The 110,146-nt window shown below is 66.8% G+C and carries 113 protein-coding genes and 1 tRNA gene (2 of these 114 cut by a window edge); 66 read left to right on the forward strand and 48 right to left on the reverse strand.

Translation table 11 applies throughout. The features are described 5' to 3' along the window. The 5 genes from ACO2Q5_RS10735 to ACO2Q5_RS10755 all read right to left on the reverse strand — a co-directional run. Positions 1-358, reverse strand: partial view of an enoyl-CoA hydratase family protein gene (locus ACO2Q5_RS10735; protein WP_423290789.1) — the start only. 455 nt of this gene lie to the left of the window's left edge; 358 of the gene's 813 nt are visible here — the first part of the coding sequence; its start codon is at positions 356-358; the stop codon falls past the left edge of the window. Then, positions 355-789, reverse strand: a complete 435-nt coding sequence (locus ACO2Q5_RS10740; protein ID WP_423290791.1) for a MarR family winged helix-turn-helix transcriptional regulator — start codon at positions 787-789, stop codon at positions 355-357. Before ACO2Q5_RS10740 ends, ACO2Q5_RS10735 begins: the two co-directional genes overlap by 4 nt. Then, positions 786-1,523: an SDR family NAD(P)-dependent oxidoreductase gene (locus ACO2Q5_RS10745; protein ID WP_423290793.1), complete on the reverse strand. Its 738-nt coding sequence runs from the start codon at positions 1,521-1,523 to the stop codon at positions 786-788. The genes ACO2Q5_RS10740 and ACO2Q5_RS10745 overlap by 4 nt, the downstream gene beginning before the upstream one ends. Beyond that, positions 1,520-3,805 (reverse strand): bifunctional salicylyl-CoA 5-hydroxylase/oxidoreductase, encoded by a 2,286-nt coding sequence (locus tag ACO2Q5_RS10750; RefSeq protein WP_423290795.1) that lies wholly within the window; start codon positions 3,803-3,805, stop codon positions 1,520-1,522. The genes ACO2Q5_RS10745 and ACO2Q5_RS10750 overlap by 4 nt, the downstream gene beginning before the upstream one ends. Positions 3,806-3,972: 167 nt before the next feature. Next, entirely contained in the window at positions 3,973-4,953 is a 981-nt protein-coding gene (locus ACO2Q5_RS10755; RefSeq protein ID WP_423290797.1) for an AraC family transcriptional regulator, read from the reverse strand. 166 nt (positions 4,954-5,119) lie between these two features. Between ACO2Q5_RS10755 and ACO2Q5_RS10760 the strand changes: the two genes are divergently transcribed. From ACO2Q5_RS10760 to ACO2Q5_RS10770, 3 genes are read left to right on the forward strand one after another with little or no spacing between them, the layout of a single operon-like run. Next, positions 5,120-5,887: an SDR family oxidoreductase gene (locus tag ACO2Q5_RS10760; protein ID WP_423290799.1), complete on the forward strand. Its 768-nt coding sequence runs from the start codon at positions 5,120-5,122 to the stop codon at positions 5,885-5,887. 21 nt (positions 5,888-5,908) lie between these two features. Continuing rightward, entirely contained in the window at positions 5,909-7,141 is a 1,233-nt protein-coding gene (locus tag ACO2Q5_RS10765) for a styrene monooxygenase/indole monooxygenase family protein (protein ID WP_423290801.1), read from the forward strand. Then, the gene (locus ACO2Q5_RS10770) at positions 7,141-7,635 is read left to right on the forward strand and encodes a flavin reductase family protein (protein ID WP_423290803.1); all 495 of its coding nucleotides are present in this window, start codon (positions 7,141-7,143) and stop codon (positions 7,633-7,635) included. Before ACO2Q5_RS10765 ends, ACO2Q5_RS10770 begins: the two co-directional genes overlap by 1 nt. Before the next feature lie 47 nt (positions 7,636-7,682). On the opposite strand, the gene ACO2Q5_RS10775 is transcribed toward ACO2Q5_RS10770, so the two are convergent. Further along, positions 7,683-8,234 (reverse strand): winged helix DNA-binding protein, encoded by a 552-nt coding sequence (locus ACO2Q5_RS10775; RefSeq protein WP_423290805.1) that lies wholly within the window; start codon positions 8,232-8,234, stop codon positions 7,683-7,685. Positions 8,235-8,349: 115 nt separating this feature from the next. Between ACO2Q5_RS10775 and ACO2Q5_RS10780 the strand changes: the two genes are divergently transcribed. Continuing rightward, positions 8,350-9,444 (forward strand): LLM class flavin-dependent oxidoreductase, encoded by a 1,095-nt coding sequence (locus ACO2Q5_RS10780; RefSeq protein ID WP_423290808.1) that lies wholly within the window; start codon positions 8,350-8,352, stop codon positions 9,442-9,444. A 55-nt stretch (positions 9,445-9,499) separates the two neighbouring features. On the opposite strand, the gene ACO2Q5_RS10785 is transcribed toward ACO2Q5_RS10780, so the two are convergent. Together ACO2Q5_RS10785 and ACO2Q5_RS10790 are read right to left on the reverse strand one after the other, a co-directional pair. Continuing rightward, positions 9,500-11,461 carry a D-alanyl-D-alanine carboxypeptidase family protein gene (locus ACO2Q5_RS10785; RefSeq protein ID WP_423290811.1) on the reverse strand — a complete coding sequence of 654 codons (1,962 nt, stop codon included), beginning with the start codon at positions 11,459-11,461 and terminating at the stop codon, positions 9,500-9,502. Between the two features lie 200 nt (positions 11,462-11,661). Then, the gene (locus tag ACO2Q5_RS10790) at positions 11,662-12,363 is read right to left on the reverse strand and encodes an HAD family hydrolase (RefSeq protein WP_423290814.1); all 702 of its coding nucleotides are present in this window, start codon (positions 12,361-12,363) and stop codon (positions 11,662-11,664) included. A gap of 162 nt (positions 12,364-12,525) precedes the next feature. Here ACO2Q5_RS10790 and clpS point away from each other — a divergent pair, with 162 nt between their 5' ends. The 7 genes from clpS to ACO2Q5_RS10825 all read left to right on the forward strand — a co-directional run bounded on the left by clpS (position 12,526) and on the right by ACO2Q5_RS10825 (position 17,875). Further along, a complete protein-coding gene (clpS, locus tag ACO2Q5_RS10795) occupies positions 12,526-12,849 on the forward strand; it encodes an ATP-dependent Clp protease adapter ClpS (protein ID WP_423291105.1) in 324 nt (107 codons plus the stop codon). 18 nt (positions 12,850-12,867) lie between these two features. Then, positions 12,868-13,851, forward strand: coding sequence for a class I SAM-dependent methyltransferase (locus tag ACO2Q5_RS10800; RefSeq protein ID WP_423290817.1), 984 nt, complete (start codon positions 12,868-12,870; stop codon positions 13,849-13,851). A gap of 16 nt (positions 13,852-13,867) precedes the next feature. Then, positions 13,868-14,680 (forward strand): SDR family NAD(P)-dependent oxidoreductase, encoded by an 813-nt coding sequence (locus ACO2Q5_RS10805; RefSeq protein WP_423290820.1) that lies wholly within the window; start codon positions 13,868-13,870, stop codon positions 14,678-14,680. 53 nt (positions 14,681-14,733) lie between these two features. Continuing rightward, on the forward strand, positions 14,734-15,597 hold the full coding sequence (gene hemF / locus ACO2Q5_RS10810; protein WP_423290823.1) for an oxygen-dependent coproporphyrinogen oxidase: 864 nt from the start codon (positions 14,734-14,736) through the stop codon (positions 15,595-15,597). A 106-nt stretch (positions 15,598-15,703) separates the two neighbouring features. Then, positions 15,704-16,582: an acetylglutamate kinase gene (gene argB, locus ACO2Q5_RS10815; protein WP_423291107.1), complete on the forward strand. Its 879-nt coding sequence runs from the start codon at positions 15,704-15,706 to the stop codon at positions 16,580-16,582. 148 nt (positions 16,583-16,730) lie between these two features. Then, positions 16,731-17,375 (forward strand): ferredoxin, encoded by a 645-nt coding sequence (locus ACO2Q5_RS10820; protein ID WP_423290826.1) that lies wholly within the window; start codon positions 16,731-16,733, stop codon positions 17,373-17,375. Next, complete coding sequence (locus tag ACO2Q5_RS10825) at positions 17,372-17,875, forward strand: SixA phosphatase family protein (RefSeq protein WP_423290828.1); 504 nt, start codon at positions 17,372-17,374, stop codon at positions 17,873-17,875. The genes ACO2Q5_RS10820 and ACO2Q5_RS10825 overlap by 4 nt, the downstream gene beginning before the upstream one ends. Here the strand turns inward: ACO2Q5_RS10825 and ACO2Q5_RS10830 are convergent, their stop codons facing one another. From ACO2Q5_RS10830 to rpmH, 11 genes are all read right to left on the reverse strand, one after another. Then, entirely contained in the window at positions 17,876-19,243 is a 1,368-nt protein-coding gene (locus ACO2Q5_RS10830; RefSeq protein ID WP_423290830.1) for a dipeptidase, read from the reverse strand. It abuts the gene before it with no gap. 129 nt (positions 19,244-19,372) lie between these two features. Next, complete coding sequence (locus ACO2Q5_RS10835; protein WP_423290832.1) at positions 19,373-20,143, reverse strand: amino acid ABC transporter ATP-binding protein; 771 nt, start codon at positions 20,141-20,143, stop codon at positions 19,373-19,375. Between the two features lie 12 nt (positions 20,144-20,155). Further along, positions 20,156-21,613: an amino acid ABC transporter permease gene (locus ACO2Q5_RS10840; protein ID WP_423290834.1), complete on the reverse strand. Its 1,458-nt coding sequence runs from the start codon at positions 21,611-21,613 to the stop codon at positions 20,156-20,158. Position 21,614: 1 nt separating this feature from the next. Continuing rightward, positions 21,615-22,901, reverse strand: a complete 1,287-nt coding sequence (locus tag ACO2Q5_RS10845) for an amino acid ABC transporter permease (RefSeq protein WP_423290836.1) — start codon at positions 22,899-22,901, stop codon at positions 21,615-21,617. Positions 22,902-23,041: 140 nt separating this feature from the next. Further along, positions 23,042-24,058: an amino acid ABC transporter substrate-binding protein gene (locus ACO2Q5_RS10850; protein WP_423290838.1), complete on the reverse strand. Its 1,017-nt coding sequence runs from the start codon at positions 24,056-24,058 to the stop codon at positions 23,042-23,044. A gap of 231 nt (positions 24,059-24,289) precedes the next feature. Continuing rightward, a complete protein-coding gene (locus ACO2Q5_RS10855) occupies positions 24,290-24,997 on the reverse strand; it encodes an ATP12 family chaperone protein (protein ID WP_423290840.1) in 708 nt (235 codons plus the stop codon). A 1-nt stretch (position 24,998) separates the two neighbouring features. Next, positions 24,999-26,054, reverse strand: a complete 1,056-nt coding sequence (locus ACO2Q5_RS10860; protein WP_423290842.1) for an RluA family pseudouridine synthase — start codon at positions 26,052-26,054, stop codon at positions 24,999-25,001. After that, positions 26,051-26,434, reverse strand: a complete 384-nt coding sequence (gene crcB / locus ACO2Q5_RS10865) for a fluoride efflux transporter CrcB (RefSeq protein ID WP_423290844.1) — start codon at positions 26,432-26,434, stop codon at positions 26,051-26,053. Before crcB ends, ACO2Q5_RS10860 begins: the two co-directional genes overlap by 4 nt. A 9-nt stretch (positions 26,435-26,443) precedes the next feature. Continuing rightward, positions 26,444-26,740, reverse strand: coding sequence for a membrane protein insertion efficiency factor YidD (gene yidD / locus ACO2Q5_RS10870; protein ID WP_423290846.1), 297 nt, complete (start codon positions 26,738-26,740; stop codon positions 26,444-26,446). Then, positions 26,737-27,282 carry a ribonuclease P protein component gene (rnpA, locus tag ACO2Q5_RS10875; protein WP_423290848.1) on the reverse strand — a complete coding sequence of 182 codons (546 nt, stop codon included), beginning with the start codon at positions 27,280-27,282 and terminating at the stop codon, positions 26,737-26,739. The genes yidD and rnpA overlap by 4 nt, the downstream gene beginning before the upstream one ends. Before the next feature lie 44 nt (positions 27,283-27,326). Next, entirely contained in the window at positions 27,327-27,461 is a 135-nt protein-coding gene (gene rpmH / locus ACO2Q5_RS10880; RefSeq protein ID WP_092895917.1) for a 50S ribosomal protein L34, read from the reverse strand. Positions 27,462-27,762: 301 nt separating this feature from the next. On the opposite strand from rpmH, the gene ACO2Q5_RS10885 reads away from it, so the two are divergent. Further along, the gene (locus tag ACO2Q5_RS10885) at positions 27,763-29,205 is read left to right on the forward strand and encodes a sensor histidine kinase (protein ID WP_423290851.1); all 1,443 of its coding nucleotides are present in this window, start codon (positions 27,763-27,765) and stop codon (positions 29,203-29,205) included. A 49-nt stretch (positions 29,206-29,254) separates the two neighbouring features. Beyond that, positions 29,255-29,331: transfer RNA gene (locus ACO2Q5_RS10890), tRNA-Arg, on the forward strand. Positions 29,332-29,987: 656 nt separating this feature from the next. Here ACO2Q5_RS10890 and ACO2Q5_RS10895 read toward each other — a convergent pair. Further along, positions 29,988-31,274: a histidine kinase dimerization/phospho-acceptor domain-containing protein gene (locus tag ACO2Q5_RS10895; RefSeq protein ID WP_423290853.1), complete on the reverse strand. Its 1,287-nt coding sequence runs from the start codon at positions 31,272-31,274 to the stop codon at positions 29,988-29,990. Next, the gene (locus ACO2Q5_RS10900) at positions 31,271-31,924 is read right to left on the reverse strand and encodes a response regulator (protein WP_423290855.1); all 654 of its coding nucleotides are present in this window, start codon (positions 31,922-31,924) and stop codon (positions 31,271-31,273) included. Before ACO2Q5_RS10900 ends, ACO2Q5_RS10895 begins: the two co-directional genes overlap by 4 nt. Before the next feature lie 149 nt (positions 31,925-32,073). On the opposite strand from ACO2Q5_RS10900, the gene ACO2Q5_RS10905 reads away from it, so the two are divergent. From ACO2Q5_RS10905 to ACO2Q5_RS10925, 5 genes are all read left to right on the forward strand, one after another. Further along, a complete protein-coding gene (locus tag ACO2Q5_RS10905; protein WP_423290857.1) occupies positions 32,074-33,717 on the forward strand; it encodes a phosphoethanolamine transferase in 1,644 nt (547 codons plus the stop codon). A gap of 1 nt (position 33,718) precedes the next feature. Next, the gene (locus tag ACO2Q5_RS10910) at positions 33,719-34,120 is read left to right on the forward strand and encodes a diacylglycerol kinase (RefSeq protein WP_423290859.1); all 402 of its coding nucleotides are present in this window, start codon (positions 33,719-33,721) and stop codon (positions 34,118-34,120) included. Between the two features lie 150 nt (positions 34,121-34,270). Continuing rightward, entirely contained in the window at positions 34,271-35,263 is a 993-nt protein-coding gene (locus ACO2Q5_RS10915) for an efflux RND transporter periplasmic adaptor subunit (protein ID WP_423290861.1), read from the forward strand. Then, complete coding sequence (locus ACO2Q5_RS10920) at positions 35,256-38,471, forward strand: efflux RND transporter permease subunit (protein WP_423290863.1); 3,216 nt, start codon at positions 35,256-35,258, stop codon at positions 38,469-38,471. The genes ACO2Q5_RS10915 and ACO2Q5_RS10920 overlap by 8 nt, the downstream gene beginning before the upstream one ends. A gap of 29 nt (positions 38,472-38,500) precedes the next feature. Further along, entirely contained in the window at positions 38,501-38,704 is a 204-nt protein-coding gene (locus ACO2Q5_RS10925) for a YgaP family membrane protein (RefSeq protein ID WP_423290865.1), read from the forward strand. On the opposite strand, the gene ACO2Q5_RS10930 is transcribed toward ACO2Q5_RS10925, so the two are convergent. From ACO2Q5_RS10930 to ACO2Q5_RS10940, 3 genes are read right to left on the reverse strand one after another with little or no spacing between them, the layout of a single operon-like run. After that, a complete protein-coding gene (locus ACO2Q5_RS10930) occupies positions 38,697-39,197 on the reverse strand; it encodes a gluconokinase (protein WP_423290867.1) in 501 nt (166 codons plus the stop codon). The two genes, ACO2Q5_RS10925 and ACO2Q5_RS10930, sit on opposite strands and share 8 nt — an antisense overlap. Before the next feature lie 4 nt (positions 39,198-39,201). Further along, on the reverse strand, positions 39,202-40,083 hold the full coding sequence (locus ACO2Q5_RS10935) for a DMT family transporter (RefSeq protein WP_423290869.1): 882 nt from the start codon (positions 40,081-40,083) through the stop codon (positions 39,202-39,204). A 1-nt stretch (position 40,084) separates the two neighbouring features. Continuing rightward, positions 40,085-40,972 carry a LysR family transcriptional regulator gene (locus tag ACO2Q5_RS10940; RefSeq protein WP_423290871.1) on the reverse strand — a complete coding sequence of 296 codons (888 nt, stop codon included), beginning with the start codon at positions 40,970-40,972 and terminating at the stop codon, positions 40,085-40,087. A gap of 143 nt (positions 40,973-41,115) precedes the next feature. Between ACO2Q5_RS10940 and ACO2Q5_RS10945 the strand changes: the two genes are divergently transcribed. The 12 genes from ACO2Q5_RS10945 (at position 41,116) to rpmE (ending at position 50,784) form a co-directional block, all read left to right on the forward strand. Beyond that, complete coding sequence (locus ACO2Q5_RS10945; protein WP_423290873.1) at positions 41,116-42,762, forward strand: alpha/beta hydrolase; 1,647 nt, start codon at positions 41,116-41,118, stop codon at positions 42,760-42,762. Positions 42,763-43,007: 245 nt separating this feature from the next. Then, positions 43,008-43,523, forward strand: coding sequence for a hypothetical protein (locus tag ACO2Q5_RS10950; protein ID WP_423290875.1), 516 nt, complete (start codon positions 43,008-43,010; stop codon positions 43,521-43,523). A 157-nt stretch (positions 43,524-43,680) separates the two neighbouring features. Further along, positions 43,681-44,205 (forward strand): hypothetical protein, encoded by a 525-nt coding sequence (locus ACO2Q5_RS10955; RefSeq protein ID WP_423290877.1) that lies wholly within the window; start codon positions 43,681-43,683, stop codon positions 44,203-44,205. A gap of 200 nt (positions 44,206-44,405) precedes the next feature. After that, positions 44,406-45,917, forward strand: a complete 1,512-nt coding sequence (gene ffh, locus ACO2Q5_RS10960; RefSeq protein ID WP_423290879.1) for a signal recognition particle protein — start codon at positions 44,406-44,408, stop codon at positions 45,915-45,917. Beyond that, positions 45,914-46,456: a GNAT family N-acetyltransferase gene (locus tag ACO2Q5_RS10965; protein ID WP_423290881.1), complete on the forward strand. Its 543-nt coding sequence runs from the start codon at positions 45,914-45,916 to the stop codon at positions 46,454-46,456. Before ffh ends, ACO2Q5_RS10965 begins: the two co-directional genes overlap by 4 nt. After that, positions 46,456-46,749, forward strand: coding sequence for a chorismate mutase (locus ACO2Q5_RS10970; RefSeq protein ID WP_423290883.1), 294 nt, complete (start codon positions 46,456-46,458; stop codon positions 46,747-46,749). The genes ACO2Q5_RS10965 and ACO2Q5_RS10970 overlap by 1 nt, the downstream gene beginning before the upstream one ends. Positions 46,750-46,808: 59 nt before the next feature. Then, complete coding sequence (rpsP, locus tag ACO2Q5_RS10975; RefSeq protein WP_423290885.1) at positions 46,809-47,162, forward strand: 30S ribosomal protein S16; 354 nt, start codon at positions 46,809-46,811, stop codon at positions 47,160-47,162. Between the two features lie 199 nt (positions 47,163-47,361). Then, positions 47,362-47,871: a ribosome maturation factor RimM gene (gene rimM, locus ACO2Q5_RS10980; RefSeq protein WP_423290887.1), complete on the forward strand. Its 510-nt coding sequence runs from the start codon at positions 47,362-47,364 to the stop codon at positions 47,869-47,871. A 116-nt stretch (positions 47,872-47,987) separates the two neighbouring features. Continuing rightward, entirely contained in the window at positions 47,988-48,890 is a 903-nt protein-coding gene (locus tag ACO2Q5_RS10985) for a hypothetical protein (protein WP_423290889.1), read from the forward strand. Between the two features lie 134 nt (positions 48,891-49,024). Next, positions 49,025-49,792 carry a tRNA (guanosine(37)-N1)-methyltransferase TrmD gene (trmD, locus tag ACO2Q5_RS10990; RefSeq protein ID WP_423291109.1) on the forward strand — a complete coding sequence of 256 codons (768 nt, stop codon included), beginning with the start codon at positions 49,025-49,027 and terminating at the stop codon, positions 49,790-49,792. Between the two features lie 381 nt (positions 49,793-50,173). Further along, positions 50,174-50,548, forward strand: coding sequence for a 50S ribosomal protein L19 (gene rplS / locus ACO2Q5_RS10995; RefSeq protein WP_423290891.1), 375 nt, complete (start codon positions 50,174-50,176; stop codon positions 50,546-50,548). A 14-nt stretch (positions 50,549-50,562) separates the two neighbouring features. Further along, positions 50,563-50,784: a 50S ribosomal protein L31 gene (rpmE, locus tag ACO2Q5_RS11000; protein WP_423290893.1), complete on the forward strand. Its 222-nt coding sequence runs from the start codon at positions 50,563-50,565 to the stop codon at positions 50,782-50,784. Positions 50,785-50,845: 61 nt separating this feature from the next. On the opposite strand, the gene ACO2Q5_RS11005 is transcribed toward rpmE, so the two are convergent. Then, on the reverse strand, positions 50,846-51,727 hold the full coding sequence (locus tag ACO2Q5_RS11005; RefSeq protein ID WP_423290895.1) for an MBL fold metallo-hydrolase: 882 nt from the start codon (positions 51,725-51,727) through the stop codon (positions 50,846-50,848). A gap of 185 nt (positions 51,728-51,912) precedes the next feature. Here ACO2Q5_RS11005 and ACO2Q5_RS11010 point away from each other — a divergent pair, with 185 nt between their 5' ends. Beyond that, positions 51,913-52,722 (forward strand): division plane positioning ATPase MipZ, encoded by an 810-nt coding sequence (locus tag ACO2Q5_RS11010; protein ID WP_423290897.1) that lies wholly within the window; start codon positions 51,913-51,915, stop codon positions 52,720-52,722. Here the strand turns inward: ACO2Q5_RS11010 and ACO2Q5_RS11015 are convergent. Then, a complete protein-coding gene (locus ACO2Q5_RS11015) occupies positions 52,691-52,867 on the reverse strand; it encodes a hypothetical protein (protein ID WP_423290899.1) in 177 nt (58 codons plus the stop codon). The genes ACO2Q5_RS11010 and ACO2Q5_RS11015 overlap by 32 nt on opposite strands. Positions 52,868-53,056: 189 nt before the next feature. Here ACO2Q5_RS11015 and ACO2Q5_RS11020 point away from each other — a divergent pair, with 189 nt between their 5' ends. After that, positions 53,057-54,565 carry a malonate--CoA ligase gene (locus ACO2Q5_RS11020; RefSeq protein WP_423290901.1) on the forward strand — a complete coding sequence of 503 codons (1,509 nt, stop codon included), beginning with the start codon at positions 53,057-53,059 and terminating at the stop codon, positions 54,563-54,565. Here ACO2Q5_RS11020 and ACO2Q5_RS11025 read toward each other — a convergent pair. Then, positions 54,562-55,368, reverse strand: coding sequence for an IclR family transcriptional regulator (locus ACO2Q5_RS11025; RefSeq protein WP_423290903.1), 807 nt, complete (start codon positions 55,366-55,368; stop codon positions 54,562-54,564). The genes ACO2Q5_RS11020 and ACO2Q5_RS11025 overlap by 4 nt on opposite strands. A gap of 158 nt (positions 55,369-55,526) precedes the next feature. Between ACO2Q5_RS11025 and ACO2Q5_RS11030 the strand changes: the two genes are divergently transcribed. After that, a complete protein-coding gene (locus ACO2Q5_RS11030) occupies positions 55,527-56,501 on the forward strand; it encodes a type I glyceraldehyde-3-phosphate dehydrogenase (protein WP_423290905.1) in 975 nt (324 codons plus the stop codon). Positions 56,502-56,577: 76 nt separating this feature from the next. Here the strand turns inward: ACO2Q5_RS11030 and mnhG are convergent, their stop codons facing one another. From mnhG to ACO2Q5_RS11075, 9 genes are all read right to left on the reverse strand, one after another. Further along, positions 56,578-56,955 (reverse strand): monovalent cation/H(+) antiporter subunit G, encoded by a 378-nt coding sequence (gene mnhG / locus ACO2Q5_RS11035; protein ID WP_423290907.1) that lies wholly within the window; start codon positions 56,953-56,955, stop codon positions 56,578-56,580. Beyond that, positions 56,952-57,227: a K+/H+ antiporter subunit F gene (locus tag ACO2Q5_RS11040; protein WP_423290909.1), complete on the reverse strand. Its 276-nt coding sequence runs from the start codon at positions 57,225-57,227 to the stop codon at positions 56,952-56,954. The genes mnhG and ACO2Q5_RS11040 overlap by 4 nt, the downstream gene beginning before the upstream one ends. After that, the gene (locus ACO2Q5_RS11045; RefSeq protein WP_423290911.1) at positions 57,224-57,715 is read right to left on the reverse strand and encodes a Na+/H+ antiporter subunit E; all 492 of its coding nucleotides are present in this window, start codon (positions 57,713-57,715) and stop codon (positions 57,224-57,226) included. The genes ACO2Q5_RS11040 and ACO2Q5_RS11045 overlap by 4 nt, the downstream gene beginning before the upstream one ends. After that, positions 57,712-59,220 (reverse strand): monovalent cation/H+ antiporter subunit D, encoded by a 1,509-nt coding sequence (locus ACO2Q5_RS11050; RefSeq protein WP_423290913.1) that lies wholly within the window; start codon positions 59,218-59,220, stop codon positions 57,712-57,714. Before ACO2Q5_RS11050 ends, ACO2Q5_RS11045 begins: the two co-directional genes overlap by 4 nt. Then, positions 59,217-59,573 (reverse strand): Na+/H+ antiporter subunit C, encoded by a 357-nt coding sequence (locus tag ACO2Q5_RS11055; RefSeq protein WP_423290915.1) that lies wholly within the window; start codon positions 59,571-59,573, stop codon positions 59,217-59,219. The genes ACO2Q5_RS11050 and ACO2Q5_RS11055 overlap by 4 nt, the downstream gene beginning before the upstream one ends. Next, positions 59,573-62,395: a monovalent cation/H+ antiporter subunit A gene (locus ACO2Q5_RS11060; protein WP_423290917.1), complete on the reverse strand. Its 2,823-nt coding sequence runs from the start codon at positions 62,393-62,395 to the stop codon at positions 59,573-59,575. The genes ACO2Q5_RS11055 and ACO2Q5_RS11060 overlap by 1 nt, the downstream gene beginning before the upstream one ends. Positions 62,396-62,512: 117 nt before the next feature. Next, positions 62,513-62,863 carry a hypothetical protein gene (locus ACO2Q5_RS11065; RefSeq protein WP_423290919.1) on the reverse strand — a complete coding sequence of 117 codons (351 nt, stop codon included), beginning with the start codon at positions 62,861-62,863 and terminating at the stop codon, positions 62,513-62,515. Positions 62,864-62,939: 76 nt separating this feature from the next. Next, positions 62,940-63,539, reverse strand: coding sequence for a nucleoside triphosphate hydrolase (locus tag ACO2Q5_RS11070; RefSeq protein ID WP_423290921.1), 600 nt, complete (start codon positions 63,537-63,539; stop codon positions 62,940-62,942). A gap of 79 nt (positions 63,540-63,618) precedes the next feature. Next, entirely contained in the window at positions 63,619-64,542 is a 924-nt protein-coding gene (locus ACO2Q5_RS11075; protein WP_423290923.1) for a DMT family transporter, read from the reverse strand. Positions 64,543-64,646: 104 nt separating this feature from the next. On the opposite strand from ACO2Q5_RS11075, the gene ade reads away from it, so the two are divergent. From ade to ACO2Q5_RS11125, 10 genes are all read left to right on the forward strand, one after another. After that, a complete protein-coding gene (gene ade, locus ACO2Q5_RS11080; RefSeq protein ID WP_423290925.1) occupies positions 64,647-66,344 on the forward strand; it encodes an adenine deaminase in 1,698 nt (565 codons plus the stop codon). 72 nt (positions 66,345-66,416) lie between these two features. After that, on the forward strand, positions 66,417-67,085 hold the full coding sequence (locus ACO2Q5_RS11085; protein ID WP_423290927.1) for an aquaporin: 669 nt from the start codon (positions 66,417-66,419) through the stop codon (positions 67,083-67,085). Next, positions 67,082-67,519 (forward strand): arsenate reductase (glutaredoxin), encoded by a 438-nt coding sequence (gene arsC, locus ACO2Q5_RS11090; protein WP_423290929.1) that lies wholly within the window; start codon positions 67,082-67,084, stop codon positions 67,517-67,519. Before ACO2Q5_RS11085 ends, arsC begins: the two co-directional genes overlap by 4 nt. 36 nt (positions 67,520-67,555) lie before the next feature. Continuing rightward, positions 67,556-68,209: an SGNH/GDSL hydrolase family protein gene (locus tag ACO2Q5_RS11095; protein WP_423290931.1), complete on the forward strand. Its 654-nt coding sequence runs from the start codon at positions 67,556-67,558 to the stop codon at positions 68,207-68,209. Between the two features lie 191 nt (positions 68,210-68,400). Further along, positions 68,401-69,543 (forward strand): aromatic ring-hydroxylating oxygenase subunit alpha, encoded by a 1,143-nt coding sequence (locus tag ACO2Q5_RS11100; protein WP_423290933.1) that lies wholly within the window; start codon positions 68,401-68,403, stop codon positions 69,541-69,543. A gap of 22 nt (positions 69,544-69,565) precedes the next feature. Continuing rightward, positions 69,566-69,982 carry a RidA family protein gene (locus tag ACO2Q5_RS11105; protein WP_423290935.1) on the forward strand — a complete coding sequence of 139 codons (417 nt, stop codon included), beginning with the start codon at positions 69,566-69,568 and terminating at the stop codon, positions 69,980-69,982. Between the two features lie 142 nt (positions 69,983-70,124). Next, positions 70,125-70,802, forward strand: a complete 678-nt coding sequence (locus tag ACO2Q5_RS11110) for a DUF1028 domain-containing protein (protein ID WP_423290937.1) — start codon at positions 70,125-70,127, stop codon at positions 70,800-70,802. Beyond that, positions 70,765-71,748 (forward strand): LysR family transcriptional regulator, encoded by a 984-nt coding sequence (locus ACO2Q5_RS11115; protein WP_423290939.1) that lies wholly within the window; start codon positions 70,765-70,767, stop codon positions 71,746-71,748. The genes ACO2Q5_RS11110 and ACO2Q5_RS11115 overlap by 38 nt, the downstream gene beginning before the upstream one ends. Beyond that, complete coding sequence (locus ACO2Q5_RS11120) at positions 71,745-72,407, forward strand: sirohydrochlorin chelatase (protein WP_423290941.1); 663 nt, start codon at positions 71,745-71,747, stop codon at positions 72,405-72,407. Before ACO2Q5_RS11115 ends, ACO2Q5_RS11120 begins: the two co-directional genes overlap by 4 nt. A gap of 17 nt (positions 72,408-72,424) precedes the next feature. Beyond that, positions 72,425-73,588, forward strand: a complete 1,164-nt coding sequence (locus ACO2Q5_RS11125; RefSeq protein WP_423290943.1) for an alpha-hydroxy acid oxidase — start codon at positions 72,425-72,427, stop codon at positions 73,586-73,588. Here the strand turns inward: ACO2Q5_RS11125 and ACO2Q5_RS11130 are convergent. After that, positions 73,527-74,249: a FadR/GntR family transcriptional regulator gene (locus ACO2Q5_RS11130; RefSeq protein WP_423290945.1), complete on the reverse strand. Its 723-nt coding sequence runs from the start codon at positions 74,247-74,249 to the stop codon at positions 73,527-73,529. The genes ACO2Q5_RS11125 and ACO2Q5_RS11130 overlap by 62 nt on opposite strands. A gap of 74 nt (positions 74,250-74,323) precedes the next feature. On the opposite strand from ACO2Q5_RS11130, the gene ACO2Q5_RS11135 reads away from it, so the two are divergent. The 3 genes from ACO2Q5_RS11135 to ACO2Q5_RS11145 are packed head-to-tail and all read left to right on the forward strand — an operon-like array spanning position 74,324 to position 77,884. Further along, on the forward strand, positions 74,324-75,076 hold the full coding sequence (locus ACO2Q5_RS11135; RefSeq protein ID WP_423290946.1) for a sulfite exporter TauE/SafE family protein: 753 nt from the start codon (positions 74,324-74,326) through the stop codon (positions 75,074-75,076). Between the two features lie 49 nt (positions 75,077-75,125). Next, positions 75,126-76,493: an aspartate aminotransferase family protein gene (locus tag ACO2Q5_RS11140; RefSeq protein WP_423290948.1), complete on the forward strand. Its 1,368-nt coding sequence runs from the start codon at positions 75,126-75,128 to the stop codon at positions 76,491-76,493. A gap of 5 nt (positions 76,494-76,498) precedes the next feature. Further along, positions 76,499-77,884 carry a glutamine synthetase family protein gene (locus tag ACO2Q5_RS11145; RefSeq protein ID WP_423290950.1) on the forward strand — a complete coding sequence of 462 codons (1,386 nt, stop codon included), beginning with the start codon at positions 76,499-76,501 and terminating at the stop codon, positions 77,882-77,884. 138 nt (positions 77,885-78,022) lie between these two features. On the opposite strand, the gene trpA is transcribed toward ACO2Q5_RS11145, so the two are convergent. Then, a complete protein-coding gene (gene trpA, locus ACO2Q5_RS11150) occupies positions 78,023-78,814 on the reverse strand; it encodes a tryptophan synthase subunit alpha (RefSeq protein ID WP_423290952.1) in 792 nt (263 codons plus the stop codon). A gap of 115 nt (positions 78,815-78,929) precedes the next feature. Here trpA and ACO2Q5_RS11155 point away from each other — a divergent pair, with 115 nt between their 5' ends. Then, complete coding sequence (locus ACO2Q5_RS11155; protein ID WP_423290954.1) at positions 78,930-79,298, forward strand: DUF1801 domain-containing protein; 369 nt, start codon at positions 78,930-78,932, stop codon at positions 79,296-79,298. On the opposite strand, the gene ACO2Q5_RS11160 is transcribed toward ACO2Q5_RS11155, so the two are convergent. Further along, entirely contained in the window at positions 79,295-79,705 is a 411-nt protein-coding gene (locus tag ACO2Q5_RS11160; RefSeq protein WP_423290956.1) for a VOC family protein, read from the reverse strand. The genes ACO2Q5_RS11155 and ACO2Q5_RS11160 overlap by 4 nt on opposite strands. A gap of 117 nt (positions 79,706-79,822) precedes the next feature. Between ACO2Q5_RS11160 and ychF the strand changes: the two genes are divergently transcribed. Beyond that, positions 79,823-80,920 (forward strand): redox-regulated ATPase YchF, encoded by a 1,098-nt coding sequence (gene ychF, locus ACO2Q5_RS11165; protein ID WP_423290958.1) that lies wholly within the window; start codon positions 79,823-79,825, stop codon positions 80,918-80,920. A 73-nt stretch (positions 80,921-80,993) separates the two neighbouring features. On the opposite strand, the gene ACO2Q5_RS11170 is transcribed toward ychF, so the two are convergent. From ACO2Q5_RS11170 to ACO2Q5_RS11185, 4 genes are all read right to left on the reverse strand, one after another. Continuing rightward, the gene (locus tag ACO2Q5_RS11170; RefSeq protein WP_423290960.1) at positions 80,994-82,040 is read right to left on the reverse strand and encodes an ABC transporter ATP-binding protein; all 1,047 of its coding nucleotides are present in this window, start codon (positions 82,038-82,040) and stop codon (positions 80,994-80,996) included. After that, on the reverse strand, positions 82,037-82,831 hold the full coding sequence (locus ACO2Q5_RS11175) for an ABC transporter permease (protein ID WP_423290962.1): 795 nt from the start codon (positions 82,829-82,831) through the stop codon (positions 82,037-82,039). The genes ACO2Q5_RS11170 and ACO2Q5_RS11175 overlap by 4 nt, the downstream gene beginning before the upstream one ends. Beyond that, the gene (locus ACO2Q5_RS11180; RefSeq protein ID WP_423290964.1) at positions 82,828-83,706 is read right to left on the reverse strand and encodes an ABC transporter permease; all 879 of its coding nucleotides are present in this window, start codon (positions 83,704-83,706) and stop codon (positions 82,828-82,830) included. Before ACO2Q5_RS11180 ends, ACO2Q5_RS11175 begins: the two co-directional genes overlap by 4 nt. 90 nt (positions 83,707-83,796) lie before the next feature. Then, positions 83,797-84,897, reverse strand: a complete 1,101-nt coding sequence (locus ACO2Q5_RS11185; RefSeq protein WP_423290966.1) for an ABC transporter substrate-binding protein — start codon at positions 84,895-84,897, stop codon at positions 83,797-83,799. Between the two features lie 444 nt (positions 84,898-85,341). On the opposite strand from ACO2Q5_RS11185, the gene ACO2Q5_RS11190 reads away from it, so the two are divergent. Genes ACO2Q5_RS11190 through ACO2Q5_RS11220 form a run of 7 tightly spaced genes read left to right on the forward strand, consistent with a single transcriptional unit; the run spans position 85,342 to position 93,123 of the window. After that, the gene (locus tag ACO2Q5_RS11190; RefSeq protein ID WP_423290968.1) at positions 85,342-86,328 is read left to right on the forward strand and encodes a BMP family protein; all 987 of its coding nucleotides are present in this window, start codon (positions 85,342-85,344) and stop codon (positions 86,326-86,328) included. 5 nt (positions 86,329-86,333) lie between these two features. Further along, positions 86,334-87,680 carry an amidase gene (locus ACO2Q5_RS11195; protein WP_423290970.1) on the forward strand — a complete coding sequence of 449 codons (1,347 nt, stop codon included), beginning with the start codon at positions 86,334-86,336 and terminating at the stop codon, positions 87,678-87,680. After that, positions 87,677-89,206, forward strand: a complete 1,530-nt coding sequence (locus tag ACO2Q5_RS11200) for an ABC transporter ATP-binding protein (RefSeq protein ID WP_423290972.1) — start codon at positions 87,677-87,679, stop codon at positions 89,204-89,206. The genes ACO2Q5_RS11195 and ACO2Q5_RS11200 overlap by 4 nt, the downstream gene beginning before the upstream one ends. Further along, the gene (locus ACO2Q5_RS11205) at positions 89,196-90,245 is read left to right on the forward strand and encodes an ABC transporter permease (protein ID WP_423290974.1); all 1,050 of its coding nucleotides are present in this window, start codon (positions 89,196-89,198) and stop codon (positions 90,243-90,245) included. Before ACO2Q5_RS11200 ends, ACO2Q5_RS11205 begins: the two co-directional genes overlap by 11 nt. After that, positions 90,245-91,186, forward strand: coding sequence for an ABC transporter permease (locus tag ACO2Q5_RS11210; protein ID WP_423290976.1), 942 nt, complete (start codon positions 90,245-90,247; stop codon positions 91,184-91,186). The genes ACO2Q5_RS11205 and ACO2Q5_RS11210 overlap by 1 nt, the downstream gene beginning before the upstream one ends. Positions 91,187-91,201: 15 nt before the next feature. Beyond that, on the forward strand, positions 91,202-92,494 hold the full coding sequence (locus ACO2Q5_RS11215; RefSeq protein WP_423290978.1) for an amidohydrolase family protein: 1,293 nt from the start codon (positions 91,202-91,204) through the stop codon (positions 92,492-92,494). Positions 92,495-92,496: 2 nt separating this feature from the next. After that, the gene (locus tag ACO2Q5_RS11220; protein ID WP_423290980.1) at positions 92,497-93,123 is read left to right on the forward strand and encodes a trimeric intracellular cation channel family protein; all 627 of its coding nucleotides are present in this window, start codon (positions 92,497-92,499) and stop codon (positions 93,121-93,123) included. Positions 93,124-93,161: 38 nt separating this feature from the next. On the opposite strand, the gene ACO2Q5_RS11225 is transcribed toward ACO2Q5_RS11220, so the two are convergent. Continuing rightward, positions 93,162-93,962 (reverse strand): protein-disulfide reductase DsbD domain-containing protein, encoded by an 801-nt coding sequence (locus ACO2Q5_RS11225; RefSeq protein WP_423290982.1) that lies wholly within the window; start codon positions 93,960-93,962, stop codon positions 93,162-93,164. A 147-nt stretch (positions 93,963-94,109) separates the two neighbouring features. On the opposite strand from ACO2Q5_RS11225, the gene ACO2Q5_RS11230 reads away from it, so the two are divergent. The 8 genes from ACO2Q5_RS11230 to ACO2Q5_RS11265 all read left to right on the forward strand — a co-directional run bounded on the left by ACO2Q5_RS11230 (position 94,110) and on the right by ACO2Q5_RS11265 (position 101,774). Beyond that, on the forward strand, positions 94,110-94,661 hold the full coding sequence (locus ACO2Q5_RS11230) for a YqgE/AlgH family protein (RefSeq protein ID WP_423290984.1): 552 nt from the start codon (positions 94,110-94,112) through the stop codon (positions 94,659-94,661). Positions 94,662-94,838: 177 nt separating this feature from the next. Then, the gene (locus ACO2Q5_RS11235; RefSeq protein ID WP_423290986.1) at positions 94,839-95,759 is read left to right on the forward strand and encodes a lipid A-modifier LpxR family protein; all 921 of its coding nucleotides are present in this window, start codon (positions 94,839-94,841) and stop codon (positions 95,757-95,759) included. A gap of 99 nt (positions 95,760-95,858) precedes the next feature. Next, positions 95,859-96,923 carry a Hint domain-containing protein gene (locus ACO2Q5_RS11240; RefSeq protein ID WP_423290988.1) on the forward strand — a complete coding sequence of 355 codons (1,065 nt, stop codon included), beginning with the start codon at positions 95,859-95,861 and terminating at the stop codon, positions 96,921-96,923. Positions 96,924-97,120: 197 nt separating this feature from the next. Beyond that, positions 97,121-97,741 (forward strand): 30S ribosomal protein S4, encoded by a 621-nt coding sequence (gene rpsD / locus ACO2Q5_RS11245; RefSeq protein ID WP_423290990.1) that lies wholly within the window; start codon positions 97,121-97,123, stop codon positions 97,739-97,741. Between the two features lie 226 nt (positions 97,742-97,967). Next, positions 97,968-98,510: a TIGR00645 family protein gene (locus ACO2Q5_RS11250; protein ID WP_423290992.1), complete on the forward strand. Its 543-nt coding sequence runs from the start codon at positions 97,968-97,970 to the stop codon at positions 98,508-98,510. Between the two features lie 65 nt (positions 98,511-98,575). Then, a complete protein-coding gene (gene hisC, locus ACO2Q5_RS11255; RefSeq protein WP_423290994.1) occupies positions 98,576-99,661 on the forward strand; it encodes a histidinol-phosphate transaminase in 1,086 nt (361 codons plus the stop codon). Beyond that, positions 99,658-100,596, forward strand: coding sequence for a prephenate/arogenate dehydrogenase family protein (locus tag ACO2Q5_RS11260; RefSeq protein ID WP_423290996.1), 939 nt, complete (start codon positions 99,658-99,660; stop codon positions 100,594-100,596). Before hisC ends, ACO2Q5_RS11260 begins: the two co-directional genes overlap by 4 nt. Next, positions 100,593-101,774: an extensin family protein gene (locus ACO2Q5_RS11265; RefSeq protein WP_423290998.1), complete on the forward strand. Its 1,182-nt coding sequence runs from the start codon at positions 100,593-100,595 to the stop codon at positions 101,772-101,774. The genes ACO2Q5_RS11260 and ACO2Q5_RS11265 overlap by 4 nt, the downstream gene beginning before the upstream one ends. 176 nt (positions 101,775-101,950) lie before the next feature. Here the strand turns inward: ACO2Q5_RS11265 and ACO2Q5_RS11270 are convergent, their stop codons facing one another. Beyond that, positions 101,951-102,979 carry a DUF2125 domain-containing protein gene (locus ACO2Q5_RS11270; RefSeq protein WP_423290999.1) on the reverse strand — a complete coding sequence of 343 codons (1,029 nt, stop codon included), beginning with the start codon at positions 102,977-102,979 and terminating at the stop codon, positions 101,951-101,953. Positions 102,980-103,056: 77 nt separating this feature from the next. Here ACO2Q5_RS11270 and ACO2Q5_RS11275 point away from each other — a divergent pair, with 77 nt between their 5' ends. From ACO2Q5_RS11275 to ACO2Q5_RS11285, 3 genes are all read left to right on the forward strand, one after another. After that, on the forward strand, positions 103,057-103,590 hold the full coding sequence (locus ACO2Q5_RS11275) for a gamma-glutamylcyclotransferase (RefSeq protein ID WP_423291000.1): 534 nt from the start codon (positions 103,057-103,059) through the stop codon (positions 103,588-103,590). An 88-nt stretch (positions 103,591-103,678) separates the two neighbouring features. Next, entirely contained in the window at positions 103,679-104,869 is a 1,191-nt protein-coding gene (locus ACO2Q5_RS11280) for a biopolymer transporter ExbB (protein ID WP_423291002.1), read from the forward strand. A 3-nt stretch (positions 104,870-104,872) separates the two neighbouring features. Next, a complete protein-coding gene (locus tag ACO2Q5_RS11285; RefSeq protein ID WP_423291003.1) occupies positions 104,873-106,522 on the forward strand; it encodes a peptidoglycan -binding protein in 1,650 nt (549 codons plus the stop codon). A gap of 10 nt (positions 106,523-106,532) precedes the next feature. On the opposite strand, the gene ACO2Q5_RS11290 is transcribed toward ACO2Q5_RS11285, so the two are convergent. From ACO2Q5_RS11290 to gloB, 3 genes are all read right to left on the reverse strand, one after another. Beyond that, entirely contained in the window at positions 106,533-107,234 is a 702-nt protein-coding gene (locus ACO2Q5_RS11290) for a phosphotransferase (RefSeq protein WP_423291004.1), read from the reverse strand. A 74-nt stretch (positions 107,235-107,308) separates the two neighbouring features. Then, a complete protein-coding gene (gene clpA / locus ACO2Q5_RS11295; RefSeq protein ID WP_423291006.1) occupies positions 107,309-109,627 on the reverse strand; it encodes an ATP-dependent Clp protease ATP-binding subunit ClpA in 2,319 nt (772 codons plus the stop codon). Between the two features lie 162 nt (positions 109,628-109,789). Next, positions 109,790-110,146: the end of a hydroxyacylglutathione hydrolase gene (gloB, locus tag ACO2Q5_RS11300; protein ID WP_423291007.1), read on the reverse strand. It continues 411 nt past the right edge of the window; only the last 357 of its 768 coding nucleotides appear in the window; the start codon falls outside the window, past its right edge; the stop codon is at positions 109,790-109,792.

Consider the following 110,146-nt stretch of genomic DNA (forward strand, 5'->3'; position numbering starts at 1 on the left):
CGCCGACGCAGATGCCATCCACCGCGGCGATGATCGGCTTTCCGCAGGAAATCATCGCCTTGACCAGATCGCCGGTCATTCGGGTAAAGGCCAGAAGCCCCTTCATCTCCATGCCGACCAAGGGGCCGATGATGTCATGCACATCCCCGCCCGAGCAGAAATTGCCGCCATTCGGCGCAAAGACCACCACATCCACATCCGTCGCATAGGCCAGCGCGCGGAACGTGTCGCGCAGCTCGGCATAGCTGTCGAAGGTCAGCGGGTTCTTGCGGTCAGGGCGGTCCAGCCGCACTGTGGCGATGCGGTCGCGCACCTCCCACAGAAAATGCTTCGGTTTCAGCGGGGCAAGTTCGGTCATTGGGGTTTTCCTGCGCGTTTCAGGATCTCGGTCAGGGTGTCCACATCGGCGTCCGACAGGTTGGCGAAGACGCGGGCGACCTCGGCCTCATGGCCCGAGGCCATGATCTCGAACTGCGCCACGCCTTCGGGCGTCAGCGCGACAAAGACGGTGCGGCGGTCGGAATCGGAGGGGCGGCGCGCGACCAGCCCGTCGGCCTCCAGCCGGTCCACCACGGTGGTGGCATTGCCGTTGGACACAAGCAGAAGCCGGGAAAGCTCGCTCATCGTCACACCGTCGCGGCGGCGATAGAGCGCGGCCATCACGTCGAACCGCGGCAGTGTGGTCGCATGGGTCAGCCGCAGGTATTCGCGGACCTGCCCCTCGGCCGTGCGGGTCAGCGCAAACAGCCGGATCCACAGTTTCAGCCGCCGCTTGGAACCTTCGGTCAAAGCTCTCCCCCCGCTATCGGTATCGCCTGACCATTGATGCCGTCCGAACCGGGTCCGCACAACCACAAGGCCGCGGCCGTCACCTCATCCGGGCGGATCAGCCGCTTTTGCGGATTGGCGGCGGCCAGAGTCGCGCGGGCTTCGTCCGCGCCCATGCCGGTCTTGGCGGTGATATTGGCGACCGAGCGGTCGGTCATCTCGGTATCCAGAAAGCCGGGGCAGAGGGCATTCACCGTCACCGGCTTCTTCGCCACCTCCTGCGCCAGGCTGCGGCACAGACCCACAACTCCGTGTTTGGCCGCCGCATAGGGGGCGACATAGCCGTAACCCTTCAGCCCCGCCGTGGAGGCCACGGCGATCAGCCGCCCCCAGCCCGGAAGCTGGGCCAGCCCCTCGCGGAAGGTCAGGAAGGTGCCGGTCAGGTTCACTGCCAGCATAGCGGACCAGTCCGCCAGCGTGGTGCGGCCAAAGGGGGCGCTGGTCGCGGCGCCCGCATTGGCGATGACGATGTCGCAGGGTCCGGCCGCGGCGAACATTGCTTGGACCGAAGATTCATCGGTCACATCGGCGGCGATCCACCTTGCCCCGGTGCGGGTGGCGGTGTCGCGCAGCGGCGCCTCGCGCCGGCCGGTGATGACGACTTCGGCCCCTGCGGCGACAAAGCCGCGGGCAAGGTCTGCACCCACGCCGGTGCCGCCCCCTGTGATCAGGACCCGCTTGCCGGTCAAGGTCATGCCCTTATCGCCTCCTGTTGGCGTTCGCGCAGGCGGAAGGCCAGATCGCGCCCGCCCTTGTAGGGCTGCGGCCAGTTGCTTTGCGTGTCGCCCTGCGCCACGGCGGCATGCAGCGTCCAGTAGGGATCGGCCAGATGCGCGCGGGCCAGACAGACCAGATCGGCGCGGCCCGCCATCAGGATGCCGTTCACCTGATCATAGTCGCTGATATTGCCCACCGTCATCGTGGCGATTCCCGTCTCGTTGCGGATACGGTCACTGAACGGGGTCTGGAACATCCGGCCATAGATCGGCTTTTCCGCCGGGTCGGTCTGACCGGAGGAGACGTCGATGATATCGGCCCCCGCGGCATGGAACATCTGCGCGACCTCCACCGCCTCGGCCGGGGTCACGCCGCCGTCGATCCAGTCATTGGCGGAAATCCGCACCGACATGGGCTTTTCCGCGGGCCAGACCGCGCGCATGGCGGCAAAGACCTCCAGCGGATAGCGCATGCGGTTTTCCAGGCTGCCGCCATATTCGTCTGTCCGCCGGTTGGTGACCGGAGAGATGAACGAGGCCAGCAGATAGCCGTGGGCGGCGTGCATCTCGACCATATCGGCGCCGATGCGGGCGGCCATTTCGGTGGCGGCGACGAATTGCGCGGTGACCGCATCCATATCCGCGCGGTTCATCGCGCGGGGCACCTGATTGTCGGGTTTGTAGGGCAGGGCGCTGGCGCTGAGCACCGGCCAGTTGCCCGTGGGCAGCGGTTTGTCGATCCCGCCATCCCATGGCACGCAGGTCGAGGCTTTGCGGCCTGCATGGCCGATCTGGAAGCAGAATTTCGCCGTGGTCTCGGCATGGATGAAATCGGCCAGCCGCTTCCACGCCACCTCATGCGCGGGGGCATACAGGCCGGGGCAGCCGGGGGTGATCCGGCCTTCGGGCGAGACGCAGGTCATTTCGGTATAGATCAGCGCGGCCCCGCCCTTGGCGCGTTCGGCGTAATGGACGAAGTGCCAATCGGTCGGGGAGCCGTCCACGGCCTTGTATTGCGCCATGGGGGACAGGACGATCCGGTTCTTCAGCGTCATGTTCCGCAGCGTGAAGGGCGCAAACATTGGGCGGCGGCCGGGTTCGCCCCCGGCCTGCGCCTGAAACCAGTCCTCGGCCCCGGCCAGCCAGCCGGGATCGCGCAGGCGCAGGTTTTCGTGGGAAATCCGCTGGCTGCGGGTCAGCAGCGAATAGGCGAATTGCGGGGCGGGCATGTCCAGATACCGCTCTACCTGTTCGAACCATTCAAGGCTGTTGCGGGCGGCAGATTGCAGGCGCAGCACCTCGACCCGGCGTTCATCCTGATAGCGGGCAAAGGCCGCCTGCATGTCGGGCTCGGAATGCAGATATTCCGCCAGCGCGATGGCGCTGTCAAAAGCCAGACGAGAGCCGGAGCCGATGGAGAAATGCCCCGTCGCCGCCGCATCGCCCATCAGGACGACATTTTCGTGATACCACCTCTCGCAGATCACCCGCGGGAACTGCATCCACACGGCAGAGCCGCGGAGGTGGGCGGCATTGGACATCAGGTCATGCCCGCCCAGATGGCGTTCAAAGATCCGGCGGCAGGTTTCCACCGTCTCTTCCTTGGTCATGTCGGGGAAGCCCAGCTTCTCCCAGGTCTCGGGCAGGGTCTCGACGATGAAGGTCGCGGTGTTGTCGTCGAACTGGTAGACGTGGGCCCAAATCCAGCCGTGTTCGGTCTTCTCGAAGATGAAGGTGAAGGCATCTTCGAATTTCTGATGGGTGCCCAGCCAGACGAACTTGCACTTGCGGGTGTCGATGTCGGGGCGGAACACATCGGCATATTCGCGCCGCACGACCGAGTTGATGCCGTCGCTGGCGACCACGAGGTCATAGTCGCGGCGATAGTCCTCGGCGGTGCGGAACTCGGTCTCGAATTGCAGGTCGACGCCCAGTTCGCGGGCGCGGGCCTGCAGCAGGATCAGCATCTGCTTGCGCCCGATCCCGGCGAAGCCGTGCCCGCCCGAGACAGTGCGCACCCCGTCATGCACCACGGCGATATCGTCCCAATAGGCGAAATGGCTGCGGATCGCCTCGGTGCTGACGGGATCGTTCTTCTGCATCCGGCCAAGTGCATCGTCGGACAGCACCACCCCCCAGCCGAAGGTGTCATTCGCGCGGTTGCGTTCCAGCACCGTCACCTGATGCGACGGGTCGCGCAGCTTCATCGAGATGGCAAAGTAAAGGCCCGCGGGCCCGCCGCCAAGGCAGAGGATCTTCATATCCTGATGCTCCCTGTGTTGGGGGCAGGATGACAGTGTGGCCATAAATTTCAAGCTTAAAATATCAAGCCTGAAGGATTTGGCCGGAACGGCGCAAGAGGGGGCTCTGCCCCCGTCCTTGCCACGGCAAGGACTCCCCCGGGATATTTGGACAAACTGGAAAGGGATCAGGGGTTTTGTGCCGCGCGCAAGGTGTCGCGCGGCGACAGGCCATAGCGGGCGCGGTAGAGTTCCGAGAACCGGCCGAAATGGGTGAAGCCCCATTTCAGCGCCACTCCGGTGACGGTGGTGCCCGGCGCCGCGCCGCGCAGGTCCTGATGCGCACGCTCCAGCCGGGCATCGCGCCAGAAGCCGAGCGGGGTGGTGTCGCGATGCTGGCGGAACGCCAGTTGCAGGGCGCGCGCGCTGATCCCGGCGGCGCGGGCCACATCCTCCAGCGTGACCGGCTGGTCCAGATGCGATTCGATAAAGCCCTCGGCCAGCCGCAGATGGCGCGGGCGCGGCGCGGCGCGGTGACGCAGGATCAGCGCGCGGTGGTCGTGGTCCGCCGCCTCAAGGAGGCCGGAGAGCAGGGTCGATTCGATCTGCCGCGCCATCAGCCCGGGGCCAAGCGGCGGGGTTCCGGCATCCGCCTCGGCCACCAGCCACAGGACCAGCCGCCGCAGCGCGGCCCCGGGGCCGGTGGTCAGGTCCAGCCCGCCGCGGAAGGTGAGCGCGCGGTCCGACGGCGCGCCAAGCGCCTCGGCCAGATGGTCCTGCATCGCCCGGCGGCCGATCTGCACCAGCACCTGCCGGGTGCCTTCGTGCCAGTCCATCGCCGTCGGCAGATGCGGGTTCAGCAGCGCCGCCCGGTCGGGCGTGGAAAGATAGCTTTCCGCCCCGTTTCGGATCGCCGCGCCGCCCGAGAGCGGGATCTGCAGCAGATAGAACCCGTCCAGTTCCCCCGGCACGATCCGCGTCCGCGCGCCGTATTCGATGTAGTTCAGGCTGAGCCTTTGCCCCGGCAGGTGGTGGTGCCGCGCGCTGAACCCATCGCCGCGGATGTCCAGAAGATGGGGGCAGAACACGCGCGCCACCTGCTCCCGCGCCTCATCAAGGTCGGTGGAGTGGAACAGGCGGTGCGCCTGCAAGGGCAGCGGCTGGATCATCGCGGCTCCTGTCCTGACCGGCAAAGCGTAACACGCGATGCGTCTTTGCGGCCCCGGGGGCGGCGGATTTTTTCGTTTTCCGGATAGTGGCCGCGCGGGGCGGATAGCGGTTGCCAGGGCTTGCGTCACAATTCCTTCAAACTTCAACAAAAACAGGGAGCCGGCGATGAAAGGGATCGCAGGGAAGGTGGCCATCGTTCCGGGGGGCGCCACCAAGATCGGCCGTGCCGTGGTGCAGGCTTTTGTCGAGGCGGGCGCGAAGGTGATGGTCGCGGACATTGCCGATCCGGGCGAATTGCCGCCCGGCGCAGCCTTTACCCGCACTGATGTGACGGATGATTCGCAGATTGCCGCGCTGGTGGCGGGCACGGTCGCGGCCTTCGGGCGGATCGACTTTCTGGTCAATGTCGCCTGCACCTATCTGGACAATGGCGCGGCCTCGACCCGGGCGGAATGGCTGGCGGCGCTGGATGTGAACATCGTGGGCTCTGTCATGCTGATGCAAGCCGCGCTGCCGGAATTGGAGAAGAACCGCGGCGCGATCGTGAACTTCGGCTCGATCTCGGCCCGGGTGGCCCAGACCGGGCGCTGGCTTTATCCGGTGTCGAAGGCGGCGATCCTGCAATTGACCCGCAATCAGGCGATGGATCTGGCGCCCAAGGGCATCCGGGTGAACGCCGTCTCGCCCGGCTGGACATGGTCCAACATCATGGATCAGCTGACCGGCGGCAACCGCGACAAGACCGATGCCGTGGCCGCACCCTTCCACCTTTTGGGCCGCGTGGGTCATCCCGAAGAGGTGGCGGCGGCGGTGCTGTTCCTGTTTTCGGACGAGGCCAGCTTCATCACCGGCACCGACATACGGGTGGATGGCGGCTATACCGCCATGGGCCCGGAACAGGCGGTTCCCGCGATCCCGAAGCTGATGGGATAACCATAAAACAGGGAGTTGGAGATGAGAAAGATCACCATTGTCGGCGGCGGGCAATCCGGGCTTCAGGTGGCTTTGGGCTTGCTGCAAAAGGGCTACAAGGTGCGCGTGGTGCAGAACCGCACGGCAGAAGAGGTGGCCGCGGGCCGCGTCCTGTCCAGCCAGTGCATGTTCGCCAATGCCGTGCAGCATGAGCGCGATCTGGGCATCGACTTCTGGTCGGACAGCTGTCCGCCGGTCGAGGGGATTTCCTTCAGCGTGCCGCATCCGGAACTGCCCGGGCAGAAGGCCATCGACTGGGTGGGTCGGCTGGACCGCAACGCCTATTCGGTGGATCAGCGGGTGAAGATCCCGCGCTGGCTGGCTGAATTCGAGGCGGCGGGCGGAGATCTGGTCATCGCCGATGCCGGTGTGGCCGAGCTGGAGGCCTATGCGGGCGAGGATGATCTGGTCCTCGTCGCCTCGGGCAAGGGCGAGATCGGGCGGATGTTCGAACGCGACGCCGCGAAATCCCCGTTCGACCGGCCACAGCGGGCGCTGGCGCTGACCTATGTCACCGGCATGACCCCGCGGCCCGAACATTCGGCGGTCAGTTTCAACCTGATCCCCGGCGTGGGCGAATATTTCGTCTTCCCGGCGCTGACCACCACCGGCCCCTGTGAAATCATGGTGATGGAGGGTGTGCCGGGCGGCCCGATGGATTGCTGGGCCGAGGTTAAGACGCCCGAGGAGCATCTGGCCAAGTCGAAATGGATCGTGGACACCTTCCTGCCGTGGGAGGCGGAGCGCTGCCGCGACATCGCCCTGACCGATGACAACGGCATTCTGGCCGGGCGCTTTGCGCCCACGGTGCGGCAGCCGGTGGCGACGCTGCCGTCGGGGCGCAAGGTGCTGGGTCTGGCCGATGCGGTCTGTCTGAACGATCCGATCACGGGGCAGGGGTCCAACAACGCGGCCAAGGCGGCGGCGATCTATCTGCGGCGCATTCTGGCGCAGGAGGACCGGCCCTTCGACGGGGTATGGATGCAGGGCACTTTCGATGCCTATTGGGACTATGCGCAATGGGTGGTGCGCTGGACCAATATGATGCTGATGCCGCCGCCGTCCTTCGTGCTGGAGATCATGGGCAGCGCGCAGGCCTTCCCGGCATTGGCGCAGCGGATTGCCAACGGCTTTGACGATCCGCGCGATTTCTTCCCGTGGTTCGCCGATCCGGCGGAGGCCGGGGCCTATCTGGGCCAGCTTCGGGCTGCATGATGGGCGCGCCGGTCGACGTGCAGCAGTTCCGGGCCGCCATGGCCCGGTTTCCCGGTGCGGTGACGATCATCACCGCCCGCGACGGCGACGAACGGCGGGGCATCACCGCCACCGCGGTGTGTTCGGTCAGCGCCGATCCGCCCAGCCTGCTGGTCTGTGTGAACCGCGGCACCGGCACCTGTGCGGCCATCGACACCAGCGGGCGTTTCGCCGTGAACCTGCTGGCCGATCCGCTGGCGCCGCTTGCGCTGCGCTTTGCGGGCATCGGCGGCACCACGGGCGAGGATAAATTCGCCGCGGGCGACTGGACCGCGGATGACACCGGCCTGCCGCTGTTGTCCGGTGCGCTGGCCGCGATTTCCTGCGATGTGGCAGAGGCGATGACCGCGGGCAGCCACCGCATCTTCATCGGCCATATCCGGCAGATCCGGCAGGCCGAGGGCGCGCCGCTGGTCTATGAACGCGCGCGGTTCCACCGGCTGACGGCGCTCTGATCCCCGCGCCCCCCTCCTTCTTTTGGGAGGGGGCCATCAAAGCCGCCTCAGCCCCGGTGCGTGGCCGCCACTCGTGCCACCTCTTCATAAATCCCGGTCAGGATGTTCAGCGTCCGTGCCGCCTCGGCCAGACGGTCGGCAAAGCCCGGCAGGTTTTCCACCGCGGCAATCAGCAGGCGGCGGCGGACATCGCCGTAATCCTCACACACGCGGCGGCCCTCGGCGGTCACCTCATAGGTCACGCCCGCGCGCCCCGATCCGCGCCGCACCACCAGCCCGGCGGCAATCAGCTTGCGCAGGGAATACTGGATGTTCGGCACATCGTCGCGGTTCGTCATCCGCGCCAGATCGCGTAAGGATTTCGGCCGGTCGTTCATGCGGATGATGTGCAGCATCGCATTTTCCGGCCCCGTCGCCCGGTGGTCCGAGACCGAGGCGAGGCATTCCGACTGCCAGCGCCCGAATCCCTCGAACGTGCGCATCAGCGCGAATTCCAGTTCGGTCGTGTCCACCTCCAGCGCGGTCTGCGCCAGATGCCAGCGCAGGTTCAGCCCCCGCGGCGCGTCAGCCCCCTGATTTTCCGATGTCTTTTCCGTCATGCCAACCTGCCTTTGCCCGCCCATGGTGCCGCGGGGCAGGGCATTGACGCAATGCGAATTTACGATAGAATTTCAAACATAAAATATCACTAAAACTCCAACAGGGACTTCCGCAATGGCTCAACACCCGATGCTCTCGGGCGAACGGTTTCGCCTTGGCACGTTTTCGACCAACTGCTCCTCGGGCATGACACCCACCAAGATCGCCGAGAGGTGGGAGGCCAGCTGGGACAACAACCTGACGCTGGCCCGCATGCTGGATGCCGCCGGGATCGACTTCATGCTGCCCATCGCGCGCTGGATCGGTTACGGCGGCGAGACGGATTTCCACGGCGGCGTGCTGGAGACGATGACATGGGCCGCGGGGCTTCTGGCTTCGACGCAGAACATCTCGGTCTTCGCCACCATCCACACCGCGGCGAACCATCCGGTGGTGGTCGCCAAGCAGATTGCCACCATCGACCGGATCGGCCACGGGCGCGCGGGGCTGAACATCGTCGCGGGGTGGAACAAGCCGGAATATCAGGCGCTTGGCCTGACGTTGCCGGATGATCACGAAACCCGTTACGCCTATGCGCAGGAATGGTTCGACCTGATCCGGAAGATCTGGGCCTCGGACAGCAGGTTCGACTGGGACGGCACCTATTTCCGAGGCATCCGCGGGCTGAAGGGCGATCCGGCGCCGGTGCGCGGGTCGGTCCCGATCTTCAACGCGGCCGGGTCGGGGCAGGGCCGCGCCTTTGCCACCGACAATGCCGATTTCCTGTTCACCCCCGCCATCGACCTGGAGCGGTCGAAGACCGAGATCGTCGAACTGAAGGCGCAGGCCGCGGCCAAGGGGCGCGATATCGGCGTGCTGACCTTCAGCCATGTGATCTGCCGCCCGACGGAGAAGGAGGCGCAGGAGTTCCTGCATTACACCGCGGTCGAAAATGCCGATACCGAGGCAGTGGACAATCTGGTGAACCTGCAATTCGCCCATGCTCACAGCTTTCCGCATGACCTTCTGGCGCAGATCAAACACCTGTTTGCCATGGGCCATGGTGGCTTTCCGCTGGTCGGCACACCCGATCAGGTGGCGGCGGGAATCATCCGCCTGCATGAGACGGGCTTTGCCGGGACGACGCTGTCCTTCGTCGACTACATCCGCGAATTCCCCTATTTCGCCGAGGAAGTCCTGCCGCGCCTGGAAAAGGCCGGTCTCCGCTGAAAAGCACAAAGCCGCCGCGGTGTTGCGCGGCGGCTTTGGTTTTGCTGCAGGCGGCTCAGCCCGCGGGGCCGGTGGTTTCGCATTCCACGCCGCGGGCGCGGATGCGGCGGCAGGCCAGCGCGGCCTGATCTTCGGACAGGCCCAGGAAGGTGGCGCGGTATTTGCCGCTGCGTTCCGTCACCTTGCGCAGCCCGCCGTCCAGCGTTGCGCTTTCCGACAGGCCGGTTTTCAGAAGCGCACGCTCCGCCTCTCCGCGTGAGGAATAGCCGCCAACATTGACGCCCCACTGCGCCCCGCCCGAGGTGGATTTCGACACCACGACCAGCGTCTCGCCCGCGGGTTCCGGCACGACCTCGGCCATTTCCACGGTGTCGAAGATCGGTGCCTTGCGGGTGGCCGGGGCCAGCACGGATTCGGGCATCGGCGCATTGGCATCGGCGGCGACGGTTTCGATGGCGGTGACGTCGGGCATGCTCTCGGGCATCGGGGCGGGTTCAGCCATGGCCAAGGCCACAGGCTTTTCTGCGGGGACCTCGACCGGCACGGCCTTGGCCACCGGGGCGACGGTCTCCTGCACCGGCTCTGCCACTGCAACCTCGACCGGGGCAGGAACTGGGGCAGGGGCAGCGACCAGACCTGCGGGCCGCGCCACCGGGCGCACAGCGGCCAGTGCGGCATCCACCGCGGGCACGGCGGCGGCCTCCGGAGCCGCTTCGGCCAAAGCGACGGCCTGCGCCTCCAGCGAATTCGGTGCGGGAGCCACGGCCGGGGCGGCGCCCGCAGCCAGCGCGGCGGCCTGCGCTTCCAGCGAGCCGGGTGCAGGGGCCGCTTCAGCTGCTGCGGCCACAACGATTTCCTCTTCCGGCTCTTCGGTGGATTCGCCCGCGGCCATCGCCACGGCCTGCGCCTCCAGCGTGCCTTCGGGCGGCGGCGCGGCATTGGCCTCGGCCAAAGCGTCGGCCACGCCCGAGGCGATGGCCAGTGCCACCGGATCATGCGCAGGTTCGGCCGCGGGGGCGGCACCGGGCCGCGCCTTCGGCCGGATCGAGCGGATCACCTCGCCCGAAACCCGGATCGTCTTGCCCGCGCCACCTTCGGCGCCCGGCACGTCGATGCCGGTCACAGCCTCTTCCACCGCATCGGCGATCAGCAGGTCATTGGTCACCGGCGCGGGTTCGGGCTTGGCCACCTTCTTGCCGTTCTTCGCCAGATCGAATCCCATATCCATCAGCTCGCGCATTTTGGCATTGCGCGCGGGCGTCGAGGCGCCGCCGAAGATCGTGGCGATGATCCGCTTGTCTCCCCGCTTGGCCGAGGCGGTCAGGTTGAACCCCGCGGCCACCGTATAGCCGGTCTTGATCCCGTCGGCGCCTTCGTAGGCGTCCAGAAAACGTGTGTTGGTGTTGTTCACCTGCGCGATGCCCGCATCCGCGGTGCGGCGCGAGAAGATGTTGTAATATTGCGGGAAATCATAGAACAGGTGCCGCCCCAGCACGGTCATGTCCCGCGCGCTGGACAGGTGGCCTTCGGCGGTCAGCCCGTTCGCATTGCGGAAGGTGGTGTTGCCCATCCCGAGGGCGCGGGCGGTCTTGGTCATGCGCTTGGCAAAGGCGGCTTCGGTCCCGCCGATGGCCTCGCCGATGGCGGTGGCGGCATCATTGGCGGATTTGATCGCGGCGGCGCGGATCAGATAGCGCAGCTTGATCTTCTGCCCCGGCTTCAGCCCAAGGCGCGAGGGCGGCTGAGCCGCGGCATGTTTCGACACCGTCACCACGGTATCCAGCGACATGCGGCCCGATTCGATTTCCTGAAACGCGATATACAGCGTCATCATCTTGGTCAGAGAAGCCGGGTGCAGCCGCGCATTGGCGTTCTTTTCCCACAGCGTCTCGCCCGTGCGGGCATCCATGACTATCGCCGCGAAGGGCGCGGCCTGGGCGGGCGCAGCCGCAAAGACTGCGATCAAAGCCACGAACAGGGTGACTGTGCGGATGAACCGCCCGAGAAGTGAGGCCACTGTCCCGATCCTTATGCCTGTTTTCGGGTCCCTTTTTCGGAACCTCGTTTCTGCCGAGAAAAAGGCTAGCACAGGGGATCAGAGCCGAAAACGCGGAAATTCCAAGGGCTTTGCCTGATTTCTTCCTGTTGTGGCACCCATGCTGCACCCTGCGATTCGGCTTTGGAACATCTTGGGAGGAACCCTTGGCCCGGCGCTATCTATGGGGTTACGGCCAACCGGCGGACAAGCGCCGGCAGCCCGCCCAGGTCCGGAAGGTTGACATATCTGGGGTGGTCTGCCGGCTCGTCCGCGGCCTCCAGGTCCCAGGTCAGGCCATGGGGCACATAGACGCCATATCCACCAGCCTCGATCGCGGGAATCACATCGGACTTCAGCGAGTTTCCCGCCATCAGCGATTCTGCCGCCCCCGTGCCGTGGCGGGCAAAAACCTGACGGTAGGTGGCGGGGGTCTTGTCCGACACGATCTCGACCGCGTCGAAGAAATCGCCAAGGCCGGACTGGGCCAGCTTCCGCTCCTGATGCAGAAGGTCACCCTTGGTGATCAGGACCAGCCGGAAATCATCGGCCAGCGCCTCCACCGCCTCGCGCGCATGGGGCAGGATCTCGACCGGGTGGTCCAGCATCGCCCGCCCCGCGCCAAGGATTTCCGAGATGACGGTGGCGGGCACACGGCCTTCGGTCACCTCGATGGCGGTTTCGATCATCGACAGAGTAAAGCCTTTGACGCCAAAGCCATAGGCGCCGATGTTGCGACGCTCGGCGGCCAGAAGCCGCTCATGCAGGCGGTGCGGGTCGGCGTGGTCGCGCAGAAGATCGGCGAACCGCTCCTGCGTCAGGCGGAAATAGGCCTCGTTCTGCCACAGCGTATCGTCGGCATCAAAGCCGATGGTGGTGATCATTCTGCCCTCCGCAAACCGCCTTTTGTGCCCGTGATGCCGCGCATGAGGCGCTTCTTCAATCCCCGCCCCTTTTCGTTAGGGGAAAAGAAGCTATATTCCCGTCATCATTCCGCAACTTTCGAATCCCGCAGGACGGAGCTTCTCTTGCCGCATCTGCCCCACATGCTTTCGGACAAGACCGGGGCCCCGGGCCAGGATACGTCGCTGCTGGCCAAGCCGAAGCCCAAGACGCAGCGCCCGCCGATGTACAAGGTGCTGCTGCTGAACGACGATTACACGCCGATGGAATTCGTGGTTCATATATTGGAGCGGTTCTTCGGTCTGAACCATGCGCAGGCCTTCGACATCATGCTGACCGTGCACAAGCGCGGGCTGGCGGTGGTCGGCGTCTTCTCGTTCGAGGTGGCGGAGACGAAGGTGGCGCAGGTGATGGATTTTGCCCGCCGTCATCAGCACCCGCTGCAATGCACGATGGAAAAGGAATAGGCGCCTCGGCGCCCGCCCATGCGTTCCGCCCGTATCGACCTTGCGCTGGACAGCGGCGCGCTGATCCTGCCGCCCGCTGGCCGCATCGCGGTCTGGCGCCCGGTCGCGGGGGATGACCTGTCCGCCCTGCCGCAGGACCGGGTGACGGTGCTGACCGGCTTTCGCCCCGATCATGACCATTTCCGCGCCCGCGGCTTTGCGACCGATCCCGCGCCGCCCTATGCCGCGGGGATCGTTTGCCTGCCCCGCGCGCGTGACCATGCCCGCGCGCTGCTGGCGCAGGCGGCGGCGCAGGTCGCCCCCGGCGGGCCGGTGGCGGTGGATGGGCAGAAGACCGACGGCATCGATTCCGTTCTGAAGGAACTGCGCGCCCGGGTGCCCTTGTCCGAGGCTTTGTCCAAGGCCCATGGCAAGATTGCCGTCTTTCCTGCCGGTCCCGGTCTGGAAGACTGGGCCGCGACCGACCGGCAGGTCGAGGGTTTCACCACCCGTCCCGGCGTGTTCTCGGCTGACGGGCCGGACCGCGGGTCGATGCTCTTGGCCGCCGCGCTGCCGCCGAAGCTGGGGCCGAAGGTCGTCGATCTGGGCGCGGGCTGGGGCTATCTCTCCCGCGCCGTGCTGGCGCGGCAGGGCGTCAAGCGGCTGGATCTGGTCGAGGCCGAGGCCGAGGCGCTGGATTGCGCGCGGCTGAACATCGCGGATGACCGGGCGCGGTTCCACTGGGCCGATGCCACCACCTTCCGGCCCGAGTCGCTGGTGGAAACCGTGGTGATGAACCCGCCCTTCCACACCGGCCGCGCGGCGGACCCGGCGCTTGGGGCCGCGTTCATTGCCGCGGCACGCCGGATGATGGCGCCGGATGGTGTGCTGTGGCTGGTTGCGAACCGCCATCTGCCCTATGATGCCCCCCTGACCGAGCATTTTCTGGATGTCGAACCCATCGGCGGCGATCCGGCCTTCCGGCTGATCCGCGCGGCGAAACCCCGCCGGCCCGCCCGCTAGCCCCTGCTGAGGCCCCATGTCCTTTTCCGTCTCCGGCAAATCCGCCATCGTCACCGGCGCGGCCAATGGTCTTGGTCTTGCCATCGCCCGCCACCTCTTGGACCGTGGCGCCAGCGTCATGTTCGCCGACATCGACGAGGCGAAGCTGGAGGCCGAGATTGGCGAAGAGGCCCGTGGTGAAGGGGCCGCGCGGCTGTTCGCGGGTGATCTGACCCAGAAGCTGACCATCGCCAATCTGATCTCGGCCACCTTCGATGCCTTCGACCGGGTGGATATTCTGGTGAACGCCAGCCGCCGCTGCCACATGTCCGAGGTGCTGAACCCGGACACCGATCTGGTGGAGGCGATGTGGCAGCAGAATGTCATGACCGCGCTCCGCCTCAGCCAGATGGTGGCGAAACGGATGATCCAGACGGCCGAGAAATCGGGGCTGGAGAAGGGCACGCCGATCTGTTCGATCATCAACCTGTCTTCGGTCGCGGCGGTGCGGGTGCAGCCGCAGCTTCTGGGCTATTCCATGGCCTCCGCCGCGGTGGAGCAGATGACCCGGACACTGGCCGTGGCGCTGGCGCCTCAGGGAATCAGGGTCAATGCCGTGTCCATCGGCAGCGTGATGAGTGCCAGCTTGCACAGCGCCCTGAAAGAAACCCCGGATCTGCGCGAAAAGATTGAGGCAGGCACCCCGCTGGGCCGCATCGCCGCCCCCGATGAGCTGGCCGAGACGATCCAGTATCTCGCCTCGGATGCCTCGGCCTTCGTCACCGGGCAGGTGCTGGCGGTGGATGGCGGGCGGGGCCTCCTCGACGCGGTGGCCGCCCCCGCCTTCTGAGACTTGGCCCGCGCCGCCCGCGGTGGTAGCACCCGCAGGACGGAGGGCCGGGCATGGACGATTTCACCGAAAAGAAGGCGCAGGCCGCGCAATGGTTCCGCAGCTTGCGCGACAGCATCGTCGCGGCGTTTGAGACGCTGGAGGACCGCGGCCCCGGCACCGCCCCGCCCGGCCGGTTCGAGGTGACGCCCACCACCCGCGCCAATGATGGCGGCGGCGGGCTGATGAGCGTGATGCGCCACGGCCGCGTGTTCGAGAAAGTCGGCGTCAACTGGTCCGAGGTGCATGGCACCCTTGCCCCGAAGGCGCAGAAGGCCATGGCCGCCCGCGGCGTGCCCGGCATGGACAAAGATCCACGCTTCTGGGCCAGCGGGATCAGCCTTGTCGCCCATATGCAGAACCCTCATACCCCCGCCGTCCATATGAACACCCGGATGTTCTGGACCCCCGGCGCATGGTGGTTCGGCGGCGGGTCCGACCTGAACCCCTGCCTAGAATATGCAGAGGACACCGCGCATTTCCACGCGCAGATGCAGGCTGCCTGCGATGCGCATGACCCGGATTACTACCCCCGGTTCAAGGCCTGGGCGGATGAGTATTTCTTTGTCCCGCACCGGGGGCGCGCCCGCGGCGTGGGGGGCATCTTCTATGACGATCTGAACACCGGCGACTGGCTGGCCGATTTCGCCTTCACCCGCGCTGTGGGGCAGGCCTTCCTGCCCGCCTTCCTGCCGGTGACCGAACGCCGCCTTGCCACCCCTTGGTCCGAGGCCGACCGTGACGCGCAGCTGATCCACCGCGGGCTTTATGCCGAATACAACCTCGTCTACGACCGCGGCACCAAATTCGGGCTGGAAACAGGCCACGACGCCAATGCCGTTCTGATGAGCCTGCCGCCGCTGGCCAAATGGCCCTGAGCCGCTGATCTTCGGCCGCCCCGGGCCAAGACGCTTGGCAGGGGGCGGTAAAAGTCTTATGCGGCCCCTGACCCCGGAGGCCCCCATGAAGCAGCAGACCCTGACCATGCAAGACGCCCAGAATACCGCAAAGATGCTGTCCGAAGCGCTGCCCTATCTGCAGCGCTATGAAGATGCCGTGGTGGTGGTGAAATTCGGCGGCAACGCCATGGGCGATGACGGCGCCATGGCCGAATTCGCCCGCGACATCGTGCTGATGAAACAGGTGGGCGTGCATCCGGTGGTGGTCCATGGTGGCGGCCCGATGATCAATGAGATGCTGCAGAAACTGGGCATCAAATCGGAATTCGTCCGCGGTAAAAGGGTCACCGACAAGGCCACCGTCGAAGTGGTCGAGATGATCCTGTCCGGCCTTGTGAACAAGCGCATCGTGCAGGCGATCATGGATGCGGGCGGTCGCGCCGTGGGCATCTCGGGCAAGGATGACGATCTGATGGTCTGCGAGGCCGACGATCCCGAGCTGGGCTATGTCGGCCGCCCGATCGAGATGAATGTGCAGGTGCTGCGCGACCTCTACAACGCGGGGATCATCCCGGTCGTGGCCCCGGTCGCCACGGGGATGAAGGACAATGAGACGTTCAACGTCAACGGCGATACCGCCGCCGGCGCCATCGCGGGCGCGCTGAGGGCGGACCGGCTGCTCCTTCTGACCGATGTGCCGGGGGTGAAGGATGCCTCGGGTCAGGTCATGACGCAGCTGTCGCCGGAAGACATCCGCCGGATGACCGACGAAGGCGTGATCTCGGGCGGGATGATCCCCAAGACCGACACCGCGCTGAAGGCGATCGAGGAAGGCGTCCGCGCCGTCACCATCCTCGATGGCCGCATCCCGAATGCCGCGCTGCTGGAATTGTTCACCGACCATGGTGCCGGATCGCAGATCCGCTCGACCGAACCGCGGGTGAAACCGCGCGTGAAACGCTGACAGCGGGTCGCTTGCGGCTGCGCGCGGCGCCTCCGGCGGGGATATTTGGACCAGTATGAAAGACCTTTGCGCTTTCATACTGGCATAAGTATCCCGGGGGAGCGCGGAACGCGCGGGGGCAGCGCCCCCTCTGACGGCGGGGGCAAGGATGACGCTTCAGGACCTGAACACCCGTCTGGCCCCGCATTTCCTGTCGGTTCTGGGCGGGTTCCATCACGACCCCGGTGAGGCGGGTCTGCCCAAGGGCACGGCCACGCTGCTCCTGCTGGGTCCGGCCGAGCCGGGCTATTGGCCGCATCTTCAGACCCAGCCGGAATGGGGCGGGCCTGATCCGGTGGACCGCTGGTCGCGCCGGGTGATCGGGCGGCTGGCCTGCGATCTGGGGGCCAAGGCGCTGTTTCCCTTTGGCGGACCGCCCTATCACCCGTTCTACCGCTGGGCCCTGCGCACGGGGCGGGTCTGGGACAGTCCGGTGCGGCTTCTGGTGCATCCGGATCAGGGGCTGATGGTCAGCTTCCGCGGGGCGCTGGCCCTGCGCGAAAGGCTGGACCTGCCGCCTGCGCCGCCACGCCCCTGCGACAGCTGTGCCGCCCCTTGCCTGACCGCCTGTCCCGCCGGCGCGCTGAACGGGGCAGGGTATGACGTGCCTGCCTGCCATGCCTTTCTGGACACAGAACCGGGCTGCCCTTGCATGACCGGCGGTTGCCTCGTGCGCCGCGCTTGCCCGCTGTCACAGGCTTATGCAAGGATGCCAGAACATTCCGCTTATCATATGAGCCAGTTTCACCGATGAAGCGCCTGATCCTGACCCGGCACGCCAAATCCAGCTGGGATGATCCGATGACCCCGGATCACGACAGGCCCCTGAACGACCGCGGCAAGGCTGCCGCCGCCGATCTGGGGCAATGGCTGGCCAGCCGGGGCCATATCCCGCAAGAGGTTCTGTGCTCGGATTCCCTGCGCACGCGCAAGACCTTCTCGGGCATCGCCCCCGCGCTGCCCGCGACCCCGGTGCTGGAGCTGAAGCCGGTTCTTTATCACGCGGGCCCCGATGTGATGATGGCCGTTCTGCAGAAGGCGCAGGCGGATGTGGTCATGATGATCGGCCACAATCCGGGCATTGCGGAATTCGCGCATCGTCTGGTGGCGAAGACGCCGATCACGCCGGAATTCCGCAAATACCCGACCGGCGCCACGCTGGTGGTGGATTTCGATGCCGAAAGCTGGAGCGAGATCCGCTTCGGGCAGGGGATCACCGTCGATTTCGTCGTCCCGCGCGAGATTGCCGCCTGATCAGGCCCCCAATCGCTCGAACAGGCGGCCATAGGCCGTCTGACCCAGCCGGAACGCCTCCAGCCGGAAGAATTCATCCGGGGCATGCAGGTTTTCGTCCCCGTGGCTGAAGCCGAACATCACGGCATGGACCCCCAGCGTTTCCAGAAGCGTGGTCATCACCGGGATCGACCCGCCCACCCGGGTGCGATAGGGCGCGCGGCCGTATATCTCCTCCAGCACCTGGCTGGCCACCGCGGTGGCATTATGGCCCGAGGGCACAAGGAACGGGTCTGCCCGACCCGGATTGCGCAGGACTTCGGCCGTGACACCGGGCGGGCAATGCTTTTCGACATGGGCGCGAATCGCGTCAAAGACCCTCTCGGGTGACTGGGCGGCGACAAGGCGGCAGGTGATCTTGGCGCTGGCCACGGCGGGCAGGACCGTCTTGGTGCCAGCGCCCTGCCAGCCCGAGGTCAGGCCGTTGATGTCCAGCGTGGGGCGGGCGAAGATGCGTTCCTTTGTGGAATAGCCCGGCTCGCCCCAGATGGCGGGGGCGCCGGTGTCGCGCAAAAGCTCTTCATCCGGGAAGGGCACCCGGTCGATGGCGGCGCGCACCTCTTCCGACAGCGGGATCACATCGTCATAGAATCCTTCGACGGTGATCAGACCTTCCGGGTTGCGGAGCCCGGCAAGGATCTGCGCCAGGGCCAGCGCAGGATTGGCGATGCCGCCGCCGACCATGCCGGAATGCTGGTCGCCGCGCGGCCCCTGCACCCGGATTTCCAGTGAGACAAGGCCCTTCAGCGCCTCGACAATCTGCGGCTGGCCCGGCGCCCATTGCAGCCCGTCGGCGGAAAAGATCATGTCGGCCTGCAGCCTGTCCGCATGCGCCGCCACGAAGGGCGGCAGATCGGGAGAGCCGATTTCTTCCTGTCCTTCGAAGAAAAATCTCACATTGACCGGCAGCCGGCCTTGGGTCCGCACCATCGCCTCGAAGGCCAGAACGGGGATCAGCATGCCGCCCTTGTCGTCCGAGGCACCGCGGCCCCAGACCTTGCCGTCGCGGATTTCCGGCTGAAACGGCGGTGTGGTCCAAAGGTCGAAGGGTTCGGCCGGCTGCACGTCGAAATGGCCGTAGATCAGCAGCGTCGGCTTGTCCGCGCCCGCATGCAGCCAGTCGGCGCAGACGACCGGATGTCCGGCCGTGGGCAGAACCTCCGCATGTTCGGCCCCGGCGGCGGTCAGGCGGGCGGCGACCCATGCGGCGGCGCGCTGCACATCGGGAATATTCTCCGGCTTGGCCGAGACCGAGGGGATGCGGACGAAGTCCAGCAGTTCGTCAACGAACCGCGGCTGGTTCTGGTCCAGATAGGTTTCCCAATTCATCGCAACCTCCTGTCACTGCCCCGCCAGACTGGCCAAAGCGGAAGGGCAGGGCTTGCCCCCGGGCGACGCCGGAAGGGCGGGAATGGAAAAGGCGCCCCTCTCGGGGCGCCTTGTGATAAGCGGACAGCCTTAGTGGCCGAGAATCTGGCTGAGGAACAGCTTGGTCCGTTCGCTTTTCGGATTGTTGAAGAACTCTTTTGGTTCGTTCTGTTCGACGATCTGACCCTGGTCCATGAACACGACCCGGTTCGCCACCGCCTGGGCAAAGCCCATTTCGTGGGTGACGCAAAGCATGGTCATGCCCTCTTCGGCCAGTTCGATCATGGTATCAAGGACTTCCTTGATCATCTCGGGGTCAAGGGCCGAGGTCGGCTCATCGAACAGCATGATCCGCGGCCGCATGCAAAGGCTGCGGGCGATGGCCACCCGCTGCTGCTGCCCGCCGGACAGCTGGCCCGGGTATTTATGCGCCTGCTCGGGGATCTTGACCTTGCGCAGGAAATGCATCGCCGTCTCTTCCGCCTCTTTCTTCGGGATCTTGCGGACCCAGATCGGGGCGAGGGTGCAGTTCTCCAGAATGGTCAGATGCGGGAACAGGTTGAAGTGCTGGAACACCATCCCGACCTCGGACCGGACCTTGTCGATATTCTTCAGGTCACTGGTCAGTTCGGTGCCGTCCACGATGATATGGCCGGACTGGTGTTCCTCCAGCCGGTTGATGCAGCGGATCATCGTCGATTTGCCCGAGCCCGAGGGCCCGGCAATGACGATCCGTTCGCCCCGCATCACCGTCATGTTGATGTCGCGCAGGACGTGGAACTGCCCGTACCACTTGTTCATATTGCGCAGTTCGATCGCGATTTCGTCCGAGACCTGCATCTTCGTTTGTGCTTCAGCCATGTTGCGGCCCCCTTAGCGATGATCGGTCTTCAGCTTGCGTTCCAGATACATTGAGTATCGGGACATGCCGAAGCAGATGAGGAAGAAGATCGTGCCGACAAAAATGTAGGGCTCCCAGTAGATGCCCTTCCAGTTGATGTCGGCGCGGACGGCCATGGTGACACCGCGCAGCGGGTCCAGCAGACCCACAAAGGAGACCAGCGTGGTGTCCTTGAAGAGCCCGATGAAGGTGCTGACGATGCCCGGGATCGAGATTTTCAGCGCCTGCGGCATGATGATCAGCCGCTGCGCCTGCCAATAGTCCAGACCCAGCGAATCCGCCGCCTCATACTGGCCACGGGGCAGGGCGGCCAGACCGCCGCGGATGACCTCGGCCAGATAGGCGGCCGAGAACAGCGAGGCGAGGATGATCACACGCAGGATCAGGTCAAAGTTGGTCTGCGGCGGCAGGAAGTATTGCAGCAGCAGCGAGGCGGTGAACAGCAGCGTGATCAGCGGCACGCCACGGATGAACTCGATAAACCCGACCGACAGCCATTTGATCAGCGGCATGTCCGAGCGGCGGCCAAGCGCCAGCATGATGCCAAGGGGCAGCGAGGCCGAAATCGCGGTGACGCCGATCACGAAGGCCAGAAGGAAGCCGCCGAACTGGTCGGAGTTTACCGATACCAGCCCGATGTTCAGGACCGAGGTCAGCGCCGCGGTCACATAGCCTTGCAAGAGCAACCAGTAGACCGCAGCCGCCAGAAGGCCAAGCGCGGTGGCCATGACCACGCCAAGACGCGTCTTCAAGAGGCTGTAGACCCCGGTCAGCAGGGCAAAGCCCAGAAGCGTGGCCAAAGGTTTCCAGACCGGCCCGCCCCAGAGAAGGAAGAATCCGGCAAAGGGGAACAGCAGCGTGACGAGGATCAGCTGCGACGGCATGAACCATGCCAGCGCGAACAGCGCCAGCATCAGCAGGGCCGATCCGAGCAACGGGCCCATGGGCACCGACAGCAGGAGAAGGGCCAGCACCGTCAGCACACCCGCGGCCGCGACCAGCACCGCGCCCTTCCGCTCTTTCCAGAACAGCACCGGCGCCATGGCCACGAACATCAGCCCGAAGGTCAGCACCGGCCGCCAGTAAAGCGCGGGCGGATAGAAGCCGAACAGATACTGGTGCCAGCGGGCACGGATCACCGCCCAGCAGGCACCGCTTGCGCCACCTTCGGCAGCGATGATCTGGCGGCATTCCGACAGGCTGTTGGCGTTCCAGACCGAATGGAACCACCAGGGAAAGGCGGTCCAGACCAGCCAGACCACGAACAGCAGGCCCAGTATGGTCAGCACAGTGTTCAGTGGCCCGGAGAACAGGTTCTCGCGCAGCCATTTCGCGGCACCACGTTCGCCCAGAGGTGGCGGTTCGGGCAACAGCATGTCGGTGCGGACATAGGGCTCCATCGACTTTTCAATCGCAGCACTACGGGCCATCTCAGCGCTCCTTCAGCTTTACGGCAGCGTTGAAGACGTTCATCAGCGACGAGATGATCAGGCTGATCGTCAGGTAGATGAGCATCATCAGGAGCATGCATTCCAGCTCTCGCCCGGTCTGGTTCAGCGTGATGCCGCCCAGCGTGCCGCGCAGGTCAAGATAGCTGACCGCGATGCCCAGAGAGGTGTTCTTGGTCAGGTTCAGGAACTGGCTGATCAGCGGCGGGATGATCACCCGCAGCGCCTGCGGCAGGATAACCAGCTTCATCGTGCGGCCGGGGCGCAGGCCAAGGGCAAAGGCCGCCTCGGACTGGCCGCGGCTGATCGCCATGATCCCGGCGCGGACGATTTCCGCGATGAAGGCCCCGGTATAAAGCGACAGCGCGATCAGAAGCGCGGTGAAGCTGTGCATCACCGAAATGCCGCCCTGGAAGTTGAAGCCCCTGAGCTCGGGATATTCCAGATGGAAGCCCATGGCCCAGAGCAGCAGGATCACCGGCCCGAACAGGATCAGCAGCGATTTCCACCATGTGACGGGGCGGAGACCCGTCTCCTCCTGCACGCGGGAGGCATGGCGCAGAAGCGCGCGGTTGGCGAAGATCGAGGCAGCCACGACGGCAATCATCAGCAGCAGCGACAGGTTCACCGGCACGGTGAAGATTTCGACCGAGCCGAGGCCGCGGTCCAGCAGCGGTGCGGGCACGTTGGTGCCGCGGTTGGTCATCGCGACCGAATCCCACAGCCACATGCTGGCGGCGGGCTGTTCGCCCGCGGCCTCCATCTCGGGCGTCACGCGGAAATCGCGCGGCTGCGGCCGGGTTTCCGAGGTGACCACGAAGACGAGGATGATCCAGAGGAGGAGGGGCACGTTGCGGAACGCCTCGACATAGATCGTCATCAGGCGCGAGACGAGCCAGTTCTTCGACAGGCGCAGCACGCCGACGATGACCCCGATCACCGTGGCCAGGGCGCAGCCCATGATGGCGATCACCAGCGTGTTCAGAAGCCCGATGATGACGGCGCGCCCGTGCGTGCTGTCATTCGTATAGGGGATCAGCTGCTGCTCGATATCGTAACCGGCGCGGACCCACAGGAAGTTGAAATTGATGTCCTTGCCCTTGGCGGCAAGGTTCTGGATCACGTTGTCGGTCAGCCAGCCGATGAAGAGCAGGAACAACACCAGCACGGCAAGCTGGATGGTATAGGACCGATACCGCGTATCGTAGATCAGCATGGAAAGCCGGAAACCGTCTTTCGATGCCCCCGTGGCGTCTGAGGCCATGGACATTCAGAGAACCCCCGTGAAAAGCAGGACCCGTCCGGCGTTTTCGCCGGTTATGCCGTGCCCTGTTCCGGGCCGCGGGGTCCGCATTGTGCTGGAACAGAAAAGAAGTGGGGCGCGCCCTTGATGGGCGCGCCCCTGTCAGATCAGCGCAGCGGCGGGGCGTATTGCAGGCCGCCCTGGGTCCACAGCGCGTTCAGGCCGCGGGCCAGACCGATCGGCGTGGCCGAACCGATGTTGGCTTCGAAGATTTCACCATAGTTGCCGCCGGCGGCGATGGCGTTCTTGGCCCAAGCGTTGTCCAGGCCGAACATCTTGCCCATGTCGCCTTCAAGGCCCAGCAGGCGCTTCACTTCCGGGTCGGTCGACGAGGAGGCAACCTCTTCGATATTCGCCTTGGTGATGCCCTTCTCTTCGGCGATCAGCAGCGCGAAGAAGGTCCAGCGGACGATATCGCCCCATTGGTTGTCACCATGACGGACGACCGGGCCCAGAGGCTCTTTCGAGATGATTTCCGGCAGGATGATGTGGTTTTCGCTGTCGGCCATCGTGGCACGCGCAGCAGCCAGACCCGAGGCGTCGGTGGTGTAGGCGTCGCAGGCGCCGGCCAGATACTGGCGCTGCGCTTCCGAATCGTCCTGCACGGTGACCGGGGTATAGCTGATGTTGTTGAACTTGAAGAAGTCCGCCAGGTTCAGCTCGGTCGTGGTGCCGGTCTGGATGCAGACGGTGGCGCCGTCCAGTTCCTTGGCAGAAGTGACGCCGAGGTCCTTCTTCACCATGAAGCCCTGACCGTCATAGTAGTTCACGGCCACGAAATCGAGCTTCAGGTCAACATCGCGCGAGAAGGTCCAGGTCGAGTTGCGGACCAGCACGTCCACTTCGCCCGAAGCCAGCGCGGTGAAGCGGGTTTCGCCGGTGGTGGGCACGAACTTGACCTTGGTCGGGTCGCCCAGAACGGCGGCGGCAACGGCGCGGCACAGGTCCACGTCAAAGCCGACCCAGTTGCCGTTGGCATCGGGCATGCCGAAGCCGGTCAGGCCGGTGTTCGAGCCACAGATCAGCTCGCCCCGGGCCTTCACGTCGTCCAGCGTGGCAGACATTGCCGCGCCGGCCAGCACCGTGGTGGCCGCGAGAGCGCCGAGGAATACCGATTTCTTCATTCTTACCTCTTCCTGAGCTGACCCCCGTCCTGCGGGGGCGTTTTAGTTTTGCCCCGTCCGAGCGGGGTCTTTCAGCGGAACATCTTATGCCCACTATAGGCGATTTTCCGCGAAAGCGCTTTGGATGGTCAAGAGTGCATCGGTGAGTTGAGGAAAATCGCCTGAATTCCGGGCATTGGGCAGGCAGGGTGCCGATGGGGCAGGCATCGGGCAGGAAACTGGGCCGGATTGTTACCGGCACAATTCCAAGAATCGGTGCGCCTGGGCAAAGGCGGCGCGCTTTGCGGCCTCGGTCTCGGCGGCTTCCTCGTCGGCGCCCCATTGCTCGATCTGCCAATGTTCGTCGATGCGCGAGAGGTCGAAAGCCTCCTCGGCCGACAGCCGCCCGTGCAGCACCGCCAGCGCCAGCACCAGTGATCCGGAGATCGCCACAAGGTCATGGAAGGCGGCCAGCCGGAACGGGTCCAGCCCGGCTGTGGCCGCAGTCAGCCGGTCGAGGCTGGCCGGGTCCTGCGCGATATGCATGACCCCCGCCGTCGCCCGCAGCGGCGCCTGCAGGGTTGTGGCGGCCCAGTCCAGCAGCGGGTCCCAGCCCGCGGCCTGTCGCGCGGCCAGTTCGGGCGGCGCCTCGGCCCGGTAGCACAACAGGTCCGACCCGCCGTAATCCGCCAGAAGCGCCACGACCGCATCCTTTTGCGGGACCAGCTTGTCCAGCGCGGAATTGGCGGCGCGGGTGCAGGGCATCGTCCCGGGATCGACCTTGCCGGTCTGCGCATCCCATTCGGCGGCGATGGCGCGGGCCATGGCTTCGGTCGGCAGGATCAGTGCGGCCTTGGCGGGTGTGCGCAGCGGGCGCTCGTCCAGATGCACGGCAAAGCCGTCGTCCACTGTAACGACACTGGCCGCTTTCCAGAACCGCTTCGGCGCCCATTCCGCCATGTCAGCGGCCTCCGAAGGCGGCGAACGGGTCTTCGGGCACGTCGCCGATCTTCCAGTCCAGCGCCTTCCACGTCCGCGCCATATGGTCGGGCAGGGGGGCGGTGAAGGTCATGTCCTTCTTGGTGATCGGATGTTCAAAGCTGATGCTGCGGGCATGGAGGTGCAGCTTCTTGGACAGATCGCCGCCGATCCCCGCGCCCCAGCCATCCCCGGGATTGTCCATCTCTCCGCCGCCATATTTGCCGTCGCCCAGAATTGGGTGGCCTATCTCGGCCATATGGGCGCGCAGCTGGTGGGTGCGGCCGGTCACCGGCTCCAGCGCCATCCAGCTGAGGCGGGTGCCCAGGAACCACAGGGTGAAGTAATCGGTCTGGCTGCGCTTGGCGTCGGGGTAATCCTTGGCCTTGGCAGGGTGGATGCACATCATCTTTTCCCCCTCGCCGCCGCGGCCATGGCCGGGCGCCTTCATCAGATGGAATTTGATCGAGCCCTGCTTGGGATGCGGCACGCCCGCGACGACGGCCCAATAGATCTTGCGCGTCAGCCGGTGGCGCAAAGCCTCGGACAAAGCCCGCGCGATCCGGTCGGTGCGGGCCAGCAGAAGGATGCCGGAGGTATCCTTGTCCAGCCGGTGCACCAGCTTGGGCCGGTCCTTGTAGCCGAATTTCAGCGCCTCGGTCAGGCCGTCCACATGCCGGTCGCCCTGACCCGAGCCGCCCTGCGAGGGCAGGCCCGGCGGCTTGTTCAGGACGATGATGTGTTCGTCCTTCCACAGAACCGCGTTCTGAATCATCTTCTCATCCGCGGCGCTGACGCCGGGCGTGCGCGGGCGGGCCGCGACGGCCTCGGCATCGGGCAGCGGCGGCACCCGGATATCCTGACCCGGCACCACCCGGTCGGACGCCTTGGCGCGGGCACTGTCGACGCGGACCTGCCCGGTGCGGCAGATCTTTTCGATCTGGATCTGGTTCAGATGGGGAAACTTCCGTTTCAGCCAGCGGTCGAGGCGCTGTTCGCCGTCATCTTCGGTCACGGTCAGGATCTGGACACCGCTCATGCGAAGGTCCCTTTCAGAAGCTGCATCGCCAGCACGATGGCTGCCAGCGAAAGGATCAGGGTCAGCGCCACATAGGCCAGCGCAAGGCCGGTCTGGCCACGCTCCCACAGGGTCACCGTATCAAGCGAAAAGGCCGAGAGGGTGGTGAACCCGCCCAGAAGCCCGGTCATCAGCAGGGGCGCGTGGCGCGTCAGCCCCTTTTCGGCCAGAAAGACGACCAGCACGCCCATCAGGAAAGAGCCCAGCACGTTCACGATCAGCGTGCCCATGGGAAAGCCGGTGCCGAACAGCCGTCCCGCCGCGACATTCGTCATATAGCGCAGGACAGATCCCGCGGCGCCGCCAAGGGCGACCTGAACGATGGAGGCAAGGCTGAACATGGGCCGGACCTAGGGGGCAGGGGGCGGGCTGTCAACGCGCGCCTCCGGTTGCGGGGCCGCCTTGGCGGCATCATGGGACGGATCGGCGCCCGGGACGGGATCATAGCCATGGCCGCCCCACGGATGGCAACGGCAGATCCGGTGTGCGGCCAGAACGCTGCCCTTCAGCGCACCATGCCGGTCCAGCGCCTCCAGCGCATAGGCGGAGCAGGTGGGCTGGAACCGGCAGCCATGGCCGACCCAAGGGCTGAGGAGCAGCCGGTAGGCACGCACGGGCAGCGCGGCGATCTGCGCAAGCGGGGTCATGCCGACGCTCCTCGTGGCGCCGAGCCTTCGGTGCGGCGCGGCTCCTCGCGGGCGGAATTCTCGCGGGGCGCGCGTTCCCGTGGCGGGCGGTGGACCGAGGCGAAGGCCGCGGCCAGATCGTCCAGCATCTGGGCATAGGGCCGCAGGGTCGTGGCCTCGGGGCGGGCGACCAGAACGTAATCCCAGCCGGGCTGTCCCAGTGCGGGCAGCATCTCGCGCGCAAGCGACCGTAGGCGGCGCTTGGCGCGGGCGCGGATCACCGCATTGCCGACCTTCTTGGATGCGGTAAAGCCCACGCGGACTACCGGGTCGCCATCACGCCGGTCGCGGGCCTGTAACAGGAACGAGGCCGTGCCTTGACGCCGCGCCGAGGCAGCCTTCAGGAAATCGGCCCGCACCGGCAGCACATTCAGCACACCATGGCGGACATACCGCGCGGGTTGCAGCGGTTTTGCGGTCGGCGTCGGGCAAACGGAAACCGCCGGAGGCGCTTCGGGCGCTTCGGCGTCATGCCTTGTGCCCTGTGCCTCCGGCGGTGTCATCCTTGAACCTCCTCCATCCCGGAATGCGGGACGGCAGGCAGCCCTTAGGCCGACAGGACCTTGCGGCCCTTGGCCCGGCGCGCGGCGAGCACAAGACGGCCACCCTTGGTGGCCATACGGGCGCGGAAGCCGTGACGACGGGCACGGACCAGCTTCGACGGTTGATAGGTGCGCTTCATCGCGGCATTCCTTCTGCATATTCAGGGTGCCCGAAGCCGCACCGCAACATGCGGCCGGAATCAAGGGCGGTGTTCTGAGGTCCGGCCTATAGGGGCAGGCGGGGGTGAAGTCAACGCATCCTGCGCGCGGACCGGCACGGAAAACGCCGTAAAACCCGCGACCGCCCCGCAGGAGCCGCTGTTTTTTCGCCCGCGCCTTTGCTAGACCAAAAGCAACGGACGGAAAACCCGGAGGCGGAGCCGAAAGCGCCGTTGTGGCGTTGCAAACCGGGGACCGCAGGCGCAGGCAAGAGGACGGAAGGTGGCAGAAACGGCAACGGCCGGACGGGTGCGGTTCTTCCGGACGCTGACGGGGCGGACGCTGATCCTGACCCTGTTTTTCGTGCTGCTTGCCGATGTGCTGATCTTTGTGCCCTCAATCGCCCGCTATCGGGCTGACTTTCTGCTGGAGCGTCTGCGTCAGGCCCAGATTGCGGTTCTGGTGCAATTGGCCTCGGACAGCGGGGTCTCGGCCGATCTGGAGGCAGAGCTTCTGGCCAATGCCGAGGTCTATAACGTGGTTCTGCGGCGTGATGATGTGCGGCAGTTGGTGCTGTCCTCGCCGGTTCCGGCGCCGATCCATGCCGATTACGACCTGCGGCTGGCAGGGCCCTGGGACCTGATCCGCGATGCGATGACCACGCTGGCCGATCCCGAGAACCGTATCGTGCGGGTCATCGGAAATCCGGTGCAGGAGGGCGGGCAGCTGATCGAAATCACCATGCAGACCGATCCCCTGCGCAAGGCCATGCTGGCCTATGCAGGGCGCATTCTGGTGCTGTCGGCGCTGATTTCCGCGGTGATGGCAGTGTTGCTGTTCGTGCTGGCGCAGCGGCTGATCGTGGTGCCGATCCGCCGGGTGGTGCGGCATATGAACGCCTTTGCCGAGGCGCCCGAGGATGCGCGCAACGTGATTGTCCCTTCGGCGCATGTCGAGGAGTTGCGGCAGGCCGAAGAGGTTCTGGCCTCGATGCAGAAACAGCTCACCGGCGCGCTGCGGCAGAAGGAACGGCTGGCCCAGCTGGGCGGCGCTGTGGCCAAGATCAGCCATGATCTGCGCAATATCCTGACCACGGCGCAGCTGTTTGCCGACCGGATCGAAGGCAGCGCCGATCCGGCGGTGGCGCGGTCGGCGCCCAAGCTGGTGGGGTCCATCAGCCGCGCCGTCAGCCTGTGCGAGGCGACGCTGGCCTTCGGTCGTGCCGAAGAGCCGCCGCCGCGGCTGACCCGCTTTCCGCTGGCGCCCCTTGTGGCCGAGGTGGCCGAAGGTGAGGGGCTGACCGGCACGGACACGGGCGGACCCGTCACGGCACTGGTGGATATCGCCGCGAATCTGACCATCCGCGCCGACCGCGAACAGCTTTACCGCGTGCTGTCCAACCTTCTGCGCAATGCTCGGCAGGCGATCGAGGCGACCGGAGAGCCGGGCACCGTCGAAATCGCGGGTGGAGAGGATGAGGCGGAATGGTGGGTCCGGGTGGGCGACACCGGCCCCGGCCTGCCGCCCAAGGCGCGTGAACATCTGTTCGAGGCTTTCCAGGGCGGTGCCCGCCGCGGCGGCACCGGGCTTGGCCTTGCCATCTCGGCCGAGCTGGTGCGCGGCCATGGCGGGCGGCTGGAACTCTTGCGGTCGGATTCCTACGGAACCGAGTTCCTCATCCATCTGCCGAAGGATGCCGCACCGGCCGATGATCCGGTGATGTGATTTTGCCCTTGCAACCGTCCGCCGCCGCGGCTACATCGCCCCCCAAGACGGACCCATAGCTCAGCTGGATAGAGCACCAGACTACGAATCTGGGGGTCGGGCGTTCGAATCGCTCTGGGTCCGCCACTTACCTAAGCCTGTCAGCTGCTTAGAAAACATCCCCTCAGATGTCCCGGACGTTCAGCGCCAAGCCCGCGTTTAGGCCCGGCATATGATGCTGCTTCGCTCCGGCACGGCGCGCGATGACGTTGTTCGCGCCCTCCGCCTGCGAATGGATATAGCGCTCTGTCGTCTCGAAGGTTTGTGATTCGCCGGGTGCTGAAGATCAGCATCCCGGCACCCAAGCGCAGGGCATCGCGGATCGCACCGGCCCGGGTGTCCATCATCCAGATCGTGACGGGCAGGCCTGTGGCATCTTGGGAGATTCGGACCTCTGTCTCCGCCACGCGCAGCGAAAGGCCAACCGGCCGGATCTTCCGGGCGTTCGTCGTTGGTCCGGTGCAGAGCAGCATTTACCAGAAGAGCGGGCGTGAAATTTACGTCCTTCCGGCATCGGCGGCATGTCCAGCAATCTGCTGCCGGATCGTAATGGGATGCCGCGGTTTGACCGGCAGCGCGTGTGATATCCGGCCTGCGCCTTCTGCCCTGCGCGTCAAGCCATGGCATGCCCATGACCGGAGGGAAGCGGCACCCTGCGCTTCACGCGGGTAGGCAGCTGCTGCTGGCTACGCAAGGGCCTGGTCAAAGCCGCGCCGGATCAGCTCTGCCAGGCGCAGCACGCCTCATACCATTGGCGGAGCCGCACCGTTGCCCGCGGTCGGCGCCTGCGCCTGAGGCAGGCAGGCGGAGAAATCCACGGTCACCCGGGCCTGGCCCTCGGTGATCCGGCGGTCGATCCGCAGGCCCATGCCCGTGGCCAGTTCCGCCACGATCGACAGGCCAAGGCCCGTCCCCGACGATCCGGCCCCTTTCTGGAAGGGCTGTTCCGCGAAGCTGGTGCCCAATGTGGGATTGACGATGCTGATCCGGGCCGGAACCTCCAGCCGGACCAGAACCGGGCCGGTGCCATGCATCACCGCATTTTCCAGCAGGTTGCGCAGCAGGATGGCCAGCGCATCGGGATCGGCAGTCAGCATCAGGCTTTCGATATCGGCATCGTCCAGCCGGATCGGATGGCTGCCCGCGCGGGAGACTTCGTCGATGGTCAGCCGCAGCACCTCGATCAGATCGGCCGGTCCTTCGCCCAGCCCCAGCCCGGCCTCGGCGCGCGAGAGCTGCAGAAGACGCTCGATCCGGTGGGTCAGCGCATCCAGCTGACGGACGGCGGCGCGGGCGTCGGGATCGCCCGACAGTTCCAGCCGCATGCGGAGCGCCGCGATAGGGGTCCGCAGCTCGTGCGCGGCATTGGCGATGAAACGGCGTTCGGCCTGACGCAGGGATTCGATCCGGGCGATATAGCCGTTCATCGCCGTGACCAGCGATTGCGCCTCTTGCGGCAGGTCACTGTCCGGAACCGGCGACAGATCCTGCGGCGCCCGGGCCGCGATGGTGCGGGCCAGCCGCTCCAGCGGCGCCAGCACCCGTCGCAACAGACGGCCCAGCCCGACCGCCAGCGCGGCCACCAGCGGCAGAACAAGGATGAGCAGAGAGGATGAGGCTTCCATCACCTCTTCCCGCCGCCAGGACAGCGCGTGACCGACCTCGATCACCCCGTGCAGCGTGGTGCGCCGCAGGACGCGCCAGTCACCCGCCGTGGTCAGCCCATCGACGGTCAGGTCCGGCCATGGTGTTTCATTTCCGGTTTCGCCCGGCCGCAGCACCCGCATCACCCGTTCGCCGCTGGCGCTGGTCAGGCCGATGGTGCGGGGGATGGTCGGGCCTTCGACATCGTCCAGAAACAGCTCGGCCGCCTCGGCCACGGTCTGGAGTTCCTCGTCCAGGATCTCGTTCATCTCATAGCGGATGAACAGACCCGCGATCAAGATGGTCCCGATCCAGCCGCCGATCACCAGACCCAGCGTGCGCCGGGTCAGCCGCCGGCGGATCGACCAGCGTCGGCCTTGTGTCATGGCAGCACATATCCCAGACCGCGGCGCGTCTCGATCAGGCCCGGCCCCAGCTTCTGCCGCAGGCGGGAGACATAGACCTCAACCGCATTGCCCTCGATGGTGGCGTCAAAGGAATAGAGCGTCTCTTCCAGCGCGGATTTCGGCAGGATGCGGCCGCGTGCGGCCAGAAGGGCATCGAAGACCGCCCATTCGCGCGAGGTCAGCCGCAGCTCCTGTCCGTCGCGCCAGACCCGGGCGGCGGCCCGGTCGATTTCCAGCCCGGCCAGTTCCATCCGCGTCTCGGGCAGACCCTGTCCGCGTCGGGCATGGGCGCGGATGCGCGCGGCCAGCTCTCCCAGATCGAAGGGTTTGACCACATAATCGTCGGCCCCGGCATCCAGCCCGGCGATGCGGTCGGAGATCTGGTCGCGGGCCGTGGCGATCAGCACCGGCGTCCGGTCCCGCCGCGCGCGCAGCCCGCGCAGCACCGACAGGCCCGATCCGTCCGGCAGGCCCAGATCAAGGATGACACAGGCATAATCCGCCACGGCAAGGGCGGCCTCAGCCTCGGCCGCCGTGGCAGCATGATCCGCGGCATGACCTTCGCGCGCCAGAAAGCGCAGCACGGCCTCGGCCAGATCGGGGGTGTCTTCAACAAGGAGCAGCCGCATCCATCCTGCATAGCGCAGGCCGGGCCGGCGCGGCAGCGGAAACTTTGCACCTGCCGGCTGAGGGGCGCCGAGTTGCAAGGTTTGCGCAAGGTTCGCAGGGCAGGGCGGGCGGGCCGGCACAACCGTCCGGTGACCCATGCGTGATCCCGATGCCGACCGAGCCCAGTCCCCGCCGTTTTTCCCTGCCGCGTCCCGTGCTGCCGCACAGCCTGCTGAACCTGATCGTCGCCAGCTATATCATGGTGGCGCTGAACGGCGGGTTCTGGTCACGGCTGGCCGATCAATTCCCGGCGCCGCCGCTGAAGGCCGGGCTGTTCGGGCTGGCGGTCTGGGCCCTGACATTCCTGCTGCTGGAACTGCTGGGACCGGGCCGGGCGCAAAAGCCGGTGGCGGCGGCGCTGATCATGGTCGCCGCCTCGGCCCATTATTATGAGCAGAGCTTCGGCATCCTGATCGACCGCGAGGTGATGCGCGCGATCTTCGAGACGACGCTGACCGAATCCGGCCATATGGTCACCCCCGACATGATCCTGACCATCGGTCTGACCGGCGTTCTTCCGGCGGCGCTGGTGTTCTGGCCGCGGGTGCGGCGGGTTGGGCCGTGGCATCAGCTGTGGCGCTGGCCCTTGGGCGTGGTCATGCCTGCGCTGCTGTGCATCGCGGTGCTGTTCAGCTTTTACAAGGATTACTCGGCCATGCTGCGCGAACGGCATGATCTGATGGGGGCGTACCAGCCGGGCGCGGCCCTCTCGGCCTCGGTGCGCTATGCGCGGGAAGAGTGGAAAAGCGCCGACCCGGTGGCGGCGCCCGTGGGCCGCGATGCGGCGGCGGGGCCGCTGCTGGCGGCGGCGGAAAAGCCGGTGCTGCTGGTGCTTTATGTCGGCGAAACCGCGCGGGCCGCGAATTTCGGGCTGGACGGTTATGCCCGCGACACCACGCCGGAGCTGCGCAAGCGCGATGTGATCAACTTCACCGATGTCACCTCTTGCGGGACCTCGACGGCGGTCTCGGTGCCCTGCATGTTCTCGCCGCTGGCGAAGGCGGATTATTCGCATACCGGCTTCCTGTCGCATGAAAACCTGCTGGATGTGCTGGATCATGCCGGGGTGAAGACGCTGTGGGCCGACAACAATACCGGCGATCAGCGCGTGGCGGCGCGCACCGGATGGAACCGTGTGGATGCCACCCTGACGCCCGAGGCCTGCACCCGGGAATGCACGGATGAGGTGTTCCTGCCCCTGATCCGGAAAACAGCGGCCGAAATGACCGGGAATACCGTGCTGGTCCTGCATATGATCGGCAGCCATGGCCCGGCCTATCACCTGCGCTATCCCGAAGGGTCGGCCACCTTCACGCCGGATTGCCAGACCTCGCAATTCTCGGATTGCACGGGCGAACAGATCGTCAACGCCTATGACAACTCGATCATGGAGACGGACCGGGTGCTGTCGGCCAGCATCGACCTGCTGGCCGGGCAGGAGCGGGTGATCCCGGCGCTGCTTTATGTCTCGGACCATGGCGAATCGCTGGGCGAGAACGGGCTTTACCTGCATGCGGCCCCGGATTTCATGGCCCCTCCGGAACAGACGCGGGTGCCGATGGTGCTGTGGCTTTCTGCGCCCTTCCGGGCGGCGATGGGGCTGGATGCGGGCTGCATGGCGCAGGTGGCAAGGCAACCGGCCAGCCATGACAATTATTTCCATACGGTTCTGGGTCTGATGGACATTCAGACCGGCGCGCGCGATGCGGCGCTGGACCTGACCGCGACCTGCCGCAAGAAGGATCTGACCTGAGATGGCTGCCGACAAATCCATTCCGGCCGAAGGCCGGGTCCATTCCCGCCGCGGGCTGATCCATATTGCCGATGCGGCAGGCTACTCGATGGCCGGGTTCCGCCGTCTTCTGGCGGAAACTGCGGCCCGGCTGGAACTGGGCACGGCGGCGCTGGCAGGTGCGGCGTTCCTCTGGCACGGGGCTTCGGCGGTACAATGGATGGTGCTGGCCGGGCTTTTCGTGGCGGTGCTGGCGGTCGAGGCGCTGAACACAGCGATCGAGGTGCTGACCGACCGGATTTCGCCGGAATGGTCGCAGGCGGCCAAGGATGCCAAGGACCTCGGCTCATTGGCGGTGGGGCTGGTGCTGATGCTGACGGGGCTGCATGTCGTTTCGGTTCTGACCGGATTCTGGCCGGGCTGACATGCCCCGCTGTCCGGCCGGGCGGGGCCGACCTTCCCGCAAAGGGGGGGCCGGCCCTTTGCCATTCTGAAAGAAATCTGCCTGCATTACATTTACAAATTCAAATCTAAGAATATATAGCGGACATCACCCAGACCTGCGGAGTGTCCGATGCGTGCGATCCTGACTCTGGTCCTGACCCTCTGGACCGCGGCACTGCCCGTCTCGGCCGAGGTTGTGGTTCTGCACCCGGTGACGGTCACCGACTGGAAGGCCGTTTTCGGCCGGGTCGAGGCGCGGGACAGCCTGCCCGCCCGGGCCCGTCTGGGCGGCACCCTGACGGAGCTGACCGTCAAGGAAGGGGATGAGGTCGCCGCGGGCGATGTGCTGGGCCGCATCGTGGACGACAAGCTGACCTTTCAGCTCTCGGCCTATGATGCCCAGATCGCCGGGCTGGAGGCGCAGCGGGCCAATGCGCAGACCGAACTGCAACGGGGCGAGGATCTTCTGGCCCGCGGCGTGACCACGGCACAGCAGCTGGACGCGCTGCGGACGCAGGTCTCCGTTCTGGTCGGCCAGATCGCCGCTGTTCAGGCCGAGCGGAGGGGGATCGAACAACAGGCGACCGAAGGCATTGTTCTGGCGCCGGTGGCGGGCCGGGTGATCGCGGTGCCGGTGGCGCGTGGCGCGGTTGTGATGGCAGGCGAGACGGTGGCAATGATCGCTGGCGGCGGAATCTATCTGCGGCTTGCCGTGCCCGAACGCCATGCCGCCGCGCTGGAGGAAGGCGATGAAATTCGCATCGAAGAGGCCGGGACGACCCGCAGCGGCAGGGTCGAACGGGTCTATCCGCTGATCGAGAATGGAAGGGTTCTGGCCGATGTGGCGGTGCCGGGCCTGTCAGACCGCTTTATCGACGCCCGCGTTCTGGTGCGCCTGCCGGTGGCGGAACGGGCCGCGCTGATGCTGCCCGCGGCGGCGATCCTCACCCGGTCGGGCTTGGATTTCGTCGCGCTGGAGGGGGAGGGCGGCCCAACCCTGCGCGCCGTGGTCGTCTCCGCTCCGCAAGAGGTGGAGGGCGTGGCGACGGTCGAGGTTCTGTCGGGCCTTGCCGCCGGGGACCGGGTGGTGCTGACCCCGACCGAAGGGGGCAATCATGACTGACCGGATCCCTTCAAAGCACCCGTTGGGCATCGCGGGCGGGCTGACCCGCAGTTTCATTTCCTCGGCCCTGACGCCGCTCTTCATCCTTGCCGCGCTGGCCGCCGGGCTGGTGGCGCTGATCTCCCTCCCGCGGGAGGAGGAGCCGCAGATCTCGGTGCCGATGGTGGATATCATGGTCGCCGCGCCGGGGCTGCGGGCCGAAGACGCGGTGAAGCTGGTGACCGAGCCGCTTGAAGGGCTGGTCAAGGGCATTAACGATGTCGAGCATGTCTATTCCCAGACCGGCGATGACAGCGTGATGGTCACTGCCCGGTTCCTGACCGGGACCAGTGCCGATGATGCCGTGCTGCGGGTGCATGACAGGCTGCGCGCCAATATGGACCGCATCCCCGTGGGCATCCCCGAACCGATGGTCGTGGCGCGCGGCATCGACGATGTGGCGATCCTGTCGCTGACCCTTTCTGCCGCGCCGGGGGCTGAGGTGACGGCCAGCGACCTGACCCGCCTGGCCCGCGTGGTGCAGACCGAACTGGCCAAGACCGACAATGTGGGCCTGACCTATCTGGTGGGAGAAGCGTCCGAGACCATCCGCATCGCGCCGGACCCCGACCGGCTGGCGCTTTATGGCGTGACGCTGCAACAGCTGGCCGCGAAGGTGCAGGCGGCGAATGCCACGCTGCCCGCGGGAAAGCTGCGCGATCACGGGCAGATGGTCGATCTGGTGGCGGGGCAGACCCTTCAGGCTCCGGCGGATGTGGCGGGCCTTTTGCTGACCACACGCGACGGGCGCCCGGTCTACGTGGCCGATGTGGCAGATGTATCCTATGTGCCCGACAGCTCGGAGCACATCGTCTCGATGGTCACCCGTGACGGGGCGGGCGGGCTGCACCGCAGCCCGGCGGTGACGCTGGCCGTGGCCAAGCGCGCCGGGGCGAATGCCGTGACCGTGGCCGAAGAGGCGCTGCACCGGCTGCATCTGCTGGAAGGCAGCCTGTTGCCCGACAGCGTGCAGGTCACCGTGACCCGCGACTATGGCGAGACGGCGAATGAAAAGGCCAATGAGCTTCTGTTCCACCTTGGCCTTGCGACGGTGTCGATCATCGCGCTGGTCTGGCTGGCCATCGGCCGGCGCGAGGCGATGGTGGTGGCCATCGTCATTCCGGTGACGATCCTGCTCACGCTTTTTGCGGCATGGGGGATGGGATATACGCTGAACCGGGTCAGCCTGTTCGCGCTGATCTTCTCCATCGGCATTCTGGTCGATGACGCCATCGTGGTGATCGAGAACATCGCCCGCCACTGGGGGATGCAGGATGGCCGCAGCCGCCCGCAGGCCGCGATTGATGCCGTGGCCGAGGTGGGAAATCCGACCATCGTGGCTACGCTGACCGTGGTGGCGGCGCTGCTGCCGATGCTGTTCGTCTCTGGCATGATGGGCCCCTATATGTCGCCCATCCCGGCCAATGCCTCGGCCGCGATGATATTTTCCTTCTTTGTCGCGGTCATCATCACGCCCTGGCTGATGGTGAAGATCGCGGGGCGGGCGGAAATGCCGGGCCATGCGGCGGAACATGGCCCCGCGGGCGGGCGGCTGGGGCGGGTCTATGCCGCGGTGGCGCGGCCGGTCCTGCGGTCCAAGGGGACGGCTTGGGCCTTTCTGGCCGGGGCCATCCTGCTGTCCTTCGGCTCTCTGGCGGCGCTTTACACCCGGGATGTGACCGTCAAACTGCTCCCTTTTGACAACAAGTCAGAGCTGTCGGTGATGATCGACCTGCCCGAAGGCGCCTCGGTTCAGGCGACGGACCGGGTGGCGCAGGACGTGGCCGCCGTGGTGATGGCCCTGCCCGAGGTTCTGTCGGTCCGCACCCATGCCGGGGCGGCCGCGCCATTCAACTTCAACGGGCTGGTGCGGCACTCTTTCCTGCGCAATCAGCCGCAGATGGGCGAAGTGGAGATCCTGCTGACCCCCAAGGCCGACCGCGGCCGCGCCAGCCATGCCATTGCGCTGGACATCCGCGCGCGGCTGAAGGCAGTGGAGGCGCCCCAAGGCACGGTGATGAAGACGGTGGAGCCGCCGCCCGGCCCCCCGGTCATGGCCACCCTGCTGGCCGAGGTTTATGGCCCCACGCCCGAGGCGCGGCGCGCGGCGGCGGCCAAGGTGCGGCAGGCGTTCGAAAGCGTGCCCTTCATCGTGGATGTGGACGACAGCTTCGGCACACCGCCCCGGCGCCTGCGCGCGCTGATTGACGCCGATCAGCTGGAATTCTTCGGGGTGCAGGAACAGGATGTGTTCGACACGCTGGCGCTGCTGAACGGGGCGCAAGTCGTGGGCTATTCCCACCGCGGGCAGGGGCGCGAACCGATCCCGCTGACGCTGGCCCTGCCCAAGGCGGACCGGCAGCTGACCGAGCGGTTCCTGACCACGCCCATCCCGGCCAATGTCCTGCCCGGGGCGCGCGGGGTGGTTGAACTGGGAGATGTCATCTCGGTCCATGAGGAAACCGCCTCCTTCCCGATCTTCCGCCACAATGGCCGCGCGGCCGAGATGGTGCAGGCTGAACTGGCCGGCGCGTTCGAGGCGCCGCTCTACGGCATGCTGGCGGTATCGGACGCGCTGGATGCGATGGACTGGGCGCCGGGGACGAAGCCAGTGATCGCGCTGCATGACCAGCCCGAGGATGAAGGCCATATCACCCTGCTCTGGGATGGCGAATGGGAGGTGACCTGGGTCACCTTCCGCGACATGGGCGCGGCCTTTGGCGTGGCGCTGCTGGGCATCTACATTCTGGTCGTTGCACAATTCGGATCTTTCCGGCTGCCGCTGGTGATCCTGACGCCAATTCCCTTGACCTTTCTTGGCATTATGGCCGGGCATTGGCTGTTCTCGGCCCCGTTCTCGGCCACGTCGATGATCGGCTTCATCGCGCTGGCAGGGATCATCGTGCGGAACTCGATCCTGCTGGTCGATTTCATCCGCCATGCCACGCCTCCGGGCGAACGTCCCACGGTGGACACGCTGATTGCGGCAGGTGCGATCCGGTTCAAGCCGATCCTGCTGACCGCCATCGCCGCCATGATCGGGGCGGTGGTGATCCTGACCGACCCGATCTTCCAGGGCCTTGCCCTTTCGCTGCTGTTCGGGCTGCTGACCTCCACCCTGCTGACGGTGCTGGTCATCCCCGCCATCTATCGGGTGTTCCGCACCTGACCCCGCTTCCACCTTGAAAGGAGACTGCCATGAACCTTGACCGCGCCGTCGGGCTTTTTGCCGGAACCATGGTGCTGCTGTCGGTGGTGCTGACCCTTTGGGTCTCGCCCCATTTCGTGTGGCTCACCGTGTTCATCGGACTGAACCTGATGCAATCGGCGCTGACCGGCTTTTGCCCCGCGGCGATTGTGTTCCGGCACCTTGGCGTTCCGGCGGGGTGTGCCTTCAGCTGAGCCCGCGCGCCGACAGCCATTGCGCGGCCTGTGCCACCTGCGCGGCCAGCGGCTGGTCGAAGCGCAGGGCCAGCGCGGTTTCGTCCGGGTCCGGCGGCTCCAGCGTGGCAAGCTGGCTGTCCATCAGGCTGGCCGGAAAGAAATGATCCGTCCGGGCCGCCAGCCTTGCGGCCAGAACCTCCTGCGGGCCGGTGATATGCAGGAACACCACCGGTCCGCCCGCGCCCTGCCGCAGGATGTCGCGGTAGCTGCGACGCAGGGCCGAACAGGCCACCACCACAGGCGCCCGGTCCTGCAGCACCGCGGCCACCCGGTGCAGCCAGGGCAGGCGGTCGGCATCTGTCAGCGGCTGGCCCGCCGCCATTCTGGCGCGGCTTTCGGGGGAATGCAGCGTGTCCCCCTCAAAGAAAGAGACCCCGAGATGCCGGGCCAATGCCGCCCCCGTGGTGGATTTGCCGCAGCCTGCGACCCCCATGGTGACGATGCGCAGCATTGGACTACTCCTTCAGCAAGAGGATCAGCGCCGCCCCGGTCATCAGGACGCCCAGCCCAACGATGGCAGGCGGCATCGTCCCGCCCATGGCGCGTTCCCACAATATGACCCATGCGGGCACCAGATAGGTATAGGCCATCACCTTGGAGGCGGGCAGGCGCAGCGCGGCATATTGCACCAGAGCCGTCGTGACCGCCGTAGCCGCAACCGAGGTATAGGCCAGCGTCACCCAGACGATGGCGGGCACGGCCCCCCAGTCGAGCCGCAAAAGCGCGGGTGCGGTCCAGACCAGCAGCATCAGGCTGCCCGCCGTCATGGTGCCGCAGGCAAAGGTCAGCGCGCCTTCGCCCCGGTTCAGCCGCCGCACCATCGCGGTGTAAAGCGCATGGGCCGCGCAGCCCCAGAAATAGACCATCTCGCCGCGGCCGATCTCCAGCCGCATCAGCGCCGCAAGATCGGCACGGAAGATCACCCACAGCGCACCCGTGGCCCCGACGGCAAGGGCCAGCGCCATCCGTGGCGTGGTGCGCTGGCGCAGCACCAGCCAGCCGAAGCCCGCCGCCATCACCGGCGTCAGGGTGAAGACCGCGGCCGTGGGCACGGCTGCGGCGGTCTTCAGCCCCTCGAACATCAGGATGAAATAGACCGCCATCAGCGCGCCCAGCAGGAGATAGCGCCAGGGCGCTTGGGCGGCCCGCGCCGTCAGCCCGCCGCTGGCCCAGGCGGCGACGCCCAGAAGGACGGCGGCCAGCGGAAACCGCAAGGCCGTCAGCACAGCCGGATCAACCAGCGGCGCGGCCCGTTCGCCCAGGCTGAACGACCCCGCCACGAGGGCCGAGAAGACCAGCATGGCCGCATGTCCCCGCAGGGAAGGCGAGAGGTTCATGTCAGGCCGAGCACTGCGACCATGTGCGAGAGGCTTCCTTCAGAAGCGCGATGAAGGCCTGCACTTTGCGTGTGCGGTGCAGGTCCACATGGGTGACGATCCACAGTGCCGAATCCCATTCCGGCCGCGGGGCCATCACCTCGACCAGATCTGGATAGCGTTCGGCATCATAGGCGGCCATGAAGCCGATCCCGGCGCCCTGATGCAGCGCCTCTTCCCAGGCATTCGGGTCCGAGGTGCGGAAGGTCTGCTGTTCGGCCCCCGTCCGTTCGCGCAGCCAGCGGAAAAAGGCGGCACGGCTGCCCTCGTTCTCGGCCAGAATGAAGCGGTGGTTCGGGAAATCCGCCTCGGTCTGTGGCAGGCCATAGGTCTCGACATAGGATTTCGAGGCATAAAGCCCATAGCGGATGCGGATCAGCGGCTGCACCACATTGTCCGGCTCTTCGGGCGCGGCACCCGCGCGGATCGCCACATGCGCCTCGCCATAGTCCAGCCGGAAGATGCGCATGTCGGTCAGGAACCGCACGATCACCGCGGGGTGGCGGCGCTGGAATTCGGTCAGGACCGGGACCAGAAGGTCCGACACCCCGGCGATGGAGGTGATGATGAATTCGCCCTGCACCGTCTCGCCATGGCCCTTGATCCGGCTGGCCAGCTGGGCGAACTGCTCTTCGGTGGTCTGGGCCACGATCAGCAGGTCGCGCCCGGATTCGGTCGGCGTATAGCCGCGGGCGTGGCGCTGGAAGAGCTTGGTCCCCAGCCGTTTTTCCAGCGCGTCGATATGGCGGATCACCGTTGCATGGTGCACCCCCAGAACCTCGGCCGCGCCCGAGACGGTGCCAAGGCGCGCGACCTGAAAGGCGGTGCGGATTTCATCCCAGTTGTCCATGCGTATCGTCCCGGCCTGCGGCGTTTCGTCCAACAAAGGCCGGATCGCGCCGGGGTGCAAGGGGGCAGGGGGACCGCAGGCTTGACGAAACCGTGCAGAGCCGGGCCAATGGCCGCGGACAGGACCGATCAAAGGGGGCAGGGATGATCCGGTGGCAAAGCGCACGGGACCTGCATCTGCTGGGCCGGCCTTCGGCCGCGGGGCTTCTGCTTGGGGCGCTGTTCTTCGCGGGTTCTCTGACGCCTTCACTGATTCCGCGGACCGCGCTTTTGCAGGGCGCTCTGGGCGGTGTCTGTCTGGCGGCGGGCTATCTGATCGGCTGGGCCCTGATCGCGGCGAAGGATTGGGTGACCGAGGCACCGGCCGCCACGCCGCGCGCGCTGGTGCGGAACCTGCGCTGGGCGCTGGCCGGGGCGGCGGGGCTGATGGTCTGGGGCCTCTGGAATGCGGCGGGCTGGCAGAACGGCATCCATGCCGCGATGGACCTGCCCCCGGTGGAAACCGCGCGTCCCTTCACCATCCTTGGTGTCGCGCTGGCTTTGGCGGCGGTGCTGGTCCTTCTCGGCCGGCTGTTCCGGCGGCTGATGCGGATCATCGCCGCTCAGCTGGAGCCGTTCCTGCCGCGGCGGCTGGCGCGGACATTGGGCCTGACGCTGACCGTGCTGATCGTCTGGTCGCTGGGCAATGATCTGGTGCTGTCGCGGCTGCTGTCGCTGATGGACAATGCCTATGCCGCGGTCGACGATCTGGTGCCGCCCGACCATGCCGCGCCGGACGATCCGCTGAAATCCGGCAGCGCGGCCTCGCTGATCGGCTGGCAGGATCTGGGGGCAGCGGGGCGGGACTGGGTGCTGGCCGCGCCGGATGCGGCCGCGATTGCCGCCGCAGGTGCGCCGGATGCGGTCGAGCCTTTGCGCATCTATGTCGGGCTGAATGCCGCCGCGACCGCCGAGGAACGGGCCGCGCTGGCTTTGGCCGAGGCGATCCGGGTGGGGGCCTTCGATCGCGGCACGCTGGTCATCGCCACGCCCACCGGAACCGGCTGGATGGACCCGGCCGCCTTTGCCCCGCTGGACCATCTGACCGGCGGCGATGTGGCGACGGTGGCGATGCAGTATTCCTATCTGCCCAGTTGGCTTTCGCTGCTGGTCCAGCCCGATTACGGCACCGACAGCGCAAGGGCGTTGTTCCGCGCGATCCATGGCCATTGGCGCAGCATGCCCGCAGAGACCCGGCCGCGGCTGTATCTCTTCGGCCTGTCGCTCGGCGCGCGGGCGGGCGAGGTGTCCGCCACTTTGCCCGATCTGGTGGCCGCTCCGCCGCAGGGCGCACTTTGGGTGGGGCCGCCGTTTTCGGCGGTGAACTGGCGGCAGGTGCTGGCCGGGCGCGATCCCTCCAGCCCGGCCTGGGCGCCGGTGGTGGGCGACGGCGCCATGATCCGGGTGACGACACAGGAAAACCTGCTGGACCGTTCGGCCGCGGACTGGGGGCCGATGCGGGTGGTCTATCTGGAATATCCGTCGGACCCGATCGTCTTCTTCTCGCCCGATGTGCTGTGGCGCGCGCCGGACTGGCTGTCGCCGCCGCGCGGACCCGATGTGTCCGAGGGGCTGCGCTGGTATCCGGTGGTCACTTTCCTGCAGCTTCTGTTCGACATGATGACCGCGACAACGGCCCCTGAGGGATTCGGCCACGTCTATGATCCTGCCGATTACCTGGTGGCCTGGGATGCTGTTCTTGGGCTGCAAAGTTCATCAGAACGTCTGAGCCGGATCGTTCCGTCGCCCTGAAATCCGTTCTTCAGACGATCCGCGAAAAAGTGAACCAAACAGTTCAGTTCAGATGGCTGTTTCGGAAATTTCAAGAGTCTGTAACATTCTGTTGTTGTGCACATTCGCGCAGGCCCCCGCAGTTCGGGCAAGTTTTCCCAGCGGGATCAGGTGACTAGCTTACTCCTCACAGGCGGCGCCGAAATGACGGGCTGCCCTGGGACCGCGGCGGACAGAGGTTCGCCGCTTATTCAAGGAGAAAAAAGATGTCCCTGAAGACTGTGACTTTCGCTGCTCTGATCTCTGTGGCCGCCATCGGGGCCGCTGCCGCCAACACCTCGGTTTCGGGCAAGGAACAGCTGGCCCGCATCCTGGGCGTTGATGCCGATGCCTATACCACGGCACAGCTGTCGCAGCTGTATGAAGCCAAGCGCGACAACGATATCGAAGGCTACAACTTCATCGTGGCCCAGGCTGCCGGCACGATTGCCGCGCCGACCTCGACCTCTGCCGGCAACGTCCAGCGCGCCCTGCAACTGGGTGTCGAGCCGGGCCGGTATACCCCGGCCGAACTGTCGCAGCTGGAAACGGCCCGGCGTAACGGCGATACCGAAGTCTGGAAGTTCATCACTTCCGGTGCGAACCGCAACGTCCCGGCCGGTGCCGCAGCGGGTGTCGTGACCCCGGGCAAGGCCCAGCTGGCGGCCAGCCTTGGTGTCAACGCCGCGGATTACACGCTGGCTGAACTGGGTGCCCTGGCTGCGGACAAACTGTCCGACTGACCGTGACGACGGCGTGCCGGGGCCGCTCCCGCCCCGGTCACATCCCTCAGACCGCCTGCCGGACCATCCGGCGGGCGGTTTGTCGTTCGGGCCTTCCTCTGGCGCGTTGACGCAAGGCTCCGGCCGCGGAATTCTGCGGGATCAACAGGGGGCGGCGATGAAAGTGGTTCTGAACAATCCCGTCCGTCTGGTTCTGCGCGACCTGCACTTGGGTGCGGGGCTTGCGCTGCTGGCGGTGACAGCGCTGCCCGCGCTGATGGCCTGGGGCTATTTCCGCAACGGCATCCTCTCCGGCGGGTTCATCCTCGCGGCCATCGCGCTCCTGCTGTTTCTGGGCTGCTTCGGGGCCTTCATCCGGCCGTTGACCGTCACGCTGGACCGCCCCGGCAACCGGATCGAGATTGTGGAGCGCAGCCTGTTCGGGACCCGGCGGCAGGGGCATGTCCTGTCGCAGTTCAAGGGGGCCACCACGCGATCCCGGCTGATGAAGCGCAATCCGGCGGATGATGCGGGCAAAAGCCGCCGCGAACGCCGCCACCCGCTGCCGCGGGTCTGGCGGGCCGTGCTGGTGCATCAGAACGGACACAGCGTTGCGCTGACCGAAATCTATGGCCGCCAGGCTGCGGCTGAAACTGCGGCCGCGGCCATAAATGGCTGGATCGGGCGGGCGGAACCCGGCTGATTTCCCCGCCGGACTTGACTCCGCCCCCCCACAGGCGTATCGCCAGCCCCAATTTCCCGGAGGCATCAGGCTTCCGGTCCCGCGGGGCTGCCCGGGATCGCCATCCGTCAGCGCGTTTGCGCCCACGGGTGCCGTTCCGCTTTGCCTCCGGTCCCCGCCGCCCCATATCGGGGCAAACCCGAAGCCGCAGGAGCGCACCGATGTTTGAAAGCCTGTCAGAACGCCTTGGCGGGGTCTTCGACCGCCTGACGAAACAGGGCGCCCTGACCGAGGCCGATGTCGTCACCGCGCTGCGCGAAGTTCGCACCGCGCTTCTGGAGGCGGATGTTTCGCTGCCCGTCGCGCGCGAGTTCATCAAGCGGGTGCAGGAGAAGGCCACCGGCAGTGCCGTGACCAAATCGATCACGCCCGGCCAGATGGTGGTGAAATTCGTCCATGACGAGCTGGTGCGCACCCTGCAGGGCGATGGTCCGGCCGATGCGCTGAAGATCGACAATCCGCCCGCGACCATCCTGATGGTCGGCCTTCAGGGCTCGGGCAAGACGACGACCACGGCCAAGCTGGCCAAGCGGCTGAAGGACCGGGGCGGCAAGCGGGTGCTTCTCGCCTCGCTGGACACCAACCGTCCGGCGGCCATGGAGCAGCTGGCCATTCTGGGCGGCCAGATCGGCGTGGACAGCCTGCCCATCGTCAAGGGCGAAAGCGCGGTCCAGATCGCCAGGCGGGCGAAGACGCAAGCCAGCCTTGGCGGCTATGACGTTCTGTTCCTCGACACCGCGGGCCGTCTGCACATCGACGAAGTCCTGATGGATGAGGTACAGTCCGTCCGCGACATCGCACAGCCGCGCGAGACGCTGCTGGTCGTCGATGGTCTGACCGGGCAGGACGCCGTCAACGTCGCAACCGAATTCGAGGCCAAGGTCGGCATCTCGGGCGTGGTGCTGACCCGGATGGACGGCGATGGCCGCGGCGGTGCCGCCCTGTCGATGCGCGCCGTGACCGGCAAGCCGATCCGCTTCGTGGGCCTGGGCGAGAAGATGGATGCGCTGGAGGTCTTCGAGGCCGAGCGCGTCGCGGGCCGCATCCTTGGCATGGGCGATATCGTCGCCCTTGTGGAGCGCGCGCAGGAGACGTTCGAGGCCGAACAGGCCGAACGCATGGCCAAGCGCTTCTCCAAGGGTCTGTTCAATATGAACGACCTGCGGATGCAGCTGGAACAGATGCTGAAGATGGGCGGGATGCAGGGGCTGATGGGCATGCTGCCCGGCATGGCCAAGCATCAGGCCGCCGCGGCCGAGGCGGGTCTGGATGACCGCATGCTGAAGCGGCAGATCGCGCTGATCAACTCGATGACCAAGAAGGAACGCGCCAACCCCGACATGCTGCAGGCCAGCCGCAAGAAGCGGATCGCCGCGGGCGCGGGGCTTGAGGTGCAGGACCTGAACCGTCTGCTGAAACAGCACAAGCAGATGGCCGACATGATGAAGAAGATGGGCAAGGGCGGCATGATGAAGAACATGATCCGCCAGTTCCTGGGCAAGGGCGGCATGCCCGACGTGTCCAAGATGTCGCCCGATCAGCTGGCCGAGGCCGCGAAAGGCATGAAGGACGGCATGGGCGGTCTGCCCGGTCTGGGGGGCGGTGCTATTCCGGGCATGCCGCGCGGCGTGACCCTGCCTGCGGGCCTCTCGGGGATGATGCGCAAGAAATGAAGTCGGTCTCCCTGACAACGGACCGTCTGGTCCTGCGCCCCCCGATGGCTGAGGATTGCGGGGCCTATCTGGCCTATGCGACCTCGGACCGGACGCGCTTTGTCGGGGGGCCGCGCGACCGTTTCGCTGCTATCGAGAAATTCGCCGGGATGATCGGCCATTGGGCGCTGCGCGGCTATGGCCGCCTGATCCTCACCAACCGGGCCACGGGGGCGGCGCTTGGCCATGTCGGCCCGCTGAACTTTGCCGATGAGGAAGTGCCGGAACTGACCTGGACGCTGTGGACCGCCACGGCCGAAGGGCAGGGCATCGCCTCTGAGGCTGCGCTTGCCGCCTGCCGCTGGATCGCCCGCGATCTGGGCTTTGCGCGGGCAGTCACCTCGATCCACCGCGACAACATCGCCTCGCAGCGGATCGCCACAAGGCTGGGTGGCCGCGCGACTGGCGATGCCGCACCGCATCTGGCGGGGGCGGTGGTCTGGGATTTCGATCTGGCCGCACTGGCCGGCCCCGCCCCGATGAAAGAGGAGCAGCTCTGATGGATGCCGTCACCCGCGCCGCGGACCTGCTGAAGGAACACCGCGAATCCATCGACCGGCTGGACGCCATTCTGGTGTTCACTCTGGCCGAGCGGTTCAAGCACACCCAGGCCGTGGGCCGGCTGAAGGCCGAACACGACCTCCCGCCATCTGATCCCGCGCGTGAGGCGCGGCAGATCGAACGTCTGGAGAGGCTGGCCGACGAGGCCCGGCTGGATCCGGAATTCGCCAAGAAATTCCTGAACTTCATCATCAGCGAAGTCATCAGGCATCACGAACAGTTCCAGAAATGAACTGCATCGCATTGACCGGGCCCCGTGCCCGGACCACAGCCATCTGAAGGAGAAACATCATGGCTATGAAAATCCGTCTCGCCCGTGGCGGTTCCAAGAAGCGTCCGTTCTACGCCATCGTGGCCTCGGACAGCCGCATGCCGCGCGACGGCCGCTTCATCGAGAAGCTGGGCACCTACAACCCGCTGCTGGCCAAGGACGACGAAAAGCGCATCGTCATGAATCTGGAGCGCGTGCAGCACTGGCTGTCGCAGGGCGCCCAGCCGACCGACCGCGTGGCCCGCTTCCTGGAAGCCGCCGGCGTGCGCGAAAAGACCGTCCGCTCGAATCCGAAGGCTGCCGTCCCCGGCAAGCAGATGGCCGAGCGCGCCGCCAAGAAGGCCGCCCGCGCCGCTGAACCGGCGGCCGAGTAATCTTCGGTCTCTTCCGGCTTCTGGCGGCCCCTGCGGTCGCCGTTATGCCCGGCGCAGGTCTCTTGCGCCGGGTTTTCACGCTTGCGCTCTGTGGCGGGGCCTTCTGGGCCGGGATGACCTTTGAACGCTGGCAGGCGCGCGACTGTCTTGACGCGGGCCTGCCCTATACGCAGAACGGCTGTCAGCGGGGGGCAGCGCCATGACATCGACAGATCGCATCTGTGTGGGCTCCATCGCGGGCGCCTTCGGCGTGCAGGGCGAGGTGCGGCTGAAAAGCTTCTGCGCCGAACCCTCGGACATCGCCGCCTATGGACCGCTTTACACGCAGGACGGCGCGCGCAGTTTCAAGGTGCGGCTGACCCGTCCGGTGGCTGGCGGCCTTGGCGCCCGGCTGACCGGGGTGGAGACCAAGGAACAGGCCGACGCCCTGAAAGGCTGCGAGCTTTATGCCGACCGCGACCGGCTGCCCGCACTGCCCGAGGATGAGTTCTACCATGCCGATCTGATCGGCCTGTCGGTGCGCGATCCCGGCGGCGTTGAGATCGGCACTGTGGCCGCCGTGCAGAACCACGGGGCGGGCGATATTCTGGAGGTGCGGGTGCCCGGCCGCGCCTCGGCCCTGCTGGTGCCGTTCACGCTGGCCGTGGTGCCGACGGTGGACCTGTCGCGCGGCCTGCTGATCGCCGATCTGCCCGAAGGGCTGGACTGACCGCACCGCTCGGCGCAGACCTGCCGCCAAGCCGCCATTCTTTCGCCATCCGCCGCTGCCAGTTTCGGCCCCGAAGACCGCCAGACAGAAGGTGGCAAGGGGAGGATATCCGGGGAATGCGGCTGCGGCGGAACCTGCGTCAGGGCACCAATGTCATGCTTTACATGGGCCCCCTGCTGGCCGGGCTGGCGGGGCAGGGCTGGGCGGTCGTCCCGGCCTTCATCGCGATCTTTCTGGCCTGGTCGGTGGCCCGGCGCCCCAAATGGGCCCCGCGGACACGGGCGGACTGGGCCACCGCTCCGGTTCTGGCGCTGGTGCTGGCCGAAACGGTCAGCCAGAGCGCGCTGGTGCTGCTGGCATTGGGCATCGGACGCGGGCTGGGCGGTGTCATGGGCGTTGCACCCGACCTCGGCCCGGTTCTGCCGCTGGCCCTGTCGCTGACCGCGATCCCGCTCCTGAAGATGCTGCCCGCCCGCCGGGCGGCGGTGCGGCGGATTCGCGTGGCCCTCCCGCGGGAGGCCGAAGCTCCGGAGGCGGCGGGCGAATCGCTGGCGCTGCTGCTGGACCTGCCGGGCGATGCCTCGGACAGCGAGATGGTGGCGCGGCTGGACGATCTGCTGGCCAGCGGCGCCGGGCGCGAGCGTCTGGCCGAATTGACCGAGGCGCTGGCCGGGACGCCCGGCTGGCAGCACAGGGCGCTGCGCCGGGCGGTGATCCGTCAGGCCACGGTTGCCGGCCAGCCCGCCCCCGAACCCGCGCCCGGCCTGTTGCGGGCGGCCTTTGCCGCAGCGGGGCAGGACGATTTCCTCTTGGCGGAACTGGCGCTTCGGGCCTTGCGGGTCGCCCGCACCGCGCCGCAGCTTGCGGGTCAGTTCCCCGCACCCGCGGTGATCGAGGATATCGGCCGGCGCAGCGGATCGGCTGCGGTGCGGCAGGATATGGCGCTTCTGGCGTCTGTCCTGCGGCGCGCGGGCCGGGTGGGGTCCCCGCAGCCCGTGGCCGTGACGGCGACCGCCTGAGAAGCACCGGCGCTTGGCCTTCGGGCTTTCCCGAGCCGCCGTTTGCGGCTAATCCGCAGGGCATGACCGATGACACGCCGCCCCTGACGCCGCCCGCGCCCCCCGTTGCGAAGAAAAGCCACGGCCGTCTTGCGATGCAGGCCAGCCTGAAGCCGCGCGACCTGATGGAGGAGCCGCGGATCGTGAAGGGCGCGTTTCAGGCCCGGGTGGTGACCCTCTTCCCCGAGGCCTTTCCCGGTACGCTTGGCCTGTCGCTGACCGGCAAGGCGCTGGACTTCGGCCTGTGGCGGCTGGACACGCTGGACCTGCGCCGCTTTGGCGAGGGCAAGCACCGCAATGTGGACGACACGCCTGCCGGCGGCGGTGCCGGCATGGTCCTGCGCCCCGATGTGGTGCACAACGCCCTGACGGCGGCGGCCGAAGGCGCCGCCCCCCGTGCGCTTTGGCCGGTGGTCTATCTCTCGCCGCGCGGAAAGCCCTTCGATCAGGCCATGGCCCGGCGCTTTGCCGCGGGGGCGGGTATCACGTTGCTGTGCGGCCGGTTCGAAGGTGTGGACCAGCGCGTGCTGGACCATTGGCAGGTGGAAGAGGTGAGCCTTGGCGATTTCGTCCTGACCGGGGGTGAGATCGCGGCGCAGGCCCTTCTGGATGCAACGGTGCGGCTTTTGCCCGGTGTTCTGGGCAATGCCGCCTCGGCCGAGGAGGAAAGCTTTTCGGACGGGCTTCTGGAGCATCCGCAATACACCCGCCCTGCGATCTGGGACGGGCGCGAGATCCCGCCCGTCCTGACCGGCGGCAATCATGCCGAAGTGGCGAAATGGCGCCGCGCCGAAGCGGAACGCCTGACCGCCGAACGCCGCCCCGACCTGTGGGACGCGTGGCGCGCGCGGCAACGTCGCTAGAGGGGGCGCTGCCCCCTCACCCCCGGGATATTTGGACCAGTATGAATGGGCTGCCGATTGGCTTTCATATTGGTTCAAATATCCTCGCGCGACGCGCATCCGGCGCAGCCGGAAAGGCACGGGCCGGGCGTGGCGCAAGGCTTGACCGCCGGACCCGCCCGCCCTATACGCGCCCGGTCCGGGGCGAAAGTCTGCGGACCCGATTCCATTGCCTGATCGAACCGTATTCTTCGGCGGGGGCAGGCGGCGGAACGGTGACATAGCAGGAACCGATCCTCCGGCGGGCCGGGCGCATCTGCGCCGCAGGGACCCGGTCGAAGACCAGGAGCTCTCGGGGACGATCAACCTCTGCGGCATACCGCAGGCAACCGGAGACCGCGCATGAATCTTATCGCGCAGCTTGAGGCGGAACAGATCGCCGCCCTCGGCAAGACCATCCCCGACTTCAAGGCCGGCGACACCGTTCGCGTCGGCTATAAGGTGAAGGAAGGCAACCGTTCTCGCGTGCAGGCCTATGAAGGCGTCTGCATCGCCCGCAAGGGCGGCGCCACGCTGGCCGCTTCGTTCACCGTCCGCAAGATTTCCTTCGGCGAAGGCGTCGAGCGGGTGTTCCCGCTCTACTCGACCAACATCGATTCGATCGAAGTGGTCCGCCGCGGCAAGGTCCGTCGCGCCAAGCTGTATTACCTGCGCTCGCGCCGCGGCAAGTCGGCCCGGATCGCGGAAGACAGCACCTACAAAGCCAAATCCGAATAAGAGGAGCCGGAGAGATGAAAGAGGGCATTCACCCCGACTATCACTTCATCGAAGTGAAGATGACCGACGGCTCGACCTACACGACCAAGTCGACCTGGGGCAAGGAAGGCGACACGCTGGCGCTGGACATCGATCCGCTGGCGCACCCGGCATGGACCGGCCAGTCGGCCAAGCTTCTGGACACCGGCGGCCGCGTGTCGAAGTTCAAGAACAAATACGCCGGTCTGGGCTTCTGAGCCTGACCTGCACCGCAGACGGAAACGGCCCCCTCGGGGGCCGTTTTTCGTTTTAGGGGGGTCATTTCGTCCGGGTGAAGCGGCCCACCGGGATGGTCAGGCAGGGCTGGCCGTTCCGTTCGGGCAGGCGGCCGCCGCGGATGTTCACCTGCAGCGCGTAAAGCATCTGATCCGGCAGCGGCAGCGTGCGGTCGCGCGCCCGGCGGCGGGTGACGAACTCCTCGCGGGTGATGCCGTCCTTCACATGGATATTGGTCAGCCGCTGTTCGGCGACGGTGGCCATGTAATTCGGCTGCCGCCCGCCTTCGGGGTAGTCATGGCCGACAAAAAGCCGGGTCTGTGGCGGCAGGTCGAGGATCGCCCGGATCGAGTTCCACAGTTCCTCGGCGCTGCCGCCGGGAAAATCGGCCCGGCTGGTGCCGGCGGGGGGCATCATCAGCGTGTCATGGACGAAGGCCGCATCGCCCATGACATAGGTGACCGAGGCCAGCGTATGGCCGGGCGACAGCATCACCCGGACCTGAAGGTCGCCGATGGCAAAGGTCTCACCCTCCTGAAACAGGTGGTCCCACTGGCTTCCGTCCTGTGGCAGGTCCGGGTCGCTGTAAAGCCCGGCCCAGATTTTCTGCACCCCGGTCACCCGGGCGCCAATGCCGCGTTTCGCGCCGGGCAGTTTCGACGCCAGATAGGGGGCGGCGCTGAAATGGTCGGCATGGGGATGGGTGTCCAGCACCCAGTCCACCACCAACCCGGCCTCTGACACATAGGCAAGGATTTCATCGGCGGATGCCGTCCAGACCTCGCCCGAGGCACGGTCGAAGTTCCAGACCGGGTCGATGATCGCGGCTCGCAGGGTGGCGGGATCGTGGATCACATATTGCAGACTGCCGGTGGGGCGGTCGAAGAAGGCGCGCACCACGGGCGCAGGAGTCGGGGTGGTCACGGCGAACTCTCGTCTGGACATATCGCAATCATCAGATGTGTTTTCGGCGGAGAAAACAACGCCCCGCGATGCCGCAGGGCCGGGGCGCGGCAAAAGGGGCTTTCCCTTTCAGTCCGGCCTTGCGAATAGAGGGCGGAAATCCGCGCAGGGCAGGGGGCCCCGCGGCGGTGCGGAAGGCGGGCGTCATGGCGCATATCATCGTTGTGGGCAACGAAAAGGGCGGGTCGGGCAAATCGACCACCTGCATGCATGTCGCCACTGCACTGGCGCGGATGGGGCACCGCGTGGGGGCCATGGACCTTGACCTGCGGCAGAAGACCTTTGGCCGCTATGTCGAGAACCGCCGCGCCTGGCTGGCCAAGGCCGGGCTGGACCTGCCGACGCCCGATTACCGCGATCTGCCCGAGGCAGACCCCTCGACTCTGGCCCTGGGGGAGAACCCCTTTGACCAGCGGCTGACGGCGGCGGTGGCGGCGCTGGACCCGGTGATGGATTTCATCGTGATCGACTGCCCCGGCAGCCACACGCGGCTCAGCCAGGTGGCGCATTCGCTGGCCGATACGCTGATCACGCCGATGAACGACAGTTTCGTCGATTTCGACCTGCTCGCGCGCATTGACGCCGAGACGGGCAAGGTCCTTGGTCCGTCGATCTATTCCGAGATGGTCTGGGGCGCGCGGCAACTGCGCGCGCAGGCCGGGCTGAAACCCATCGACTGGATTGTGCTGCGCAACCGCCTGGGCGCGCAACAGATGCACAACAAGAAGAAGGTCGGCGCAGCGCTGGAAGATCTGTCGCGCCGCATCGGGTTCCGCGTGGCGCCGGGCTTTTCCGAGCGGGTGATCTTCCGGGAACTGTTTCCCCGCGGGCTGACGCTTCTGGACCTGAAGGACACCGGTGTCGACCAGCTGAACCTGTCGAACGTGGCCGCCCGGCAGGAGCTGCGCGATCTGATGACCGCGCTCAGGCTTCCTGAGGTACAGGTTTCGTTCTGAACAGCACGGCGCGCGACACGCTGACCGGACGCACGGAATGCAGCCGCTTCAACCGCAGGTCGAACAGCGATTCGCCGGCCTCGGACGGTTTGGCGGTGGCGGTCTTCGGGCGCAGGCGGCGCAGCAGGTCCAGCGGGCGGATCATCGGCTTCTCCTCTTTGGCATGGCGCTGTTCTGCCGGTGAAGCCGGGCAGGTTTATGGCAAGCCGCGGCACAAAGCGGGGCCATGTCCGGTCTGATGCGGACAGACTGTTTCCGTTCAGGGGCCTGCCGTCTTGGGCTTTCCCGAGCGGGCCCCCCGTGGCAAGACGGGCCCGAGATGAGGGAGAGAGTCATGGCCAATGTCCTGTTCGACGCGTTGTTCGCTCCGCTTTCGGGGCGCGAGGGGCCGCTGATGATCCTGCCCGACGGACGGCGCCTGTCCGGCCGGGCTTTCCTGACCCTGCTGGCGCAAGCGGCCCATGCGCTGCGGGCGGCTGGGGTGCAGCCCGGCGACCGGGTGGCCGTGCAGGTGGCGAAATCGCCCGAGGCTTTGGCCGTCTATGGCGCAACGGTCGCCATCGGTGCGGTCTTTCTGCCGCTGAACACGGCCTATACCCCGGCCGAGATCGGCTATTTTCTGGAGAATGCCATGCCGCGGGTATTCCTGTGCGATCCGGCCAAGGCGGCGGCGCTGACGCCGGTGGCCGCGGCGCAGGGGGCAACGCTTCTGACGTTGGACGGGGCGGGCGGCGGCAGTTTCGCCGAAGCCATGGCCGGGCAGCCCGACCACCTGATCCCCGAACCGCGCGGGCCGCAGGATCTGGCCGCGATCCTTTACACCTCGGGCACCACGGGCCGGTCGAAGGGGGCGATGCTGACGCATGCGAACCTTTTGTCCAATGCGCAGGTTCTGGTGGATCTCTGGCGGTTCACCGACCGGGATGTGCTCTTGCATGCGCTGCCGATCTTCCACACCCACGGGCTGTTCGTCGCCTCGAACGTCTCGCTTCTGTCGGGCGGGCAGATGATCTTTCTGCCGGGCTTCGATCTGGAGGTGGTGCTGCGTCATCTGCCGCAGGCCACCGCGATGATGGGCGTGCCGACCTTCTACACCCGGCTGCTGGATGATCCGCGCTTTGACCGGGCCTTGTGCAGTGGCATGCGGCTCTTCATCTCCGGCTCTGCGCCCCTTCTGGCCGAAACGCACCGCGCGTTTGAGGCGCGCACCGGCCACCGCATCCTTGAACGCTACGGCATGACCGAGACGAACATGAACACCTCCAACCCCTATGACGGCGACCGTCGGGCGGGGACGGTGGGCCTGCCCCTGCCGGGGGTGGAGCTGCGGATCATGGCCGACGGCGCCGAGGTGCCGCCGGGTGAGGTCGGCGTAATCGAGGTGCGCGGTCCCAATGTCTTTGCCGGCTACTGGCAGATGCCCGAAAAGACCGCCGAGGAACTGCGCGAAGACGGCTGGTTCATCACCGGCGATCTGGGCACGCAGGATGCCGAAGGCTATGTCACCATCGTCGGACGGGCCAAGGATCTGGTCATCACCGGCGGCTATAACGTCTACCCCAAAGAGCTGGAACTTCTGCTGGACGAGGTGCCGGGCGTGCTGGAAAGCGCGGTCATCGGCCTGCCGCATCCCGATTTCGGCGAGGCGGTCTTTGCGGTGATCGCCCGCGCCAAGGGGGCCGATCCCGATCCGCAGGCGATTCTGGCCGCCATCGCCCCGGCGCTGGCCAAGTTCAAACAGCCGAAGGGCGTGGTCGTGGTGGATGACTTGCCGCGCAATACCATGGGCAAAGTGCAGAAGGCCCTGCTGCGCGACACCTACAAGGGCTGGTTCACAGCCTAACGCGCGGCAGGCAGCCCAAGCGATTCGCTGACGATCTCGGCCGCGGCGCGGACAAGCGCGCCAACGCGTGCGGTTTCCGACAGGCCGAGCCGGAACACCGGCCCGGTGACGGCCAGCGCCCCCGCCACCCCGCCTGCGGCGTCAAACACCGCAGCGGCCAGCCCGCGTTGCCCCTCCATCCATTCCTGATCCTCGACCGCATGGCCGCGGTCGCGGATGCGCGCCAGATCGCGCGACAGCGCAGAGTCCGAGGTATGGCTGAACCCGGTCAGCCGCGACAGCCCGCCCGCGGTCAGTGCCGCGGCCTCCTCTTCGGGCAGATACGCCAGCAGGGCCTTGCCTGCGGCGCTGGCATGGGCGGGCAGCACCATGCCGGCCGGGAAATCGGCCCGCAGCGGCGCCGTGCCTGCGATCTGCGCCAGCACCACCACCTGCCCGCGGCGCGCGACGGCAAGGCTGACCGTCTCGCCCGTCTCCTGCTGCAATTCCTCCATCGGTCGGCGGGCGCGGCGCAAGAGATCGCCCCGCGCCAGAAAGGCGGTGCCGATGCGGAACGCCCCGGGCCCGACATGCCAACGGCTGCCCGGCTCTTCCACCTCGGTCCAGCCATGGGCCTGCAGGGTGGCCAGCGCGCGGAAGGTGGTGGCCAGGGATTGTCCGGTCTCTGCCGCCAGATCGGACAGCGTCAGCCCCGGATGCCGCGCCAGATGCCCCATCAGCATCAGCGCCCGGTCCAGCGCCTGAACCGTGCCATCGGTCGAATCTTCTTGCTGCCGGGGCCGTCCGCGGGGCTTCTGCGCCATGACATCTCCTGCACGGGAACGGCGGGATGAAAACCCATTCCGCCTGTCGCGCAAAGCGAAAACGCGCGGCCTGCGTCAGTTTGATCAAATTTTGCATCACCGCTTGCGGGCCTGCCTGCGGCGTGCTCAGACTGCGCGCAAAAGCGGCGGAGGCAGGGATGCGCGTCTTCATCAACGGGTTCGGCCGGATCGGCCGTTCGGTCCTGCGGGCCTGGGCGCAGGCGCCCGACCGCTGGCCGGGGCTGGAGATTGCCGGGATCAACGACATCGCTGCGCCCGAGATGTGCGCCTATCTCTTCGAATACGATTCGGTCTTCGGCCCGTGGCGCGGCACCGTTGGGCTGGAGGGCGGCGCGCTCGTGGTGGATGGCCGCGCTTTGCCGCTCTACCGCACGGCGGATATCTCCACGCTGGACCTCAGCGGCGTGGCGGTGGTGATGGAATGCACCGGCCGCGCCGGGGACCGTGCCGTCGCGGGCCGCGGGCTGGCAGCGGGGGCTGCGCGGGTGCTGGTGTCCGGCCCGTCCGACAGCGCCGATCTGACCGTGGTGCTGGGGGCCAACGACGCCGGGCTGACGGATCAGCGGATCGTGTCCAACGCCAGCTGCACGACGAATGCGCTGGCCCCGCTGGCGCGGCTGATCCATGACCGCTGGGGCCTTGTCACCGGCAGCATGACCACGGTGCATTGCTACACCGGCAGCCAGCCCACCGTGGACGCCCCCGCGGCCGAACCCGCGCGCAGCCGCGCCGCGGCCCTGTCGATGGTGCCCACGACGACCAGCGCCTCGCGCCTTGTGGACCGGGTGCTGCCGCAGATCGCCGGGCGGCTGCAGGGACAGGCGGTGCGCGTCCCCACGGCCAGCGTCTCCTGCGTCGATCTGGCCGTTCTGACCGAGGCAAAGCCCGCGGTCGACGAGGTGAACGCCGCCTTCCGCGCGGCAGGCGGGGTGATCGGCGCCACCGACAAACCCCTCGTCTCTTCCGACCTGCGGGCGCGGCCGGAATCCATCGTCATGGCCTGCCCGGAAACCCGCGCCACGCCGCAGGGCTTGCTCAGGGTCTTCGGCTGGTATGACAATGAATGGGGCTTTTCCAACCGCATGCTGGATGTGGCGGCCCGGATGGGCTGAACCCTCTGCCCATTCCAGTTTGCCCAAATATCCCGGGGGGAGGCGAAGCCGGGGGGCAGCGCCCCCCTGCGACGCATCAGCCGCGCGGATCGGGCGGGGTGGCGCCCTCCAGAACGGCCCAGCCCGCGGCGGTGCCGGTCGGCGGCAGGTCCGCCTTGCGGATGTTGCGCCACAGATGGCTGCGCGCCATGGCAAAGGCCGAGAGCGGCGCCGTCACGAACAGGAAGAAGGTCACCAGCACCTCTTTCCACGCCCCGGCACCGGCGCCCGCGGCCATGGTCGCGCCTGCCGCAATCAGCGCAGTGCCGACGCCCAGAGTGGTGGCCTTGGTCGGCGCATGCAGCCGCTGCATCGCATCGCGCAGTTTCAGCAGGCCGATGCTGCCGATCAGTCCGAACACCCCGCCCATCACCAGAAGCGCGGACAGCACCAGATCCAGAACCGTGGTCATCATTCGATGATGCTCCCCCGCAGGATGTATTTGCACCAGGCCACCGTGCCGACAAAGCCGGTCATGGCGAAGAGCATCGCCGCCTCGAATGTCATCGCCTGCGCCGTCGCAGCCCCGTAAAGGGTGATCAGCGCGATGATGTTCACCGTCATCGTATCCACCGTCAGCACCCGGTCGGTCAGGGTAGGGGCCGTGGTGAACCGCCAGAGGTTCAAAAGCAGCGCGACCGCAAAGCAGCCGATAGCGAAATCAAGTGCATAGGGCAGGAATGTCATCCGAAGATCCTTTGCAGGCGGGCCTCATACCGGGTCTTGATCTCATCGCGCACGGCATCGGGATCGGGGGCATGCAGGCTGTGGACCAGCAGCGCCCGCCCGTCGGCGGAATAATCCGCGGTCAGGGTGCCGGGCGTCATGGTGATGGTCCCGGCCAGCAGGGCAATCGCCTCGGGGCTGTCCAGATCAAGCGGCACCACCACCCAGGCGGTGCGGATCTGGGCGGCGGGCAGGAACAGGATCACCCGCGCCACGGTGAAACAGCCGCGGATCACATCCCAGACCACGATCAGCGTATAGGTCACCAGACCAAGAGGGGCGCGCAGCCGGGGCCGTTCGGGCCACCATGCGGCGACGATCAGCGGCACCACAACGCCCACGGCCAGCGCCAGAAGCAGGCTTCCCAAGCCCCAGCTTCCGGCAAGGATCAGCCAGAACAGCACAAGGAATCCGGACAGGCCGGGATGGGGCAGCAGGCGGCGGATCATGGCGCGTCTCCCGGTGCGGCAAAGGGCGGCGGGGGCGGCAGGTCATTGGCGCGGATGTAATCGGCAGGATCGGCCAGCCCGGCCGCCACCGTCTCCAGCCCGCGGGTCAGCGGTCCGGCGGCCAGCGTCATGGCGACAAGCCCGGCCAGAAGCAGGGCAGGTCCGGTCAGCTCCCGACCGGGCAGAGGGGCGGCTGCGGCGCCTTGCGGCTTCCAGAACAGTGCCGAACCGGCACGGGCAAGACCAAGGATCATCAGGAACGCGCCGCCCAGAACCACCGGCCAGACCAGCGCCGCCTGATCTCGCAGCGCCTCCATCACGTAAAGCTTGCCCAGAAAGCCTGATAGCGGCGGCAGCCCCGCCGTGGCGATGGCCGCAAGGAAGAAGGCCACGGCCAGCGTGCCGGGCAGCCGCGGGCCGGTGCCGTCCAGCCGCCCGCCGCGCGCCGCCACAAGGTCTGCCACAAGGAACATCAGCGCGCCCGCCAGCGTGGAATGCAGGATGTAATACAGCGCCGCCGACAGGCCCGCGGTCTGGAACCCCGACAGCGCGGCAAAGGTCAGCCCCATCGACGACAGCGCCGCAAAGGCCGCCTGCCGCGGCAGGCTGCGGGTGCCCAGCACCCCCGCCGCCCCGACCGCCAGCGTGATCAGTGCGGCCGGCATCAGAAGATCGGACAAGAGCGACCCGATGGCGGGGGCGCTGGAGGGAAAGATCACCGTGCCGGTGCGGATCGCCGCATAGGCGCCCACCTTGGTCATCACCGCAAACAGGGCCGCCACCACGCCCGGTGCATTGGCATAGGTGCCGGGCAGCCAGAACTGCAGCGGCACCAGCGCGCCCTTGACGGCAAAGACCATCAGGAACAGCACGGCCGCCACCCGGATCAGCGCGAAATCACCTTCGGGCAGCAGGGCCACACGCTGGCCGATATCCGCCATGTTCAGCGTGCCGGTCACGGCATAGATCGTGGCCAGCGCGAACAGGAACAGCGTCGATCCGACAAGGTTGATCGCCACATATTGCACGCCCGCGCGCAGCCGCTCCCCTCCGCCGCCATGGACCATCAGCCCATAAGAAGCGATGAGCATGACTTCGAAGAACACGAAGAGGTTGAAGGCATCTGCGGTCAGGAAGGCGCCGTTCAGCCCCATCAGCTGAAACATCCAAAGCGCGTGGAAATGTGCGCCCTTGGTGTCCCAGCCGGTGGCGATGGCCTGCCAGAGCGTGGCCCCCGCCAGAACGGCTGTCAGCAAGAGCATCAACGCCGACAGCGGGTCCAGCATCAGCACGATGCCAAAGGGTGTGGGCCAGTCGCCCAGCCGGTAAAGCTCGGCCCCTTCCGCCCCGGCATGGCGCAGCAGCGCCAGTGCCAGCACGACCAGCGCCGCCGTGCCAAGACCCGACAGCAGCCGCGCCAGCCCGAGGTTGCGGCGGGCAAGCAGGACGATCAGCGCGCCGAGTGTGGCCGGCAGAACGACGGGAAGGATGATCCAGTGGCTCATGTCCGGTCTCCCGCGGCGTCTTCGGTCTCATCGGTGCGGGGCGGGTTGATGCGGTCCTCTCCGGTCTCGAACCTTGTGCCCACGGCCATCAGGACGATCACCGCCGTCATCCCGAAGGAGATGACGATGGCGGTCAGCACCAAGGCCTGCGGCAGCGGATCGGCGGGCAGATCGGTCTGGCCGACGATGGGCGGCGCGCCGGTTTTGACCCGGCCCGCGATGAAGAGGAACAGGTTCACCGCATAGCTGACGAATGTCAGTCCAAGGATGACGGGGAATGTCCGCAGCCGCAGCATGAGGTAGACCCCGGTTGCGGTCAGCGCGGCGATGGTCAGGGCAAGCAGCGCTTCCATCAGAGGGCCTCCTCGCGTTGGGCGGGTTCGGCATCGGGGGTGCGCTGTGCCAGCCGCGACAGGCTGGCAATGGCCAGCACCACCGCGCCAAGGACGCAGAGGAAGACGCCCAGATCAAAGATCGCGGCGGTGGCCAGCTCGAACTCTTCGATGGGGGGCAGGTGGACATAGGTATAGCCCGAGGTCAGGAAGGGCAGGCCGAACGCCCATGCCCCGGCCCCGCCCAGAACGGCGGTCAGCACACCGGCGCCGATCAGGGCATGGGGGTTGATCCGCGCGCGGGCGTCCGACCACACATAGCCCGAGGCGAGGTATTGCAGCAAAAGCCCGATCGACACGACCAGACCGGCGACAAAGCCGCCCCCCGGCAGGTTGTGGCCGCGCAGGAAGATATACAGCGCGACCGTCATGGCCAGTGGCAGCAGGAACCGGGTCCCCGCGATCAGCATGGCCGGATGCGGGTCGCCCGCATTGCCGCCGGTGTCCAGCTGCCGCAGCCGCACCACCGCGGCGGGGCTGCGCAGCAGCGTGTCGGCCATGGCAAAGATCGCCAGCGCAGCAATGCCCAACACGGTGATCTCGCCAAAGGTGTCATAGCCGCGGAAGTCCACGATGATCGTGTTCACCGCATTGGTGCCGCCCGCGCCGGGTTTGGACTGCGCCCAGTGGAAGGCAGAGACGGGATCGAAGGCGAAGTCCCGCATCATCACCGCCCAGGCCAGCGCCCCGGTGCCAAGGCCCGCGACCCCGGCCACCGCCGCGTCGCGCAAGCGCCGCCACGGCAGGCTTTCGCGCGGGGTTTCCCGCGGCAGGAAGTTCAGCGCCAGAAGCATCAGGAGGATGGCCACCACCTCGACCGTGATCTGCGTCAGCGCAAGGTCGGGGGCGGAGAAGAGGGCAAAGGCCCCGGCCAGCAACAGCCCGACAATCCCGGTCAACAGCAGCGACAGCGCGCGGTTGCGGTGCAGGAAAGCCACCGCCCCGGTGGCCAGCAGCAGGATCAGCGCGCCCACGGCGGCGGCCAGCGTGGGCGGCAGCATCTCGCGCGTGCCGGGCAGGAAGGGCGCGCCGGCAAAGGCGAAGAGCCCCACGGCCAGCATGGTCAGGACCGAGGTCCACATCGCGCGCGGCAGGCTGCCGTCATGCATCCCGTCGCCAAACACGCCTGCAAGGCGGGCCAGCGCGGCGATGATCGCATCGAACATCGGCTTCGCTTCGGGGCGCGGGCTGGCATCCCATATCGCGCGCAGCCGTGGCCAGAGGCCCAGCAGCATCAGCCCGCCGCCGACCGCCGCCAGCGACATCCAGAGCGCGGGCGTCTCAACCCCGTGCCACAGCGCCAGCTTTGCGTGGACCGGCGTGCCCGTCACCGCCGAGGCGGCGACATCGACCAGAGGGCCAAAGGTCTGCATCGGAAACAGGCCGGAGACGATGACAAGGATCACCAACAGGACCGGCGCCGCCAGCAGGCCGGGGCCAGGATCATGCGGCGGATGGTGAAACACCTCGCGTGGCTGACCAAGGAAGCCATGGGCCAGAAAGCGGAAGGAATAGGCCACCGACCACAGCGCGGCAAAGGTCGCCAACAGCGGCACCAGCCAGCCGGTGCCGAAGGCCTGCACATGGGCCGCATTCTCCAGCATCGCCTCTTTCGACAAAAAGCCGTTCAGCGGCGGAATGCCCGCCATCGACAGGCTGGCCACCAGAGCCACGGCAAAGGTCAGCGGCATGGCGCGGCGCAGCCCGCCCAGACGGCGCAGGTCGCGGGTGTGGGTGGCGTGGTCCACGATCCCCGCGGTCATGAAGAGCGCCGCCTTGAAACTGGCATGGCACAGGATGTGCAGCACGGCGGCGGTGGCGGCCTCTTCGGTGCCAAGGCCCAGAAGGAAGGTGATCAGGCCCAGATGGCTGACGGTGGAAAACGCCAGCAGCGCCTTCATGTCATCCTTGAAGAAGGCGATCTTCGCGCCGATCAGCATGGTGACCAGTCCGGCGGTGGCGACGATGGCCGTCCATTCCGGCGTGCCCGCCAGCGCGGGCCAGAGGCGGGCCAGAAGGAACAGCCCCGCCTTCACCATGGTCGCCGAATGCAGATAGGCCGAGACGGGCGTCGGCGCCGCCATCGCATGCGGCAGCCAGAAGTGGAACGGGAACTGCGCCGATTTGGTAAAGGCGCCCAGACAGATCAGCACCAGCGCGGGCAGATACAGCGGGCTGGCCTGAATCTCGGCCGCCTTGTGGATGATCTGCGAAATCTCATAGCTGCCGGCGATCTGGCCCAGGATCAGCATGCCCGCGATCATCGCCAGCCCGCCGCCGCCGGTGACGGCCAGCGCCATCCGCGCGCCCTGCCGCCCCTCGGGCAGGTGGCCCCACCAGCCGATCAGCAGGAAGGAGGTCAGCGAAGTCAGCTCCCAGAAGACCAGCAGCATCAGGATGTTGTCGGAAAGGACGATCCCCGTCATCGCCCCCTGAAACAGCATCAGATAGGTCAGGAAGCGGCCGAAATCCTCAGTCTCATCCAGATAGAACCGGGCGTAGAGGGTGATCAGCAGGCCGATGCCAAGGATCAGCCCGGCGAAAAGGAACGCCAGCCCGTCGATCCGGAAACTGGCGGACAGGCCAATCTGCGGCATCCAGTCCAGACGCGTCATGATCGTGGTGCCCGCCATCACATCGGGTGCATGGGACAGAAGCCCCGCCAGCGCCAGAGCGGTGGCCAGCGCCGCCGCCCCCGCCGCGGCCGACCGGCCAAAGCGCAGGGCAAGACCGGGCAGCAGCGCACCAAGGAAGGGAAGCGCGGCAATCAGCACTGGAGACATCGGGCGGGGTTCCTCGTCGTGGCGGGGTGCGTGGGTCGCAGAAAACTGCGTCCGTCGCGGCGGGTTGCGCCGTTATTGCCTGCCTGACGTGTGTTTTCAACCGAAACCGGCTGCGACCTATTCGGCCAAGCAGCTGATGGTCTGGAAATTTCCGCTGTCGCTGTTCTGGATGGTGATATCAAAGCCCTCTTTGGTCAGGACGGTGCTGACCACCTTGCCCGCGGCGGTGATCCCGCCCAAGGGGCCGCCCCAGTTGATGACCTGCCCGTCGGTGTCGAAGGCATAGTCGCCCTCCCACTGGTTATCGAAGGCGGGGCCGCGGTAGGTGGTGCCCTCGATCTCGATGGTGCCAAGGTTCATCGTCAGCCCGCCGATCCAGCAGCCGTAGCGGCCGCCCAGCTCTTCGGCCCCGGCCGGCAGCGCAAGCAGTGTCGACAGGGCGGCGGCCAGCCCCCCAAGCGTTTTCATCTTCAATCCTCCCTCGCGTTGATCTGGCGCGACGCTAGCGCCCGCGTCGCCGCCGGTCACGTCCGGAATCGGCCCGTCAGGCCGGACGCAGCACGATTTCCGCCGGGGTCGATCCGGTCAGCACGGTGCGGATGTTCGGCAGGTCGTTGCTTTCGATCCATTGGGCGGCATCCGGGCGGCCGTGGTGGCGCCAGCGGTCGGTCAGGCGACGGACGAGCTCCTCTTCCGGCACCTCGACGAAAACGGTCAGATCGAACAGCGCTGCCGCCTGCGTCCACGGCGCGCGGTCCAAGAGCAGATAATTGCCCTCGACAATCAGGATGCGGTCCGAGGGCAGGACGATATCCGCCCCGGCGCGCGAAATCTCCAGATCGCGGTCGAAAAGCGGGATTGCCACCTCGTCTTCGTCGCGCAGACGGCGGAGGAGATGCAGGAACCCCATGGCGTCAAAGGTTTCCGGCGCGCCCTTGCGCGACCGCAGGCCCCGGGCCTCCAGCACGCGGTCGTCGTAATGGAACCCGTCCATCGGCACCACGCGGGCATCGGGCAGACGGGCGGCCAGATCGGCGGCCAGCGTGGATTTCCCCGCCGCGGGCGGCCCGGCCAGCGCGACAAGGAACCGGCCCGGGCCATCGGCGCGGGCAAGGATCAGGCGGGCAAGTCCTTCGGGCGTCATGGGGCACCTCTCGCAGTCCGGACCCGCAGTCTGCTGCGGCGGCCCCGGCTGCGCAAGTCCGGCCGGAGGAGGGCGGGTGTCAGCCGTTCGGCGTCATCGACTTGCGCTGCCGGGCGCGGGCGATACCCAGCTTCCGCTCGCGCCAGATGATCAGGATGCCGGCAAGAATGACGATCCCGGCGCCCAGAAGCATGGTCCATGTCGGCATTTCAGCGAACACGAACCAGCCGATCGCCAGCGCAAACAGCATCGAGGCATAGTCGAACGGCGCCACCAGCGAGGCATCCGCCTCACGGTAGGCCGAGGTCAGGAGGATCTGGCCGAGACCCCCCAGAAGCCCCGCGCCGATCAGCGTCAGCGTCTCGCGCAGCGTGGGCACCACCCAGCCGAAAGGAATGGTGAACAAGGACAGGACCGAGGCGGTGAAGGAGAACCAGAAGACGATGGTCGCTGTCTTCTCGGTCGCCACCATCTTGCGCACGAAGACCTGCGCCAGTGCTGCGAACAAAGCGCTGCACAGGACCAGAGTCGCGCCGAAAGCCTGCGTATGGCCGGTATCGCCCCCCTGCAGCACCGACAGCCGGGGCGAGACCACGATCAGCACGCCGATCAGGCCCAGAAAGACGGTGGCGATGCGGAAGAGGCCGACTTTCTCGTTCAGGAACATGGCGGCAAAGATCACCGTCAGCAGCGGCGCGGCATAGCCGATGGCCGTCACTTCGGGGAAGGGCAGATAGGCCAGCGCGGAAAACCCAAGGCCCATGGCCATGGTGCCTGCAAAGCCGCGCCAGACATGGCCAAGGGGATCGGCGGTGGTGAACCCGGTCCGCAACTCACGCCGCAGGGCCAGCCAGACCACGATCACGGGAATTGCAAAGAACGACCGGAAGAACACCGCCTGTCCGCCCGGCACATGGTCCGAGGTGCTTTTGATCATCGCCGACATGACGATGAACACGATGACCGAAGCCAGTTTCAGGGCGATGCCGCGCAGCGGGCGCATGGGTCTCTCCTTGCCGCCCCGGTGAATCACGGGCGGGCGGGGGATGCAATCCCCTCTGGACGCGGGGCGGGCTTCGCGGTTTGCTGACCGGAAAGGAGAGTGCCATGCCGCAACCGCTTGCCGATCTGATTGATCAGGGCCGGGGAATTGTCCCCGCCGATCTTGTGCTGAAGGGCGGGCGGGTGTTCGACCTGATCACCGGCGATCTGGTGGAAACCGATGTGGCGATCTGCGGCGATACCATTGTCGGCGTCTTCGGCCGCTATTCCGGCAGGCAGGAAGTTGACGTGTCCGGCCGCATTCTGGTGCCCGGGTTCATCGACACGCATCTGCATATCGAAAGCTCGCTCGTCACCCCGTTCGAATTCGAACGCTGCGTGGCGCCCCGCGGCGTGACCACGGCGATCTGCGACCCGCATGAGATTGCCAATGTCTGCGGCGTGACGGGGCTGCAGTATTTCTTTGACTGTGCCGAACGGGTGCTGATGGACATCCGCGTGCAACTGTCCTCTTGCGTGCCGTCGACCCATATGGAAACCGCGGGCGCGCAGCTGGATGCGGCGGATCTGGTGCCCTTCATCGGCCATCCGCATGGCATCGGGCTGGCCGAATTCATGAACTTTCCCGGTGTCCTGATGAAGGATCTCGGCTGTCTGGAGAAGCTGGAGGCGTTCCGCGGCCGCCATATCGACGGCCATGCCCCCCTGCTGCGCGGCAATGACCTGAACGGCTATATCAGCGCGGGCATCCGCACCGAGCATGAGGCGACCACCGCCGAAGAGGGGTTGGAGAAGCTGCGCAAGGGGATGCGGGTGCTGATCCGCGAAGGGTCGGTGTCCAAGGACCTGCATGCGCTGGCGCCCTTGCTGACCGAACGGCATGCACCCTATCTGAGCCTCTGCACCGATGACCGGAACCCCCTGGACATCGCCGAGCATGGCCATCTGGATTATATGATCCGCACGGCAATCGCGCTTGGCGCGCCGCCCCTGGCCGTCTACCGCGCGGCCAGCCTGTCCGCGGCCGAGGCCTTCGGGCTGAAGGACCGCGGCCTGATCGCGCCGGGCAAACGCGCCGATATCGCCGTGATCGACAGCCTTGAAGGCTGCCACGCGACCCGGGTCTTTGCCGCGGGTGTGGAACTGACGGATGAGGCCTTTGCCGCCCGGCAGGAGGTGGCGCCAGTGGCCCGGAACTCCGTCAAGGCGCCGAAGGTGACGGCCACGGATTTCCGCACCCCCGGCAACCGCACCGAAACCCCGGTCATCGGCATTCTGCCGGGCAAGATCATCACGCCGCACCTGACCTTTGACATCCCGCCGGTGGATGGCGACAAGCGCCCCGATCTGGCGCGCGATCTGGTGAAGATCGCTGTGATCGAACGGCACGGCAAGAACGGCAACCGCGCCACCGGCTTTGTTCAGGGGTTCGGCCTGAAGCGGGGGGCCATCGCCTCAACCGTCTGCCACGACCACCACAATATCGCCGTGGTGGGTGCCGACTATGACGACATGGCTTTGGCCGCGAACCGCCTGTCCGAGATCGAGGGCGGTTTCGTCGTGGTCGAAGGCGGCCGCGTGCTGGCCGAACTGCCGCTGCCGGTGGCCGGGCTGATGAGCCTGAATCCCTTTGAACAGGTGCGCGACGATCTGACAGCGCTCCGCGCCGCCGCCCGCAGCCTTGAGGTCACGCTGGAGGAACCCTTCCTGCAACTGGCCTTCCTTGCCCTGCCGGTGATCCCGCATCTGAAGATCACCGACCATGGCCTTGTCGATGTGGACCGGTTCGAAGTGATCCCGTGATCCTCTCGGTTCGGGGGTGTCATGATCCTGTTGCTGTCCGGTCATAGAGGACTGCACAAAAGCGGGGACAGGATGACATCGCGCGAGATCGTGGCCGAGGGGCTGGGGACGGCATTGCTGGTGGCGGTCGTGGTCGGGTCGGGCATCATGGCGGACCGGCTTTCGCCCGATCACGGGGTGGCGCTTTTGGCCAATACGCTGGCGACGGCGGCGATTCTGGTCGTGCTGATCATGACCCTTGGCCCGGTATCCGGCGCGCATATGAACCCGGCGGTCAGTCTTGTGTTTCTGCTGCGCCGTGCGCTTTCTCTGCCCGATGCGCTGATCCGGATCGCCGTGCAGCTGGCGGGCGGCATGGCCGGCACATTGCTGGCGCATGGGATGTTCGACATGGCCCTGATCCAGACCGCGGCCACCGTGCGGACGGGTGCGGCACAATGGCTGTCCGAGGGTGTGGCGACGTTCGGGCTGGTCATGACGGTGCTCGGTGCGCAGCGCCACCGGCCCGATGCAGTGGCACCGCTGGTCGGGCTTTACATCGCGGCGGCCTACTGGTTCACCGCCTCGACCAGCTTTGCCAATCCGGCGGTAACGCTGGCCCGCAGCCTGACCGACACTTTCGCGGGCATCCGTCCCCTGGATGTGCCCGGATTTGTTCTGGCCCAGCTTGCCGGGGCGGCAGCCGGGGCCGTACTGGCGGGCTGGCTGTTCGCAGATGATGCCAAAGGAGCCAAGATATGACCGATTCCCCCGCCCGTGCCACGATCTGGCACAATCCGGACTGCGGCACCTCGCGCAATGTGCTGGCCATCCTGACCGCCGCCGGGGCGGAGCCGTTGGTCATCGACTACCAGCAGGCGGGCTGGACCGCCGCGCTGTTGCAGGACCTGTTCGCCACGGCCGGGGTGACCCCGCGCGAGGCTTTGCGCCTGTCGCGCAGCCCGGCCGAGGAACTGGGCCTGACCGATCCCGCCGTAAACGATGCCGCGTTGATCGCGGCCATGCTGGAGCATCCGGTGCTGGTCAACCGCCCCTTCGTGCGCACCGCAAAGGGAACCGCCTTGTGCCGCCCGTCCGAACGGGTGCTGGACCTTCTGGACCGCCTGCCGCCCGGACCGCTTTACAAAGAGGACGGCAGCCTTATCCTCGATGCCGAGGGGCGCAGGGTCGGCTGATCCGCACCGCGCGCCAACAGCCTGAAAGTTCCGGACATGCAGCCTGCCACCCCGACCCGTACCCTTCTGTGTTATGGCGACAGCAACACCCACGGCACCATGCCGATGCACAGCCTTGGCGCGCTTGGCCGGTTTTCCCGCCCGCACCGCTGGACCACGCAGCTTGCCGCCGCCCTGCCGGACTGGGAGGTGATTGCCGAAGGCCATCCCGGCCGCACCACGCTGCACGACGACCCGATCGAAGGGGCGCATCGCAACGGGCTGACAGTGCTGCCGTCGGTTCTGGAAAGCCACCGGCCGGTTGATGTGGTTCTGCTGATGCTGGGCACCAATGACCTGAAGGAACGCTTCAGCGTGAATGCGGGTGACATCGCCTTGTCGCTGGAGCGGCTGGTGCGGGTGATCCGCGCTTCGGGCGCGGGGCCGATGGGCGGGGCGCCGGGGGTGCTGGTGGTGGCCCCGCCGCCCATTCTGGAAACCGGCTGTCTGGCCGAGATCTTCCGCGGCGGCGCGGCCAAGTCCCGCGATATGGCCGACCGGATCGGCGCCATGGCCGCCCGCAACGGTACGGCCTTCGTCGATGCAGGGCAGGTGGTTCAGGTCTCGCCCGTGGACGGTGTGCATTATGAGGCGGAATCTACCCCCCTGCTGGCGCAGGCCTTTGCCGCCGCGCTGCGGGCCTCGTTCTGATGGATTAGGACAGGCCTAATCCGCGCTGCGGTGAACGTTTCTTTTTTCCAAAGTTAAATCCCGGCAGTCTGTTTTGCGGGCGGGTTCTGCCCGCCTGCCGGATTCGGTCCGCGGTCCTGCTTGACAGGTGCTGCGCCGGGGCCGGAGTGTTTGCGGCGAACCGGGCCCAGCCTTTGCAGCGGAGAGAGCCGATGACCAGCCACGACCCCGCCCTGACCCCCATTCAGGAATTGCGCGCCAATGTCTCGGTCCCGTTCGAACGGGCGCGGGCGATGCCGAAATCGGTCTATACCTCGGCCGAATTCGAACAGGCGGAACAGACCCATATCTTCGGCAAGGAATGGCTCTGCGCGGGCCGCGCCGATGCGCTGAAGGCACCGGGCGACTATATGACGATGGAGATTTCAGGCGAGCCGGTGATCATCCTGCGCGACCGCGAAGGCGCGTTGCGCGGGTTGTCCAACGTCTGCCGCCACCGGATGAGCACGCTGCTGGAAGGCCGCGGCACCACCCGCTCCATCGTTTGCCCCTATCACGCCTGGACCTACAATCTGGACGGCACCCTGCGCGGGGCGCCCGCGATGACGCTGAACGAAAGCTTCTGCAAGACCGATGTGGCGCTGCCGCAGGTGCGGGTGGTGGACTGGCTGGGCTGGATCATGGTCACGCTGAACCCCGATGCCCCCGACCCGCATGCGGTGCTGAAAGATGTCGAGGGGCTTGTGGGCTACCTCGACATGGCCAGCTATCAGGAGCATTTCCGCCAGGAATTCCGCTGGAACACCAACTGGAAGGTGCTGGCAGAGAATTTCATGGAAAGCTACCACCTGCCGGTCTGCCATGCGGATACGATCGGCGGCACGGTGGACCTGCTGAAGATGACCTGCCCCGAGGGGTTCCCGGCCTTCAACTATCACTGGATCGTCAAGAACGACTCACTGCCGCTGTCGCTGGCGCATCCCTCGAACACCAGGCTGACCGGCGATCAGCGCCGGATCACCTGGCTGCTGTCGATCTATCCCTCGCTGATGATCACGCTGACGCCGGGCTATTTCTGGTATCTCTGCCTGACGCCCGACGGGCCGGACCATGTGAAGGTCCTCTATGGCGGCGGGATGAGCGCGGACTGGTGCGCCGATCCGGATGCCGAGGCGCATCTGACCGCGCTGCGCACGCTGCTGGACGATGTGAACATCGAGGACAAGGGCTGCGTCGAGCGGGTGTTCCGCGGGCTTAAGGCGGGGCTGTCCGAGCCGGGCGCGCTCAGCCATCTGGAGCGGCCCAATTTCGAATTCGCCAGCTGGATCGCCGCGCGCATCCCGGCGGACGCCTGATCAACCTGAAAGGACCGGCCCGATGGCCCACTACCGCCACCGTAAGTTCAACACCAAGGACACCTACCCCGAACAGAAGCTGGACAATGATCTGGCGCAGGCGGTGGTGGCCAAGGGCGGCACCACCATCTTTCTGCGCGGCCAGTGCCCGCAGGATCTGGATACGGCAAAGAACATCGAAAGCCACGACCCGGTGGAGCAGACCCACAAGGTCATGCAGAACATCCGCCAGCTGGTCGAGGAATGCGGCGGCAAGATGGAGCACGTGACCAAGCTGGTGGTCTATCTGACCGATGTCCGCCACCGTGAGGCGGTCTATCGCACCATGGGCGAATATATCCGCGGCGTACATCCGGTCTGCACCGGCCTGACCGTGGTGGCCTTGGCCCGCCCCGACTGGCTGGTGGAGATCGACGCCACCGCCGTGATCCCCGACTGATCCGTCGCCCCGGGGGCGCTTCGCCCCCCGGACTCCCCGAGGATATTTGGACAAAGTGGAATGAGCCTTTCCAGTTTGCATAAATATCCCACGGGGGTCCGGGGGTGTGAAACCCCCGGCGCGCGGCCATAAAGGCTGACGCATGACCTTTTCCCTTCTTGCCCGTTGTCCTGAGACCGGCCGTTTCGGCATGGTGATTTCATCCTCTTCGCCCGCGGTGGCGGCGCGTTGTGCCCATGCCCGGGCGGGGGCGGGCGTGGCGGCGAGCCAGAACATCACCGATCCTGCGCTCGGGCCGCGGCTACTGGAGCTGATGGCGGGCGGTGCCCCGGCGGCAGAGGCGGTGGCGCAGGTGGTGGGGGAGGCGCCGCATGTCGATTACCGTCAGCTGATGGTGGTGGACGGGGCGGGGCGTGTCGCGCATCACTCGGGCCGGCATATTCTCGGGACCTGGGCGGTGGCCGAAGGTGCGGGGGTGATCGCGGGCGGCAATCTTCTGGCGCATGACGGGGTACCCGCGGCCATGGTGGCGGGCTTTACCGCGGCGGGCGGCGATTTCGGCGACCGTCTGGTGGCCGCGCTTCTGGCCGGGGCTGCGGCGGGGGGCGAGGCGGGGCCGGTGCATTCGGCGGGTCTGCTGATCGTCGACCGGGAAAGCTGGCCCGTGGCCTCGCTCCGCTGCGACTGGGACGATGCCGCCCGGCCCATCGAGGCGGTGGCCCGCGCGTGGGAGGTCTATGCCCCGCAAATGGCGGCCTATATCCAGCGCGCGAAAGACCCGCGTGCGGCGCCCTCTTACGGGGTGCCCGGCGACGAATGAGCTTTCGCGCCCCGCGGGGCCGGGCTATTTTCCCGCCATGGCCCTGCGGTTCACCCTTCGACAGCTGGAATATCTGGTCGCCGTGGGCGAGACCGGGTCGATTGCTGCCGCGGCGGACCGGGTGAATGTCTCGTCGCCCTCGATCTCGGTCGCGATTGCGCAGCTGGAGCAGGAATTCGGCCTGCCGCTTTTCGTGCGCCGCCATGCGCAGGGCCTGTCGCTGACCCAGGGCGGGCGGCAGTTCGTGGCCGAGGCGCGGGCGGTGCTGACCGCCGCCGCCCGGCTGAACGATCTGGCGAATGAGATCACCGGCAAGGTGCGCGGTCCGCTTTCGGTGGCCTGTCTGCAGACCTTTGCGCAGGTGGTGCTGCCCGGGCTGCGCCGCAGTTTCACCGATCTTTACCCCGAGGTGGAGTTCCGGCAGTTCGAGCGCCATCAGGCCGAGATTTTCGAGGGGCTGCGGCAGGCGCATTTCGATGTGGCGCTGACCTATGATCTTGATATCCCCGCCGATCTGCGGTTCGAGCCGTTGTTGCCCTTGCCGCCCTATGCCTTGTTCGCGGCCGAGCATCCGCTGGCCGCGCGCGCGTCGGTGACGGCGGCCGATCTGGCGCCGCATCCGATGGTGCTCTTGGATCTGCCGTTTTCCTCGGATTACTTCCTTGATGTGTTCCGCCCGCTGTCCCTGCGCCCGAAGATCGTGGAACGCACGCGCGACATCAGCGTCATGCGCGCCATGGTGGCCAATGGCTTCGGCTTTTCTATCGCCAACATCCAACCTGCGCCGGAGACGGCGCCGGACGGGCGGGCGTTGCGGCTGGTGCCGCTGGAGGGCGTGCCGTCGCTGAACCTTGGCCTAGCGCTCGCCGAAGGGGCGCGGGGGGCGCTGACCATCCGCGCCTTCATCGACCATTGCCGCAGGGCGCTGACCGGGGACAAGGGATGAGGACTGCGCTGATCGTGGCCCATGGTCAGCCCTCGGACCCGCTGCCTGCCGCGGCAGAGCTGGAGCGGCTGGCCCAGCGGGTGGCGGCGCATCTGCCGGACTGGCAGGTCACGGCTGCCACGCTGGCGGAGCCGGGCGCGCTGGCGCTGGCCACCGGGGGCCTTGCGCCGGGGGTGGTCTTTCCACTGTTCATGGCGGCGGGCTGGTTCACCCGCACGGCGATTCCCGCCCGGCTGGAGGAGGCGGGCGCTGTGGGCTGGCGTATCCTGCCACCCTTTGGCGCGGCCGAGGCGGTGCAGGCACTGGCGGTGACGCTGGTGCGCGAAAGCGGCGGTGATCAGGTGCTGCTGGCGGCCCATGGCTCGTTCAAATCGCCCGAGCCGTCGCGGATCGCGCAGGCCTTGGCCGGGCGGATCGTGGCAGAGACCGGGCTTCCCGCGAAGGCCGCGTTCATCGACCAGAGCCCGCAACTGGCCGAGGCCAGGGGCTACGGCCCCGGTGCCGTCTGTCTGCCGTTCTTTGCCATGGCAGGCGGCCATGTGCTGGATGACCTGCCTGCCGCACTGGCCGAGGCGCGCTTCCCGGGCCGCCTGTTGCCCGCACTTGGCACCGACGACCGGGTGCCCGCGCTGATTGCGGCGCTGATCACTGCCGCCTGACCTGCCCGGAGACCGGAATGCCCGTCATCACCTGTATTGACGATCTGAAACGCCTGCACCGCGCCCGCGCCCCCCGGATGTTCTGGGATTATTGCGAAAGCGGCAGCTATACCGAGCAGACCTTCCGCGACAACACTTCGGATTTCGCGCAGATCCGGCTGCGGCAGCGGGTGGCGCGCGATCTGTCGGATCGTCAGCTGGGCGGGCACATGCTGGGGCAGAAGGTGACGATCCCGGTCGGCCTGTCGCCCGTCGGATCGACCGGGATGCAGTTCCCGGATGGCGAGATCCATGCGGCGCGGGCGGCGGCGGAGTTCGGGGTGCCCTTCACACTCTCCACCATGTCGATCTGTTCGATCGAGGATGTGCACGCCGCCAGCCCCGATCCGTTCTGGTTCCAGCTTTATGTGATGCGGGACGAGGACTTCGTCGATGCGATCATTGAACGCGCGCGGGCGGCGGACTGTTCGGCGCTGGTCGTCACGCTGGATCTGCAGGTGCTGGGACAACGGCACAAGGATGTGAAGAACGGGCTGACGGCGCCGCCGCGGCTGACGCTGCCCAACATCCTGAACATGATGACAAAGCCGCGCTGGTCCTTGGGCATGTTGCGGACACCGCGGCGGTCCTTCGGCAATATCGTGGGTCATGTGAAGGGGGTCAGCGATCTGGCGAAGCTGACCGCCTGGACCAACGAACAGTTCGATCCGCAACTGGACTGGTCCAAGGTGGTGCGGCTGCGCGATCAGTGGAAGGGAAAGTTCGTGCTGAAGGGCGTGCTGGACGCCGAAGACGCGCAGATGGCGGTGGATGCCGGGGCCGATGCGATTGTCGTGTCGAACCACGGCGGGCGGCAGCTGGACGGGGCGCTGTCCACGATCCGCGCGCTGCCCGCCATCCGCCGCGCCGTGGGGGGAAAGACGGAAATCTGGCTCGATTCAGGGATCCGGTCGGGGCAGGACGTGCTGAAGGCACTGGCCCTGGGCGCGGATGCCACGATGATCGGCCGGGCCTTTGTCCACGGGCTGGGCGCCATGGGCGGGGCGGGCGTAACCTGCGCGCTGGAGGTGATCCGGCAGGAGATGGACATCACGATGGCCCTGTGCGGCGAACGCGACATCAGCGCCTTCGGGCCGCAGAATGTGCTGGTGCCGGAAGGGTTTGAGGGGAAATGGGCGTAGCCATCGCTGCGGCGAACGTATTCAGATGGGCGCGCATTGCGGCCTCTGCCCGCGCCGCGTCGCCCGCGGCGATGGCGGCCACCACGGCGGCATGCTGGTCGGAATGCACCGCGGTGAATTCGGCCACTCCGATGCGGCGGTAAGTGCGCTCCCATTCCTGCTGCCAGGCTGCCCGCCGCCGCGCGCCGGACAGATAGTCCAGAAGTCCAAGCAGCACCGGATTGCCCGCGGTTTCCGCCACCGCGCGGTGAAATGCGGCATCGGCCTGTTCCGCCTCGGGCCGGTTGCGGGCGTGGCGGCCCTGCGCCAACAGCGCCTCCAGCCGGACCAGATCGGCGGGGACGGCGGCGCGGGCGGCCTCGGCTGCAACCGGAGGTTCCACGATCAGACGCGCCTGCATCAACTGCGCCGGCGAGGTGGCGGTCAGCAGCACCGTCTCGCGCAGGGGCAGACCGCGCGGTCGCGGCCCGAGGAAGGTGCCCTGACCGACATGCCGCCAGAGCGCACCCTCCGCCTCCAGCACGGCTAGTGCTGTGCGCAGGCTTTGCCGCGAGCAGCCCAGCAATGCCGCCAGCCCCCGCTCCGCCGGAAGGCGGGTGCCGCTGCCGCCCGCCGCCTCGACCCGCAGACGCAAGGCCGCGATGACCTGATCCTGTTTCACACGACCTCCGATATTCAGACCAATTTGCAGACCAATCTGGTTTCCTGCAATGCCCGCTGCGAACGGAGGGCGAAATGGAACATCTCATCCTGATTCTGGCGGGGCTGGCCGCGGGCGCACTGAACGCGGTGGCGGGCGGGGGCACGTTCCTGTCCTTCCCGGCACTGGTCTTTGTGGGCGTGCCGCCGGTGATGGCCAACGCCACGGCCACCATGGCCGCGCTGCCGGGCTATATCGGCAGCGCCTGGGGCTTTCGCCACGAAATCCGCGCCGCCAGCCCGGTGCCGGTGCGCGCCATGGTGGCCATGGCGATCGTCGGCGGGCTTTTGGGCGCGCTTCTGCTGCTGGTCACCCCGAATGAGGTGTTTTCGGTCGTGGTGCCGTGGCTTTTGCTGGCGGCCACGCTGATCTTTGCCGCAGGTCCGGCATTGGTGCGGCGGGTGACGGGGCAGGGCGGGGCGCTGACCCGTCCGGCGGCGCTTGGCCTCTTGCTGGTGGTGTCGATCTACGGCGGCTACTTCAACGGCGGGCTGGGCATCATGCTGCTGGCGGCCTTCGGCTTCATGGGCTTCACCCGGCTGCATCAGATGAATGGCCTGAAGAACCTGCTGTCGGCGGTGCTGTCCAGCGTCTCGGTCGCCACCTATGCCGTGGCAGGGGTGATCGACTGGGAGAACGGGCTGATCCTCGGGCTGGCCTGTGCCCTGGGCGGCTGGGGCGGCGCGCATCTGGCCAAGCGCATTCCCAGCATGACGGCGCTGCGGATATTTATCACGCTGGTGGGGCTGGTCATGGCAGCGGTCTTCTTCCTCCGTCAGGCCACTTGATTTTTGATCAAATTCTGCGGCATAGACAGGGGATCAGGAGGGTCCGTCCATGTCGTCCGAATTGATCGCCGGAATCCCGCGCGACCGCCTTGCTGCCTTTGCCGCGACCGAAGCCGCACGCTTTGCCGAAAGCCGGCCGAAATCGGCGAAACGGATGCAGGCGGGCGCGGCGCATTGGTTGTCCGGCGTGCCGATGCATTGGATGACCGACTGGCCGATGCCGCATCTGCCGGTGATCGAAAAGGCCCATGGCGCGAAGATCACCGATATCGACGGGCAGGTGCTGGATGATTTCTGTCTGGGCGACACCGGGTCGATGTTCGGCCATTCCCCCGCGCCGGTCGCCCGCGCCATCCGCCAGCAGGCGCGGCGCGGCCTGACCTATATGCTGCCGTCCGAGGCGGCGGCGGAGGCCGGGCGGCTGTTGTCGCAGACCTTTGGCCCGATGCGCTGGCAGGTGGCCACCACGGCGACCGACGCCAACCGCTATGCCATCCGCGTGGCGCGGGCGGTGACGGGGCGGCCCAAGGTGCTGGTCTTCAACGGCTGCTATCATGGCACGGTGGATGATGTGATGGTGGCGCTGGCCGAGGGTCAGACCGTCACCCGGCCCGGCCTGCTGGGCCAGATCCGCGACATGACCGATGGCGCCGTGGCCTGTGAATTCAACGATCTGGCGGGCGTTGCCGCCGCGCTGGCCCAAGGCGACGTGGCCGCCATCCTGACGGAGCCGGTGATGACCAATTCCTGCATGGTGCTGCCCGATCCGGGCTTTCATGCGGGGCTGCGCGATCTGGCCACCAAGGCCGGTGCGCTGCTGATCATCGACGAGACGCATACGATTTCCTCCGGTCTTGGCGGCTATACCCGCGTCCATGGCCTGTCGCCGGATATGTTCGTGGTCGGCAAATGCGTGGCGGGGGGCATGCCAACGGCGGTCTGGGGCATGACTGACACCGTGGCCCAGCGGTATGAGACGGCCAATGCCGCCCGTCCCGCGGGGCACAGCGGCATGGGCACCACGCTTTCGGCCAATCCGATGCAACTCGCCTGTCTGGTCGCCACTTTGTCCGAGGTGATGACGCCTGAGACCTATGCCCATATGGAAAAGGGCGCGGCGCGGCTGTCCGAGGGGCTGTCCGCCGTCATCGCCCGTCACGGCGCACCGTGGCATGTCGTCCGCGTCGGCGCGCGGGTGGAGTTCATCTGCGCCCCGGGGCCCCTGAAGAACGGGGCCGAGGCCGCCCATGCCCATCAGCCCGCGGTGGAATCCGCGCTGCATACGGGCCTTCTGAACCGGGGCAGTCTGATCGCCCCCTTCCACAACATGATGCTGGTCAGCCCGGCCACGAAAAAGGCGCAGATCGACCGCCTGATCGCCCGCTTCGATGCCCTGCTGACCCAGCTTTTCGCGTGACTGCCATGACTCACAGCCCCTCTGGTTCCACCCCCGCCGAGGCCGAGGCCTTTCTGGCCGCCCACCCCGAGATCGAGGCGTTCGACATCGTGCTGCACGATTCGAACGGCATCGGCCGTGGCAAGATCATCCGGCGGCACGAGCTTCTGTCGATCTACAAATCCGGCCGCCACATGCCGATCTCGATTCTCGGCCTCGATATCTGCGGCGAGGATGTGCATGAGACCGGGCTGATCTGGGATCAGGGCGACGGCGACCGCCGGGCCTGGCCGGTGCCGGGCACGCTGGTGCCGCTGGCGGGCACCAACCCGCCGCGGGGCGAGGTATTCCTGACGCTCTACAATCTCGATGGCACGCCCATGACATCGGATCCGCGGCACGCGCTGCAGCGGCAGGTCGATGCGATGGCGACGGAGGGGCTGTTCCCCGCGGGCGCCTTCGAGCTGGAGTTCTTCCTGCTGGCCAATGACCGCGATCCGAACGGCAAGATGGTGCCCGCGCGCGATGTGCTGGACGGGCGGCGCAATTCGAAAACTGATGTCTATTCGGTGGACCAACTGCACGGCATGCTGCCGCTGTTCAACGACATCTATGCCGGCGCCAAGGCCGCGGGAATCAAGGCGGAAACCCTGATCTCGGAATTCGCGCCGGGGCAGTATGAGCTGACGCTGCATTACCGCGAAGATGTGATGCAGGCCGCGGATGACCTGATGCGGCTGAAGCGGCTGGTACGGATGCATGCCCGGCTGCATGGGGTGACCGCCTGTTTCATGGCGAAACCGAATGAGGATTATGCGGGTTCGGGGATGCATTTCCATGTGTCCCTGCAGGACGGGCAGGGCCGCAATGTCTTTGTCGAAGAGACCGAGGGCCAGTGGAACGACACGATCCGCCATGCTATCGGCGGGCTGCGCCAGACCATGGGCGAGAGCATGCTGGTCTTCGCGCCGCATGCGAATTCATGGCGCCGCTTTGCCAGCCAGTCCTACGCGCCGGTCAGCCCGACCTGGGGTGTCAACAACCGCTCGGTTGCGCTGCGAATCCCGGCGGGCGATATCCGCGCGCGGCGGATCGAACACCGGCCCGCGGGCGTGGATGCCAACCCGTATCTGGTGGCGGCCACGGTTCTGGCGGGCATCCGTCATGGTCTGAAGAACAGGATCGACCCCGGCCCCGAGGTCACCGGCAACGGCTATGATGCGGAAACCGATATCGTGATGCCCGACGACTGGCGGTCCGCGATCAAGGCGGCCAGCGCCTCGGCCTTCCTGAAAGAGGCCTTGGGCGAGGATATGCACCGCACCTTTACCGCGGTGAAGGCGGCGGAATATGCGCGGGTGATGCGGACGGTGAGCGAGGTCGATTTCGACCTCTATCTGCATACGGTCTGACCCACCGCGGCCGGGCAGGGGGGCGCTGCCCCCCGGCTTCGCCTCCCCCCGGGATATTTGTGCAAACTGGAAAGGGCTTTCCGCTTTGTTCAAATATCCCCGCCGGAGGCACCCGCAGCTGCGGTGGGGCGCAAGGGATCAGGCGGAATGCGCGCCCGCGGCAAGGGCCGCGACATTGGCAAGGATTTCCGCCACGGGCTTGCGCGCGCCGATGTCCTTGACGATGGCCGATCCGACGACGCTGCCATCGGCCACCGCGGCGAGCGCGCGGGCGCCTTCGGGCGTGGTGATGCCGAAGCCCACGACGACGGGCAGGTCGGTCGCGGCCTTGATGCGCGCGACCTCGGGGCCGACGGTCGCGGCTTGTGCGGCGGCGGCGCCGGTGATCCCGGTGATCGAGACGTAATAGACGAAGCCGGAGGTGTTCTTCAGCACCGCGGGCAGGCGGGCCGCATCGGTGGTGGGGGTGGCCAGCCGGATGAAGTTCAGCCCGGCCGCCTGCGCGGGCAGGCACAGCTCGCTGTCTTCCTCGGGCGGCAGGTCGACGACGATGAGCCCGTCGATCCCGGCCTCTTTCGCCTCGGTCAGGAAGCGGTCCACGCCGCGGGAATAGATCGGGTTGTAATAGCCCATCAGGACGATGGGCGTGGTCTGGTCGCCCGTGCGGAAGGCGCAGACCATGTCCAGCACCTTGTCCATCGTCATGCCGCCCTCCAGCGCGCGCTGGCCCGCGGCCTGCACGGTGGGGCCGTCGGCCATCGGGTCGGTGAAGGGCATGCCCAGTTCGATGATATCGACGCCCGCGCCGGGGAAGCCCTTCATCACCTGAAGCGAGGTTTCGGCATCAGGGTCGCCCCCCATCATATAGGCGACGAAGGCCTTCTTCCCCTCGGCCTTCAGCCGCGCGAAAGTATCGTCGATCCGTGTCATGATGGGCCCTCGTCCTGCTGCGGAACGGGTTTGCACGGCTGCGGCGGGAAAAGCAATGGGCAGGGCGGCACTGCGGAGGGCATCCGCGACACTGCCATGGCGGGAGGAGGGGAAAATGGAACCGACGGCATCGGAGCGGATCGACGCGCGGATCGCGGAACTGGCGGATTGGCGCGGGCAAATGCTGGCACAGGTGCGGGCTGTGATCCGGCAGGCGCTGCCGGAGGTGGTGGAGGAGTGGAAATGGCGCGGCGTGCCGGTCTGGTCGCAGGGCGGCATCCTCTGCACCGGCGAGACCTATCGGGACAAGGTCAAGCTGACCTTCGCCAAGGGCGCGGCGCTGCCCGATCCGGCGGGGTTGTTCAACGCCAGTCTGGACGGCAACACCCGCCGCGCGATGGATCTGTTCGCGGACAGCACCCTGAACGCGGACGCGCTGGCCGCGCTGGTGCGGGTCGCGGCGGCGGCGAACCGGAAGCCTTAACCCTGCCGCCAGGGGGCGGATATCATCCAGTGGGTGCCGAAGCGATCCTTCACCATGCCGAATCCGTCGGACCAGAAGGTCGGCTGAAACGCCATGATCGGGGCGCCGCCGTCGGAGAGGGCGGCGAACAGGCGTTTCGCCTCGTCAATCGAGGGGGCGATGTGGCTGATCGTGACGGCCTGCTGCGGATCGCCTGCCATACCGGGCGGGAAGTCCGAGGCCATCAGCATGCGCCCGCCGGTCGCCAGCGTGGAATGCATGATCAGGTCGGAGGTGGCCTGTTCGGGCGGGGCTTCGGGCATCTGGGAATAGGTCATCATCGACAGCTCGCCGCCGAACAGGGCCTGATAGGCCTCCATCGCGGCGCGGCAATTGCCCTGAAAGTGGAGATAGGGGTCAAAGGACATGGGATTCCTCCGTTGCAGGGCCTCAGCATGGCAGGGAGACGCCCGCTTGCACAGCTTGTTCCTTGATCCGCCGCGGCGGCCCGCCTAAGAGGGCGCTGCAATGATGGAGGGCCGGTGATGGGCTTCAAGATGGGGATTGTCGGGCTGCCGAACGTGGGCAAGTCCACGCTGTTCAACGCGCTGACGAAGACGGCGGCGGCGCAGGCGGCGAATTTCCCGTTCTGCACCATCGAGCCGAACGTGGGCGAGGTGGCGGTGCCCGATGCGCGGCTGGACACGCTGGCGGCGATTGCCGGGTCAAAGCAGATCATCCCGGCGCGGATGACCTTTGTCGATATCGCCGGTCTGGTGCGTGGCGCTTCGAAGGGTGAGGGGCTGGGCAACCAGTTTCTGGCCAATATCCGCGAATGCGATGCAGTGGCCCATGTGCTGCGCTGCTTTGAAGACGGCGACATCACCCATGTCGAGGGCCGCGTCGACCCGGTCGCCGATGCCGAGACCATCGAGACCGAGCTGATGCTGGCCGATCTGGAATCCATCGAACGCCGCCGCGCCAATCTGGCGCGCAAGCTGAAGGGGAACGACAAGGAAGCCGCCGATCAGGACCGGCTGCTGGCCCTGGCGCAGAAGGTGCTGGAGGCGGGGCAGCCCGCGCGCACGGTGCAGGTGTCGGAGGATGACCAGCGGGCCTGGGGCCTGTTGCAGCTTTTGACCGCGAAGCCGGTGCTTTATGTCTGCAACGTCGAGGAAGCCTCGGCCGCAGAGGGCAACAGCCAGTCGGCCCGGGTGGCCGAGATGGCGGCCAGGCAGGGCGCGGGCACGGTGGTGATCTCCGCCCGGATCGAGGAAGAGCTGGCGCAACTGCCCGACGAGGATGCCAAGGTGTTCCTTGAGGAAATGGGCCTGCATGAGGCGGGGTTGGACCGGCTGATCCGCGCGGGCTATGACCTTCTGGGCCTGCAGACCTATTTCACCGTCGGCCCGAAAGAGGCCCGCGCCTGGACCATCCTGAAGGGCACTTTGGCGCCGGGGGCGGCGGGCGTGATCCACGGTGACTTTGAGAAGGGCTTCATCCGGGCGGAAACCGTGGCCTATGACGATTACGTCGCGGGCAAGGGTGAGGCCGGAGCCAAGGAAGCGGGCAAGTTCCGGGTGGAAGGCAAGACCTATGAGGTCAAGGACGGCGATGTCCTGCATTTCCTGTTCAACGCCTGAGCGGGCCCTGAACCACGACCACAAAGACGAACGGCGCCCCTGCGGGCGCCGTTTGCGTTTCTACCAACCCTGTTCAGCCCGCCAGCACGATGGCATCGCGGCCCGAGAAGCTGATCTCGGTCTGCGCGCCCACCGGCGGGGGCGGGGTGTCGGCGCGGTTGAACGTGTCAAGGTGGACATGCGATCCCCCCGCCGCCGCCCGCAACCGGATGACCGAGCCGAGGAAATGCACCTCCTCGATGGTGGCGGGCAGCACCACCTCGCGCCCCTCGGCCCGGCCCAGCCGCACCGCCTCGGGGCGGAGCGCCAGCGTGACCGGGCCAGAGGCGGGCAGCCCGTCGGTCACAGTGACCGGCGTGCCTGCGACCAGAACCTGACCGGGGCCGGAAACGGTGGCATCGAAGGTGTTCAGCGTGCCCACGAAATTCGCCACGAATTTGGTGGTGGGGCGGTTGTAGATTTCATGCGGTTCGCCGACCTGTTCGGCAATACCGCCATTCATCACGACGATGCGGTCGGAAATCGACAAAGCCTCTTCCTGATCATGGGTCACGAAGATGGCGGTGATGCCCAACTCGCGCTGAATCTCGCGGATTTCATTCCGCAGGCTGACGCGGACCTTGGCATCCAGCGCCGACAGCGGCTCGTCCAGCAACAGAACGCGCGGACGCGGCGCCAGCGCACGGGCAAGGGCCACGCGCTGTTGCTGGCCGCCCGACAGCTGGAACGGATAGCGACCGCCCAGATCGGGCAGGCCGATCAGGCGCAGCATCTCGGCCACGCGGGCGTCACGCTCGGCCCGCGGGACACCCGCGACCTTCAGGCCAAAGCCCACATTCTCGGCCACAGTCAGGTTCGGGAATAGGGCATAGGCCTGAAACATCATCCCGACGTTGCGCTTCGCCGTCTTCAGCCCGGTCACATCCTTGCCGTCGATGGTGATGCTGCCCGAGGTGGGCGTCTCGAACCCTGCCACCATGCGCAGCACGGTGGTCTTGCCGCAGCCGGAGGGGCCGAGGAGCGAGATGAACTCTCCCTTCTCGACCGCAAGGTTGAAGTCCTTCACCACGCGGTTCGCGCCGAAGGATTTTTCCAGATGAGAGATGGTCAGGAAACTCATTTCGCGGCGGCTTTCGTGTGTTTGGACAGGCGGTTCGCCAGTTGCAGAAGACCCATGCAGACCCAGGTGATGCCGAAGGCGATGACCGACAGGGCAAAGGGTTCATAGGGTTTGTTCGCGCCGATCCGCGCCAGATAGGGGCCGAAGGCGGGCCGGTTCAGCAGCGCCGCCATGGTGAATTCGCCGATGACCACGGCAAAGGTCAGAAAGGCCCCGGACAGGATCGCCGGCACCATGTTCGGCATGATGATGCGGCCGATGATCCGCACCCAGCCCGCGCCAAGGCTCTGCGCCGCCTCGGACAGGGTGGCCACATCGATGGTGCGCATGCCGGTGTCGATGGAGCGGTACATGTAGGGCAGGGCCAGGGTGGTATAGCCGAAGGCCAGAAGCAGGTTCGTCCCGAAGATCGTCCCGGTCAGCGGCAGCCAGCTGGAGGTGTTGTAAAGCCGGATATAGCCGAAGACGATGACGATGGCCGGGATGACCAAGGGCAGCAGCGTCAGGAATTCCACGAAAGGCCGCGCGCGCGGCATCTTCAGCCGCACCCAGAAGGCGGTCGGCACCACCAGCAGAACGCCGATGGCAATCGTCACCAGCGCCATGACGATGGAATAGACGAACGTATACTGGAACTCCGGATCGCCGATGATCCTGGTATAGGCATCCAGCGAATAGACGCCGCGCCGGGCCTTCAGGCTGAACTCGGTCAGACCCAGCAGGGGCAGTGCGAAATAGCCCAGCCCGAACAGCAGGACGATCCAGCCGGTGATCTTTCCCCAAAGGCTCATTTCAGCCACCTCTCGGCCCGGACGCGCAGCCAGATGTAAAGGACATTGGCCACGGCGGTGACGAGGATCATGCCGAAGGCCATGGCATAGCCCAGATTCGGATTGCCCAGCACATCGCCGCGGATCTGCGCGAAAAGCTGGATCGGCACGATGTTCAGCGACGACCCGGTCAGCGCCATGGCGGTGGCAACCGCGCCGAAGGCATTTGCAAACAGCAGCGCAAAGGTGCCGAGGATGGACGGGAACAGGATCGGCAGCGCGACCATGCGCCAGTATTGCGCGGTGGTGGCGCCCAGAACCTCGGCCGCCTCGCGCCATTCGCGCTTCAGCCCCTCCAGCGCGGGGGTGATGACAAGGATCATCAGCGGGATCTGGAAGAACAGATAGGTGATCGTCAGGCCCCAGAAGGACAGGATGTTGAAGCCCAGATCGCGCGACAGCACGATGCCGAAGTTCTGCCGCAGGAACACGGTGACAAGGCCGATGGGACCGAAGGTCGCCAGAAAGGCAAAGGCCAGCGGCACACCGGCAAAGTTCGAGGCGACGCCGGAAAAGGTCATCAGCGGCGACCGGATCCAGCGCGGCACGGCGCCGAAGGTCACCGCGGCGGCCATGCCGAAGCCGACAAGGCAGCCAAGTGCGGCCGAGGCGGCGGAAATCTTGATCGAGACCCAGTAGCTGGACGGAATCGTGCCGGTGTTCAGGTCGCGCAGGTTCTGCAGGGTGAAGCTGCCGTCGCGGGTCTGGAAGGCGCCGATCACGATATGCATCGTGGGCCAGATCAGGAACAGGACGGCAAAGATGACGAAGGGCGCAAGACCCAGCCAGGTCAGCGGAAGCTGACGCCGGCGCGGCACGGTCGGGGCATCGGCCATGAGACCTCTGGGCGCAGGGGGTGAGGAGGAAACGGTGAAACCCGGCCCGGAGGGTGCCTCCGGGCCGGGTACAGCGTCAAGGGGGTCGTCTTATTCGACGTTGGCGCCGACGATGGCATCCCAGCCGCCGGTCACGGCCGCCTTGTTGGAGTCCACTTCGGCGACGGTCGGGAAATAGGCGGCTTCATACGATTCGGCCGGGGGCAGCTTTTCCATCGCGCCCGCGTCCAGCTTGCCCGCCGCGGCCATCGCGTTGAAGCGCGCCGGGTGGCAGTAGCCCTTCAGCCACAGATTCTGGCCTTCGTCCGAATAGAGGTATTCCATCCACAGCTTGGCGGCATTCGGATGGGGCGCATAGGCGCTGATGCCCTGGACGTAGACACCTGCCAGAACGCCGGTCTTCGGAACGACGATTTCCACCGGCGGGTTGCCGGCCATCTCGTCACCCCAGGCAAGGGCGTTGTAGTCCCATGCAATGGCGATGGGGGTCGCGCCTTGGGCGATGGTGCCCGCCTTGGCGATCACCGGGACGAAGTTGCCCGCCTTGTTCAGCTCGGCAAAGAACTCCAGCCCGGCCTTGCCCGCGTCTTCACCCGAAGCGGCGCCCTTCGACAGGCCCGCGGCCAGCACAGCCAGAATCGCCTGGTTCGAGGCGCGCGGATCGCCTGCGAGTGCGACCTGACCGGCATATTCCGGCTTCAGCAGATCGGCCCAGTCGGTCGGGGCGTTTTCCACCAGATCCTTGTTCACGATGAAGGACATGACGCCGTAGTAATCGCCATACCAATGGCCGTCCGGGTCCTTGATCGAATCGGGGATCTCATCCCAGGTCGAGACCTTGTAGGGTTGCAGCAGGCCTTCGGCCATCATCGACGGGCCGAAGGCAAGGCCCACGTCCACCACATCGGGGGCCTGCGGGCCGGTGTTGCCCTTGTTGGCCTTCACGGCCTCGACCTCGTCAGCAGAACCCGCGTCGGGGTTCAGTTCGTTCACCTGAATCTCGGGGTATTTCGCCTTGAAACCGGCGATCACGTCACCGTAGCCACACCACGAATGCGGCAGCGCGATCGTGGTCAGCATGCCCTCGGCCTTGGCGGCGGCTTCGATTTCGGCCAGCGTCTGGGCCGATACCGCACCGCCCATCAGGGCAATGAGGCTGGCCGTCGCGGCCAGAGTGGTCTTCAGGGTCATGGGTCTCTCCCGGGTTGGTTGTTTATCCGTCTGCGGCGGCACCGGTGCTGCTGTCACCGGCGCCGGTCAGGCGCGTTTTGTAACAGAAACGTAACGATGCCGCGCAGACTCGCGCAAGAGCGTGTAGCGTCCGAATGTGACAATTCTTTCGCGGCTTCGTAACGGCCCGGAAACGAACGGGGCCGGGACGGAACGAATACAGCCCAGGATTGAACATTGATGCAAAGGAATCTGCCCGTGGATGAGGCATTTGCGCGCGGGGACGGCAAGGGCCGGTCCCGCCGGTGGAAATGAGTCGTCAGCCGCCCGGCCCGGCTGCGCGCAAATGCGGCGGATCCGTCCGGTTTGCCCGGCGCTTGGGCGGATCTGCCCCAAGAAGCCGTTGACTCGCACCGGGCGCGGTTCCAACGCTGTTTGCATAACAACCATCAGGGAGATGGACCAATGTCCGACAGATTTCTTCTTTCCCGCCGTGGGCTGATCAAATCCGGCCTCGTGCTGGGGGCGGCCAGCCTTGCGCCCTTTGCCCGGGCGCAGACCCCGGTCAAGGTGGCGGGCATCCACGGCTCTCCGGTGGAAAACGCGTGGAACTCGGTCCTGCACAAGGCCTTGCAGGAGGCCGCGGCCGAAGGGGCCATCGAATATGTCTTCTCGGAAGGGGTTGCCGGGCCGGATTACACCCGCGCCATGCGGGAATATGCCGAAGGCGGCGCCAAGCTGATCATTGGTGAGACGTTCCCGGTGGAAAAGCAGGCGCGTGAGGTGGCGGCGGATTACCCCGACACCGCCTTTGTCATGGGCTCGTCCGGCGGGCCGGAGGGGGCGAATTTCGGCACCTTCGGGACCTGGAACTATGATGGCGCCTATCTGGCGGGCATGCTGGCGGGCAAGATGACGAAGTCGAACGTTCTGGGCTCGGTCGGTGCGATGCCGATCCCGGAAATCAACCTCCTGATCAATGCCTTCGCCGCGGGCGCCAAGGCCGTGAACCCCGATGTGACGCACAAGACCACCTTCATCGGCACCTTCTTTGACCCGCCCAAGGCGCGCGAGGCGGGGCTGGCGCTGATCGACGCGGGCGCGGACCTGTTGTTCGGCGAACGGATCGGCACCGCCGATGCGGCGAAGGAGCGGGGGATCAAATCCGTGGGTTCCCTGATCGATTACACGCCGATGTATCCCGACACCGTGTTTGCCAATGCGCTCTGGGGCTTCCGCCCGATCCTGAACGCCGCGCTGGCCGATATTGCCGCGGGCACGCCCACCGGCAAGGATTACACGGCCTATGCGCTGATGAAGGAAGGCGGCAGCGACATTTCCTATGTGCCGGGCGTGGCAGGGCCGGAGATCGAGGCCGAGATGGAGAAGGTCCGCGCCGACATCAAATCCGGCGCCTTCACCGTGCCGCAGGATTTCAACGAACCGGCCTGAGCGCGATGAAGAATGATGCGACCGCGCTGGCCGGGGCGATCCGCCTTGGCCGGACCACCGCTGATGCCGCTTTGGCCGCAGCGGTCGCGGCTGCACAGGCGCAAGAAGGGCTGGGCGCGGTCTGCCTGCTGCGCCCGCCCGCTGTGCCGGTGTTTGATCCCGGTGCCCCGTTTGCCGGGGTGCCCACGCTGGCCAAGGATCTGGGCGCCCCCTTCGCGGGGCTGCCGCAACGGTGCGGGTCTGTCATGCTGGCGGGTGACGGCACGCAAGACAGCGACCTGGCCGCCCGGTTCCGCGGGGCGGGGCTGGTGCCTATCGGCCTGACGACCAGCCCGGAGTTCGGGCTGTCGCTGTCCAGCGAACCGGCGCTTGGCCCCCTCTGCCGCAACCCGCTGGACCCCGCGCTGTCGCCCGGCGGATCCTCGGGCGGCGCGGCGGCGGCTGTGGCGGCGGGGATCGTCGCGATTGCCCATGCCACCGATGCGGGCGGGTCGATCCGGGTGCCCGCGGCCTGCTGCGGGCTGGTCGGGCTGAAACCCGGGCGCGGCAGCATGCCGGGCGGGCCGGGCTACGGCAACCATCTGGGCGGCATCGCCAGTGAGCTGGCGGTCTGCCGTTCGGTCCGCGATACGCTGACCCTGTTCGCCGCCTGCCACGGCGGGCCGCCGGGACCGTTTCCGCCGGTTGAGTTTGACCAGCGCGACGGGCCGTTCCGCATCGGTCTGGTCGCCGAACCCGCCGAAGCGGTGCGCGCCGAAGCGGTCGAGGCTGCGGCGCGCGATCTGGAGCAGGCGGGCCACCGGATCACCCGGATCGATGCCAAGGCCTTGCAGGCGCTGGCCGCCCGCGCCGACCGGCTGTTCGCCGATGTGGTGGCGATCAATCTGGCGACCTTCGTGGCGGGGGCCGCGCTGGACCTGTCGCGGGCCGAGCCGATGACACGGGCCGTGGCCGCCATGGGCACCGCGATGACCGGGCCGCAGGTCTGGCATGTGACGCAGGACATGGTGTTCCTGTCGCGCGACCTTGGCGCTTTGTGCGACGGGGCGGATGTGCTGCTGACGCCCATGCTCGCCACCGCGCCCAAACCTTTGGGGTATTTCCCGATGGACCACACCGACACCGCCGCGCATTTCGCCCGCATGGCCGGGTTCGCCCCCTTTGCCGCGATGGCCAATATCGCGGGCTGGCCCGCCCTGACCCTGCCCTTTGGCACCGATGCCGCGGGCCTGCCACTGCCGGTGCAGCTGCTGGCGCCGATGGGGGGCGAGCCGGTCCTCCTTTCCCTTGCCAGCCGCCTTGAATCCGGCGAACGCTGGCAACATCCCTTTCCTGTCGCGGGGCTGGCATGAGCGAAACCGTTCTGGAGCTTTGCAACATCACCAAGCGCTTTGGCCCGACGCTGGCCAATGACGATGTCTCGCTGTCTTTGGCCAAGGGCGAGATCGTGGCCCTGCTGGGCGAAAACGGTGCGGGCAAGACCACGCTGATGAGCATTCTTTTCGGCCACTACACCCCCGATTCCGGCACGATCCGCGTCTTCGGCGCCGATCTGCCGCGCGGGCGCCCGCGTGCGGCGATCCGGGCCGGGGTGGGCATGGTGCACCAGCATTTCTCGCTGGCGGGCAATCTGACCGTGCTGGAAAATGTGATGACCGGGACCGAGAGCCTGTGGCGTCTGCGCTCCGACACCACGGCCGCGCGGGCGAAGCTGCTGGCCTTGTCGCAGCGGTTCGGCCTGAAGGTGGACCCGGACGCCCGGCTGGGCGATTTGTCGGTGGGCGAACAGCAGCGGGTCGAGATTCTGAAGGCCCTCTATAATGATGCGCGCATTCTGGTGCTGGACGAACCCACGGCGGTGCTGACGAATATCGAGGCGGAGCAGATGTTCCGCACGCTGAAGGGCATGGCGGCGCAGGGGCTGAGCCTCATTTTCATCTCGCACAAGCTGGATGAGGTGATGGCGACGGCCGACCGCATCGTCGTGCTGCGCGGCGGGCGGCAGGTGGCCGAACGCCGGGCGGCGGAGACGACCAAGGCCGAACTGGCCGAGTTGATGGTGGGCCGCGCCGTCCACCGCCCCCGGCGTGAGGCGGTGACCCCCGGCGCGGTGGTGCTGGAGGCCGTGGGCCTGACCCTGCGGCAGGGGGGCGTGGACCGGCTGAAGGACATTGCCTTTACCCTGCGGGCGGGTGAAGTGCTGGGGATCATCGGCGTCTCCGGCAACGGGCAGGCGCAGCTGGCGCAGGTTCTGGGCGGCACCGCGCGGCGCACGGCGGGCGAGTTGCGGCTGTTCGGCGCGCCGGTGGGGGATCTGACCGTGCCGCAGGTGGTGGCCGCGGGCATCGGCCGCATCCCCGAGGATCGCAACCGCGACGGTGCCATCGGCGAAATGGCGATCTGGGAAAATGCCGTGCTGGAGCGGCTGCCCGCCTTTACCCGCCGCGGGTTGGTGGACCGTGGGGCAGGCATGGCCTTCGCGCAAAAGGTGATCGACGCCTTCGACGTGCGCGGCGGCACCCCCGGCAGCCGCATCCGCCTGCTGTCGGGCGGAAACATGCAAAAGCTGATCCTTGGCCGCAATCTGATGGACCACCCTCGCATCCTGATCGCGGCGCAGCCCGCGCGGGGGCTGGATGAGGGTGCGGTGGCCGCGGTGCATGAACGCATTCTTGCCGCGCGCAAGGCCGGCGCGGCGGTCCTGCTGATTTCCGAGGATCTGGACGAGGTTATGGCGCTGGCCGACCGGATACAGGCCATCGTCGGCGGGCGCCTGTCGCCTGCCGTGGCGGCGGACGGGGCCGATGCGCGACAACTGGGGCTGATGATGGCGGGTGACTGGACCGGAACGATGTCGGGGGCGGCCCATGCGGTTTGAACGGCGGGACCACCGGCCCGCGGGCCTTGTGCTGGCGACGCCGCTATTGGCGGTGGCGGTGGCGCTTTCGCTGGCGGGGGTCTTGATCGCCCTTGCCGGCGCGCCGGTGCTGGAGGCCTTCGGGCGGATCTTCCTGTCCGCCTTCGGCTCGCGCCTTGCGGTGACCGAGACCTTGGCCCGTGCCGTGCCGTTGATCCTGACCGGGCTGGCCGCCGCCGTGGCCTTCCGCGCGCGGCTTTGGAACATCGGGGCCGAGGGGCAGCTGTATCTGGGCGCCATCACCGTGGCGGGGGTATCGGCGCATCTCCTCTCCGGCCTGCCGGGGGTGGTGCAGATCCCGCTCCTGATGCTGTCTGGGGCGGCGGCGGGGGCGGTGCTCTTGCTGATCCCGCTGTGGCTGCGGCTGCGGTTTCAGGTGGATGAGGTGGTGACGACGCTTCTGCTGAACTTCGTGGCGGTGCTGGTCGTCTCCATGCTGATCGACACGGTGCTGAAGGACCCCATGGCCTTTGGCTGGCCGCAATCGGTGCCGGTGGCCGATGACGCCATGCTGCCAAAGCTGGTGCCGCGGTCGCGGCTGCATATGGGCCTGTTGATTGCCGTCGTGCTGGCCTTCGTCGTGCATTACGTGCAGTCGCGCACCGCCTTTGGCCTGCAATCCCGCGCTGCCGGACTGAATCCTGCGGGCGCGGCCTTTGCGGGCGTGCCTTTGGGGCCGACGCTGGTGAAGGTCGCCATGATCTCGGGCGGGCTGGCCGGGCTGGCGGGCGCAGTGGAGGTGATGGGCGTCATGTCCTATGTCACGACCGAACTGTCGCCCGGCTATGGTTATTCCGGCATCGTCGTCGCCATGCTGGCCAATCTGCACCCCTTGGGCGTGGTGCTGGCGGCCGTCTTCATTGCCGCCATGTTCGTCGGCGCCGACGGGATGAGCCGGGGGCTGGACGTTCCCTCTTACATTGCCGATGTGACGGTGGCGCTGTCCTTGCTGTGCATGCTGGTCGCCATCTTCTTCACGCAATACAGGGTGCGGCGCTGATGGATCTTCTGGACATCCTTTCTTCTGCCGGGCTCTGGGCTGCCGTCCTGCGCATCGCCACGCCGCTGATCCTTGGCACCTTGGGCGCGCTTCTGTGCGAAAGGGCGGGGGTGCTGAACCTCGGGATCGAGGGGATCATGACCTTCGGCGCCATGATCGGCTGGCTGGCGGTCTGGGGTGGGGCCGACCTGTGGACAGGGCTGCTGGTGGCGGCCATTTCGGGCGCGGTCTTCGGTGTCCTGCATTCCGGGCTGACGGTGACGCTTGGACTTTCGCAACATGTTTCGGGGTTGGGGGTGACGCTTTTCGCCTCAAGCTTCAGCTATTACGTCTTTCGGCTGATCGTGCCTATCGAAGGCACCCCGCCCAAGATCGAACGCTTTGCCCCGGTGGATCTGCCCGCGCTGTCGGGCCTGCCGTGGATCGGCCCGGCCTTCTTCACCCAGACCGCGCCCACCTATCTGGCGATATTTCTGGCGCTGGCCATGGTCTGGGTCCTGTTCCGCACCCCGCTGGGCCTTGCCATCCGCATGGCGGGTGAGAACCCCCACGCGGCCGAGGCGCAGGGCATCAACCCCATGGCGGTGCGCTATGGTGCGGTGATTGCCGGATCGGCACTGATGGCGGTCGGCGGGGCCTTCCTGACCCTGTCGGCCTTTGACAGCTTCATCCCCACCATGGTGCAGGGCCGCGGCTGGATCTGCATTGCGCTGGTGGTGTTCGCCATGTGGCGGCCAGGGCGGGCGCTTCTGGGCGCGCTGCTGTTTGCGTTTTTCGATGCCTTCCAGTTGCGGCTGCAGACGGTGCTGGGCGGCGCCGTGCCCTATCAGATTTTCCTGATGATCCCCTATGTCCTGTCCATCGTGGCCTTGGCCGTGATGGCGCGGCGCGCGCGCGTGCCGCAGGCGCTGATGCAACCCTACCGGCGCGGAGAGCGCTGAACCCCGGAGGCCCCCATGTTCGACCTGATCTTTCGCGGCGCCAACCTGCCCGATGGCCGCAAGGGCATGGATATCGGTATCCGCAGCGGCCGGATCGCCGCCATCGAAAAGGCGCTGGAGGCCGAGGCGGGTGAGGTGATCGACGCCACCGGCCGCCTGCTGTCCCCCGCCTTTTGCGATCCGCATTTCCATATGGATGCGACGCTGTCCCTGGGCCTGCCGCGGATGAATGTCTCCGGCACGCTGTTGGAGGGCATCGCGCTGTGGGGCGAGTTGCGGCCCACCCTGACGCGCGAGGCGCTGGTCGAACGCGCGCTGCGCTATTGCGATCTGGCGGTCAGCCAGGGCCTTTTGTTCATCCGCAGCCATGTGGACACTTCCGACCCTCGGCTTGTGACGGCCGAGGCGCTGATCGAGGTGCGGGAGCGGGTGAAGCCCTATATCACCCTGCAACTGGTGGCCTTTCCGCAGGACGGCTATTACCGCGCGCCCGAAGGGGTGCGGGCGCTGGACCGGGCCCTGGACATGGGGCTGGATATCGTCGGCGGCATCCCGCATTTCGAACGCACGATGGAGGATGGCCGCCGCTCGCTGGAGGCCCTGTGCCGGATCGCCGCTGAACGCGGTCTGCCGGTGGACATCCATTGTGACGAGACGGACGACCCCCTCAGCCGCCATGTCGAGACCCTGGCGGCAGAGACGATCCGCCACGGGCTGCAAGGCCGGGTGGCCGGGTCGCATCTGACCTCGATGCATTCTATGGACAATTATTACGTATCAAAACTGATCCCGCTGATCGCGGAATCGCAGATGAATGCAATTCCCAATCCGCTGATCAACATCATGCTGCAGGGCCGCCACGACACGTTCCCCAAGCGGCGGGGGCTGACGCGGGTGAAGGAGATGATGGCGGCCGGGGTCAATGTCTCGCTCGGGCAGGACTGCACCATGGACCCGTGGTATTCCATGGGCTCTGCCGACATGGTGGAGGTGGCGCATATGGCGGTGCATGTGGCGCAGATGGGCGGGATCGACGAAAAGCGCGCGCTGTTCGACGCGATCACGGTCAATTCCGCGAAAACCATGGGGATCGAGGGTTACGGGCTGGCGGTAGGCTGCAACGCCGACCTCGTGCTGTTGCAGGCCGCCGACGTGACCGAGGCGATCCGGCTGAAGCCGGTGCGGCTGGCGGTGGTCAAGGCGGGCCGTGTCATCAGCCGCACGCCGCCGCGGATCAGCCAGCTGTTCCTTGAGGGCCGCCCCGGCACGGTGGATGGCGGGCGCGACTTTATTCCCGTGGCGGGCTGAGGGTGGAACTGCCGCCCTTTGCCCTGTCGGCGCTGCCTTTGTGGCTAGACCTGATCGGGACCTTCGTTTTCGGCCTGTCGGGCGGCATGCTGGCGGTGCGGCGGCAGCTGGACCTGTTCGGCGTGATGGTCCTGTCGGTGGCGGCGGCCACGGCGGGCGGGGTGATCCGCGACATGGCGATCGGTGACACACCCGTCGCCATGCTGCGCGACAACCGCTATCTGGCGCTGGCGGTGGCGGCGGGGCTGGTGGCTTTCCTTGCGCATCGGCAGGTGGAGCGGCTGAACAAGCCGGTCATGCTCTTGGATGCGCTGGGGCTGGGGGTCTTTGCCGTGTCGGGCAGCCAGAAGGCGCTGATGTTCGGCCTTGGCCCGGTGCAGGCTTGCCTTCTGGGCGTGCTGACGGCGGTCGGCGGGGGGGCGGTGCGCGATCTGCTGGTGGCCGAGGTGCCGCGGGTGCTGCGGGAAGAGGTTTACGCCGTGGCCGCCATTCTGGGCGCGGCGGTGGCCGTGGGCGGCACCGCGCTGGACCTGCCAGTTCTGGTGACGGCAACGGCGGGGGTGCTGCTGACCTTCGTCGTCCGGGTGCTGAGCGTGCGTCTGGGCCTGCGCATTCCCCGCGCGCGCTGAGCGGGGGCGCCCCGCCTGCGCGCGCATCGCCGGATGCCTCAGGGGGCGGGGCAGCCGTCGACCTCGACCGCGCCCTTGCCGGAAATCACCGTGACGGTGACCGAGGAGCGATCCAGCGCAAAGGGCTTGCCGGAGGGGGGGACCATCTCGGCCACCGCTGTCAGCGTGGCACCTTTGCGGCGGGTCTCAGCCTCGGACACCCAGATCCGGGGATCCTGTGTTTCGATGGCCACCACCTCTTCACCGCCTTGTGGTGGCAGGGCCAGGGTGGCGGTCAGCCGCAACCCGTCCTTGATCGGCTCTACCGTGCAGGCGATGGCCGTCAGCCCGGCCTTCGCCCCGCTGACCGGCTGGGCCGCCAGCGCCGCGCGGATGGCCGGATCCGCAGCGCCCGGCGCCCGGATCACCGCCGAGAGCGACACCGTGGCGGGCAGACAGATGTCGCGGCAGATGCCGAGTTCAACCGTGGCGGCCAGCGTCACCGGTCTGGACGGGTCCTTGGCGACCACCTTCACCGGCAGGACCAGCTGATCGTGATAGCCCAAAGTCCGAAGCCCCGATGTCTCGAATACCGAAGGCGCGGGCCAGTGCAGTTCCACCGATTTCAGGTTCTCGGAAGCGGACCAGTCGAATTGCGGCGGGATGCCCGCTTCGCCCGGCGTGCGCCAGTAGGTCTTCCAGCCCGGGGCCAGATCCAGCCGCAGCGCGGCCATGTGGCTGCCGTCCGCTTCCTGCCAGCCAGTCAGGACCGAGGCGGCAAGCACATCGTCCTGGGTGGTGGCGGCGGCGGGCAGGGCGGGCAGGAGCAGCGCAAGCGCAAGGCAAAGGGGGCGAGTCATGCCGCGCAGGATAGGGAACCGCACGGCGGTGGGAAATCACAAGGCGGCGACAGCAAACGTGATGTGGCCGATCCGCCGCAGGGTGCAGCCGGCACTTGCCGCAGTGCCGCGGGCGTTCCATCTTTTGGGATAGGAAAGGACGAATCGATGCAGCTTGCCGGAAAGGTCCTGATCGCAATGCCGGGCATGGGTGACCCCCGCTTTGCCCGCAGCGTCGTTCTGGTCTGCGCCCATAGCGAAGACAGCGCCATGGGGCTGATCGTCAACAAACCCGCGGAGGAGCTGACCTTCACCGGCCTTCTGGACCATCTGGGCATCAAGGGCGGCACCGCGCGGGAAATCCGGGTGCACTTCGGTGGCCCGGTGGAACGCGGGCGCGGTTTCGTTCTGCACTCTCCGGACTGGAGGGGAGAGGAAACCACGATGGAGGTGCCCGGCGGCTTTCGCCTGACCGGGACCATCGACATTCTGGAGGCGCTGGCCCGCGGGAACGGGCCGGAGCGGGCGCTGTTCGCGCTTGGCTATGCCGGATGGGGGCCGGGGCAGGTCGAGGATGAAATCCTGCGCAATGACTGGCTGATTGCCGATGCCGGGCCGGATCTTGTGTTCCGTGCGGCCGATCCGGACAAATGGACATTGGCGCTGAAGGGGTTGGGCATAGATCCGATTACCCTGTCCCCCGCCGCAGGCCGGGCCTGAGGCCCGGGCCGGGCGCGGCATTTCTGCCAGCCTGCCGCGCTCTTACCCCGGCTTTGCCCCGCGCGCGGATGGACATTGCCCGAAACATGCCACAAACTCTGATCAAACAGAGGCAAGCAGGCCGCGGCAGCAGGGATGAACCCGGCGCTGGCGGTCATGATCGATGCAGGACCACCGATGACCCTTCGCACCACGGCGCTGGCGGCGCTGTTTCTTCTTCCGCTTTGCGAAGCGGCCCTTGCGCAGGAGCGCGTCACCCTTGGCTGGGGGCGCATGTTCTCGAACGACGGGATCGGCGATACCAAGGACCGCTGGCGCACCGGCGCCTATACGATCAGCCGGTTGCGCGGCCCGTCCTGGTCCGGCGAACTGCCCGCAGGATTTGGTGAGATCCTTGAGCTGCGGCTCAGGACCGAGATGATCGCCCCGGCGAACCTGTCGAATCCGGCTGCGGGAGACCGGCGCTATGCCGGGCTGGTGACACTGGGCCTGCACACGCATTTCGACTGGCAGGGGATCGAGACCAGCCTTGGCACCGACCTGACCTTCAGCGGACCGCAGACCGGCATCGGCCGGTTCCAGAGCGCGCTGCACGATCTTCTGGACACGACCAGCCCCGATCCGGCGCTGAACAACCAGATCGCTGATGGTGTGCATCCGACGCTGGTGGTTGAACTGGGCCGCAGCATCGCCCTGGGCGGGCAGGGCACGATCCGCCCCTTTGCCGAGGCGCAGGCCGGGCTTGAGACCTTTGTCCGCGTGGGGGCCGACCTCTCGTTCGGGGGCTATACGCAGGGTGCGCTGATGCTGCGCGAACAGACCACGGGGCAACGCTACCGCGGGGTGCGGGGGGATGTTGTGCCGGGTTTCACCTTCACCCTGGGCGGCGACATCGCAAAGGTCTTTGAAAGCGATCTCCTGCCCGAAGGCGGCGCGGCGGACCTGGCCGAGGAGCGCAGCCGGCTGCGCGCGGGCCTGGCCTGGCAGGGGGATCACGGCGGCGCGGTGTTCTATGGGCTGACATGGCTGTCCAAGGAATATGAGGGCCAGCCCGAGGGGCAGGTGCTGGGTTCGCTGAACTTCAACCTGAGTTTCTGACAACAAACCCCGCGGCTGTGGCGAATTAGCAATAGAAACGTGAACAAAGCCCTGCTAACCTTTGTGCCATAAGAAAAAACACGAGCAGGCATACAGGCAATGGGAACGGGCTTTCGGGCTACGTTCGTCATCTCCTGGTCGCAGACGGAAGTGGACGGTCTCCGGGCGGCAGGCCCCGATGTGCTGACGGTCGGCGCCGCATGGCGCTGGACGGGCACGCCGGTGCGCATCGACGCCGCGGGCGATACGCTGGTTCTGGAAGGGGCAGAGGGCGGGGCGGACATCCGGCGGCGGGCGGCACGTATGGTGCAGCGCCTGATCGGAATTGCGGTCGAGGGAGAGGAGACCGGCGCGGAAGAGCCTGCGGGCGATCTGCCGGACCAGAGCTTTGTCGTCACCGACGGGCTGAAATCGCATATCGCCACCCTTCTGAATGTGCGCGACAGCGGCGCGCGGCTGATCATGTTTCTGGGCGAAATGCCGCCCGAGGGGCGCGATCTGTGGATCGTGCGCACCCAGATCGACCGCACGGGCGGGGCCTCCGGCTCGCGCGAAAGCGGCGGGGTGATCTGTTTCGCGCCGGGGACATTGTTGCTGACCCCGCACGGCGCCCGTCCGATCGAGACATTGCGCGAAGGCGATCTGGTGCAGACCCGCGACAGCGGCGCACAGGAAATCCGCTGGACCGGCAGCCGCCGCATGTCCGGCGCGCGGCTTTATGCCATGCCGCATCTGCGGCCGGTCCGCTTCCGCTCGGGCGCTTTGGGCCGCGGGCGGCCGGACGGCGACCTCCTGGTCTCGCCCCAGCACCGCATGCTGGTGAAGGGGGCGGCGGCGCGCAGCCTGTTCAACGCCGATGAGGTGCTGGTTGCGGCCGAAGACCTGATCGACGGGCAAAGCGTGCTGATCGACACCCAGATCCGCGAGGTGACCTATCACCATCTGCTGCTGGAGCGGCATGAGGTGATCTTCGCCAACGGGCTGGAGACCGAAAGCTTTCACCCGGCGGCCACGGCATTGGATACGATCGACGCCCATGACCGCGCGCGGCTTCTGCAGCTGATGCCCGAGATCGAGGTGAACCCGATGGCCTATGGCGAATTCTCCCGCCGGAACCTGTCGCGGTCCGAGGCGGTGATCCTGCGCCACGAACGTGCCGCCTGACGCGCGGCCAGAGCGGTTGACACTGCCCGCGCGGTCGCTATAAGCCGCGCCACGGTCCCGGGTTCCCGCCCGGGGCTTTTCATTGGTGTTGGTGGCTTCCGCAAGGAAGACCCTGTCGCCGGACCGGCCTGCCGGACCCCGGAGAGGACAACGCCCTTCACATCCGCGCCGGACGGCGCCACAGAAGGAGATCAGCGATGACCAAGCGCACCGCTGCCAAATACAAGATCGACCGCCGCATGGGCGAAAACATCTGGGGCCGCGCCAAGTCGCCCCTGAACAAGCGGGAATACGGTCCCGGCCAGCACGGCCAACGCCGCAAGGGCAAGCTGTCGGACTTCGGGACCCAGCTGCGCGCCAAGCAGAAGCTGAAGGGCTACTACGGCGACCTGACCGAAAAGCAGTTCAAGAAGATCTACGGCGAAGCCGCCCGCGTCACCGGTGACACCGGCGAAAACCTGATCGGCCTCTTGGAGCGCCGCCTGGATGCGGTGGTCTACCGCGCCAAATTCGTGGCGACCATCTTCGCCGCCCGTCAGTTCGTGAACCACGGCCACGTCCTCGTGAACGGCAAGGCGGTCAACATCGCCTCCTACCGTCTGAAGGAAGGCGATGTCGTCTCGGTCCGCGAAAAGTCGCGCCAGATGGCCACCATCACCGAAGCGCTCGCCCTGACCGAGCGGGACGTTCCGGATTACATCGAACTGGACGCCCAGAAGCTGACCGCGAAGCTGGTCCGCGTGCCGGGTCTGTCGGACGTGCCCTATCCCGTCCAGATGGAACCGAACCTCGTCGTCGAATATTACGCGAAGAACTGATCCTTCGCGGATCCCGACCGGAAAGGCCGCATCCCATGGGATGCGGCCTTTTTCTTTGGGGGCGGGGCAGGGCGACCCTGGCGCCCTTCGTCGGAAGGCCGCATCCGGCAGGAAACCGCGGCAGAGAGGCTCGGCAGGATCGGGTGGCTGCGAAAAGTCTGGAAATTCCGCTTCCTTTTGCAGGCGCAGGAGGTATTCAGGCGGCATCCCCGCGAAGGAACCCGTCATGACGACCCCGAACCCCGTCGAGCACAATTTCGAGAAACTGCTTTTTGCCAGCCGCTGGCTGATGGCACCCATGTATCTGGGCCTTGTGGTGGGCCTTGGCATGCTGGTTTTCATCTTCTTCCGCGACCTGTTGTATTACCTGCCGCAGATGACTTCGATGAAATCGGAACAGGTGATCCTTGTCGCGCTGACGCTGATCGACCTGACGTTGGCGGCGAACCTTGTGCTGATCGTGATGTTTTCGGGCTATGAGAATTTCGTGTCGAAGTTCGATTTCGATCCGGGCCAGGACAAGCCGGGCTGGATGGGCAAGGTCGATTTCGGCGGGCTGAAAATGAAGCTGATCGCCTCGATCGTGGCGATTTCCGGGATTCACCTGCTGAAACGCTTCATGGAAATCAGCGACATCGACGCGGCTTCGGCCTTCGGTGAGACTGAGCTGCAATGGCTGGTGATCATCCATCTGACCTTCGTTTTGTCCGGCGTGTTGATGGCGCTGATGGACTGGCTGCAGGCCAAATCCTACGTCAGCAAGAAATAAGCCAAGCTGGCACTGGCCTTGCGCCCGGGGGGCCGCTAATACCCGGGCGACCAGAGGAGACCCAAATGTCCGACGACATCCGTCCGCAGCCCGGCATTCTTGACATCGCACTGTACCAGGGCGGCAAGAGCCATGTGGCGGGCGTCAGCAACATCGTGAAGCTGTCGTCGAACGAAAACCCCTTCGGGCCTTCGGACCGGGTGAAGGATGCCTTCCAGCGCAGCGTCCACAGCCTGCATCGCTATCCCTCGACCGACCACGCCAGCCTGCGCAACGCCATTGCCGAGGTGCACGGGCTGGATGCGGACCGCGTCATCTGCGGTGTCGGTTCGGATGAGGTGATCCAGTGGCTGGCGCAGGCCTATGCCGGGCCGCGGGACGAGGTGGTGTTCACCGAACACGGCTTCCTGATGTACAAGATCTGCGCCTTGGCCGTGGGTGCCACCCCGATCGAGGTGCGCGAGCGCGAGCGGGTGACCGATGTGGACGCCATTCTGCGCGCCTGCAACACCCGCACCAAGCTGGTGTTCATCGCCAATCCGAACAACCCGACCGGCACGATGATTTCTCCGGCCGAGGTGGCACGTCTGGCCGCCGGTCTGCCGCGGCAGGCCATTCTGGTGCTGGACGGGGCCTATGCCGAATATGTCGAAGGCTTCGATGCGGGGCTTGCCCTGATCGAGGGGCGGCAGAATGTGGTGATGACGCGCACCTTCTCGAAAATCTACGGGCTCGGCGGGCTGCGGATCGGCTGGGGCTATGGGCCGAAGCATATCATCGACGTGCTGAACCGCATCCGCCAGCCGTTCAACTTGTCCACCAGCCAGCTGGACGCAGCCGAAGCGGCAGTGCGCGATCAGGACTGGGTTACCAAATGCCGGTCCGACAACACCCGGATGCGCGCTTGGCTGGCCAATGCTCTGGCCGAGGCGGGCGTGCCCTCGGACGTGTCTTCCGCCAATTTCATCCTTGCTCGCTTTGCCAATACCGAAGAGGCCGAGGCCTGCGACGCCTTCCTGCAATCGCAGGGGCTGATCGTGCGACGGGTGGCCAGCTACAACCTGCCCAACTGCCTGCGCATCACCGTGGGGGACGAAGCCTCCTGCCGCCGCGTGGCCCATGCCGTGGCGCAGTTCAAGGGCACCAGATGACCGCGCCGGTCTACAACCGTGTGGCGCTGATCGGGCTGGGGCTGATTGCCGGCTCCATGGCCCATGCGATGCGCGCCGCGGGGCTGGCCGGGGAAATCGTCGGCCATGCCCGGTCCCCGGAAACCCGCGCCATCGCGCGCGAGCTGTTCTGCGACCGGGTGACAGAGACCGCAGCCGAGGCAGTGCAGGGCGCAGACCTTGTGGTCCTGTGTGTGCCCGTGGGCGCGATGGAGGCGGTTGCGGAAGAAATCGGCCCACATCTCGCGCCGGGCGCCACGATAACAGATGTGGGATCGGTCAAGCAGGCGGTGATCGAGGCGGTCCAGCCGCATCTGCCCGCAGGCGTGCATTTCATCCCCGGCCACCCGCTGGCGGGAACGGAATATTCCGGGCCGCGGTCGGGCTTTGCCACCCTGTTCCAGAACCGCTGGTGGCTGCTGACGCCGCTGGAGGGTGCCGATCCGCAGGCGACCGCGCGGCTGCGCCGTCTGCTGGAGGGCATGGGCGCCAATGTCGACGAGATGGAGGCGAAGCGCCACGATCTGGTGCTGGCCGTCGTTTCGCACACGCCGCACCTGATTGCCTATACGATGGTCGGCGTGGCCGATCACCTGCGCCGGGTGACGCAGGAAGAGGTGATCAAATACTCCGCCTCGGGCTTCCGGGACTTCACCCGAATCGCTGCCAGCGATGCCACGATGTGGCGCGACGTGTTTCTGACCAACAAGGATGCCGTCCTCGACATCCTTGGCCGCTTCACCGAAGAGCTTTTCACGCTGCAACGCGCCATCCGCATGGGGGATGGTGAGCATCTTCACGCCTACTTCACCCGCACCCGCGCAATCCGGCGTGGCATTATCGAGGCGGGTCAGGATACTTCCGCTCCGAACTTCGGCCGTGTCGCCGGAGGTGGAGAGGGAAGCGCAGGGGAATGAAGACAAGGCTGGTCACGGTTCTTTTGCTGGCGGCGGCGCCCCTGTGGGCCGAGGGGGTCGAAACGTCGACCCTGCCGAAGATGAACCCGCGTCTGGCCGTGCCTGCTGATGCCGCCGCGCCGCCGGTTGCCGTTACCCTGCCCGCAGAACCGGCGCATGCCGTCCCCGCGCCCGCGCTGCCGCCCGTGGCCGAAACCCTGCCCGCGGTGCCCCCGGCCCTGACCGCGGCGGCGGTTCCGCTGCCGGACGGAAAGCCGCGGGTCAATTTCCAGATTCCGGCCGCTTTGCCTGAAGCCCTGGTCCTGCCGCCGGGCGTTGGGCTGCCGGTGGCCGCGCTGGCCGCAACGCCTCCCCTGCCTGTGGCGACCCCGGTTGCCCCCGCGGCCGCGCCTGCCCCCGTGGCCGCCCCCGTCGCGGCTGTGGCCGAGGTGGAGCCTTCGCCGCGCCCGAAGTCCCGCCCCGAGGGGCTGGCCGATTCGGTGACCAAGGCCACAGCAGGCGGCGGCACCATGCTGGCAAGCTCTCTGCGGCCGAAAGACCGACCCAAGGATATTGTTCTGACCGCCGCACCGGCCGCCAAGGCGGCCAAAGCGCCGGAAGTCGTGATGCCGGAAGAGGTGGAGCCCGTGGCGATGCCCGCCCCCAAGGCCAAGTCGAAGGACAAGGCCAAGGCCTCCAAGAAGGGCTCGGTCTGCGGGGTGGCGGCGATCAAGGGCGAGGAGATTGCCCCCATCACCTCGAAGGTGAAGGGCTGCGGCCTGGCCGACGGGGTGCGGGTCACCTCGGTCTCGGGGGTGCGGCTGTCCATGGCGATCACGGTTGATTGCAATACTGCGAAGGCGCTGAACACCTGGGTCGATCAGGTGGTGCAGCCCGCCTATGGCGGCGCCGTCGTGGAGCTGAAGATCGCCGGGCATTACATCTGCCGTCCGCGCAACAACATCAAGGGCGGCAAGATCAGCGAACATGGCCGTGGCAAGGCGGTGGACATCGGCGGCTTTGCCCTGTCCTCGGGCAAGGTGGTGATGGTCGCGGGCGGCTACAACAAGACCATGCGCAAGGTGCATCAGCAGGCCTGCGGGCTGTTCGGCACCACGCTTGGCCCCGGGTCAGACGGCTATCACGAGGACCATCTGCATCTGGACACTGCGAGCCACCGCAGCCCCTATTGCCGGTAATGTCCCTCCGCAGCCCCGGGGAGGTTTTGCACCTCCCCGGACCCCTCCGCAGGATATTTGTTCCAGTATGAACAGCGCTGCTGCGGAATAGCGATCCTGCCGGGGAGGGCAGGCTTCGGTCTACATGGTCCTGAAGAGAGGCGTGGTGGCGGGTGCCGGAAGGGCGGCCCCTCTGGTCATCCCCCCGCGGGCGGCACCAGCAGGGGCGCCGGGCCGAGGGGCAGGGGGCCGACGCTCATCTGTCCGCCCTGCAGCACGAGGGGCAGGGTCAGCGTGGCCGGATCGCCGCCATCCGCGGCCAGAGCCCGCAGCAGGTTGGTCACGGTCGGTGCGATTTCCGGCTTGACCAGCCCCGCGGCGACCAAGAGGGGCGGCAGCCGGTCCCAGTTGGTGACCGAAACCTCGATCCGGCCCGCGGCAAAGCCCTGGGCGTCGGGGTCCAGCCTGCCCTTGGCCACGATGGCGAGTTCCCCCCAGACGAGGCTCAGGTCCCGAAGGTCGACGGACAGAAGCTGCGGCCGGGTCTGTCCGGCCTGCCGGTCCAGCGGTGCGGACAGGCCCAGCCGGGCGTCGAGATGCAGCCGCTCGATCTCGGCCGGCAGGTCCGAGGCGGGCAGACCGGGCAGCACCACCTGGGCCAGCGCCTCCTTGATGCGGGGATCGGGCACGAAGCGGGTCAGTTGCACGCCAAGATCATAGGTCGCGGCTTCGCCCGGCGTGGCGCGCAGCGCGGCGGCGCTTTCGCCCAGCCCCGCCGTCCAACCCTGCGACGAAACCACCGTCAGCGTCCGCGTGGCCACCCGCGCCTCGGCCAGGGTCAGATCCAGCGAGGGTTGGGTCCGGGCCGAGGCCATCAGCCCGTCCGAGGTCAGCGTCAACGTCTCGCCCGGCACGCCGATGGTCTGCGTCTCGGCAAAGGCAGCGATCAGATGCCACGGCTTCCACGTCATGGCGAAGACCTGCACGAAAGGGGCCTGCCACGACAGGCCCTGTGCGGGATCGGCAAAGTCGATCCCCTCGGCCGTCAGGTCAAAACGGTTGGGAAAACCGCCCACTGACAGGGAAGTCGTCTCGGCCCGGCGTCCCTCGGCCGCCTGCGCGGCCAGAAAAGCGCTGGCCTGCCGTTCGATCACGGTCTTGCCCACGAACCAATAGCCGCACCACAGCGAGGTCAGCACCGCCGCGAAACCCAGAAGCCAGCGCATCGCGCCCCCTTTTCCCTGCCGCATCAACGGTGTTTACAGAGGGGATGTTTACAGGCGCAGCGGAAGGAGGGCCAGCCTTGCACGAACCGCTTTGGGTTTTCGGCTACGGATCGCTGATCTGGAACCCCGGCTTTCCGGTGGCCGAGCGGCGGCTGGCGCGGGCGGCGGGCTGGCGGCGCAGTTTCTGCATGCGGTCGATCCACCACCGCGGGACCGAGGCCGACCCCGGGCTGGTGCTGGCACTGGACCGGGCGGATGGGGCCGCCTGTGACGGCGTGGCCTTCCGCGTGGCGCCGGGGGCCGAGGCGCAGACTTTGGCCGATCTGCGCGAGCGGGAGCTGATCTCCTCGGCCTATCTGGAGGTGGTGCTGCCGCTAACCAGCACCGACGGCGCGCTGATGGCGCTGGCCTATGTGATCGACCCCGATCACGTGCAATATTGCGGCGGGCTGCCGCTGGAGGAACAGGCGGGGATCATCGCCCGTGCCACCGGCGGGCGCGGACCGAACCGCGATTACCTGTGGTCCACCACCGAACATCTGCACCAGCTGGGCCTTGCCGACCCCGAGCTGGACTGGCTGGCCGAGCGGGTCCGTAGCCTGTGCACATGATCGCGCAGTTGCGGCATGATTTGATTTCCCCTGCGGGGCCAAGCTGGTAATCTGCGCCGAACGATCCTGATGAGGCGGGCAGATCTACATGCAGCGACCCGAGGCCACCCCGGGCACGACCTTCAGCCAGCCTATCCGCGCCATTACCACCATGCTGGTGGTCTGCGTCCTTGTCGCGGTGGGGGTCTGGCTGATCCATGGTCAGGTCGAGGGCATCCTGTTCACCAATCCGGTGCTGAACGGGCTGATCCTTTTCGTCTTCCTGCTGGGCGTCGTCACCTGCTTCTGGCAGGTCTGGACGCTGGCGAAATCGGTCAGCTGGATCGAGGGTTTCGTCCGCCGCGACCCCGGCGCCGATCAGGTGGCCCCGCCCAGCATGCTGGCCCCTTTGGCGGCGCTTTTGCGGTCACGCGGGCGGGGGCTGGCGATCTCGGCCTCGTCGGGGCGGACGATCCTTGATTCCGTGGCGCAGCGTCTGGACGAAGGACGCGATGTCACCCGCTATCTGATCAACCTTCTGGTGTTCCTTGGCCTTCTGGGCACGTTCTGGGGGCTGGCCACCACGGTTCCGGCGGTGGTCGAAACCATCCGCAGCCTCGCCCCGCAGGAGGGCGACAGCGGGCTGGATGTCTTCGGCAAGCTGATGACCGGGCTTGAATCGCAGCTGGGCGGGATGGGCACGGCCTTTTCCTCCTCGCTTCTGGGGCTGGCTGGTTCGCTGGTGCTGGGCCTGCTGGAGCTGTTCGCGGGTCATGGCCAAAGCCGGTTTTATCGCGAGCTGGAGGAATGGCTGTCCTCGATCACCCGGATCGGTCTGCACGACGGCGAAGGCGGCAGCGCCGACCAGTCGGCCATCGTGCAGGTGCTGGACCATATGGCCGGGCAGATGGAAAGCCTCCAGATGCTGTATACGCAGGCCGATGTCGCGCGCAGCGTGATGGAGGATCGGGTGAACGATCTGGCCGTGGCGGTGGACCGGCTGGCCAATCGGCTGGGCGATCAGGCACAGGGGGCGGGCAGCACGGCCGCGGCGCTGGCGTGGGTGGCCGAGGGGCAGGAAAAGCTGGTCACCGCGCTGGCAGGCGGGATTTCCGAAGGTGGCGGCGTGGATGCCGAAAGCCGCATGCGCCTGCGGTCCATCGACGTGCAGATGCTGCGCATTCTGGAGGAAATCAGCGCGGGACGGCAGGAGACCGTGGCCGATCTGCGCGCCGATCTGGCCGCGCTGACCGCCGCGATCCGGCAGTTGTCGCGCGGTGCGCCCGCGGGCCGGGGCTAGGCCATGGCGATTTCCCGTGGACGGCGTGACAACAACCTGATCTGGCCCGGGTTCGTCGATGCGGTGACCACGCTTCTGATGGTGCTGATGTTCGTGCTGACCATCTTCACCGTCATGCAATCGGTGCTGCGCGACCAGCTGACCACGCAGGGCAATGAATTGTCCGCGCTGAACACGCAGGTCGCGGCGCTGTCCGAGGCGCTTGGCCTTGAACGCCGCCGCGCGGCCGGGCTGGAGAGCGAGGTGGGCACGCTGCAGGCTTCGCTGTCGGCTGCGTTGAGTGAGGGGAAACGGCAGGAAGGCGTCATCGCCGGGCTGCGCAGTGACCTTGCGGCGCGCGAAGGCGAATTGTCCGAAGCGGCGGCGAAGATCACCGCGTTCGAAGCGCAGGTGGCCACGCTGCTGTCTGCCCGCGACAAGGCGCTGGAGGGGCTGGCGCTGGTCACCGGCGAACGCGACACCGCCACCGCCCGGGCGGAGGGGCTGGCTGCCACCGTGGCCGATCTGGAAGCGGCCAAGGCAAAGCTGATCACCGATGCCGAGGCGATGCAGCTTGCGCTCGCCAAGGCGCGGGACGAGGTGGATGCCGAGGCCGAGGCGGCCCGTCTGGCCGCTGCCCGGACCGAGGCGCTGACCGCGCTGCTGGATGAGATGCGTGCCAAGGGCGAGGCCGACAAGGCGGCGCTGGAGGCCGCGCAGACCGAGGTCACCGAGGCCGAGGCCGCCCGTCTGGCCGATGCCGCCGCGCTGGAGGCTTTGCGCAAGCGGCTGGAGGGGGCGGATACCGAACTGACCGCCATGACCCTTGCGCTGGAGGAAGAGCGCAAGCGGGCCGAAGAGACGCTGACCCTGCTGGCCGGGGCCCGTGCGGCCGCCAGCCAGACCGCGGACGAGAAAGAGGCGGCTTTGGCCGCGGCCACTGCCGCCCTGACCGCCGAACAGCAGAAATCTCTGGAGGCGGCGCGCAATGTCGAATTGCTGAACCAGCAGCTGGCCGCCCTGCGCAGCCAGCTGGGCAGCCTGCAATCGGTTCTGGACGATTCCGAGGCCGCCCGGGACGAGGCGCGGCTGCAACTGGATTCGCTGGGCAAGGACCTGAACGCCGCGCTGGCACAGGTGGCCGCCGAGCAGCGCGCCCGGGCCGAACTGGAAGCCGCCGAAGCCGCCCGTCTGGCCGAGGAAAATGCGAATCTGGAAAAATTCCGGTCGGAATTCTTCGGTCAGCTCTCGCAACTTCTGTCTGGTCGTGACGGCGTGCGCGTGGTGGGGGACCGTTTCGTCTTTTCGTCCGAGGTGCTGTTCCGTCCCGGCTCGGCCGATCTGGCGCCGGAAGGTCAGGCCCAGATCGCCAGCGTGGTGCAGATCCTGAACGAGATCCGGCAGGAAATCCCGCCCGGCATCGACTGGATCATCCGGGTCGATGGCCATACCGACAATGTGCCGATTTCCGGAACCGGCGCGTTCCGCGACAACTGGGAACTGTCGCAGGCCCGCGCCCTGTCCGTGGTGCGCTACATGCAGGACGAACTGGGCTTCCCGCCCGACCGGCTGGCCGCCACCGGTTTTGGTGAATATCGCCCCGTCGCCGAAGGAAATACCGAAGCCGCCCGCGCCCAGAACCGCCGGATCGAGCTGAAGCTCACGGAACGCTAGGTACCGCCGGTCACAGCCTCTGCGCAAGCCTGCGGCCATGCTCCGGCTCTGCCTGCCATGAGCAGGCCACTTCCCAGGCCAGACGGGCCATCCGCTCGTCGTCATCCCCGGGGCGCAGGGCGCCAAGATCGAATAGAGCCAGATCCCGGCGGCATTCGTCCCAGTCGATCAGTGCAGTCCGGCCATCGGGGCAGAGGATCAGGTTGCCGGGGTTCAGATCGCCGTGGACCGCCGCCTCTTCTCGGTCGGCGACCGCCTGCCATGCGGCGCGGCAACGGGCGGCAAAGGGGGCAGGCAGGGCTGTCAGATCGACATCCCCGCCCGCCGTGCGGTCCAGCAGGGCGCGCACCGAAAGAAATCCGGGCCGTTGGGGCAGGTCGGCGCTGGCCGCGTGGAAGGCCCGGATCTGAGGCACAAGGGCCGCCAGATCGCCCGGCAAGACCGGAGCGCCTGCAATAAAAGGCTCACAGGTCCAACCCTCTTCCGCCAGTCGGCCGTCCCGGCTCTCTCGCAGCCCCGGCACTACAAAGCCGCAGGCCCGGGCAATGTCCTGCACCGGCCGGAGCCATGCCAGCTGCTCTGCTGTGCGGCAGGTGGATTTGAACACGACATCCTGCCGCAGCCCGAGTGTTCTGAACGCAAGGTTGCGGTGCCCCCCGGCCAGCCGGACAAGGCTGGCCTGCACATCCCATCGTTCGGTTGGTGGCAGCACGGGTTCCGGCTCCGGGCATCAGGCGCGCGGCGAGGCGCAACGAAAAACCCCCGCCGGAGCGGGGGTTTGCCGTCTTATTCCGCCGTCAGCAGCGGCGGCTTCTGGTTGGCGATCCGGGGCTTTTGCGGCTCCTGCACCTCCAGCTGGATGGCGTCGTCCTTCACGACCACCCGCACCAGACCGCCCTTCTGCAGCTTGCCGAACAGCAGTTCTTCGGCCAGCGGCTTCTTGATGTTTTCCTGGATCACCCGGGCCAGCGGCCGGGCGCCCATCTTGTCATCATAGCCCTTGTCGCCCAGCCAGGTGGCGGCTTCGGGCGACAGTTCGATATGGACGCCGCGGTCGATCAGCTGTGCCTCCAGCTGGAGGACGAACTTTTCGACCACCTGGAAGATCACCTCTTTCGGCAGGGCCGAGAAGCTGACCACCGCATCCAGACGGTTGCGGAATTCCGGGGTGAAGGTGCGTTCCACCGCGGCCGTATCCTCTCCGGTCCGCTTTTCGCGGCCAAAGCCGATGGCAGCCTTCTGCATGTCCGACGCGCCGGCGTTGGAGGTCATGATCAGGATCACGTTGCGGAAATCCACCTGCCGGCCGTTGTGGTCGGTCAGCTTGCCATGGTCCATCACCTGCAGCAGGATGTTGTAGACATCCGGATGCGCCTTTTCCATCTCGTCCAGCAACAGCACGCAATGCGGGTGCTGGTCCACGCCATCGGTCAGCATGCCGCCCTGATCAAAGCCCACATAGCCGGGCGGGGCGCCGATCAGACGGGAAACCGCGTGTTTCTCCATATATTCCGACATGTCGAAACGCAGGAGCTCCACGCCGAGCGTATTGGCCAGCTGCTTCGCCACCTCGGTCTTACCTACCCCGGTCGGGCCGGTGAACAGGTAGTTGCCGATGGGCTTTTCCGGTTCGCGCAGGCCGGCACGGGCCAGTTTGATGCTGGCCGACAGCGCCTCGATTGCGCGGTCCTGACCGAAGACCAGCCGCTTCAGCGTCTTTTCCAGATCGCGCAGCACCTCGGCATCGTCTTTCGACACGCTCTTTGGCGGGATGCGGGCGATCTTGGCCACCACGGCCTCGATCTCCTTCGTCCCGATCTGCTTGCGGCGCTTCGATTCCGGCACCAGATGCTGCGCCGCGCCCGCCTCGTCGATCACGTCGATGGCAGAGTCGGGCAGCTTGCGGTCGTTGATGTAGCGCGCGGCCAGTTCGACGGCGGTCTTGATCGCCTCATTGGTATAGCGCAGATCGTGGTGATCTTCGAAATGCGGCTTCAGACCCATCAGGATCTTGATCGCATCCGGCACCGAAGGTTCGTTCACGTCGATCTTCTGGAACCGGCGGCTGAGTGCGCGGTCCTTTTCGAAGTGCTGGCGGAACTCCTTGTAGGTGGTCGATCCCATACAGCGCAGCTTGCCGCCTTGAAGCGCGGGCTTCAGCAGGTTCGAGGCATCCATCGCCCCGCCCGAGGTCGCCCCGGCGCCGATGACGGTGTGGATCTCGTCGATGAACAGGATCGCATCGGGGTGATCCTCCATCTCCTTGACCACGGCCTTCAGCCGCTCTTCGAAATCGCCGCGGTAGCGGGTGCCCGCCAGCAGGGCGCCCATGTCCAGGCTGTAGATCGTCGCGCCCGACAGCACCTCCGGCACTTCGGATTTCACGATTTTCCAGGCCAGGCCTTCGGCGATGGCGGTCTTGCCCACGCCGGGATCGCCCACCAGAAGCGGGTTGTTCTTGCGGCGGCGGCACAGGACCTGGATCGCCCGCTCCACCTCGGCCTCGCGCCCGATCAGTGGATCGACCTCGCCCTTCTTGGCCTTGATGTTCAGGTCCACGCAATATTTCGACAGCGCGGATTCCTTGGCCTCTCCCGCCTCGGCCTTGGGGGTTTCCTGTTGTTCCTCAGACCCCTGCACCGGGCGGCTTTCGCCATAGGCCGGGTTCTTGGCCACGCCATGGGCGATGAAATTCACCGCATCATAGCGCGTCATATCCTGCTCCTGCAGGAAATAGGCGGCATTCGATTCGCGTTCGGCGAAGATGGCGACGAGCACATTGGCCCCCGTCACCTCGGTCCGGCCGGAGGATTGCACATGGATCGCCGCGCGCTGGATCACGCGCTGGAACGCGGCGGTGGGGACCGCCTCGCTCCCCTCGACATTGGTGACCAGCGTGGACAGGTCATCGTCGATGAAATCGGTCAGGGTCCGGCGCAGCTCTTCCAGATCGACCGAGCAGGCGCGCATGACCCGTGCGGCATCGGGTTCGTCGATCAGGGCCAGCAGGAGATGTTCCAGCGTGGCAAGTTCGTGCCGGCGGGCATTGGCCAAAGCCAGCGCACCGTGGATCGCCTGATCGAGCGTGGACGAGAATGACGGCACTTTTGCCTGCTCCTGTTCCTCGGGGCCGGTGCGGGCGGGGACGCCCGGTTCCGACCGTGGCCTCATAAAGTTAAAGTTCGGTTTTATTCACCGCACTTCAAGGGCTATCTTCCAGACCGCCGAAATTGTGACCATGCGTTGCCTCAAATCTCATCGCACGGCCTAGAACTTGTCCTTGCGGGCCCGGATTTCCGCGAAAGCCGCAACATCCGGGGCGCCGGGCAGACCCACGGCCTCTTTCAGCTGCGGCAGGTGGGCGCGCAGGAAAGGGTTGGTGGCCTTCTCTTCGGCAAGGGTCCAGGGCATCGGAAGGCGGCCTTCGCGGCGCATCGCTTCCACCTCTGCGATACGCGATGTAATGGCGGAATTCTGCGGTTCAAGATGCAGGGCAAAGCGCAGGTTGCCGTCCAGATAGTCATGGCCGGAGCAGACCAGCGTTTCATCGGGCAGGGTGGCCAAGCGCGACAGGCTGTCCCACATCTGCGCGGGCGTGCCCTCGAACAGGCGGCCGCAGCCCGC

The sequence above is a fragment of the Neotabrizicola sp. VNH66 genome (assembly GCF_049445895.1).
Taxonomy (GTDB): domain Bacteria; phylum Pseudomonadota; class Alphaproteobacteria; order Rhodobacterales; family Rhodobacteraceae; genus Pseudogemmobacter.

Bases quoted from the DNA above. Each gene is read 5' to 3' on its own strand.
- ACO2Q5_RS11285 (WP_423291003.1), top strand. From the start codon at position 104,873: ATGGCGATTTCCCGTGGACGGCGTGACAACAACCTGATCTGGCCCGGG.
- ACO2Q5_RS10805 (WP_423290820.1), top strand. From the start codon at position 13,868: ATGTCCTTTTCCGTCTCCGGCAAATCCGCCATCGTCACCGGCGCGGCC.
- ACO2Q5_RS11140 (WP_423290948.1), top strand. From the start codon at position 75,126: ATGTCGTCCGAATTGATCGCCGGAATCCCGCGCGACCGCCTTGCTGCC.
- ACO2Q5_RS11030 (WP_423290905.1), top strand. From the start codon at position 55,527: ATGCGCGTCTTCATCAACGGGTTCGGCCGGATCGGCCGTTCGGTCCTG.
- ACO2Q5_RS10895 (WP_423290853.1), bottom strand. From the start codon at position 31,274: ATGACACAAGGCCGACGCTGGTCGATCCGCCGGCGGCTGACCCGGCGC.
- clpS (WP_423291105.1), top strand. From the start codon at position 12,526: ATGCTTTCGGACAAGACCGGGGCCCCGGGCCAGGATACGTCGCTGCTG.
- ACO2Q5_RS11280 (WP_423291002.1), top strand. From the start codon at position 103,679: ATGCAGCGACCCGAGGCCACCCCGGGCACGACCTTCAGCCAGCCTATC.
- ACO2Q5_RS11040 (WP_423290909.1), bottom strand. From the start codon at position 57,227: ATGACATTCCTGCCCTATGCACTTGATTTCGCTATCGGCTGCTTTGCG.
- ACO2Q5_RS10935 (WP_423290869.1), bottom strand. From the start codon at position 40,083: ATGAACCTCTCGCCTTCCCTGCGGGGACATGCGGCCATGCTGGTCTTC.
- ACO2Q5_RS10940 (WP_423290871.1), bottom strand. From the start codon at position 40,972: ATGGACAACTGGGATGAAATCCGCACCGCCTTTCAGGTCGCGCGCCTT.
- ACO2Q5_RS10845 (WP_423290836.1), bottom strand. From the start codon at position 22,901: ATGTCCATGGCCTCAGACGCCACGGGGGCATCGAAAGACGGTTTCCGG.
- ychF (WP_423290958.1), top strand. From the start codon at position 79,823: ATGGGCTTCAAGATGGGGATTGTCGGGCTGCCGAACGTGGGCAAGTCC.
- ACO2Q5_RS11110 (WP_423290937.1), top strand. From the start codon at position 70,125: ATGACCTTTTCCCTTCTTGCCCGTTGTCCTGAGACCGGCCGTTTCGGC.
- ACO2Q5_RS11085 (WP_423290927.1), top strand. From the start codon at position 66,417: ATGACATCGCGCGAGATCGTGGCCGAGGGGCTGGGGACGGCATTGCTG.
- ACO2Q5_RS10745 (WP_423290793.1), bottom strand. From the start codon at position 1,523: ATGACCTTGACCGGCAAGCGGGTCCTGATCACAGGGGGCGGCACCGGC.
- ACO2Q5_RS10965 (WP_423290881.1), top strand. From the start codon at position 45,914: ATGAAGTCGGTCTCCCTGACAACGGACCGTCTGGTCCTGCGCCCCCCG.
- ACO2Q5_RS10755 (WP_423290797.1), bottom strand. From the start codon at position 4,953: ATGATCCAGCCGCTGCCCTTGCAGGCGCACCGCCTGTTCCACTCCACC.
- rpsP (WP_423290885.1), top strand. From the start codon at position 46,809: ATGGCTATGAAAATCCGTCTCGCCCGTGGCGGTTCCAAGAAGCGTCCG.
- ACO2Q5_RS10840 (WP_423290834.1), bottom strand. From the start codon at position 21,613: ATGGCCCGTAGTGCTGCGATTGAAAAGTCGATGGAGCCCTATGTCCGC.
- trpA (WP_423290952.1), bottom strand. From the start codon at position 78,814: ATGACACGGATCGACGATACTTTCGCGCGGCTGAAGGCCGAGGGGAAG.
- ACO2Q5_RS10855 (WP_423290840.1), bottom strand. From the start codon at position 24,997: ATGGCGGAATGGGCGCCGAAGCGGTTCTGGAAAGCGGCCAGTGTCGTT.
- ACO2Q5_RS10775 (WP_423290805.1), bottom strand. From the start codon at position 8,234: ATGACGGAAAAGACATCGGAAAATCAGGGGGCTGACGCGCCGCGGGGG.
- crcB (WP_423290844.1), bottom strand. From the start codon at position 26,434: ATGTTCAGCCTTGCCTCCATCGTTCAGGTCGCCCTTGGCGGCGCCGCG.
- yidD (WP_423290846.1), bottom strand. From the start codon at position 26,740: ATGACCCCGCTTGCGCAGATCGCCGCGCTGCCCGTGCGTGCCTACCGG.
- ACO2Q5_RS11145 (WP_423290950.1), top strand. From the start codon at position 76,499: ATGACTCACAGCCCCTCTGGTTCCACCCCCGCCGAGGCCGAGGCCTTT.
- ACO2Q5_RS11215 (WP_423290978.1), top strand. From the start codon at position 91,202: ATGTTCGACCTGATCTTTCGCGGCGCCAACCTGCCCGATGGCCGCAAG.
- ACO2Q5_RS10900 (WP_423290855.1), bottom strand. From the start codon at position 31,924: ATGCGGCTGCTCCTTGTTGAAGACACCCCCGATCTGGCCGAGGCCGTG.
- ACO2Q5_RS10835 (WP_423290832.1), bottom strand. From the start codon at position 20,143: ATGGCTGAAGCACAAACGAAGATGCAGGTCTCGGACGAAATCGCGATC.
- ACO2Q5_RS11095 (WP_423290931.1), top strand. From the start codon at position 67,556: ATGCAGCCTGCCACCCCGACCCGTACCCTTCTGTGTTATGGCGACAGC.
- ffh (WP_423290879.1), top strand. From the start codon at position 44,406: ATGTTTGAAAGCCTGTCAGAACGCCTTGGCGGGGTCTTCGACCGCCTG.
- ACO2Q5_RS11205 (WP_423290974.1), top strand. From the start codon at position 89,196: ATGCGGTTTGAACGGCGGGACCACCGGCCCGCGGGCCTTGTGCTGGCG.
- hemF (WP_423290823.1), top strand. From the start codon at position 14,734: ATGGACGATTTCACCGAAAAGAAGGCGCAGGCCGCGCAATGGTTCCGC.
- ACO2Q5_RS11045 (WP_423290911.1), bottom strand. From the start codon at position 57,715: ATGATCCGCCGCCTGCTGCCCCATCCCGGCCTGTCCGGATTCCTTGTG.
- ACO2Q5_RS11240 (WP_423290988.1), top strand. From the start codon at position 95,859: ATGGGAACGGGCTTTCGGGCTACGTTCGTCATCTCCTGGTCGCAGACG.
- ACO2Q5_RS11065 (WP_423290919.1), bottom strand. From the start codon at position 62,863: ATGAAAACGCTTGGGGGGCTGGCCGCCGCCCTGTCGACACTGCTTGCG.
- ACO2Q5_RS11180 (WP_423290964.1), bottom strand. From the start codon at position 83,706: ATGGCCGATGCCCCGACCGTGCCGCGCCGGCGTCAGCTTCCGCTGACC.
- ACO2Q5_RS11010 (WP_423290897.1), top strand. From the start codon at position 51,913: ATGGCGCATATCATCGTTGTGGGCAACGAAAAGGGCGGGTCGGGCAAA.
- ACO2Q5_RS10910 (WP_423290859.1), top strand. From the start codon at position 33,719: ATGGCTGCCGACAAATCCATTCCGGCCGAAGGCCGGGTCCATTCCCGC.
- ACO2Q5_RS11100 (WP_423290933.1), top strand. From the start codon at position 68,401: ATGACCAGCCACGACCCCGCCCTGACCCCCATTCAGGAATTGCGCGCC.
- ACO2Q5_RS10930 (WP_423290867.1), bottom strand. From the start codon at position 39,197: ATGCTGCGCATCGTCACCATGGGGGTCGCAGGCTGCGGCAAATCCACC.
- ACO2Q5_RS10920 (WP_423290863.1), top strand. From the start codon at position 35,256: ATGACTGACCGGATCCCTTCAAAGCACCCGTTGGGCATCGCGGGCGGG.
- ACO2Q5_RS11125 (WP_423290943.1), top strand. From the start codon at position 72,425: ATGCCCGTCATCACCTGTATTGACGATCTGAAACGCCTGCACCGCGCC.
- ACO2Q5_RS10750 (WP_423290795.1), bottom strand. From the start codon at position 3,805: ATGAAGATCCTCTGCCTTGGCGGCGGGCCCGCGGGCCTTTACTTTGCC.
- ACO2Q5_RS11075 (WP_423290923.1), bottom strand. From the start codon at position 64,542: ATGCGCCCGCTGCGCGGCATCGCCCTGAAACTGGCTTCGGTCATCGTG.
- ACO2Q5_RS10945 (WP_423290873.1), top strand. From the start codon at position 41,116: ATGATCCGGTGGCAAAGCGCACGGGACCTGCATCTGCTGGGCCGGCCT.
- ACO2Q5_RS11070 (WP_423290921.1), bottom strand. From the start codon at position 63,539: ATGACGCCCGAAGGACTTGCCCGCCTGATCCTTGCCCGCGCCGATGGC.
- ACO2Q5_RS11190 (WP_423290968.1), top strand. From the start codon at position 85,342: ATGTCCGACAGATTTCTTCTTTCCCGCCGTGGGCTGATCAAATCCGGC.
- rpmE (WP_423290893.1), top strand. From the start codon at position 50,563: ATGAAAGAGGGCATTCACCCCGACTATCACTTCATCGAAGTGAAGATG.
- ACO2Q5_RS11185 (WP_423290966.1), bottom strand. From the start codon at position 84,897: ATGACCCTGAAGACCACTCTGGCCGCGACGGCCAGCCTCATTGCCCTG.
- ACO2Q5_RS11265 (WP_423290998.1), top strand. From the start codon at position 100,593: ATGAAGACAAGGCTGGTCACGGTTCTTTTGCTGGCGGCGGCGCCCCTG.
- ACO2Q5_RS10800 (WP_423290817.1), top strand. From the start codon at position 12,868: ATGCGTTCCGCCCGTATCGACCTTGCGCTGGACAGCGGCGCGCTGATC.
- ACO2Q5_RS10770 (WP_423290803.1), top strand. From the start codon at position 7,141: ATGGGCGCGCCGGTCGACGTGCAGCAGTTCCGGGCCGCCATGGCCCGG.
- ACO2Q5_RS10955 (WP_423290877.1), top strand. From the start codon at position 43,681: ATGAAAGTGGTTCTGAACAATCCCGTCCGTCTGGTTCTGCGCGACCTG.
- ACO2Q5_RS11200 (WP_423290972.1), top strand. From the start codon at position 87,677: ATGAGCGAAACCGTTCTGGAGCTTTGCAACATCACCAAGCGCTTTGGC.
- ACO2Q5_RS11105 (WP_423290935.1), top strand. From the start codon at position 69,566: ATGGCCCACTACCGCCACCGTAAGTTCAACACCAAGGACACCTACCCC.
- ACO2Q5_RS11050 (WP_423290913.1), bottom strand. From the start codon at position 59,220: ATGAGCCACTGGATCATCCTTCCCGTCGTTCTGCCGGCCACACTCGGC.
- ACO2Q5_RS11025 (WP_423290903.1), bottom strand. From the start codon at position 55,368: ATGGCGCAGAAGCCCCGCGGACGGCCCCGGCAGCAAGAAGATTCGACC.
- ACO2Q5_RS10950 (WP_423290875.1), top strand. From the start codon at position 43,008: ATGTCCCTGAAGACTGTGACTTTCGCTGCTCTGATCTCTGTGGCCGCC.
- rpsD (WP_423290990.1), top strand. From the start codon at position 97,121: ATGACCAAGCGCACCGCTGCCAAATACAAGATCGACCGCCGCATGGGC.
- ade (WP_423290925.1), top strand. From the start codon at position 64,647: ATGCCGCAACCGCTTGCCGATCTGATTGATCAGGGCCGGGGAATTGTC.
- ACO2Q5_RS11135 (WP_423290946.1), top strand. From the start codon at position 74,324: ATGGAACATCTCATCCTGATTCTGGCGGGGCTGGCCGCGGGCGCACTG.
- trmD (WP_423291109.1), top strand. From the start codon at position 49,025: ATGCAGGCCAGCCTGAAGCCGCGCGACCTGATGGAGGAGCCGCGGATC.
- ACO2Q5_RS10760 (WP_423290799.1), top strand. From the start codon at position 5,120: ATGAAAGGGATCGCAGGGAAGGTGGCCATCGTTCCGGGGGGCGCCACC.
- ACO2Q5_RS11160 (WP_423290956.1), bottom strand. From the start codon at position 79,705: ATGTCCTTTGACCCCTATCTCCACTTTCAGGGCAATTGCCGCGCCGCG.
- ACO2Q5_RS11270 (WP_423290999.1), bottom strand. From the start codon at position 102,979: ATGCGCTGGCTTCTGGGTTTCGCGGCGGTGCTGACCTCGCTGTGGTGC.
- rimM (WP_423290887.1), top strand. From the start codon at position 47,362: ATGACATCGACAGATCGCATCTGTGTGGGCTCCATCGCGGGCGCCTTC.
- ACO2Q5_RS11230 (WP_423290984.1), top strand. From the start codon at position 94,110: ATGCAGCTTGCCGGAAAGGTCCTGATCGCAATGCCGGGCATGGGTGAC.
- ACO2Q5_RS10820 (WP_423290826.1), top strand. From the start codon at position 16,731: ATGACGCTTCAGGACCTGAACACCCGTCTGGCCCCGCATTTCCTGTCG.
- rplS (WP_423290891.1), top strand. From the start codon at position 50,174: ATGAATCTTATCGCGCAGCTTGAGGCGGAACAGATCGCCGCCCTCGGC.
- ACO2Q5_RS11260 (WP_423290996.1), top strand. From the start codon at position 99,658: ATGACCGCGCCGGTCTACAACCGTGTGGCGCTGATCGGGCTGGGGCTG.
- ACO2Q5_RS10780 (WP_423290808.1), top strand. From the start codon at position 8,350: ATGGCTCAACACCCGATGCTCTCGGGCGAACGGTTTCGCCTTGGCACG.
- ACO2Q5_RS10970 (WP_423290883.1), top strand. From the start codon at position 46,456: ATGGATGCCGTCACCCGCGCCGCGGACCTGCTGAAGGAACACCGCGAA.
- ACO2Q5_RS10925 (WP_423290865.1), top strand. From the start codon at position 38,501: ATGAACCTTGACCGCGCCGTCGGGCTTTTTGCCGGAACCATGGTGCTG.
- ACO2Q5_RS11015 (WP_423290899.1), bottom strand. From the start codon at position 52,867: ATGATCCGCCCGCTGGACCTGCTGCGCCGCCTGCGCCCGAAGACCGCC.
- ACO2Q5_RS11235 (WP_423290986.1), top strand. From the start codon at position 94,839: ATGACCCTTCGCACCACGGCGCTGGCGGCGCTGTTTCTTCTTCCGCTT.
- ACO2Q5_RS10790 (WP_423290814.1), bottom strand. From the start codon at position 12,363: ATGATCACCACCATCGGCTTTGATGCCGACGATACGCTGTGGCAGAAC.
- hisC (WP_423290994.1), top strand. From the start codon at position 98,576: ATGTCCGACGACATCCGTCCGCAGCCCGGCATTCTTGACATCGCACTG.
- ACO2Q5_RS11170 (WP_423290960.1), bottom strand. From the start codon at position 82,040: ATGAGTTTCCTGACCATCTCTCATCTGGAAAAATCCTTCGGCGCGAAC.
- ACO2Q5_RS11195 (WP_423290970.1), top strand. From the start codon at position 86,334: ATGAAGAATGATGCGACCGCGCTGGCCGGGGCGATCCGCCTTGGCCGG.
- arsC (WP_423290929.1), top strand. From the start codon at position 67,082: ATGACCGATTCCCCCGCCCGTGCCACGATCTGGCACAATCCGGACTGC.
- ACO2Q5_RS11175 (WP_423290962.1), bottom strand. From the start codon at position 82,831: ATGAGCCTTTGGGGAAAGATCACCGGCTGGATCGTCCTGCTGTTCGGG.
- ACO2Q5_RS10765 (WP_423290801.1), top strand. From the start codon at position 5,909: ATGAGAAAGATCACCATTGTCGGCGGCGGGCAATCCGGGCTTCAGGTG.
- mnhG (WP_423290907.1), bottom strand. From the start codon at position 56,955: ATGATGACCACGGTTCTGGATCTGGTGCTGTCCGCGCTTCTGGTGATG.
- ACO2Q5_RS11020 (WP_423290901.1), top strand. From the start codon at position 53,057: ATGGCCAATGTCCTGTTCGACGCGTTGTTCGCTCCGCTTTCGGGGCGC.
- ACO2Q5_RS10830 (WP_423290830.1), bottom strand. From the start codon at position 19,243: ATGAATTGGGAAACCTATCTGGACCAGAACCAGCCGCGGTTCGTTGAC.
- ACO2Q5_RS10850 (WP_423290838.1), bottom strand. From the start codon at position 24,058: ATGAAGAAATCGGTATTCCTCGGCGCTCTCGCGGCCACCACGGTGCTG.
- argB (WP_423291107.1), top strand. From the start codon at position 15,704: ATGCAAGACGCCCAGAATACCGCAAAGATGCTGTCCGAAGCGCTGCCC.
- ACO2Q5_RS11250 (WP_423290992.1), top strand. From the start codon at position 97,968: ATGACGACCCCGAACCCCGTCGAGCACAATTTCGAGAAACTGCTTTTT.
- ACO2Q5_RS10985 (WP_423290889.1), top strand. From the start codon at position 47,988: ATGCGGCTGCGGCGGAACCTGCGTCAGGGCACCAATGTCATGCTTTAC.
- ACO2Q5_RS11055 (WP_423290915.1), bottom strand. From the start codon at position 59,573: ATGGAAGCGCTGCTTGCCCTGACCATCGCCGCGCTGACCGCAACCGGG.
- ACO2Q5_RS10905 (WP_423290857.1), top strand. From the start codon at position 32,074: ATGCCGACCGAGCCCAGTCCCCGCCGTTTTTCCCTGCCGCGTCCCGTG.
- ACO2Q5_RS11225 (WP_423290982.1), bottom strand. From the start codon at position 93,962: ATGACTCGCCCCCTTTGCCTTGCGCTTGCGCTGCTCCTGCCCGCCCTG.
- ACO2Q5_RS11120 (WP_423290941.1), top strand. From the start codon at position 71,745: ATGAGGACTGCGCTGATCGTGGCCCATGGTCAGCCCTCGGACCCGCTG.
- ACO2Q5_RS11060 (WP_423290917.1), bottom strand. From the start codon at position 62,395: ATGTCTCCAGTGCTGATTGCCGCGCTTCCCTTCCTTGGTGCGCTGCTG.
- ACO2Q5_RS10860 (WP_423290842.1), bottom strand. From the start codon at position 26,054: ATGAGCGGTGTCCAGATCCTGACCGTGACCGAAGATGACGGCGAACAG.
- rnpA (WP_423290848.1), bottom strand. From the start codon at position 27,282: ATGACACCGCCGGAGGCACAGGGCACAAGGCATGACGCCGAAGCGCCC.
- ACO2Q5_RS10825 (WP_423290828.1), top strand. From the start codon at position 17,372: ATGAAGCGCCTGATCCTGACCCGGCACGCCAAATCCAGCTGGGATGAT.
- ACO2Q5_RS11155 (WP_423290954.1), top strand. From the start codon at position 78,930: ATGGAACCGACGGCATCGGAGCGGATCGACGCGCGGATCGCGGAACTG.
- rpmH (WP_092895917.1), bottom strand. From the start codon at position 27,461: ATGAAGCGCACCTATCAACCGTCGAAGCTGGTCCGTGCCCGTCGTCAC.
- ACO2Q5_RS10915 (WP_423290861.1), top strand. From the start codon at position 34,271: ATGCGTGCGATCCTGACTCTGGTCCTGACCCTCTGGACCGCGGCACTG.
- ACO2Q5_RS11210 (WP_423290976.1), top strand. From the start codon at position 90,245: ATGGATCTTCTGGACATCCTTTCTTCTGCCGGGCTCTGGGCTGCCGTC.